This window comes from Kitasatospora sp. GAS1066B, from assembly GCF_041262605.1.
Taxonomy (GTDB): Bacteria; Actinomycetota; Actinomycetes; order Streptomycetales; family Streptomycetaceae; genus Kitasatospora.
Genome location: NZ_JBGCCO010000008.1, coordinates 111,593 through 224,957 on the forward strand (window position 1 = coordinate 111,593; position 113,365 = coordinate 224,957).

General features: G+C 72.0%; 98 protein-coding genes and 2 pseudogenes (2 of these 100 cut by a window edge). 54 read left to right on the forward strand and 46 right to left on the reverse strand.

Annotated features, from left to right (window positions below; genetic code table 11):
* The 7 genes from ABH937_RS11185 to ABH937_RS11215 all read left to right on the forward strand — a co-directional run.
* Positions 1-1,302, forward strand: the 3' portion of a protein-coding gene (locus tag ABH937_RS11185; RefSeq protein ID WP_280690753.1) for a DUF1446 domain-containing protein. 465 nt of this gene lie to the left of the window's left edge; only the last 1,302 of its 1,767 coding nucleotides appear in the window; its start codon lies off the left edge, out of view; the stop codon is at positions 1,300-1,302.
* On the forward strand, positions 1,299-2,897 hold the full coding sequence (locus tag ABH937_RS11190; protein WP_280690754.1) for an acyl-CoA carboxylase subunit beta: 1,599 nt from the start codon (positions 1,299-1,301) through the stop codon (positions 2,895-2,897). The genes ABH937_RS11185 and ABH937_RS11190 overlap by 4 nt, the downstream gene beginning before the upstream one ends.
* A gap of 171 nt (positions 2,898-3,068) precedes the next feature.
* On the forward strand, positions 3,069-5,054 hold the full coding sequence (locus tag ABH937_RS11195; RefSeq protein ID WP_280690755.1) for a biotin carboxylase N-terminal domain-containing protein: 1,986 nt from the start codon (positions 3,069-3,071) through the stop codon (positions 5,052-5,054).
* Positions 5,055-5,070: 16 nt separating this feature from the next.
* A complete protein-coding gene (locus tag ABH937_RS11200) occupies positions 5,071-6,252 on the forward strand; it encodes an acyl-CoA dehydrogenase (protein WP_280690756.1) in 1,182 nt (393 codons plus the stop codon).
* Between the two features lie 149 nt (positions 6,253-6,401).
* Complete coding sequence (locus tag ABH937_RS11205) at positions 6,402-8,048, forward strand: AMP-binding protein (protein ID WP_280690871.1); 1,647 nt, start codon at positions 6,402-6,404, stop codon at positions 8,046-8,048.
* A 156-nt stretch (positions 8,049-8,204) separates the two neighbouring features.
* Positions 8,205-8,834, forward strand: coding sequence for a TetR/AcrR family transcriptional regulator (locus ABH937_RS11210; RefSeq protein WP_280690757.1), 630 nt, complete (start codon positions 8,205-8,207; stop codon positions 8,832-8,834).
* A gap of 134 nt (positions 8,835-8,968) precedes the next feature.
* Entirely contained in the window at positions 8,969-11,395 is a 2,427-nt protein-coding gene (locus ABH937_RS11215) for a SpoIIE family protein phosphatase (protein WP_370146436.1), read from the forward strand.
* A gap of 78 nt (positions 11,396-11,473) precedes the next feature.
* Here ABH937_RS11215 and ABH937_RS11220 read toward each other — a convergent pair whose 3' ends face one another.
* The 4 genes from ABH937_RS11220 to ABH937_RS11235 all read right to left on the reverse strand — a co-directional run bounded on the left by ABH937_RS11220 (position 11,474) and on the right by ABH937_RS11235 (position 14,971).
* Entirely contained in the window at positions 11,474-13,030 is a 1,557-nt protein-coding gene (locus ABH937_RS11220; protein ID WP_370218080.1) for an MFS transporter, read from the reverse strand.
* Positions 13,027-13,578: a TetR/AcrR family transcriptional regulator gene (locus ABH937_RS11225; RefSeq protein WP_280690759.1), complete on the reverse strand. Its 552-nt coding sequence runs from the start codon at positions 13,576-13,578 to the stop codon at positions 13,027-13,029. Before ABH937_RS11225 ends, ABH937_RS11220 begins: the two co-directional genes overlap by 4 nt.
* A 189-nt stretch (positions 13,579-13,767) precedes the next feature.
* Complete coding sequence (locus ABH937_RS11230; protein WP_280690760.1) at positions 13,768-14,163, reverse strand: cell division protein SepF; 396 nt, start codon at positions 14,161-14,163, stop codon at positions 13,768-13,770.
* A 295-nt stretch (positions 14,164-14,458) separates the two neighbouring features.
* A complete protein-coding gene (locus ABH937_RS11235) occupies positions 14,459-14,971 on the reverse strand; it encodes a DinB family protein (RefSeq protein WP_280690761.1) in 513 nt (170 codons plus the stop codon).
* A gap of 107 nt (positions 14,972-15,078) precedes the next feature.
* Here ABH937_RS11235 and ABH937_RS11240 point away from each other — a divergent pair.
* A pseudogene (locus ABH937_RS11240) lies at positions 15,079-15,824 on the forward strand (SDR family oxidoreductase).
* Positions 15,825-15,831: 7 nt separating this feature from the next.
* Here the strand turns inward: ABH937_RS11240 and ABH937_RS11245 are convergent.
* Positions 15,832-16,494, reverse strand: coding sequence for a TVP38/TMEM64 family protein (locus ABH937_RS11245; protein ID WP_370218081.1), 663 nt, complete (start codon positions 16,492-16,494; stop codon positions 15,832-15,834).
* Positions 16,495-16,508: 14 nt separating this feature from the next.
* Positions 16,509-17,723: an MFS transporter gene (locus ABH937_RS11250; protein WP_370218082.1), complete on the reverse strand. Its 1,215-nt coding sequence runs from the start codon at positions 17,721-17,723 to the stop codon at positions 16,509-16,511.
* A gap of 144 nt (positions 17,724-17,867) precedes the next feature.
* Here ABH937_RS11250 and ABH937_RS11255 point away from each other — a divergent pair, with 144 nt between their 5' ends.
* From ABH937_RS11255 to ABH937_RS11275, 5 genes are all read left to right on the forward strand, one after another.
* Positions 17,868-19,076, forward strand: coding sequence for an ROK family transcriptional regulator (locus tag ABH937_RS11255; RefSeq protein WP_280690764.1), 1,209 nt, complete (start codon positions 17,868-17,870; stop codon positions 19,074-19,076).
* 323 nt (positions 19,077-19,399) lie between these two features.
* A complete protein-coding gene (locus ABH937_RS11260) occupies positions 19,400-23,482 on the forward strand; it encodes a Pls/PosA family non-ribosomal peptide synthetase (RefSeq protein WP_280690765.1) in 4,083 nt (1,360 codons plus the stop codon).
* 153 nt (positions 23,483-23,635) lie between these two features.
* A complete protein-coding gene (locus ABH937_RS11265; protein WP_280690766.1) occupies positions 23,636-24,052 on the forward strand; it encodes a helix-turn-helix transcriptional regulator in 417 nt (138 codons plus the stop codon).
* 84 nt (positions 24,053-24,136) lie between these two features.
* Positions 24,137-24,904, forward strand: coding sequence for a glycerophosphodiester phosphodiesterase (locus ABH937_RS11270; RefSeq protein ID WP_348533666.1), 768 nt, complete (start codon positions 24,137-24,139; stop codon positions 24,902-24,904).
* Positions 24,901-26,040: a winged helix DNA-binding domain-containing protein gene (locus ABH937_RS11275; RefSeq protein ID WP_280690767.1), complete on the forward strand. Its 1,140-nt coding sequence runs from the start codon at positions 24,901-24,903 to the stop codon at positions 26,038-26,040. Before ABH937_RS11270 ends, ABH937_RS11275 begins: the two co-directional genes overlap by 4 nt.
* A 17-nt stretch (positions 26,041-26,057) precedes the next feature.
* Here ABH937_RS11275 and ABH937_RS11280 read toward each other — a convergent pair whose 3' ends face one another.
* On the reverse strand, positions 26,058-26,741 hold the full coding sequence (locus ABH937_RS11280) for an alpha/beta hydrolase (RefSeq protein ID WP_280690768.1): 684 nt from the start codon (positions 26,739-26,741) through the stop codon (positions 26,058-26,060).
* Between the two features lie 270 nt (positions 26,742-27,011).
* On the opposite strand from ABH937_RS11280, the gene ABH937_RS11285 reads away from it, so the two are divergent.
* Complete coding sequence (locus ABH937_RS11285) at positions 27,012-27,572, forward strand: hypothetical protein (RefSeq protein WP_370218083.1); 561 nt, start codon at positions 27,012-27,014, stop codon at positions 27,570-27,572.
* 97 nt (positions 27,573-27,669) lie between these two features.
* Here ABH937_RS11285 and ABH937_RS11290 read toward each other — a convergent pair whose 3' ends face one another.
* Complete coding sequence (locus ABH937_RS11290) at positions 27,670-28,629, reverse strand: alpha/beta hydrolase (protein WP_370218084.1); 960 nt, start codon at positions 28,627-28,629, stop codon at positions 27,670-27,672.
* Between the two features lie 113 nt (positions 28,630-28,742).
* On the opposite strand from ABH937_RS11290, the gene ABH937_RS11295 reads away from it, so the two are divergent.
* From ABH937_RS11295 to ABH937_RS11310, 4 genes are all read left to right on the forward strand, one after another.
* Entirely contained in the window at positions 28,743-29,624 is an 882-nt protein-coding gene (locus ABH937_RS11295) for a fused MFS/spermidine synthase (RefSeq protein WP_280690771.1), read from the forward strand.
* Between the two features lie 98 nt (positions 29,625-29,722).
* A complete protein-coding gene (locus ABH937_RS11300; RefSeq protein ID WP_280690772.1) occupies positions 29,723-30,565 on the forward strand; it encodes a class I SAM-dependent methyltransferase in 843 nt (280 codons plus the stop codon).
* A 103-nt stretch (positions 30,566-30,668) separates the two neighbouring features.
* Positions 30,669-31,319 (forward strand): DedA family protein, encoded by a 651-nt coding sequence (locus ABH937_RS11305; protein ID WP_280690773.1) that lies wholly within the window; start codon positions 30,669-30,671, stop codon positions 31,317-31,319.
* Between the two features lie 103 nt (positions 31,320-31,422).
* Positions 31,423-32,094: an O-methyltransferase gene (locus ABH937_RS11310; RefSeq protein WP_280690774.1), complete on the forward strand. Its 672-nt coding sequence runs from the start codon at positions 31,423-31,425 to the stop codon at positions 32,092-32,094.
* A gap of 151 nt (positions 32,095-32,245) precedes the next feature.
* Here ABH937_RS11310 and ABH937_RS11315 read toward each other — a convergent pair whose 3' ends face one another.
* The 5 genes from ABH937_RS11315 to ABH937_RS11335 form a co-directional block, all read right to left on the reverse strand.
* Positions 32,246-32,602 carry a hypothetical protein gene (locus ABH937_RS11315; RefSeq protein ID WP_370218087.1) on the reverse strand — a complete coding sequence of 119 codons (357 nt, stop codon included), beginning with the start codon at positions 32,600-32,602 and terminating at the stop codon, positions 32,246-32,248.
* A 34-nt stretch (positions 32,603-32,636) separates the two neighbouring features.
* On the reverse strand, positions 32,637-34,061 hold the full coding sequence (locus ABH937_RS11320) for a family 2B encapsulin nanocompartment shell protein (RefSeq protein ID WP_280690776.1): 1,425 nt from the start codon (positions 34,059-34,061) through the stop codon (positions 32,637-32,639).
* 340 nt (positions 34,062-34,401) lie between these two features.
* Positions 34,402-35,493, reverse strand: a complete 1,092-nt coding sequence (locus ABH937_RS11325; RefSeq protein WP_280690777.1) for a hypothetical protein — start codon at positions 35,491-35,493, stop codon at positions 34,402-34,404.
* 150 nt (positions 35,494-35,643) lie between these two features.
* Positions 35,644-36,378 (reverse strand): hypothetical protein, encoded by a 735-nt coding sequence (locus tag ABH937_RS11330; protein WP_370218088.1) that lies wholly within the window; start codon positions 36,376-36,378, stop codon positions 35,644-35,646.
* Entirely contained in the window at positions 36,375-36,515 is a 141-nt protein-coding gene (locus tag ABH937_RS11335) for a hypothetical protein (RefSeq protein ID WP_280690779.1), read from the reverse strand. Before ABH937_RS11335 ends, ABH937_RS11330 begins: the two co-directional genes overlap by 4 nt.
* Positions 36,516-36,932: 417 nt before the next feature.
* Here ABH937_RS11335 and ABH937_RS11340 point away from each other — a divergent pair, with 417 nt between their 5' ends.
* A complete protein-coding gene (locus ABH937_RS11340) occupies positions 36,933-37,055 on the forward strand; it encodes a hypothetical protein (protein WP_370218089.1) in 123 nt (40 codons plus the stop codon).
* Positions 37,056-37,159: 104 nt separating this feature from the next.
* Here the strand turns inward: ABH937_RS11340 and ABH937_RS11345 are convergent, their stop codons facing one another.
* Positions 37,160-37,807: a TetR family transcriptional regulator gene (locus tag ABH937_RS11345; protein ID WP_370218091.1), complete on the reverse strand. Its 648-nt coding sequence runs from the start codon at positions 37,805-37,807 to the stop codon at positions 37,160-37,162.
* 137 nt (positions 37,808-37,944) lie between these two features.
* Positions 37,945-38,196 (reverse strand): Smr/MutS family protein, encoded by a 252-nt coding sequence (locus ABH937_RS11350; RefSeq protein ID WP_280690781.1) that lies wholly within the window; start codon positions 38,194-38,196, stop codon positions 37,945-37,947.
* A gap of 299 nt (positions 38,197-38,495) precedes the next feature.
* Between ABH937_RS11350 and ABH937_RS11355 the strand changes: the two genes are divergently transcribed.
* Positions 38,496-39,407: a TIGR03621 family F420-dependent LLM class oxidoreductase gene (locus ABH937_RS11355; RefSeq protein ID WP_370218092.1), complete on the forward strand. Its 912-nt coding sequence runs from the start codon at positions 38,496-38,498 to the stop codon at positions 39,405-39,407.
* Positions 39,408-39,492: 85 nt separating this feature from the next.
* On the opposite strand, the gene ABH937_RS11360 is transcribed toward ABH937_RS11355, so the two are convergent.
* Positions 39,493-40,416: an alpha/beta hydrolase gene (locus ABH937_RS11360; protein WP_370218093.1), complete on the reverse strand. Its 924-nt coding sequence runs from the start codon at positions 40,414-40,416 to the stop codon at positions 39,493-39,495.
* 341 nt (positions 40,417-40,757) lie between these two features.
* Here ABH937_RS11360 and ABH937_RS11365 point away from each other — a divergent pair, with 341 nt between their 5' ends.
* From ABH937_RS11365 to ABH937_RS11380, 4 genes are all read left to right on the forward strand, one after another.
* Positions 40,758-41,201, forward strand: coding sequence for a hypothetical protein (locus ABH937_RS11365; protein ID WP_370218094.1), 444 nt, complete (start codon positions 40,758-40,760; stop codon positions 41,199-41,201).
* A gap of 101 nt (positions 41,202-41,302) precedes the next feature.
* On the forward strand, positions 41,303-41,560 hold the full coding sequence (locus ABH937_RS11370; RefSeq protein WP_370218095.1) for a hypothetical protein: 258 nt from the start codon (positions 41,303-41,305) through the stop codon (positions 41,558-41,560).
* A gap of 81 nt (positions 41,561-41,641) precedes the next feature.
* A complete protein-coding gene (locus ABH937_RS11375) occupies positions 41,642-41,965 on the forward strand; it encodes a hypothetical protein (RefSeq protein WP_370218097.1) in 324 nt (107 codons plus the stop codon).
* A gap of 186 nt (positions 41,966-42,151) precedes the next feature.
* Positions 42,152-42,706, forward strand: coding sequence for a hypothetical protein (locus ABH937_RS11380; RefSeq protein ID WP_370218098.1), 555 nt, complete (start codon positions 42,152-42,154; stop codon positions 42,704-42,706).
* 62 nt (positions 42,707-42,768) lie between these two features.
* Here ABH937_RS11380 and ABH937_RS11385 read toward each other — a convergent pair whose 3' ends face one another.
* Entirely contained in the window at positions 42,769-43,143 is a 375-nt protein-coding gene (locus ABH937_RS11385) for a hypothetical protein (protein ID WP_370218100.1), read from the reverse strand.
* A 558-nt stretch (positions 43,144-43,701) separates the two neighbouring features.
* Positions 43,702-44,604, reverse strand: a complete 903-nt coding sequence (locus ABH937_RS11390) for a LysR family transcriptional regulator (RefSeq protein ID WP_370218170.1) — start codon at positions 44,602-44,604, stop codon at positions 43,702-43,704.
* Between the two features lie 188 nt (positions 44,605-44,792).
* Between ABH937_RS11390 and ABH937_RS11395 the strand changes: the two genes are divergently transcribed.
* Complete coding sequence (locus ABH937_RS11395) at positions 44,793-45,086, forward strand: DUF1330 domain-containing protein (protein ID WP_280690789.1); 294 nt, start codon at positions 44,793-44,795, stop codon at positions 45,084-45,086.
* Between the two features lie 339 nt (positions 45,087-45,425).
* Here ABH937_RS11395 and ABH937_RS11400 read toward each other — a convergent pair whose 3' ends face one another.
* The gene (locus ABH937_RS11400) at positions 45,426-46,181 is read right to left on the reverse strand and encodes a hypothetical protein (RefSeq protein ID WP_370218102.1); all 756 of its coding nucleotides are present in this window, start codon (positions 46,179-46,181) and stop codon (positions 45,426-45,428) included.
* On the reverse strand, positions 46,178-46,408 hold the full coding sequence (locus ABH937_RS11405; protein ID WP_370218103.1) for a hypothetical protein: 231 nt from the start codon (positions 46,406-46,408) through the stop codon (positions 46,178-46,180). The genes ABH937_RS11400 and ABH937_RS11405 overlap by 4 nt, the downstream gene beginning before the upstream one ends.
* Positions 46,409-47,012: 604 nt before the next feature.
* On the opposite strand from ABH937_RS11405, the gene ABH937_RS11410 reads away from it, so the two are divergent.
* Together ABH937_RS11410 and ABH937_RS11415 are read left to right on the forward strand one after the other, a co-directional pair.
* On the forward strand, positions 47,013-48,359 hold the full coding sequence (locus ABH937_RS11410) for a GH1 family beta-glucosidase (protein WP_370218105.1): 1,347 nt from the start codon (positions 47,013-47,015) through the stop codon (positions 48,357-48,359).
* Between the two features lie 24 nt (positions 48,360-48,383).
* Positions 48,384-48,884, forward strand: a pseudogene (locus ABH937_RS11415) (SDR family oxidoreductase); the annotation flags it as partial.
* A gap of 3 nt (positions 48,885-48,887) precedes the next feature.
* On the opposite strand, the gene ABH937_RS11420 reads toward ABH937_RS11415, so the two are convergent.
* Positions 48,888-50,042, reverse strand: a complete 1,155-nt coding sequence (locus ABH937_RS11420; protein ID WP_370218107.1) for an FAD-dependent oxidoreductase — start codon at positions 50,040-50,042, stop codon at positions 48,888-48,890.
* Positions 50,043-50,122: 80 nt separating this feature from the next.
* Between ABH937_RS11420 and ABH937_RS11425 the strand changes: the two genes are divergently transcribed.
* Entirely contained in the window at positions 50,123-50,815 is a 693-nt protein-coding gene (locus ABH937_RS11425; protein WP_370218108.1) for a TetR/AcrR family transcriptional regulator, read from the forward strand.
* A 122-nt stretch (positions 50,816-50,937) separates the two neighbouring features.
* Here ABH937_RS11425 and ABH937_RS11430 read toward each other — a convergent pair whose 3' ends face one another.
* On the reverse strand, positions 50,938-51,843 hold the full coding sequence (locus ABH937_RS11430; RefSeq protein WP_370218109.1) for a LysR family transcriptional regulator: 906 nt from the start codon (positions 51,841-51,843) through the stop codon (positions 50,938-50,940).
* A gap of 139 nt (positions 51,844-51,982) precedes the next feature.
* Between ABH937_RS11430 and ABH937_RS11435 the strand changes: the two genes are divergently transcribed.
* Complete coding sequence (locus ABH937_RS11435; protein ID WP_370218110.1) at positions 51,983-52,813, forward strand: 3'(2'),5'-bisphosphate nucleotidase CysQ; 831 nt, start codon at positions 51,983-51,985, stop codon at positions 52,811-52,813.
* A gap of 41 nt (positions 52,814-52,854) precedes the next feature.
* A complete protein-coding gene (locus ABH937_RS11440; RefSeq protein ID WP_370218112.1) occupies positions 52,855-53,451 on the forward strand; it encodes an NADPH-dependent F420 reductase in 597 nt (198 codons plus the stop codon).
* A gap of 463 nt (positions 53,452-53,914) precedes the next feature.
* On the opposite strand, the gene ABH937_RS11445 is transcribed toward ABH937_RS11440, so the two are convergent.
* From ABH937_RS11445 to ABH937_RS11460, 4 genes are read right to left on the reverse strand one after another with little or no spacing between them, the layout of a single operon-like run.
* Positions 53,915-54,523, reverse strand: a complete 609-nt coding sequence (locus ABH937_RS11445) for a sarcosine oxidase subunit gamma (protein ID WP_370218113.1) — start codon at positions 54,521-54,523, stop codon at positions 53,915-53,917.
* Positions 54,513-57,383 carry a sarcosine oxidase subunit alpha family protein gene (locus ABH937_RS11450; protein ID WP_370218115.1) on the reverse strand — a complete coding sequence of 957 codons (2,871 nt, stop codon included), beginning with the start codon at positions 57,381-57,383 and terminating at the stop codon, positions 54,513-54,515. The genes ABH937_RS11445 and ABH937_RS11450 overlap by 11 nt, the downstream gene beginning before the upstream one ends.
* Positions 57,380-57,673: a sarcosine oxidase subunit delta gene (locus ABH937_RS11455; protein WP_280690798.1), complete on the reverse strand. Its 294-nt coding sequence runs from the start codon at positions 57,671-57,673 to the stop codon at positions 57,380-57,382. The genes ABH937_RS11450 and ABH937_RS11455 overlap by 4 nt, the downstream gene beginning before the upstream one ends.
* A 49-nt stretch (positions 57,674-57,722) precedes the next feature.
* Positions 57,723-58,940, reverse strand: a complete 1,218-nt coding sequence (locus ABH937_RS11460; RefSeq protein WP_370218116.1) for a sarcosine oxidase subunit beta family protein — start codon at positions 58,938-58,940, stop codon at positions 57,723-57,725.
* A 280-nt stretch (positions 58,941-59,220) separates the two neighbouring features.
* On the opposite strand from ABH937_RS11460, the gene betA reads away from it, so the two are divergent.
* The gene (gene betA / locus ABH937_RS11465; RefSeq protein ID WP_370218118.1) at positions 59,221-60,900 is read left to right on the forward strand and encodes a choline dehydrogenase; all 1,680 of its coding nucleotides are present in this window, start codon (positions 59,221-59,223) and stop codon (positions 60,898-60,900) included.
* A 35-nt stretch (positions 60,901-60,935) separates the two neighbouring features.
* Here betA and ABH937_RS11470 read toward each other — a convergent pair whose 3' ends face one another.
* Both ABH937_RS11470 and ABH937_RS11475 read right to left on the reverse strand, forming a co-directional pair.
* Positions 60,936-62,126, reverse strand: coding sequence for an NAD(P)/FAD-dependent oxidoreductase (locus tag ABH937_RS11470; RefSeq protein ID WP_370218120.1), 1,191 nt, complete (start codon positions 62,124-62,126; stop codon positions 60,936-60,938).
* Positions 62,123-62,443: a bifunctional 3-phenylpropionate/cinnamic acid dioxygenase ferredoxin subunit gene (locus ABH937_RS11475; protein ID WP_370218121.1), complete on the reverse strand. Its 321-nt coding sequence runs from the start codon at positions 62,441-62,443 to the stop codon at positions 62,123-62,125. Before ABH937_RS11475 ends, ABH937_RS11470 begins: the two co-directional genes overlap by 4 nt.
* 213 nt (positions 62,444-62,656) lie before the next feature.
* Between ABH937_RS11475 and ABH937_RS11480 the strand changes: the two genes are divergently transcribed.
* A complete protein-coding gene (locus tag ABH937_RS11480; RefSeq protein WP_370218172.1) occupies positions 62,657-63,406 on the forward strand; it encodes an IclR family transcriptional regulator in 750 nt (249 codons plus the stop codon).
* Between the two features lie 80 nt (positions 63,407-63,486).
* Here ABH937_RS11480 and ABH937_RS11485 read toward each other — a convergent pair whose 3' ends face one another.
* Positions 63,487-65,058, reverse strand: coding sequence for an amino acid permease (locus ABH937_RS11485; RefSeq protein ID WP_370218122.1), 1,572 nt, complete (start codon positions 65,056-65,058; stop codon positions 63,487-63,489).
* A 105-nt stretch (positions 65,059-65,163) separates the two neighbouring features.
* Complete coding sequence (locus ABH937_RS11490; RefSeq protein ID WP_370218123.1) at positions 65,164-66,660, reverse strand: aldehyde dehydrogenase family protein; 1,497 nt, start codon at positions 66,658-66,660, stop codon at positions 65,164-65,166.
* Positions 66,661-66,936: 276 nt separating this feature from the next.
* Here ABH937_RS11490 and ABH937_RS11495 point away from each other — a divergent pair, with 276 nt between their 5' ends.
* From ABH937_RS11495 to ABH937_RS11510, 4 genes are all read left to right on the forward strand, one after another.
* Positions 66,937-69,378 carry an FAD-dependent oxidoreductase gene (locus tag ABH937_RS11495; RefSeq protein ID WP_370218124.1) on the forward strand — a complete coding sequence of 814 codons (2,442 nt, stop codon included), beginning with the start codon at positions 66,937-66,939 and terminating at the stop codon, positions 69,376-69,378.
* Between the two features lie 81 nt (positions 69,379-69,459).
* On the forward strand, positions 69,460-70,581 hold the full coding sequence (locus ABH937_RS11500; protein ID WP_370218125.1) for an SRPBCC family protein: 1,122 nt from the start codon (positions 69,460-69,462) through the stop codon (positions 70,579-70,581).
* Between the two features lie 55 nt (positions 70,582-70,636).
* Positions 70,637-71,722: an S-(hydroxymethyl)mycothiol dehydrogenase gene (locus tag ABH937_RS11505; RefSeq protein ID WP_370218126.1), complete on the forward strand. Its 1,086-nt coding sequence runs from the start codon at positions 70,637-70,639 to the stop codon at positions 71,720-71,722.
* 221 nt (positions 71,723-71,943) lie between these two features.
* Positions 71,944-72,114, forward strand: a complete 171-nt coding sequence (locus ABH937_RS11510; RefSeq protein ID WP_280690808.1) for a hypothetical protein — start codon at positions 71,944-71,946, stop codon at positions 72,112-72,114.
* Positions 72,115-72,181: 67 nt separating this feature from the next.
* On the opposite strand, the gene ABH937_RS11515 is transcribed toward ABH937_RS11510, so the two are convergent.
* The 3 genes from ABH937_RS11515 to ABH937_RS11525 all read right to left on the reverse strand — a co-directional run bounded on the left by ABH937_RS11515 (position 72,182) and on the right by ABH937_RS11525 (position 74,594).
* Positions 72,182-73,441, reverse strand: coding sequence for an ammonium transporter (locus ABH937_RS11515; protein WP_280690809.1), 1,260 nt, complete (start codon positions 73,439-73,441; stop codon positions 72,182-72,184).
* 240 nt (positions 73,442-73,681) lie between these two features.
* The gene (locus tag ABH937_RS11520; protein WP_370218173.1) at positions 73,682-74,026 is read right to left on the reverse strand and encodes an arginase family protein; all 345 of its coding nucleotides are present in this window, start codon (positions 74,024-74,026) and stop codon (positions 73,682-73,684) included.
* The gene (locus ABH937_RS11525) at positions 73,995-74,594 is read right to left on the reverse strand and encodes a DNA-3-methyladenine glycosylase I (RefSeq protein WP_370218128.1); all 600 of its coding nucleotides are present in this window, start codon (positions 74,592-74,594) and stop codon (positions 73,995-73,997) included. The genes ABH937_RS11520 and ABH937_RS11525 overlap by 32 nt, the downstream gene beginning before the upstream one ends.
* A gap of 217 nt (positions 74,595-74,811) precedes the next feature.
* Here ABH937_RS11525 and ABH937_RS11530 point away from each other — a divergent pair, with 217 nt between their 5' ends.
* The 8 genes from ABH937_RS11530 (at position 74,812) to ABH937_RS11565 (ending at position 83,853) form a co-directional block, all read left to right on the forward strand.
* Positions 74,812-76,488, forward strand: a complete 1,677-nt coding sequence (locus ABH937_RS11530; protein ID WP_370218129.1) for an FAD-dependent oxidoreductase — start codon at positions 74,812-74,814, stop codon at positions 76,486-76,488.
* Positions 76,485-77,948, forward strand: coding sequence for an ATP-binding protein (locus ABH937_RS11535; RefSeq protein ID WP_370218130.1), 1,464 nt, complete (start codon positions 76,485-76,487; stop codon positions 77,946-77,948). Before ABH937_RS11530 ends, ABH937_RS11535 begins: the two co-directional genes overlap by 4 nt.
* A 236-nt stretch (positions 77,949-78,184) precedes the next feature.
* Entirely contained in the window at positions 78,185-78,688 is a 504-nt protein-coding gene (locus tag ABH937_RS11540) for an RNA polymerase sigma factor (RefSeq protein ID WP_370146464.1), read from the forward strand.
* On the forward strand, positions 78,685-79,500 hold the full coding sequence (locus ABH937_RS11545) for a zf-HC2 domain-containing protein (RefSeq protein WP_370218132.1): 816 nt from the start codon (positions 78,685-78,687) through the stop codon (positions 79,498-79,500). The genes ABH937_RS11540 and ABH937_RS11545 overlap by 4 nt, the downstream gene beginning before the upstream one ends.
* Before the next feature lie 32 nt (positions 79,501-79,532).
* Positions 79,533-80,342, forward strand: coding sequence for an ABC transporter ATP-binding protein (locus ABH937_RS11550; RefSeq protein ID WP_280690815.1), 810 nt, complete (start codon positions 79,533-79,535; stop codon positions 80,340-80,342).
* A complete protein-coding gene (locus tag ABH937_RS11555; protein WP_370218133.1) occupies positions 80,339-81,736 on the forward strand; it encodes a hypothetical protein in 1,398 nt (465 codons plus the stop codon). The genes ABH937_RS11550 and ABH937_RS11555 overlap by 4 nt, the downstream gene beginning before the upstream one ends.
* Positions 81,733-82,308: a hypothetical protein gene (locus ABH937_RS11560; RefSeq protein ID WP_370218134.1), complete on the forward strand. Its 576-nt coding sequence runs from the start codon at positions 81,733-81,735 to the stop codon at positions 82,306-82,308. Before ABH937_RS11555 ends, ABH937_RS11560 begins: the two co-directional genes overlap by 4 nt.
* Before the next feature lie 222 nt (positions 82,309-82,530).
* Positions 82,531-83,853, forward strand: a complete 1,323-nt coding sequence (locus ABH937_RS11565) for an MFS transporter (protein ID WP_370218135.1) — start codon at positions 82,531-82,533, stop codon at positions 83,851-83,853.
* Positions 83,854-83,944: 91 nt separating this feature from the next.
* Here ABH937_RS11565 and ABH937_RS11570 read toward each other — a convergent pair whose 3' ends face one another.
* The gene (locus ABH937_RS11570; protein ID WP_280690819.1) at positions 83,945-84,583 is read right to left on the reverse strand and encodes a response regulator transcription factor; all 639 of its coding nucleotides are present in this window, start codon (positions 84,581-84,583) and stop codon (positions 83,945-83,947) included.
* 234 nt (positions 84,584-84,817) lie between these two features.
* The gene (locus ABH937_RS11575) at positions 84,818-87,772 is read right to left on the reverse strand and encodes a BTAD domain-containing putative transcriptional regulator (RefSeq protein WP_370218137.1); all 2,955 of its coding nucleotides are present in this window, start codon (positions 87,770-87,772) and stop codon (positions 84,818-84,820) included.
* 348 nt (positions 87,773-88,120) lie between these two features.
* On the opposite strand from ABH937_RS11575, the gene ABH937_RS11580 reads away from it, so the two are divergent.
* The 6 genes from ABH937_RS11580 (at position 88,121) to folE (ending at position 93,066) form a co-directional block, all read left to right on the forward strand.
* Positions 88,121-88,786 carry a 7-cyano-7-deazaguanine synthase gene (locus tag ABH937_RS11580; RefSeq protein WP_370218138.1) on the forward strand — a complete coding sequence of 222 codons (666 nt, stop codon included), beginning with the start codon at positions 88,121-88,123 and terminating at the stop codon, positions 88,784-88,786.
* Between the two features lie 65 nt (positions 88,787-88,851).
* Complete coding sequence (gene ectB, locus ABH937_RS11585; RefSeq protein ID WP_370218139.1) at positions 88,852-90,132, forward strand: diaminobutyrate--2-oxoglutarate transaminase; 1,281 nt, start codon at positions 88,852-88,854, stop codon at positions 90,130-90,132.
* A gap of 120 nt (positions 90,133-90,252) precedes the next feature.
* On the forward strand, positions 90,253-91,266 hold the full coding sequence (locus ABH937_RS11590; protein ID WP_370218141.1) for an isopenicillin N synthase family dioxygenase: 1,014 nt from the start codon (positions 90,253-90,255) through the stop codon (positions 91,264-91,266).
* Between the two features lie 40 nt (positions 91,267-91,306).
* Complete coding sequence (locus ABH937_RS11595) at positions 91,307-91,669, forward strand: 6-carboxytetrahydropterin synthase (RefSeq protein ID WP_280690878.1); 363 nt, start codon at positions 91,307-91,309, stop codon at positions 91,667-91,669.
* Between the two features lie 103 nt (positions 91,670-91,772).
* On the forward strand, positions 91,773-92,471 hold the full coding sequence (locus ABH937_RS11600) for a 7-carboxy-7-deazaguanine synthase QueE (RefSeq protein ID WP_370218142.1): 699 nt from the start codon (positions 91,773-91,775) through the stop codon (positions 92,469-92,471).
* A gap of 7 nt (positions 92,472-92,478) precedes the next feature.
* The gene (folE, locus tag ABH937_RS11605; RefSeq protein ID WP_370218143.1) at positions 92,479-93,066 is read left to right on the forward strand and encodes a GTP cyclohydrolase I; all 588 of its coding nucleotides are present in this window, start codon (positions 92,479-92,481) and stop codon (positions 93,064-93,066) included.
* Between the two features lie 211 nt (positions 93,067-93,277).
* Here the strand turns inward: folE and ABH937_RS11610 are convergent, their stop codons facing one another.
* Entirely contained in the window at positions 93,278-94,042 is a 765-nt protein-coding gene (locus ABH937_RS11610; RefSeq protein WP_370218144.1) for a class I SAM-dependent methyltransferase, read from the reverse strand.
* 243 nt (positions 94,043-94,285) lie between these two features.
* On the opposite strand from ABH937_RS11610, the gene ABH937_RS11615 reads away from it, so the two are divergent.
* On the forward strand, positions 94,286-95,536 hold the full coding sequence (locus tag ABH937_RS11615; RefSeq protein ID WP_370218145.1) for an ATP-grasp domain-containing protein: 1,251 nt from the start codon (positions 94,286-94,288) through the stop codon (positions 95,534-95,536).
* Positions 95,529-96,737 carry an MFS transporter gene (locus ABH937_RS11620; protein WP_370218146.1) on the forward strand — a complete coding sequence of 403 codons (1,209 nt, stop codon included), beginning with the start codon at positions 95,529-95,531 and terminating at the stop codon, positions 96,735-96,737. The genes ABH937_RS11615 and ABH937_RS11620 overlap by 8 nt, the downstream gene beginning before the upstream one ends.
* 12 nt (positions 96,738-96,749) lie before the next feature.
* Here ABH937_RS11620 and ABH937_RS11625 read toward each other — a convergent pair whose 3' ends face one another.
* From ABH937_RS11625 to ABH937_RS11650, 6 genes are all read right to left on the reverse strand, one after another.
* Complete coding sequence (locus tag ABH937_RS11625; RefSeq protein WP_370218147.1) at positions 96,750-97,793, reverse strand: PfkB family carbohydrate kinase; 1,044 nt, start codon at positions 97,791-97,793, stop codon at positions 96,750-96,752.
* A gap of 49 nt (positions 97,794-97,842) precedes the next feature.
* Entirely contained in the window at positions 97,843-98,832 is a 990-nt protein-coding gene (locus tag ABH937_RS11630; RefSeq protein ID WP_280690830.1) for a zinc-dependent alcohol dehydrogenase family protein, read from the reverse strand.
* A 28-nt stretch (positions 98,833-98,860) separates the two neighbouring features.
* Entirely contained in the window at positions 98,861-99,733 is an 873-nt protein-coding gene (locus ABH937_RS11635; protein WP_370218148.1) for a carbohydrate ABC transporter permease, read from the reverse strand.
* Complete coding sequence (locus tag ABH937_RS11640) at positions 99,730-100,698, reverse strand: carbohydrate ABC transporter permease (RefSeq protein ID WP_370146446.1); 969 nt, start codon at positions 100,696-100,698, stop codon at positions 99,730-99,732. Before ABH937_RS11640 ends, ABH937_RS11635 begins: the two co-directional genes overlap by 4 nt.
* A gap of 85 nt (positions 100,699-100,783) precedes the next feature.
* The gene (locus ABH937_RS11645; RefSeq protein ID WP_370218149.1) at positions 100,784-102,148 is read right to left on the reverse strand and encodes a sugar ABC transporter substrate-binding protein; all 1,365 of its coding nucleotides are present in this window, start codon (positions 102,146-102,148) and stop codon (positions 100,784-100,786) included.
* Positions 102,149-102,369: 221 nt separating this feature from the next.
* Positions 102,370-103,131 (reverse strand): DeoR/GlpR family DNA-binding transcription regulator, encoded by a 762-nt coding sequence (locus ABH937_RS11650; RefSeq protein ID WP_370218150.1) that lies wholly within the window; start codon positions 103,129-103,131, stop codon positions 102,370-102,372.
* A 386-nt stretch (positions 103,132-103,517) separates the two neighbouring features.
* On the opposite strand from ABH937_RS11650, the gene ABH937_RS11655 reads away from it, so the two are divergent.
* Positions 103,518-103,775, forward strand: coding sequence for a DUF1049 domain-containing protein (locus ABH937_RS11655; protein ID WP_280690832.1), 258 nt, complete (start codon positions 103,518-103,520; stop codon positions 103,773-103,775).
* Between the two features lie 17 nt (positions 103,776-103,792).
* Here ABH937_RS11655 and ABH937_RS11660 read toward each other — a convergent pair whose 3' ends face one another.
* Positions 103,793-104,296 (reverse strand): metallophosphoesterase, encoded by a 504-nt coding sequence (locus tag ABH937_RS11660; RefSeq protein WP_370218151.1) that lies wholly within the window; start codon positions 104,294-104,296, stop codon positions 103,793-103,795.
* A 6-nt stretch (positions 104,297-104,302) separates the two neighbouring features.
* Positions 104,303-105,088, reverse strand: coding sequence for a DUF427 domain-containing protein (locus tag ABH937_RS11665; protein ID WP_280690834.1), 786 nt, complete (start codon positions 105,086-105,088; stop codon positions 104,303-104,305).
* Positions 105,089-105,366: 278 nt separating this feature from the next.
* Here ABH937_RS11665 and ABH937_RS11670 point away from each other — a divergent pair, with 278 nt between their 5' ends.
* On the forward strand, positions 105,367-106,230 hold the full coding sequence (locus ABH937_RS11670) for a peptidoglycan-binding domain-containing protein (RefSeq protein ID WP_280690835.1): 864 nt from the start codon (positions 105,367-105,369) through the stop codon (positions 106,228-106,230).
* 3 nt (positions 106,231-106,233) lie between these two features.
* Here ABH937_RS11670 and ABH937_RS11675 read toward each other — a convergent pair whose 3' ends face one another.
* Together ABH937_RS11675 and ABH937_RS11680 are read right to left on the reverse strand one after the other, a co-directional pair.
* On the reverse strand, positions 106,234-110,637 hold the full coding sequence (locus tag ABH937_RS11675; RefSeq protein WP_280690836.1) for a hypothetical protein: 4,404 nt from the start codon (positions 110,635-110,637) through the stop codon (positions 106,234-106,236).
* Between the two features lie 46 nt (positions 110,638-110,683).
* On the reverse strand, positions 110,684-113,365 hold the 3' portion of the coding sequence (locus ABH937_RS11680; RefSeq protein ID WP_280690837.1) for a hypothetical protein. It continues 204 nt past the right edge of the window; the window shows 2,682 of its 2,886 coding nt (coding positions 205-2,886); its start codon lies beyond the right edge, outside the window; it ends in the stop codon at positions 110,684-110,686.

A 113,365-nucleotide genomic window follows, 5' to 3' on the forward strand; every position in this document is an offset into this window, starting at 1 on the left:
AACGCCTACCTCGGCGCCTGGGGCATCGCGGAGTGCCTGCGGGACGGGGCCGACCTGGTGGTCACCGGGCGGGTCACCGACGCCGCGCTGGTGGCCGGCCCGGCGGCGGCCCACTTCGACTGGGGGCCCGAGGATCTGGACGCGCTCGCGGGTGCCGTCGTCGCGGGCCACGTGCTGGAGTGCGGCGCGCAGGCCACCGGCGGCAACTACGCGTTCTTCACCGAGCACGACGTCACCCGCCCCGGCTTCCCGCTCGCCGAACTGCACGCCGACGGCAGCAGCGTGATCACCAAGCACCCGGGCACCGGCGGCGCCGTCACGCTCGGCACGGTCACCGCCCAACTCCTCTACGAGACCGGCGGACCGCGCTACCTCGGCCCGGACGTCACCGCCCGGCTGGACAGCGTGCGGCTCGACCAGGTCGGACCGGACCGGGTGCGGATCAGCGGGGTGCGCGGCGAGGCGCCGCCGCCCACCCTCAAGGTCGGCCTGAACCGGATCGGCGGCTGGCGCAACGAGGTGGTCTTCGTGCTCACCGGGCTGGACATCGAGGCCAAGGCCGCGCTGGTCCGCACCCAGCTGGAGCAGGCGCTCACGCCCGAGCAGCGCCCCGCCGAACTGCGCTGGACGCTGGCCCGTACCGACCAGTCCGACGCGCCCACCGAGCAGCAGGCCAGCGCGCTGCTCCAGCTCACCGTGCGGGACCCGGAGCAGGCCAAGGTGGGCCGTGCGATCTCCGCCGCGGCGGTCGAGCTCGGGCTGGCCGGCTACCCGGGCTTCCACCTCACCGCGCCGCCCGGACCCGGAGCGCCGTACGGCGTCTTCGAATCCGTGCTCCTGGACGCCAAGTCGGTCGAGCACCAGGTGGTGCTGCCCGACGGCACCCGGCGCGTGATCCCGCCGGCCGCCGTCACCGCAACGCCCGTGGCGGCGGTGGAGGCGGAGCTCCCGGCCCCGCTCCCGGCCGGCCCCACCCGCCGCGTCCCGCTCGGCCTGCTGGCCGGCGCGCGCAGCGGCGACAAGGGCGGCGACGCCAACCTCGGCGTCTGGGTCCGCACCGACGAGGCCTGGCGCTGGCTCGCCCACGCCCTGACGGTCGATCGACTCCGCGAACTGCTGCCGGAGACGGCCGACCTGCCGGTCACCCGCCACCTGCTGCCCAATCTGCGGGCCGTCAACTTCGTCATCGAAGGCCTGCTCGGCGAAGGCGTCGGCGCCCAGGTGCGGTTCGACCCGCAGGCCAAGGCCCTGGGGGAGTGGCTGCGCTCCCGTACCCTCGACATCCCGGAGGTCCTGCTGTGACCGTCCTGCCCACCCGGGTGGACCCGGGCTCGGCGGAGCACCGCGCCCATCGCGAGGCGATGCTCGGCAAACTCGACGAACTCGCCGCCGAGCACGCCAAGGCGCTGGCCGGCGGCGGCCCGAAGTACCTGGAGCGGCACCGCGCCCGCGGCAAGCTGCCGGCTCGCGAGCGGATCGAGCTGCTGATCGACCAGGACTCGCCGTTCCTGGAGCTCTCCCCGCTGGCCGCCTGGGGCAGCGAGTACCCGGTCGGCGCCGGCATGGTCACCGGCATCGGGACCATCGAGGGCACCGAGTGCGTGATCACCGCCAACGACCCGACCGTGCGCGGCGGGGCCAGCAATCCGTGGACGCTGCGCAAGGCGCTGCGGGCCAACGAGATCGCGCTGCGCAACCGGCTGCCGCTGGTCAGCCTGGTCGAGTCGGGCGGCGCCGACCTGCCCAGCCAGAAGGAGATCTTCATCCCGGGCGGCGCGCTCTTCCGCGACCTCACCCGGCTCTCCGCCGCCGGCATCCCGACCGTCGCCGTGGTCTTCGGCAACTCCACCGCCGGCGGCGCCTACGTCCCGGGCATGTCCGACCACACGGTGCTGGTCAAGGAGCGCGCCAAGGTGTTCCTCGGCGGCCCGCCGCTGGTCAAGATGGCCACCGGTGAGGAGGCTGACGACGAGTCGCTCGGCGGCGCCGAGATGCACGCCCGGACCTCCGGGCTGGCCGACCACTTCGCCGCCGACGAGCCGGACGCGCTGCGGATCGCCCGCCGGATCGTGTACCGCCTGCACTGGCGCAAGGCCGGCCCGGACCTCGACCCCGCCGCCCCGGCACCGAAGTACGACGAGGAGGAACTGCTCGGCATCGTGCCGAGCGACCTCAAGGTCCCCTTCGACCCGCGCGAGGTGATCGCCCGGATCGTCGACGGCTCCGACTTCGACGAGTTCAAGCCGCGCTACGGCACCAGCCTGACCACCGGCTGGGCCACCCTGCACGGCTACCCGGTCGGGATCCTGGCCAACGCGCAGGGCGTGCTGTTCAGCGCCGAGTCGCAGAAGGCCGCCCAGTTCATCCAGTTGGCCAACCAGCGGGACATCCCGCTGCTCTTCCTGCACAACACCACCGGCTACATGGTGGGCAAGGAGTACGAGCAGGGCGGCATCATCAAGCACGGCGCGATGATGATCAACGCGGTGTCCAACAGCACCGTCCCGCACCTGTCGGTGCTGATGGGCGCCTCCTACGGGGCGGGCCACTACGGCATGTGCGGGCGGGCCTTCGAGCCGCGCTTCCTGTTCGCCTGGCCGAGCGCCAAGTCCGCCGTCATGGGCCCGGCCCAACTCGCCGGTGTGCTCTCGATCGTGGCGCGTCAGTCGGCCGCCGCCAAGGGACAGCCCTACGACGAGGAGGCGGACGCCGCGATCCGCGCCATGGTCGAGCAGCAGATCGAGGCGGAGTCGCTGCCGGCCTTCCTCTCCGGACGGCTCTACGACGACGGCGTGATCGACCCGCGCGACACCCGTACCGTGCTCGGCCTCTGCCTCTCCGCGATCCACAGCGCCCCGGTCCAAGGTGCCCGTGGCTACGGCGTCTTCCGGATGTGAGGGTCTTGAGACCGTCCGGCACATGGTGGGCGGCGTCGCGACGCCCGTGCTGTCGCCTGGACGGCTTCTCCTCAGTCGCCAATGCTCCGCATGGACTCCTTCGTCGGCACCGCCCAGACGCGGCCCGGACGCCGCTCCTTCACCCACCCACCATGTGCCGGACGGTCCTACATGATCAATTCCCTGCTGGTCGCCAACCGTGGCGAGATCACCCGGCGGATCTTCCGCAGCTGCCGTGAACTCGGCATCGCCACCGTGGCGGTGTACGCCGACCCGGACGCCGAGGCGCCGCACGTGCGCGAGGCCGACGCGGCCGTGCGGCTGCCCGGCGCGGCCCCCGCGGACACCTACCTGCGGGCCGACCTGCTGGTCCGGGCCGCCCTCGCGGCCGGCGCGGACGCCGTGCACCCTGGCTACGGCTTCCTCTCCGAGGACCCGGCCTTCGCGCGCGCCGTGCTGGCGGCCGGCCTCACCTGGGTCGGCCCGCCGCCCGAGGCGATGGCCGCGATGGGGTCCAAGAGTGCCGCCAAGCGCCTGATGGCCGCGGCCGGCGTCCCGGTGCTGGCCCCGGTCGACCCGGCCGCCGCCACCGAGGCCGAGCTGCCGCTGCTGGTCAAGGCCGCGGCCGGCGGCGGCGGGCGCGGGATGCGGGTGATCCGCGAACTCGGCTCGGTCGAAGCCGAGTTGGCGGCCGCGTCGGCTGAGGCCGCGGCCGCCTTCGGGGACGGCGAGGTGTTCCTGGAACCGTACCTGCCGAGCGGCCGGCACATCGAGGTGCAGCTGCTCGCGGACCCGCACGGTACCGTCTGGGCGCTCGGCGAGCGCGACTGCTCGGTGCAGCGCCGGCACCAGAAGGTGGTCGAGGAGACCCCGGCCCCCGGCCTGGACCCCCAACTGAGGGCACGGCTGGCCGAGGCGGCCACAGCCGCGGCCCGGGCGATCGGCTACACCGGCGCCGGCACCGTCGAGTTCCTGCTGGCACCCGACGGACGGTTCTTCTTCCTGGAGATGAACACCCGCTTGCAGGTCGAGCACCCGGTCACCGAATGCGTCACCGGTCTCGACCTGGTGGCGCTACAACTGGCCGTCGCCGAAGGCGAGGCGCTGCCCGCCGAACCACCGGCGCCCAGCGGTCACGCGATCGAAGCCCGGCTCTACGCCGAGGATCCGGCGACCGACTGGCAGCCGCAGAGCGGCACCTTGCACCGGATCGAGTTCCCGCCCGCACACGACGGCCTGCGGATCGACTCCGGCGTCGAGAGCGGCAGCACGGTCGGGGTGCACTACGACGCCATGCTCGCCAAGGTGATCGCCTGGGCGCCGACCCGGGCCGCCGCCGCGCGCCGACTGGCCGACGCCCTGGCGCGGACCCGGATCCACGGTCTTACCACCAACCGCGACCTGCTGGTCCGGGTGCTGCGTCACCCGGCGTTCTTGGCCGGCGAGTTGAGCACCGCCTTCCTCGCCGAGCACGCCGCCGACCTGCTGCCCGCCACCCGTGACAAGCGCGAACTGCCGCTCGCCGCCCTGGCCGCCGCGCTCGCCGACGCCGCCACCCGCACCAGCCCGCTGCCCTCCGGCTGGCGCAACCTCTCCTCCCAGCCCCAGGTCAAGCGCTACCGGGCCGCTGACGGTGAGGAACTGACGGTCCGCTACCAACACACGAGGAACGGCCTGCGGGCCGAGGACCACCCGGGCGTGCGTCTGCTCGCTGCCAACGCTCAGCAGGTCACCCTGGAACTGGACGGCCTGCGCCGTACCTTCCAGGTCGCTTTCTACGGCAGCACGGTCGAAGTCGACGCACCGTCAGGATCCGTTGGCCTCACCGCACTTCCCCGTTTCCTCGAGCCGGTCGAGCAGCGCGCCCCCGGGGCCCTGCTCGCCCCGATGCCCGGCACCGTGATCCGCCTCGCCGTCGCCGTCGGCGACCGGGTGACGGCGGGCCAGCCGCTGCTCTGGCTGGAGGCGATGAAGATGGAGCACCAGGTCACCGCCCCGGTCGACGGCACGGTGACCGAACTGCGCACCGGTGCCGGGCAGCAGGTGGACCTGGGCGCCCTGCTCGCCGTCCTCGAACCGGACGTCCTCGAACCCGAGCGTCCCACGCACCCCGAACGCGAGCCCGCACCTGCACCCGCACCCGAAGCCGCCAGCTGACCGGAGGACCTCCCGCATGTCCGCATCCAGCACCCCCGAGAGCCCCTTGATCGAGACCCCCGAGCGAATCGCGCTGCGCAAGGCGGTGGGTGACCTCGGCCGCCGCTACGGATCGCCCTACTTCCTGGCCAAGGCTCGTGCCGGCGAGCACACCGACGAACTCTGGTCCGAGGCCGGCAAGCTGGGCTTCCTTGGCGTCAACCTCCCCGAGGAGTACGGCGGTGGGGGCGCCGGCGTCTACGAGCTGTCGATCGTCCTGGAGGAACTGGGCACCGTCGGCTGCCCGTTGCTGATGCTGGTGGTCTCCCCGGCGATCTGCGGCACGATCCTGGCCCGGTTCGGCACCGAGGAGCAGAAGCGCGCCTGGCTGCCCGCCCTGGCCGACGGCAGTCGCCGGATGGCCTTCGCGATCACCGAGCCGGACGCCGGCTCCAACTCGCACAAGCTGTCCACCGTGGCCAAGCGCGACGGCGCGGACTGGATCCTGAACGGCCGCAAGGTGTTCATCTCGGGCCTCGACGGCGCCGACGCCGTGCTGGTGGTCGGCCGCACCGCCGACGCTCGCACCGGCAAGCTGAAGCCCGCGCTGTTCATCGTGCCGCGCCAGACCCCGGGCTTCGAGTACCGCCCGATCCCGATGGAACTCCTCTCGCCCGAGCGGCAGTTCCAGGTCTTCCTGGACGACGTCCGGCTGCCCGCCGACGCCCTGGTGGGCGACGAGAACGCCGGCCTGCAGCAGCTCTTCGCCGGGCTCAACCCGGAGCGGATCATGACCGCCGCCTTCTCGCTCGGGGTAGCCCGCCAGGCTCTGAACACGGCCGTCGAGTACGCCAGGACCCGCACCGTCTGGGACGCCCCGATCGGCGCCCACCAGGGCCTTGCCCACCCGCTCGCGCAGTGCGCCATCGAGGTCGAGTTGGCCCGCCTGATGATGCGCAAGGCCGCCCATCTCTATGACGCGGGCGACGACATGGGGGCGGGCGAGGCCGCCAACATGGCCAAGTACGCCTCCGGCGAGGCGGCCACCCGCACCGTCGACCAGGCCGTGCAGACCCTCGGCGGCAACGGCCTGACCCAGGAGTACGGGCTGGCCGCGCTGCTCGCCGCCACCCGGGTCGGCCGGGTGGCGCCGGTCAGCCGGGAGATGATCCTCAACTACGTCGCCCAGCACACCCTGGGCCTGCCGCGCTCGTACTGACGCGGCCTGGTCCCGGACCCGCTCCGCCCGGCAAGATCCGCAAGAGAGACCCCAGTTCGCCGGGGCGCGCGTGCGCGCCCCGGCGCCCGGGTAGCACCTCCGGCACGGTCCACCCGGCCGTGAGTCGCCGAACCGCAGGAGTTCCCATGGTGTTTCGCAGCGAGTACCCCGACGTCCCCGTCATCGACCGGCCGTTGCACGAGGTGGTGCTGGCCGACGCCGCCCGCTACGGCGACCGGCCCGCCCTGGTCGACGGCCTGACCGGCGAGACGGTGAGCTACGCCGAACTGGTCACCGCGGTCGGCCGGGTGGCCGCCGGGCTGGCCGAGGCCGGGGTGGTCAAGGGAGACGTGGTCGCGCTGCACAGCCCCAACTCCATCGCCTTCCCGATCGCCCTGTACGCGGCGGGCAAGGCGGGCGCCGTGGTCACCACCGTCTCCTCGCTCGCCACCCCCGAGGAACTGGCCGGCCAGCTGCGCGACAGCGGAGCGACGTGGATCATCACCGTCTCGGCGCTGCTGCCCGTCTCGCTGGCCGCCGTTGAGCTGGCCGCCACTGAGCTGGCCGCCGCCGATGGCAAAGCCGTCCGCGAGATCATCCTGCTCGACCAGGGCGGTCCGGCGGCCTACCGCACCCTGGCCGACCTGCGCGCCAGTACCGCCCCCGAACCCGAGGTCACCATCGACCCGGGCACCGACCTCGCCGTGCTGCCCTACTCCAGCGGTACCACCGGCCTGCCCAAGGGCGTGATGCTCACCCACCGCTCGATCGCCACCAACCTGGCCCAGATCGATGCGGTCGAGGCCGGCGTGGTGGGCGAGCGGCTGATAGCAGTTCTGCCCTTCTTTCACATCTACGGTCTGGTGATCCTCCTGCATCGCCCGCTGCAGGTCGGCGCCACCGTGGTGGTGCTGCCCCGCTTCGATCTGGAACAGTTCCTGCGCACCATCGAGGAGCAGCGGATCGAAGGCCTGATAGTGGCCCCGCCGATCGTGCTGGCGCTGGCCAAGCACCCGATGGTCGACGCCTTCGACCTCTCCTCGATCCGCTACGTGCGCAGCGCCGCCGCCCCGCTGGACGCGGACCTCGCGGCGGCCTGCGCGGCCCGGCTGGGCCTGCCCACCGTCCAGCAGGGCTACGGCATGACCGAGCTGTCGCCAGCCACCCACCTGGTCCGGCTGGACGACCCGGCGCCCGCGCCCGGGTCGGTCGGCAAGCTGATCGCGGCCACCGAACTGCGGGTGCGCTCGCTGGCCGCCGACGGCGAGCGCGCCGCCGGGGGAGCCGAGCCGGCCGACGGCGAGCGGTCCGGGTCCGGCGAGGACCTCGGGGTCGGCGAGCACGGCGAGATCGTGATCCGCGGCCCGCAGGTGATGAAGGGCTACCTCGGCCGGCCGGCCGAGACCGACACGATGATCGACGCCGACGGCTGGCTGCACACCGGCGACGTCGGCTATGTGGACGAGCGCGGCTACCTCTTCATCGTCGACCGGGTCAAGGAGTTGATCAAGTACAAGGGCTACCAGGTCGCGCCCGCCGAGTTGGAGGCGCTGTTGCTGACCCACCCGCAGATCGTCGACGCCGCGGTGATCGGTGTCACCGGTGAGGACGGCACCGAGCGGCCCAAGGCCTTCGTGGTCCGCACCCCGGGCAGCGAGCTGACCGAGCCGGAGGTGATCGACTTCGTCGCGGCCCGGGTCGCGCCGTACAAGAAGGTCCGCGCGGTCGGCTTCCTGGAGGCGGTGCCCAAGTCGGCCAGCGGCAAGATCCTGCGCCGCGAGCTGCGCGGCCGCTGACCGGGGATCCGTTACCGCCCCCTCTCTGCCCCCGGCCCCCATCTGCGAGGATGCGGTGGCCGGGGGTCCGCACCCCCGCATCCCGCACCCCCGCACCACCGGGCCGCTCCCGCCGAGTCGGCCCCACCCCCCCACACCCGTCCGGAGCGCACCGCCATGACCACCGCCGCCCGCACCCCGCAGCAGGACCGCAGCCGTGCCACCAGACGCCGCCTGCTGGAGGCCGCCGTCGAGTGCCTGGCCGAGCTGGGCTGGAACGGCAGCACCGTCACCGTGGTGGCCGAACGCGCCGGGGTGACCAGAGGCGCCGCCCAGCACCACTTCCCGACCCGCGAGGACCTCTTCACCGCCGCCGTCGAACACGTCACCGCCGAGCGGCTGGCCGCCGTCCGGGCCGACACCGAGGAGCTGCCCCCGGCCGGCCCGGCCCGCACCGAGGCCGTGGTCGACCTGATCGTGCGCCTCTACACCGGGCCGCTGTTCCGCGCCGCGCTGCACCTGTGGGTGGCCGCCGCCACCGAGCAGCAGCTGCGCGAGCGGATCGTCGCCCTGGAGAACCGGGTCGGCCGCGAGTCGCACCGCGCGGCGCTGGAGTTCCTCGGGGTGGACGAGAGCGCGCAGGGCGTGCGCGAGTCCGTCCAGGCCACCCTCGACCTGGCCCGCGGCCTGGGGCTGGCGAACCTGCTCACCGACGACGCCGCCCGCCGGGCGCGGGTGGTCCGCCAGTGGGCGCGGATGCTCCAGACGGCGCTCGACGAGGCGTCAGCTGACGACGCACCGGAGTGACACCGGGTCATCCCCTGCCGCGCGCGGTCGCCGCGCCGCCGATCAACGGGCAGTCTTGAGGAGTGCACGCACCTCAGCCCGGCCCCCCGCCCGAGGGGGGCACCCAGCCCGGCGGTTCCGGCGCGGGAGCCGGCGTGGGCGGGCCCGGGATCGCCCCCTCGAGCCTGGACGGCCACCGCCTGGTCCCGCTCGCCACCGCGGTGCTGGACGCCGACGGCGTGGTCCTGCACTGGAGCGAGGACGCCGAACGGCTGCTCGGGTGGCGCGCCGAGGAGATCGTCGGACACCCGGCCGCGCCGCTGCTGACCAGCCGCGATCACCACACCGAGGCGCTGGCGCTGTACGAGCGCGTGCTGTCCGGACGCCGCTGGTCGGGCGTCTTCCCGGTGCGGCACAAGGACGGCCACCAGGTCGAGCTGGACTTCCGCACCTACGGCATCCGAGGGCCGGGCGGGCGGCCGCTGGTCCTGGCCACCGGCTCCGACGTGCGGGCCATCAAGCAGGTGGAGGCCAACCTCGCGGTACTGGAGGGCTTCTTCACCCAGTCGCCGATCGGCCTGGCCGTCTACGACACCGAGCTGCGCTACGTCCGGATCAACCAGGCGCTGGCCCGGATGAACGGCCTGTCGGTGGATCAGCACCTGGGCCGGCGGCTGGACGAGGTGCTGCCCGGCATCAACACCACCGAGATCGAGGCGGTGATGCGCGAGGTGCTCGCCACCGGCGAACCGGTGGTCGACGCCCGCTCCTACGGCCGCACCCCGACCGAGCCGGGCCGCGACCGGGCCTGGTCCGCCTCCTACTTCCGCCTCGCGGACCCCGCGGGACAGGTGCTCGGCGTCAGCTCCTCGATCATCGACGTCACCGAGCGGTTCCGGGCCGAGGCCCGCGCCGCCCGGGCCCAGGAGCGGCTCACCCTGCTCGCCGAGGCCACCGCCCGGATCGGCACCACCCTCGACATGCAGCGCACCGCCGAGGAGCTGATCGCCTCGGTGGTCCCCAAGTTCGCCGACTTCGCCACCGTCGACCTGCTCGATCCGGTCCTCCAGGGCGAGGAACCAAGCCTGCTGGCCCCCGACCAGGGGGTGCTGCTGCGCGCGGTGGCCGCCGGCGAGGTCACCGGGTCGGGCCTGGTCGGCGTGGCCGACGCGGTCGGCGAGACCACCGCCTACGACTCCAACCGCAACTACACCAAGAGCCTGCGCAGCGGGAAGTCGATGGTGATCGCCAAGATGGACGAGCCGACGCTGCGCAAACTGGCCGCGCGCAAGGAGCGGGCCGAGCCGGGCCTGGCCGCCGGGATCCACTCCTACCTGCTGGTGCCGCTGCTGGCCCGCGGCATGGTGCTGGGCGGCGCCGAGTTCGTCCGCACCCGCAACCCCGAGTCCTTCACCGAGGCGGACGTGGCGCTGGCCGAGGAGCTGGTCGCCCGCACCGCCGTCAGCATCGACAACGCCCGCCTCTACCGGCGCGAGCGGGACACCGCGCTGACCCTGCAGCGCAGCCTGCTGCCGCAGGAGATCCACCGCACCCTCGGTCTGGAGATCGCCTACCGCTACCTGCCCAGCAGCCTGGTCAGCGAGGTCGGCGGCGACTGGTTCGACGTGGTGCCGCTCTCCTGCGGGCGGGTGGCGCTGGTGGTCGGCGACGTGATGGGCCACGGGATCAGGGCGGCGGCGACGATGGGTCAGCTGCGCACCGTGGCGCGCACCCTGGCCACCTTGGACATGCCGCCGGCCCAGGTGCTCGCCCGGCTCGACGAGACCGCCACCGGGATCGGCGAGGGCCAGTTCGCCACCTGCGTCTGCGTGGTCTACGACCCGGTGGACCGCAGCTGCACGGTGGCCTGCGCGGGCCACCTCCCGCCGGTGGTGATGGGCCCGGACGGCGACGCCCGGTCGCTGGAGGTGCCGCCGGGCGTGCCGCTGGGGATCGGCGGGGTGGCGTTCGAGAGCGTCGAGTTCACCCTGCCGGAGGGCAGCATCCTGACCCTCTACACCGACGGCCTGGTCGAGCGGCGCGGCGAGGACATCGACCAGGGCATCAACCAGCTCTGCACCACGCTGGCCGCCCGCGGCCGCACCCTGGAGGCGCACTGCGACGCGGTGATCTCGACGTTGGTGGGCGGCGGCACCGAGGACGACGTGGCGATGATCATGGCGCGGGCGCTGCCGCTGCCGAGTGACCGGATCGCCACCCTGCCGCTCACCGGCGAGGGCCCGATCCCCGCGCTCGCCCGCCGCTTCACCCGCAGCACGCTGGCCTCCTGGGGCCTGAGCCCGCTCGCCGACTTCGCCGAACTGCTGGTCAGCGAGCTGGTCACGAACGCCTTGGTGCACGCCCAGCAGCCGCGCCGGCTGCGGCTGTTCCGCGACCGGATGCTCACCCTGGAGGTGGCCGACGCCGGGCGCCAGGCCCCGCGGCTGCGCCCGGCCGGCTCGGAGGACGAGGGCGGGCGCGGAATGAACCTGATCAACGAGCTGGCCCAGCGCTGGGGCAGCCGGCCGACCAAGGACGGCAAGGTGGTCTGGGCGGAGCTGGAACTGCCGCTCGGCAGCTGAGCCGAGCGGCCGCACGTTCCGTCGGACCCGGCCTCCGCTGCGCCGTCGCATCGGCGCGCCGCCACCTTGCTGCGCAGGTCACGCTCGGCGCAGCAGCCGCCAGGCCAGCCCCGCACCCAGCAGCACCAGTACCGCCGCGCAGAGCGCCGCCAGGCTCATGCCCTGCACGAAGGCCGAGCGCGCCGCCTCGGCCAGTGCCTGCCCGGCCGCGCCCGGCAGCGCGTGCGCCGCCTCGATGGCCGCGCCGAGCGACTGGTGCGCCTTGGCCGCCGTCGCCAGGTCCACCCCCGGCGGGGTGCCGACCGCACCCGGATAGACCGCGGTGAGCACCGAGCCGAAGAGCGCGATGCCCAGTGCCGTGCCCAGCTCGTAGGCGGTCTCCGAGACGGCGGAGGCGGCCCCCGACTTCTCGGCGGGCGAAGCGGTCAGCACCAGGTCGGAGGCGAGCGTGTAGACCAGGCCCTCGGCGGCGCCGACGCCGAGGAAGACCGCCGCCAGCACCAGGTACGGGGTGTCCTGTCGCAGCCAGCCCAGCATCCCGAGCGCCAGCCCCAGCAGGACCATGCCGCCCGCCAGGGCGCCCCGGGTACCGGCCCGGCGGGCCATCCGGGCGGTCAGCACCGAGGCGACGGCCGCGCCGGCGAAGGCCGGCAGCTCGGCCAGCCCGGCTCGCAGCGGCGAGTAGCCGCGGACCAGTTGCAGGTACTGGGAGGTGAAGAAGACCACGCCGGCCAGCCCGAAGACGGCGATCAGCGCGCCCAGCACGGCCGCGGTGAACCGGCGGTCGGCGAACAGCCGCACGTCCAGCAGCGGTGCGGTCAGCCGCAGTTGACGGCGGACGAAGAGCCAGAGCCCGAGCACGCCCAGCACGGCGGCCAGCGGCACGTCCCAGCGCGCCACCCCGTGTGCGGCCGCCTCCTTGATCGCGTAGACCGCGGCGATCAGGCCGGCCATCGAGCAGAACACGCTGGGCAGGTCGAATCGCCCCGGCTCGGGGTTCCGGGACTCCGGCAGCAGCCAGCCGCCGAGCACCAGCAGCAGGGCGACCAGCGGGAGGTTGAGCAGGAAGACCGAGCCCCACCAGAAGTGCTCCAGCAGCAGCCCGCCGACCAGCGGACCGGCGGCGGCGCCCGCGGTGGCCGTCGCGCCCCAGATGCCGATCGCCCTGGCCCGCTCCCGCGCGTCCGGGAAGAGCGCGCGGATCAACGACAGGGTGGAGGGCATGATGGTCGCCCCGGCGACGCCGAGCAGCGCGCGGGCGGCGATCAGCCAGGCGGCGCTCGGCGCGTAGGCGGCCAGCAGGGAGGCCGCGCCGAACGCGCTCGCACCGATCAGCAGCAGCCGCTTGCGCCCGATCCGGTCGCTCAGCGCTCCCATGCTGACCAGCAGGCCGGCCAGCACGAAGGAGTAGCTGTCGCCGATCCAGAGCAGCGAGGTCGAGCTGGGCGCGAGCGTCTCAGTGATCGAGGGGATCGCCAGCACCAGCACGGTCGCGTCGACCACCACCAGCGTGACGGCCAGCACCAGTACCGCCAGGCCGGACCAGCGGCGGGGGTCGGCGGCGGGCGCGTGCGGGGCGGTGCGGGCGGTGCAGGCGGTGCTGGGGGTGCTGGGGGTGTGCAGGACGGCGGTCACGAGGTGCTCCTTCGCAGGGCTCCGCCGAGGAAGAGTTCGGTGAGGGCGAACGCGCTGTCGCGCGGGGCGAGCCGGCCGTCCTGCACGGCCCAGCCGACGCCGGCCAGCAGGTCGAAGAAGGCCTCGCTGAGCCAGCCGGCCGGCAGCTCGATCCTGAAGGCTCCCTCCTGCTGCCCGCGCAGGAAGAAGGCCCGGACCCGGGCGTCCTGCTCCTCCCAGAGCGCGCAGAGCTCGGGGTCGTCGAAGAGCTGGTTCTCCCCGGCCAGGAAGGCGCAGAGCGCCGCGTCCGGGACCAGCACCTCGACCAGCCGGCGCAGCGCCGCCGCCGTGTCACCGGTCTCGATCGCGGCGGTGTCCAGCGCGCTGTTGTAGCGGCGCAGCCCGAGCAGGCCCACCTCGCGGATCAGCGCGTCGCGCCCCGGGAAGATCCGGTGCAGCGAGGCCCGGCTGATGCCGGCGACGCGCGCGATCTCGTCCAGATGCGCGGTCGGCTGCCGGGAGAGGACGGTGACGGCTGCCTTGAGTACCGCGTCGCGATCGATGGCCATGAGACCAGGGTAGCTCATTTGAGACATCCATGTCTCAGCTGAGACAAGTCGTGTGCGCGCGGCCGCGCTTCGGGGCAAGGAAAAAGCCGGTGGTGGCCCGCTTGGGGCCGCCACCGGCTCGCCTCACCGCCGACCGCTCGGGTCGGCGCTGCTCGCTCAGTTCAGCTCTGCTCGCTCAGGTCCGCGTGCTCAGCTCTGGTTGTAGAACCCGCTGTCGTCCAACGGCCGGTCGATCACCATCACCTCGACCTCCGGCGGCGTCAGCAGGAACACCCGCCGGGCGATCCGCTCGATCCCGCCGCGGGTGCCGAAGACCAGGCCCGACGCGAAGTCGACCATCCGCTTGGCCTCGCCGTCGTCCATCTCGGTCACGTCCATGACCACCGGAGTACCGGCGCGGATGTGCTCGCCGACCGTGCGGGCGGATTCGAATCCGGTGGGCTTCACCGAAACGATCTTCGCCGGGTTCGGCAGCATCGGAACCGTGTCCGCGGTCGCCCACGGCTCTTCCTCGTACACCGCGGCTGGGTAGCTCCCGGACGGCATCAGCCACCCGTTGTGGTGCTCGTCGCGAAGTGCTCCCATGCCGCGCCTCCCTGTCCTGTCCCCGTCTGGCTCCGGCCTGCTGACGCGTCGTCCACTCACCGGAGCTGTCCGAGTATCGCACTGATCACCGCTTCGGCGCCCGCCCTGGCACGCCGTTCGGGTTGTGGCGTGTGCCAGTGGCACAAGCCGTCCTCACCGAGAGGGGACGCCGCAGGTCGGCGGGTGGTTGCACGGTGCGCCCGGGATCATTCCGACCTCGTCCTCGACCGGCCGTTCGAGGCTGTCGAGTTGACGACTGGTCACATCTCGGTGACGCCGTCGGTGACCCTCGCGGCTACTCTCCGGTGACCCCGTCGACGCATTCACGCAGCAGGTCCGCATGCCCGTTGTGCCGCGCGTACTCCTCGATCAGATGGACCTGGATCCAACGCAGCGTCACCTCTTCGCCACCGCGCCGCCGCTTGCCGACGGTCTCCAGTGGCAGCCCGCACACCGCCTGCTCGGCGAGTTCGATCTGCCGGCGCCAGGTGGCGAAGGCCTCGGCCGGGTCGGCCTGGTCCGCCCCGTTGAAGTCGAAGTCCGGGTCCTCGGCGGTGCCGTAGACCGCGGTGTCCTCGCCGCCGAGCAGGATGACCTGGTACCAGTAGGACTCCACCTCGGCGAGATGGCGGACCAGCCCGAGCAGGCTCAGCGTCGAAGGCGGCACCGAGCGCCGCTTGAGCTGCTCCTCGGTCAGGCCCGCCGTCTTCACCGCCAGCGTCTTGCGGTGGAAGTCGAGCCAGGCGGCGAGCATGGTGGCCTCGTCGGCGGCGTATGGCGGGTCGGTGCGCTCGGTCGCGTCGGTCATGTGCGCCATCCTGGCGCAGCAGGGGACGGCGCCGCGAGTCGATTCTTCCGGGCGTTAGGCTCTCGGCGGCAGCACGAAGCCGGGCCGGAACGCTTACGGAGGACCGCATGTCACGACCCGTCACCCTGGTCACCGGCGGCGGCCGGGGGATCGGCGCAGCCGTCTGCCGGCGGCTGGGCGCCGACGGTCACGACCTCGCGATCGGCTACCGCCGGGACGCCCAGGTGGCCGAGAAGCTCGCCGAGGAGCTCCGGGCGGCGGGTGGTGCGGCGGTCGCGATCCGGCTCGACACCGCCGTCGAGGCGGAGGTGGAACGGTTCTTCGACCGGGCCACCGAGCAACTCGGGGCGGCCACCGGCCTGGTCAACAACGCCGGTGTGACCAGCCCGCGCGGGCCGCTCGCCGAGCTGCGCACCGAGGACCTGCGCCGGGTGGTGGACGTCAACCTGGTCGGCTACCTGCTCTGCGCCCGCCGGGCCGCCCGCGACTGAGAGGGTCCGCCAGTAGGGGGCCGGCGATCGTCAACGTCTCCTCGGCGGCGGCCACCCTGGGCAGCCCGGGCGAGTACGTGCACTACGCGGCCACCAAGGCGGCCACCGACGCGCTGACCATTGGCCTGGCCAAGGAGCTCGGTCCGGCCGGGATCCGGGTCAACGCCGTCTCGCCCGGCACCATCGAGACCGAGATCCACCAGCTGTCGGGCGAGCCAGGACGCCCCGCCCGGGTCGGCCCCAGCGTCCCGCTGCGCCGGGCGGGGCGCCCCGAGGAGATCGCCGGCGCGGTCGCCTGGCTGCTCTCCCCGGACGCCTCCTACACCTCGGGCGCGATCCTGCGGGTCGCCGGCGGGCAGTAGCGGTGCGTCAGGCGGCCGGCGCGGCCGCCGCACCACGGGCTCGGGCTCGCCAGGCGCCCGCCAGGCTGACCGCGCTGAGCAGCACGATCACCGCTCCCGACACCAGGAACGCGGGCGAACCCGGCGAGCCCGCCGAGGCGCCCGCCACCACGTAGGCCGCCGTGCCGGGCAGCACGCCCAGCGAGCTGCCCGCCAGGAACGGCCCCCAGCGGACGCCGGACAGGGCCGCGCTCAGGTTCACCGCCTGGAACGGGACGCCCGGCACCAGCCGCATCAGCAGCACCGTGCGGAAACCGTGCTCGGTCAGCCCGCGGTCCAGCGCCAGCAGCGCCCGACCGCGCAGCAGTGGCCGCAGCGCCCGCCGGCCGAGGCCGCGCCCCAGGCCGAAGGCCAGCGCGGCGCCGGCCGTCGTGCCCAGCACCGCGACCGGCACGCCCCCGCGGGCGCCGAACAGCACGCCGGCCGCCACACTCAGCGCGGGTTTGGGCAGGAAGGCCAGCGTGCCCAGCGCGAAGAGCAGGGTGAACGCGGGCGCCCGCCACACCCCGGGCACCGACAGCGCCAGCTGCCGCGGATCCCAGAACAGCACCGAGGAGGCGGCCGCCAGCAGGATCACCAGCAGCAGCGCCGCCCGGGCCCAAGGTGCGCGCAGCACGCCGCTCAGCTTCATGCGGGGGAGTGTAGTCAGCCCGGCAGGCCGACCTCGGCGGCCGGCTCGGCCACCTCGCCGCGCCCGCCCCGCGCCGTGCGCAGCGCGCCCGCCGTCACCGTGAGCGCCGCCGCCAGCGCCGTCACCACTGCGAACGACACCCGCAGCGAGCTGCCCTGGGCGATCGTTCCGACGATCGCCGGTGCGATCAGCCCGGAGGTGTAGGTGACGGTCGCGACGCCCGCGATCGCCTGGCTCGGGTTCGGCCCGGCGTGCCCGGCGGCGGCGAAGGCCAGCGGTACCACCACCGCGACCCCGATGCCGAGCAGCGCGAAGCCGGGGATCGCCACCGCCGGGCTGGTCGCGATCACCACCAGCACTCCGCCGCCCGCGGCGACCGCCCCGCCGAGCCGCACCCCGCGCACCGGCCCGAGCCGCCGCACCGCCAGGTCGCCCGCCAAGCGGGCCACCGCCATGGTGCCGGCGAACGCCGAGTACGCCACCGCCGCGGTGCCGGCCGCCGCGCCGGTGAGGTCGCGCAGGTAGACGCTCGACCAGTCGACGCCCGCGCCCTCGGCGAAGACCGCGCAGAAGCCGACCAGCCCGATCGCCAGCGCCGAGCGGGGCGGCAGCGCGAACCGGGGCGGCGCCTCGGCCTCCGGTTCCGGGCGCACGTCCAGCAGTCCGGCGCAGGCCAGCTGGCCGAGCAGCAGCAGCACCCCGGCCGCGAGCGCCAGGTGCAGCCGGGGGTCCAGCTGCTGACGGGCCGCCAGCGCGCCGAAGGTCGAGGCGAGCAGTCCACCCAGGCTCCACATCCCGTGCAGGCCGGACATGATCGACTTGCCCATCCGGCGCTCGACCTCGACCCCCTCGGCGTTCATCGCCACGTCCGCCATCCCCGAGGTGCCGCCGTAGACCAGCAGCGCCAGGCAGAGCCAGGGCAGCCCGGGAGCGAGGGCGGGCAGCGCGAGCGAGAGGCACCAGAGTGCCAGCAGCAGCCGGATCGCCGCGCGGGCGCCCAGCCGGTGGGTGATCCGCCCGGCCAGCGGCATCGCGAGCGAGGCGCCGAGGGCGGGCATCACCAGGGCCAGGCCGAGCTGGCCCGGGCTCAGGTGCAGCCGCTCCTGCAGGGCCGGGATCCGGGTGGCGAAGCTGCCGGTGACCGCGCCGTGGACGGCGAAGACCAGCGCGATGCTCAGCCGGGACCGGCCGAGCCCCTCGCGGCGCGGTGGGTGAGCGGGTGACGGCATGGCGGAAGTCCTCCCTGTCGGGTGACTGATCGTCGGGCGTCTGGCCCCTGCGAGGCGATAAATTATCAGGAAGGGACCCTGATAGATAGACTGAGTGCCTGGCGCGACCGAGCCCGGACCGCCGATCTGGAAGGATGTTCGGCCATGACCACCGCGCGCACGGCCACTCCCAGCACCGCCCGTGCGATCAACGACCGGCTGGCCCTCGACCTGCTGCTCGGCCACGGACCGCTGACCGCCACCGAGCTGCGCGCCCTCACCGGACTCTCCCGCCCCACCGTCGCCGACCTGCTGGAACGCCTGCAACGCGGCGGCCTGGTGGCCATCGTGGGGGAGCGCGGCGAGCAGCGCCGTGGGCCCAACGCCCGCCTCTACGGGCTGCGCGCCGACCGCGCCCACCTGGCCGGCATCGACGTGCGCACGGTCGGCGTCACGCTCACTGTCGCCGACCTCACCGGGCGGACGCTGGCCGGCGCCGCGCTGCCGGTCGACCCCGCCGACCCGGCCGGTCCGCCCCCCGGCTTCGCCGACCAGGTGCTGCGGACCCTGCTGGCCACCGCGCGCGAGGCCGGCGCCCGCGAGCTGCACACGGTGGCGGTCGGCGCGCCGGGCCTGGTCGACCCGGCCAGCGGGGCGCTGAGCACCACCTCGCGCCTGCACCACTGGCACGCCGAGCTGGTCGCCACCCTGCGCGCCGGACTGAGCGGGCGGTTGCTGCTGGAGAACGAGGCCAACCTGGCGGGCATCGCAGAGCACCGGTTGGGCGCCGCCACCGATCGCGACACCTTCGTGCTGCTCTGGCTGGGGCACGGCACCGGTGCCGCGGTGGTGCTGGACGGCCGGCTGCGCCGGGGCTCCTCCGGCGGCACCGGCGAGATCGGGTTCCTGCCGGTGCCCGGCACCGGCTCGCTGCCCGGCATGCGCAGCTGCGACGGGGGCTTCCACAGCCTGGCCGGCAGCCCGGCGGTCTGCGCGCTGGCCCGCGCGCACGGCCTGCCGGTGGGTGACGGCACGGGCGGTGGGCCGCCCGCCGAGGCGGCGGTGCTCGCCGCGGTCGCGGCCGGGCCGGCCGGCGAGCCGTTCCTGGACGAGCTGGCCGACCGGGTCGTGCTCGGCGTCTCGGCGGTCAGCGTGATCCTCGACCCGGGCTGCGTGGTGCTGGGCGGCGAGGTCGGCCGGGCCGGCGGGGCCGCGCTGGCCGAGCGGGTGGCGGCCCGGCTCGCGCGGCTGTCACCGCTGCGCACCGAGGTCCGGGCCGGCACGGCCGGCGGCGGCGCCGTGCTCAGCGGGGCGGTGCTGACGGCCTCGGACGCGGTGCGGCGCGACCTGTTCGGCGGGCTCGACCTCGGCTGAACGGCGCTCGGTTCTCGGCTGGCCGGGGCCCCGCACTCCCAGGCTTTCCCGGGCCGCCGTTCAGGATCCGTCCGGCACCTGAACATCCGTTGCGGATCATGTGATCTTCACTGTCCGTTTCATGAGGGTTTTATGAACAATCGGCTTGGTTGTCGGAGTTGCGCTGAGTGACCATCTACCCTCGGTTTCGGGATCAATGGGCCGGATGGGTCGTGTTATGCCGATCGACCAACCGTTCGCCGCTGCGCCGCGTCCCCACCTAGGCGGTCGGGGCTCGCTCCGTCTGCACCCGACCCGCAAATGTCCCGGCGAGAGCAAGGTTCATGGAAGCAGTAGAAGATCGAGGCGCTCACCTGCGCCGATTCGGGGGCGAGCAGCTCGGGGGCGAGCAGCCGGGGTGGCAGGCCGGCGCGCTGTGGCCGGTCGCGCCCGCGGCTCCCGTCCGCACTCTGGTGGACATCCTGGAGGCCGCCGCGCACGCCTGTCCGCAGGCGCCGGCGCTGGATGCCGACGGACAGGTTTTCGACTACCGAACGTTGCTGGCGGCCGTGGACGAGCTGGCCCGGCGCCTGGCCGCCGCCGGGATCGGGCGCGGCGACCGGGTCGGCGTGCGGGTCCCCTCCGGCACCGCCGACCTGTACCTCGCGATCCTCGCCGTGCTGCGGGTCGGCGCCGCCTACGTCCCGGTCGACTTCGACGACCCGGACGAGCGTGCCGAGCTGATCTGGACCGACGCCGGGGTCTGCGCGGTGGTCGGCGCCGGCCTGGCCGTGGCGTTCAGTGCCGTCGTGGCACCCGGCCGTCGCCCGGCCCGGCCCGGCCCGCAGGACGACGCCTGGATCATCTTCACCTCCGGCACCACCGGCCGCCCCAAGGGCGTCGCGGTCAGCCACCGGTCGGCCGCCGCGTTCGTCGACGCCGAAGCCGGGCTCTTCCTGCGCGGCAACGGGCTGCGCCCCGGCGACCGGGTCCTGGCCGGCCTCTCGGTCGCGTTCGACGCCTCATGCGAGGAGATGTGGCTCGCCTGGCGCCACGCCGCCTGCCTGGTCCCCGCGCCGCGCTCACTGGTCAAGGCCGGCACCGACCTGGGCCCCTGGCTGGTCGAGCGGCAGATCACCGTGGTCTCCACGGTGCCCACGCTGCTCGCGCTCTGGCCGGTGGAGTGCCTGGAGCGGGTGCGCCTGCTGATCGTCGGCGGTGAGGCCTGCCCGGCCGAGCTGGTCGACCGACTGGCCACCGGGCAGCGCGAGTTCTGGAACACCTACGGCCCCACCGAGACCACCGTGGTCGCCTGTGCCGCGCTGCTGACGCCCGGTCAGCCGGTGCGGATCGGGGCGCCGCTGGCCGGCTGGGAGATCGCCGTCGTCGACGGTCAGGGCAAGCCGGTCGCCTGGAACGAGACCGGCGAGCTGCTGATCGGCGGCGTCGGCACCGCCCGCTACCTGGACCCCGCGAAGGACGCCGAGAAGTTCCGCCCGCACGACTGGCTGCGCAGCCCCCGGGTCTACCGCAGCGGCGACCTGGTCCGGGCCGAGCCCGCGGGCCTGGTCTTCGTCGGCCGCGCCGACGAGCAGGTCAAGCTGGCGGGTCGCCGGGTCGAACTCGGCGAGATCGACGCCGCGTTGCAGGCGCTGCCCGGCGTGCGGGCTGCTGCCGCGGCCGTGCGCAAGACGGCCGGGGGTGGCGAGGTGCTGGTCGGCTACCTGGTCCCCGAGCGCCGGGAGCTCGGCCTCGACACCGAGGCCGCCCGCGCGCTGCTGCTGGAGCGGCTGCCCCAGTCGCTGGTCCCGGTGCTCGCCCTGCTGGAGGACCTGCCCACCCGCACCTCCGGCAAGGTCGACCGCAACGCGCTGCCCTGGCCGCTGGCCGGCGCGGCGGCCGACCGGGGCGCGGCGGTGGACCTGGACGGTACCGCCGGCTGGCTGGCCGCGCGCTGGCGCGAGCTGCTAGGTCTGCCGGTCACCGGGCAGAGCGACTTCTTCGCGCTCGGCGGCACCAGCCTGGCCGCCGCCAAGCTGGTCTCGGTGCTGCGCGAACGCTGCCCCGGGGTCTCGGTCACCGACATCTACGGTCACCCGACGCTGCTCGGGCTGGCCGCCCGGCTGGACGAGCTGACCGGCGGTCCGGCACCGCACGCCGACCCCGCCGCGCACGTCGCGGCGCCGCAGGCCGCCACCGGCCTGGTCCGCCCGATGCGGCCGACGCCGCGCCGGGCCGGCCTGGTCCAGTTGCTGGTGCTCACCGTCGCCTACACCATCAGCGGCCTGCGCTGGGTGCTGGCGCTGGCCGCGCTGGACAACCTGACCCACCGGGTGCCCTGGGCCCCGCACGCCCCCTGGTGGTTGATCATCACCGGCTGGTTGGTGCTGTCCAGCGCCCCGGGCCGGCTGGTCCTCGGCTCGGCCGCGGCCCGGATGCTCACCGTCGGACTGAAGCCTGGCAGCTACCCGCGCGGCGGCTCGGTGCACCTGCGGCTGTGGACCGCCGAGCGGGCCGTCGCCGTGTTCAACCTGGCCGCGCTGATCGGTACCCCGTGGGCCAGGCACTACGCCCGCGCGCTCGGCTGCCGGGTCGGCCGCGGTGCCGACCTGCACACCATGCCGCCGGTCAGCGGTCTGGGCCGGTTCGGCCCCGGCTGCTCGGTCGAGCCCGAGGCCGACGTGGCCGGCTGGTGGCTGGACGGCGATCAGCTGGAGCTGGGCCGGGTCGAGGTCGGCGCCGGCGCCCGGGTCGGCACCCGGGCGATGCTGATGCCCGGCGCCCGGCTGGGTGACGGCGCGGACCTGGCGCCCGGCTCCTGCCTGTTCGGCGAGCTGCCGGCCGGCGAGCGCTGGCACGGCTCCCCGGCCCGCCCGCTGGACGGTCCGGGCGTGGCCCGGGCCGGCGAGGGTTGGCCGGTCCCCGCGCACGGCCGCTCGCGCGGCTGGCACCTCGCCTACGCGCTGGCGCTGCCGCTGCTCAGCCTGCTACCGGTGCTCGCCGCCGCCCCCGCCCTCCTGGTGGTCTTCCAACTGGTCGACCAGGACCGCTCGTTGAGCGCTGTGCTGGTCCAGCTGTTGACCGTCTCGCCGCTGGCCGCCCTCTTCTCGATGGTCTGCTACGCGGGTCTGCTGGTGCTGCTGGTCCGGCTGCTGAGCCGCCCGATCAAGCCCGGGTTCCATCCCGCGCACGGCAAGGCGGCCTGGTGCACCTGGGTGGTCAGCCGGCTGATGGCCACCGCGCGCGGCACGCTCTTCCCGCTCTACGCGAGCCTGTTCACCCCGGTCTGGCTGCGGCTGCTCGGGGCCAGCGTCGGCCGCCGGGTGGAGGCGTCCACCGTGCTCACCCTGCCCGGGCTGATGCGGGTGGACGACGGTGCCTTCCTCGCCGACGACACGCTGATCGCGCCCTTCGAGGTGCGCGGCGGCTGGCTGCGGCTGGGCGCCTCCCAGGTCGGCCGGCGGGCTTTCGTCGGCAACTCCGGGATCGTCGGCCCCAGCCGCGACCTGCCCGACGACGCGCTGGTCGGGGTGCTCTCCGACGCTCCGCCGCAGGCCGAGCCCGGCTCCTCCTGGCTGGGCCGCCCCGGCCTCGCGCTGCCCCGGGTGGCCGAGACCGGCGACCCCAGCCGCACCTACGACCCGCCCCTGCGGCTGGTGCTGGCCCGCGCGGCGGTGGAGCTGTGCCGGGTGGTGCCGGTGCTGTTCGCCGTGCTGCTCGGCGACCTCGCCGTGGTCGCGATGCAGGAACTGGTCGACAGCGACGGCCTGATCCTGGGCGCCGCGCTGGTCGGCCCGGTGCTGATCGGCGCCGGCATCGCCGCCTGCCTGGTCACCACGGCGGCCAAGTGGCTGCTGGTGGGCCGGTTCAAGACCGGTGAGCACCCGCTCTGGTCCTCCTTCGTCTGGCGCAACGAGCTGTACGACACCTTCGTCGAGGAACTCGCGATGCCGTGGCTGGGCCAGACCCTGGTCGGTACGCCGTTCCTGAACGTCTGGCTGCGCTCGCTCGGCGCGCGGATCGGGCGCGGCGTCTGGTGCGAGACCCACTGGCTGCCGGAGACCGACCTGGTCGCCGTCGAGGACGGGGCGAGCGTCAACCGCGGCTGCGTGCTGCAGACGCACCTCTTCCATGACCGGGTGATGCGCCTGGACCAGGTCCGCCTCGGCGCCGGGGCCACGCTGGGTCCGCACTCCATCGTGCTGCCCGGCTCCGCCGTCGGGGTCGGCGCGGCGGTCGGCGCCTCCTCGCTGGTGATGCGTGGCGAGGAGATGCCCGACGGCACCCGCTGGGCCGGCAACCCCGTCGCCGCCTGGCCCACCGGGCACCGCACGGCCGCCGCCACCCGCGCCCCGCGCCGGCACGCGCTCCCCGGTCGGCAGCGCACCGCCCCGCGGCGCCCCGCCTCGCCGGGCCGCCAGCGCTGACCGGCGGCCCGGCGAGGCGGGCATCGCCCGGCCCGTGGGGGTGGCCTGCGGCGGGTGGCCCGGTCGGTGTACCGGCGGCCGGTGCCGATGCGGCAGGATGGGGGCTGCCCGCGATCATCACCGTGATGCGCCACGAAACCCCCGGGGAGTGCCATGGGACAGCCCGCTCGTCCGGTCCACCACTACCGCATCGGCGAGGCCGCGGCCATGCTCGGCGTGAGTGCGGACACCATGCGGCGCTGGGTCGACGCCGGCCGGCTGGCCGCCGAGCGGGACGAGCACGGCCACCGCATCATCGCCGGCCAGCAGTTGGCGTCGTTCGCGCGCGAGCTGGCCAAGCCCGGAGTGGCGGAGGCGGAAGGCCGTACCTCCTCGGCGCGCAACCGGTTCCCGGGGATCGTCACGCACGTGGTGCTGGGGGACGTGGCCGCGCAGGTGGAGATCCAGGCCGGGCCGTTCCGGGTGGTGTCGCTGATCAGCCGGGAGTCGGCGGAGGAGCTGGGCCTGGTGCCGGGGGCCCGGGCCACTGCGGTCATCAAATCGACCAATGTGATGATCGAAGGTAGTTGACCCGTACGAGGCGGTCGACCCCGTAAGGTCGCGAGCGCCGGAAGCGACGCACGCCAGAAACAGCAGCCGCACTTGAGGAGAGCCGTGCCCCGAGCCGCCCTGCCCACCACCCAGGCCACGGTGGACGCCGCGACCCCGGTGGCCGACCTCCCGGACCGGCCGCTGGCCGTCGCGCACCGCGGCGACCCCTACCGCTTCCGGGAGAACACCCTGCCCTCGGTGGCCGCCGCGCTGGCCGCCGGGGCCGACGCGGTCGAGGTCGACGTCCAACTGACCCGGGACGGCGTCCCGATGCTGCTGCACGACCCCACCCTCAAGCGCCTGTGGGAGCTGGACCGCCCGCTGCGTGCGCTCACCGCCGACAGGCTGGCCGCCCAGCGCTTCGCGGACGGACACCGGGTCCCCACCCTGGCCGAGGCGATCGGGCTGCTGGCCGAGTACCCGGCGGCCAGGCTGATGATCGACCTGGACGATCCCGGGCCGGCCGAGGCCGCCTGGCGGGCCGTCACCGAGCAGGGCGCCGAGGGCCGGGTGCTCTTCTGCGGGCCCGCGACCGCGCTGCTCGCGGTGCGCGCCCTGGCCCCCGAGGTGCCGCTCGCGCTCACCTGGAAGCAGCCGGGCCTGCCGGTCGCCGCACTGCTGGCGGACCTGCGGCCGCACTACCTCAACCCGCCCTTCGGGCTGGTGGACCGGGCGCTGGTGGAGCGGGCGGCCGCCGCGGGCCTGACGGTCAGCACCTGGACGGTGGACCTGCGCCGCACCATGCGCCGGATGCGGGAGACGGGCGTCGCCTCGATCACCTCCAACCGGATCGGGCTGCTGCGCTCGGTGCTCGACAGCCGCCGACGGTGACCGCCGTGCTGGGCCGCCAGGCCCTGAACCGCGCCCTGCTGGCCCGTCAGCACCTGCTCGCACCAAGCGAACTGACTCCACGTCAGCTGATCACCCAGCTGGTCGGTCTACAGGCCCAGGCCGCCGACCCGCCGTACTACGGCCTCTGGTCCCGGCTGCCCGACTTCGCCCCGGAGCAGCTCGGCGCGCTGCTCGAAGGACGTACGGCGGTCCGGCTCGGGCTGCAGCGCGGCACCATCCACCTGGTCACCGCCGAGGACTGTCTGAACCTGCGCCCGCTGCTGCAGCCCGTCCTGGACCTGGGCCTGCGCGGCGCCTTCGGCAAGCGCCTGGCCGGTCTGGACCTCGCGGCACTGACCGAGCGCGGCCGGCGACTGGTCGAGGAGTCGCCGCGCACCTTCCAGGAGTTGGGCGCACTGCTCGGCGCCGAGCATCCCGACCGCGATCCGGCCGCGCTCGCCCAACTGCTGCGCGCCCGGCTCGCGCTGGTCCAGGTCCCGCCACGTGGCCTGTGGCGCACCGGCGGTGCCCCCGCGCACACCACCGCCGAGCACTGGCTGGGCCGCCCGCAGGCCGACCTGGCCGACCCGGGCGAGCAGGAGCGGAGCCAGGAGCGCCTGGTGCTCCGGTACCTCGCCGCCTTCGGCCCGGCCACCGTCGCCGACGCGCAGAAGTGGTCGGGCCTGACCCGGCTGGCCGCCGTCTTCAGCCGGCTGCGCCCCCGGCTGGCCGAGTTCCGCGACGAGGCGGGCCGCACCCTCTACGACCTGCCCGACGCGCCCCGCCCCGGCGCCGACGCCGCAGCCCCCGTGCGACTGGTGGCGCCCTTCGACAACCTGCTGCTCTCGCACGCCGACCGCACCCGGGTGCTGCCCGAGGAGTACCGCCCCCGGGTGATGACCCAGAACGGCATCGTGCTCGGCACCCTCCTGGTGGACGGCTTCGTGGCCGGCTCCTGGCAGGTGGCCAGGTCGCCGGCACCCGAGCCGGGCGCCCGGGCGGCCGTCGACCTGCGCCTCTTCACCCCGCTGAGCCGCCCGGCCCGGCAGGCGGCCGAGCTGGCGGCGGAGCGCGTGCTGGCCTTCGCGGCGCCGGAGGCGGCGGCGCGGGAGGTGCGGGTCGAGTCCGGCGACTAGGAGTCGTCTTCAGAGGGTCAGATCAGAGCCTTCGCGGCGTCGCGGATGACGTCGAGGACGAAGTCGGGGTGCGACAGCATGGGCACGTGGCTGCTGTCCACGCTGTAGGTCTTCGCGCCCATGCGCTCGGCGACGGCCCGCTCCAGCTCCGGGTTCACGGTGCGGTCGTGGTTCGCGACGATGTACCAGCTCGGCTTCGTACGCCAAGCGGTGCCGGGGACCTGCTGGGCGAACAGGTCGGCGACCGGCACTGCGCCCGTCGCCAGGACCAACTGCTGCTCGGTCGCGGGAAGATCGCCGCAGAAGTCGCCGATGCCTGACTCAAGCAGCCAGAGGCGGCCGTCGGCGACATCGAGGTGCTTGAAGACGGGCGTGCTGGGGAACTTCTCCTGCTGGCTCTGAGAGGTCTCGTCCTCGTCGGGCGCGAGCGCGGCGATGTAGACCAGGGCGCCCACTCGGTCGTGCACGCCCGCCTTGGTGATCAGCGTCCCGCCGTAGGAGTGGCCGACGAGCACGACCGGGCCGGGCACGTGGTTGATGGCCCGGGTGACGCACGCGACGTCGCCTTCGAGTGAGTCCAGGCCGTGCTGCGAGCTGTAGACCCGGTGGCCCTCGGCCTGGAGCGTGGGGATGAGCTTGCTGAAGCACGACCCGTCGGCCCAGAGTCCGTGCGCGAAAACGATGCTGGCCTTGCCTGCCATGACGTCCTCCTTTGTAGCTGTCAAGCCATGACGCCACCCTACGGCGAGCTTCCGACGCACTACTCTTCGTGATGGTCCCTTTGGGCCTTGACCCACGAAGTAGCGGTCATCTGCCTTGCGGCTCTGCGTGAGGAGCTGGTGTCCTCCGATAGAGTTGATGGTGGTCACGGGCGGCTGGAGGTCCAGGGCGCAGAAGCTGCTGGTAGCGCGGGCGGGGAGGCTTGCGTCCTCCGGGGACAAGCTGTCCAAGTGAGGGGTTGGAGGCTTGTGATGGCCACGGGGAGAACCGGCCGGGCGCGGTCGGGAAGCGGGCTGACCGGCGTGCTGATCGTGGTGGTGCTGGGGGTGCTGCTCGGTTTGCTGTTCTTGGCGAACAAGAGCAACGGGAGCGCGCGTGGCACCGGGCATGACCCGGCGGACATCTTCCTGCCGAAGACGGTCGAGCAGAAGCACCAGGTGGATTCGCCCCCCGACTCGCAGGCATGGCCGAGCAGGACCAGGCTCCCCTCCGCCGGGCTGACCGGCCTTCGCCAGAGTGTTTATGGCGACGCCCCGGGCACTCCCGGAATCTGGGTGGTGATGACAGCCCCCAACGAGCATGACCGGGCAGGCTCGTGGCTCGCCGCCAACGCCCCCTCCTCGCAGGGCACCACGGTCACCCACCCGCAACTGCGGATCGCCGGCGCCACCGCGTGCTACCAGGACCAGCACGATGGCCGGACCACGTGCACGTGGTACGACGAGAAGTTCTTCCTGCTGGTAGCTGGACCAGCCGACGCCGACGCGGTCCAGCAGGTGCTGCTGCGGGTCCATGACGGCACCGAGCGCTGAGGCACATCCTGGTGGGCTTATCGGTGGGCTCACCGGCACCACTGCGAGGATGCGAGGTCCGCTGGAGGCCCAGCGGACCTTGATCAATGAGCGGGACTCACGCTGGCAGCGCCGGAAGGTACGCGCCGATCCAGCGGTCCAGTTCGGCGAAGACCTCGGTGCGAGCAGCCTCACCCGACAAGACGAGGTCGTGCATTCCGCCCTCGATCCGCACGGTGGTGACACGGCGTCCGAGGCGCGGTGCGAGTGCCGCGATGTCGTCGGCGCGGAGTACGGCGTCGGTGCGGAGCAGATCCGGGTGCCACTTGTTCGTGATGGTGGAGGCGGTGGAGGCCATCAGCAGGACGGGGGCATCGATCTGTAGGCCGCGCCGAACCTCCTGGTGGCCGCGGTTGATGGCGGCGAGCCAGCCGGCATAGAGCGGGAACCCTTCGGCGGGCTTGAGGGTGAGGTCGAAGTCCCAACTGCCCTTGTGGTCACGGTGCAAGCTGTGGACGTAATGCGGGTTGAGTGGCGCGGGCAGCTTGCTGGTGGCCGCCAGCCGGCCGAGTGCGCCGACGGCCGGAGCACCGAGCGTACGCATGGCCGGACTTGTGGGCATCGAAAGGAAAGGACTGTTCAGGAAGAGCCCGTCCACCACCCCGCGCCCGGCTTGCCGGGAAGCCCAGAGGGCGGCTACCAGCCCTCCAGTGGAATGCCCGTTCACGAGTAGCTGACTGTGGCCGTCCTGCTCGCGGATGATCCGGACCGCTTGGTCGAGCTCTTCGTCGTAGGCGGCCAGGTCGCGGATGAAGTTCGGCGACTGGTGGGGTCGCAGCGAGCGGCCGTACTTGCGCAGGTCCAGCGCGTAGAAGGAGAAGCCGAGGGCTGCGAAATGTTCTGCCAAATGAGTCTGGAAGAAGTAGTCGGTGTAGCCGTGCAGGTAGAGCACGGCCCGCTGGGAGCCGGGCACCAGGCGCCGGACCAGGGTCGCGCTGACCGCGCCCTCCTCGTCGGCGGCCAGCGGCAGTTCGGCCGCCTCGTACGGGGCACCCAGGATGTCTTCTCGGAACTCCACGTCTGCCGCACCCAATCTCTGCATTGACCTGCTGCCACAGGACCACCGACTCAGCAGCCCCGACGATACCGGCCGGTAGCCGCTGCACGGCGCCGGCACCCTATGCTGCCGTCATGCCGAGAGACGATGGCGATCGCCACACCGACCAGACCCCGGGCGAGCGGGTGCCGGTGCAGCGTGAGACCGCCTTCGGCACGGCCAAGCTGATGCCCGACCTCGATGACGAGGGTGGCTGGCTGCTCACCCTGGACGGCACCCCGCAGTCCTATGTCGACCTCGCCGAGCCGGGCCACCTCGAATTCGAGTACACCCAGCGGCTCGGCCACCTGGCCGACACCCTGGCCCCCGAGGGCCGCGCGCTGGCCGTGCTGCACCTCGGCGGCGGGGCGCTCACGCTGCCGCGCTACCTCGCCGCCAGCAGGCCCGGCTCGCGCCAGCAGGTGGCGGAGGCGGACGGCCCGCTGGTCGAGCTGGTCCGCGAGGTACTGCCGTGGCCGGAGCCGGAGATCACGGTGACCGTCGGCGACGCCCGTGACGTGCTGGCCGGCACCGCGCCCGGCTCGCTGGACCTGGTGATCGCCGACGTCTTCCAGGGCTCGCGCACCCCCGCCCACCTGACCAGCACCGAGTTCGTCCGGCACGTCGCCGCCGCGCTGCGCCCCGACGGCACGTACGCCGCCAACCTCGCCGACAGCGCACCCCTCGACTTCGCCCGAGCCCAGGCCGCCACCGTCCGGGAGGTCTTCCCGCACAGTTGCCTGATCGCCGAACCGTCCGTGCTGCGCGGTCGGCGTTACGGCAATCTGCTGCTGATCGGCTCGCCCGCCCCGCTCCCGGTCGAGCCGCTGGCCCGCCGGCTGGCCGGTGACCCGTTCCCGGCCCGCCTGGTCGACGGAGCGGAGCTGCGCCGGCTGGTCGGCCCGGCCGTCCCGGTGACCGATGCGGCGGCCCGTCCTTCACCGCCGCCACCGGCCGGGGCGTTCAGCATCGGGTGAGCCGGGGGTGATGCTGCGCGACAGGGGCGGCTGACCCGATGTCAGAATGTCGGAGCATCCACCTGTCGGACCATCATCCAGCCGAGGAGCCGACCGCGTTGCCCGCACCCGATGGCCAGCCCGAGCTCGCCCCGAGCGCCCTGCCCGAGACGGCGCTCTGGACCCTCTACCACCGCGCCGCCGAGGCCCGGCGTCCGGACACCGTGCTGCGCGATCCCCAGGCCGTCGCCCTGGTCGACCGGATCGACTTCCCGTTCGTCGACCGCTTCGGCCCCGCCCAGCCGACCGTCGCCCGGCTCCAGGCGCTGCGCGCCGGCGTTTTCGACCGCGAGGTCACCGACTTCCTGACCCGCAGCCCGCGCGGCACCGTGGTCTGTCTCGGTGAAGGCTTGGAGACCCAGTACTGGCGGACCGACAACGGCCGTGCCCGGTGGCTGGGCGTCGACCTGCCCGAGGCCGTCGCCCTGCGTGAGCGGCTGCTGCCGGCCGCCCCGCGCCACCGCCTGCTGGCCGGCTCGGTCACCGATCACGCCTGGCTGGACGAGGTCGATCCCGGCGACGACCTGCTGATCACCGCCGAGGGCCTGCTGATGTACCTCCAGCCGACCGAGGTCCGTGCGCTGGTCGCCGCCTGTGCCGCCCGGCTGCCGCGCGCGACCTTCGTCTTCGACGCGGTGCCGCACTGGTTCAACCGGCTCGCCGAGGCGGCCGCCAAGCGCCCCGGCGGCTACCAGCCGCCGCGGATGCCCTGGACCATCGGCTCGCGCTCGCTGCTCGCCGACCCGCGCACCGTTCCGCTGGGAGCCCGGCGCACCTGGTTCCTGCGCGTGCTCGCCCTCGACCTGCCGGACCGGCGGGCCCGGCTGGTGCGTTCGTTCGGGCCGCTGGATCTGTTGCGGCGGCGTCCGGCGCACCCCGGCCGGCCGCGTCGGCAGGGCTGAAGCGAGCGACGGAACTTAAAGCACTGGTAAAGCGTTCGGGTTGAGGGCGGCAGGCTAGGCTGCCCTGTCGACCGATTCGAACCGCGTTCTGGAGGAACCGGCCTTGCACATCCAAGAGTGGATCCAGAGCGCGCCGCCGAACGCGGTCTACGCACTGGTCGCCCTGATCATCGGCCTCGAGAGCCTCGGCATCCCGCTGCCCGGTGAGATCGCGCTGGTCTCGGCCGGCCTGCTGGCCGCCAAGGGCACGGTCGACCCGGCGCTGGTCGCGGTCTGCGCGGTGGCCGGTGCGGTGATCGGCGACTCGATCGGCTACTCGATCGGACGCAAGGGTGGCCAGCCGCTGTTCGAGCGGCTCGGCCGGAAGTTCCCCCGCCACTTCGGTCCGGACCACCTGGCCACCGCCGAGCGGGCGTTCCACAAGTGGGGCATGTGGGCCGTCTTCTTCGGCCGCTTCATCGCGCTGTTGCGGATCTTCGCCGGGCCGCTGGCCGGCTGCATGCGGATGCCGTACTGGAAGTTCCTGATCGCCAACGTGCTCGGCGGCATCTGCTGGGCGGGCGGGACCACGGTCGCCGTCTACTACGTGGGCAAGGTGGTGGAGCAGTACCTGAAGAACTTCTCCTACCTCGCCCTGGTGCTCGCGCTGGTGGGCGGCGGTGTCATGGGCCTGGTGATCAAGCGCCGGGCGGCACGCGCCCTCGTCGGCCACGCGGACGAGGAGCAGGGGCAGCAGGTCACCGTGGCGGAGTGAGCCGGCGAACCACCGGGGACGTCGGCTGACGGCCTGTCAGCCGGCGCCGCCGACCGCACGTAGGATCGTCGCCGGTACGTGCGGCGAGAGTGCGGAGAGACTGATGACCGAGCAGCAGCAGTGGAGTGCGGTGGACCGGTACCTGGACGGGGTGCTGGTCGGTGCGGACGCGGCGCTGACCGCCGCACTGGCGACCAGTGAGAAGGCCGGGTTGCCGCAGATCGCCGTCTCGCCCACCCAGGGCAAGCTGCTCCACCTGCTGGCCCTGACCGCGGGCGCCCGGCGGATCCTGGAGATCGGCTCGCTCGGCGGCTACAGCGCGATCTGGCTGGGCCGGGCGCTGCCCGCCGACGGCCGGCTGATCTCGTTGGAGCTCTCGCCGGCCCATGCCGCCGTCGCCCGGGCCAACCTGCACGAGGCCGGACTGGAGAAGGTGGCCGAGGTGCGGACCGGGCGGGCCGTCGACAGCCTGGCGGAGCTGGTGGACGACGGCGCCGAGCCGTTCGACCTGGTCTTCATCGACGCGGACAAGCCCAGCAACCCGGAGTACGTCGGCTGGGCGCTGCGGCTCGCCCGGCCCGGCACGCTGATCATCGTGGACAACGTGGTGCGCGGCGGGGCGGTGGCCGACGCCGGCAGCACGGATGCGTCCGTGGTCGGGATCCGCGCGATGCACGAGCTGGTCGCGGCCGAGCCACGGCTGGAGGCCACGGCGGTGCAGACGGTGGGCAGCAAGGGGTACGACGGGTTCACGCTGATCCGGGTGATGAGCTGATCGGATCGTCGGATCGCCGGCCCGCGGGAGTCGGCGGCTGGGGCGACGGACTGGTCCGGGCCTCGTTCAGCTGACGGCGAGGACAGCTGAACGAGGCCCGGGGTTTCGGGGAGCGGGCCATCGGCCGATCTGCGGCCCGCCTGACGGTCCGTCAGAGTACCGGCCCGCAGGGCTGCCGGGGGAGTGCGGAGGCAGCGAGGCCGCGCGCGCCCAGACCGGACGCGCCCAGACCGGACGCGCCCAGACCGGACGCGCCCAGGCCGGTGGGCCCGGTGGGGATCCGCGCGCCGCAGGTCCGGCCTGCCGCCGCCTCGATCGCCGTGGCCACCGCGTCCGCGACCCGGCTCGCCAAGGCCTGACCACCTGCGGCCGGGGTGCTCGTGGCGAGGCCCTCGACCACGCGGTCGACCCCGGGGCGGGCCGGCAGCCGGGCCGCCGCCGTCCCGAGGCCGGTCGGGCCCGCGCTGAACCGCGGCGGTGAAGCAGGTGGCGGTGGTGCTGACGCCATGTCAGGTCTCCTTCGATGCGGGGCGGCCGGGGCGTCAGCCACGGGCGCGAGCGACCTCGACGTTCTCCAGCACGCCGAGCGCGTCGGGCACCAGGATGGCGGCGGAGTAGTAGGCGCTGACCAGGTAGGAGACCACCGCCTTCTCGTTGATGCCCATGAAGCGCACGTTCAGTCCGGGCTCGTACTCGTCCGGGATGCCGATCTGGTTCAAGCCGATCACCCCCTGGTTGGACTCGCCGGCGCGCATCGCGATGATCGAGGAGGTGTGCCCGCCGACCACCGGAATCTTGCCGCACGGGAAGATCGGCACGCCGCGCCAGGCCGGGATGTGGTGGCCACCGACGTCGACCGAGCCGAAGTAGATGCCCCGCTTGCTGCACTCGCGCCCGAACGCGGCGATGGCGCGCGGGTGGGCGAAGATGTGCGAGGTCTCGCGGCGCAGGCTGAGCAGCTCGTCCAGATCGTCCGGGGTGGGCGGGCCGGAGTGGGTCTGGATCCGCTGGTCGTAGTCGGCGTTCGCCAGCAGGCCGAAGTCGGGGTTGTTGACCACCTCGAACTCCTGGCGCTCGCGCAGCGCCTCGATGGTCAGCTTCAACTGCTGCTCGACCTGGTTCATCGGGTCGTTGAAGAGGTCGGCGACCCGGCTGTGCACCCGCAGCACGGTCTGCGCGACGCTCAGCTCGTACTCGCGCGGCGCCAGCTCGTAGTCCACGAAGGTGCCGGGCAGCTCGTGCTCGCCCTCGTGGCCGGCCGCCAACTCGATGGCGGCCTCGCCGTGCTGGTTCTGCGCCTGATCGGCGTCGGCCAGGTACTGGTCGATCAGCTCCCGCAGTTCGGCGGAGCGGGCCGCCAGCTCCTGGAAGGCCCCCCAGGGCAGGGTGAGCACGGTGGCGGCGGTGGTCGCCTTGACGGTGTACTCCCACAGGGCGTCGGAGCGGCCGACCACCTCGTCGCCCAGGTGGTCGCCGTCGGCCAGGTGGCCGAGGACGGCGGACTCGCCGTACTTGCCGAGGCCGATCTTGTTGATCTTGCCGTGGGCGATCAGGTAGATCTCGTCGATCGGCTGCCCGGCCTCGACCAGCACCTCGCCGGCGACCACCTCGCGCTGGGTGAAGCGCCTGGCCAGCTCGCCGAGCAGCGCCTCGTCCGCCACGTCGCGCAGCACCGGGACCTCGCGCAGCGACGGCGGCACGACCCGGACCTCGGCGCCGGTCTTCACAAAGCTCACCCGGCCGCGCCCGACCGCGTAACTCAGCCGGCGGTTCACCCGGTAGGTGCCGCCGGAGACCTGCACCCAGGGCAGCGCGCGCAGCAGCCAGCGCGAGCTGATGCCCTGCATCTGGGGCTCGGATTTGGTGGTGGTGGCGAGGTTGCGCGCCGCCGTCGTGCTCAGGCTGAGCTGAGCGCTCTGTTGGACCTGCTGCGGTTCGGTCGGTGCCGGCCCGGTGTCGATCGACATCGGCTCTCTCCATTCGTCACGGTCGCGGCAGCAGGGTGAGATCCGTCTGACGCGATGGAATCCGTTGCGTGGTTCAGATTCCATCGCATGGCCGCCACCCGGGAGAAGGAGATCGGGAAAAGAGCTGATCCATGGGGAAGCGTTTCTCCGGCTCTGCGCCGGTACGGCGGATCAACTACTCAAAGGGGCGCGTGAGCTGTTTGCGCGCGCCCTTGATTCGCTCGAAAATGCGAGTTGAGAATGCTAGTCGAGAAATGGCAAGCAGGTTATATGACAGTCAGTTGGCGAATGTCGGCTCAGCCGGACGGACTGTCAACGGGTGGGTGGCGCGGGCCGACGGTCAGGCCTGCACCCCCGGCCTGCGGTCGGCCGGACGGCGTGGCGGGATCGGGCTGGCGGGGAAGTCGCGCGGGCCGGTCCACAGCGCGGGCACCGCGTCCGAGCGCCGTGCCAGTTGATAGGCGATGGACTCGTAGTTGACCCGCCAGCCCTGGAAGTGCGGCCAGGCGAGCACCGTCGGCCGTTCGGTGGCGAAGCCGGCCGCGGTGATCATGCTGACCGCCGCGTCGAACTCGGCGTAGGTGAGCCGGAGCGGGCTGTTCGGCTCCGGATCCGGGTCGTAGTCGATCCGCACCACCCGGGCGATGTCGCGCAGCGCGGTGAACCCGGCGCGCAGCACCAGCCGGGCCTCCGGCGGCGCGTTGCGGGGACTGACGGCGAGTTGGATCGCGGCGGCGTCCATCACGGCGATCAGTCCGACGATCCAGCTGCGGTACGGCTGCGGTGAGCGGAAGGAGATCAGCACCGGGTAGTTGGAGTGGCTCTCGCCCAGCTCGGCGGCCAGCCGCTCCCAGTCCCGGTAGAGCTGCGGCAGCGCCGTCTCGGTGTCCACCAGGGACTGCCGGGCCAGCAGCTCCGGGCCCCAGGCCGGCTCGCCCGCCCGCGACTGCAGCAGCGTCACCTCGACCTCGCGGCGGTTGTACGAGCCGTACAGCGTGGGCAGGTAGGCGATCTGCAGCGCGATCACCACCGGGCCGCTGACCGCCGCCAGGAAGTCCAGCGCGGAGAGCCGCAGGCGGTCGCCGCTGGCGAAGCCGAGGGTGAAGAGGCTGGAGCCGGCCTCGCGCAGCGAGACGCTCCAGGAGAGACCGGAGTCGGCGTACAGCAGCAGGGTGAAGGAGGCCAGCAGGGAGAGCAGCCAGCAGAACAGCATGCCCACCAGGACCAGTGGCGCCAGCCAGGCCTGAGCCCGGTCGTGCGCGCGGTAGGTGCCGAAGGGTGCCGCGCAGGCGTGCAGCAGGGCGCGCACGGTGCGCCAGAGCCGCTGGACCAGCGAGGAGTAGAGCCCGCGCGGCACCACCAGGGTGCGCAGGATGCTGGCGATGGTGAGCGGGAGCAGCAGGACGCCGGCCAGCGCCGAGATCAACCTCATGGCGGACATTGTCGATCATCCGACCGCATGCTCGTCGGATCGGCTCGGTGGTTGTCGACCGGGCAGGACGCCGGACGCGCGCACGCGGTGCTCCGCCTGGGCCGTGCGGGCCCTGCCGGATCACCGCGTGACGTGCTGTTCGACGTACCGTCAGCTGGCTTGCCGGGAGAGCTGGCTGAAGCGTTGCAGGCTCTGCTGATAGGCCGCCGGGGTGACGTGCATCGGTCCGGTGTACGGGTGTGTCATGTGCAGAACCAGGTAGACACCGAAGCCGACCACCGCGCCGACCAGGCCCAGCGCGATCGCCTCACGCCGCTGGAAGGTGAGTCCCGCGATCGGCGCGAAGAGCAGCACCAGCATCCCGGTGCCGATCAGCGCGGGGTAGAGCGGGGAGGGCAGCGACAGCGAGGTGTCCGCCAGCCGGATCTGCCGCTTGGTGTAGATGTCGTCCAGATCGCTCAGCTCGGTGGTTCGTTGCGGTGAGTCGGGCTCCGCCTCGACGTGCTGCCGGGCCGCGTCCAGGCCGGCCCAGGTGCCGGCATCGGAACCGCCGTGCGTCATCGCCGTGAAGTCCGGTCCGATCACGTCGGTGACGTAGGAGCGCAGCAGCGGCCGGGTGCTGGCATCGGCATCGGTGTAGGCGGCGTTCAGCGAGCGGGCTTCGTCCCAGGTGTGTCCCCGTGCGGTGTTCAGGTTGGACCAGGAGCCGGCGATCAGGAACGCGGCGACCAGGATGAAGGAGGAGAGCGAGGCCGAGCCCAGGAAGCTGAGCGCGCCTCCGGAGAAGGCGCCCTCGCGGGAACGGCTGGTGCGGCCGAAGGCGGCCAGGATGCCCACGGCCACGGCGGCGCCGAGCATGACGGCGATGACGATTCCCAGGCTCAACGACGTCTCCCCATGGTGTGGTTGATGAAAGTGGCGGCAGCCGCGAGGACGGCCGGGACGGTGATCGCGACGAGCGCGAAGGCGCTCTGCGGGTCGCCCGGCAGCGCGAGGCTGTCGTCGGGCGGGCGGGTCGGCACGGCGGTGACGGCGTGCAGCTGGCTGGGTGGCGGCGGGGCCGGCAGGACGGGGGCGTGCCGGGCGGGCGGCGGGGGTGGCGGGGGCGGGGGTGGTGGCGGTGCGTGGTGGGTGGGGGGAGCGGCCGCTTTGGGGGCGGCGGGCTTGTGCGGGGGCGGGGGAGGAGGTGGGGGAGGCGGCGGCGTGGGCCGTGGTGGGGGTGGAGGAGGCGGAGGCGGAGATGGTGGTGGCGGCGGAGGTGGTGGAGAAGGTGGTGGCGGACACGGTGGTGGGCACAGGTGCGGCGGCGGGGGAGGCGTCGGCGGGCACGGGTGCGGGGGATGCGGGGGGTGCGGTGGGTGCGGTGGGTGTGGTGGCTCCGGCGGCCAGGGCGGGTCGTGGTGCGGTGGGTCGTGGTGCGGTGGGTCCGGGGACCCGGCATGATCGTGGTGCCCGGGCTCGTGGTGCCCGGGTTCCGGCAGCCCAGGGGTGTGCTGATGGCCCGGCGCCTGCTGCGGACCGTCGTCGTCACCTTGCATGCGCAGGACGATAATCAGCTGTGAATTCCCCTGAATACCGAATGGACCAGCCGGCAGGGCCCTGGCAGGGGAATTGACCCTTCCGGGGGTCCGGCAGTCGCCTCAGCGTACGTGTGGCGAACTCGTGTTCAGCCGGCCAGGTAGCGGCGGAGCAGCACCTTGCACTCGGCGATCAGCGTGGGGTCACCGTCCCGGTCGCTCTGGAAGGCGAGTTTGAGCACCGCATCCGCGCACTCCAGGGCCACCCGCAGGGCCAGCGGTCCTGGCCGGCTGCCATCGCCGGACAGCTGCTCGGAGGTGAGCTGGTGCAGCAACCGGGCCACCGCACTGTTGTTGTCGAGGGTGCCGTCGAGCAGGTGCTCCACGTCGTCCAACGCCGGTGGGGTGGGCCCGGTGAGCCCGAAGTCGAGCGCGCCGAACCCCGGCACCGCGCGCTTCATCGCGACGAACTCCTCGACCGCCAAGTCCACGAAGCCGCCGATGTCCTGCGGCGACTCGGCCGCCAACCGTCGGGTCAGCCGGTCCAGGTAGCGTCGCAGGTTGCGCCGGGCGAGCGCGGCCAGCAGGCTCTGCTTGCCGGTGAAGAACTGATAGAGGGTGCCGATCGGCACCTCGGCGCGGGCAGCGATCTCCTTGGTGGTCAGTGCGCCCGTGCCAACCTCGTCGAGCAACTCCGCGCAGGCGTCCAGGATTCGCTCCAGCCGCTCCTGGCTGCGTTGCTGCACCGGCTTGCGCCGCAGCTCGGGTTCCGCCGCCTCGAGGCTCAGCTCGTTCATCGCCGTCCCGCTCCCGTCCGCACCGCTCGCACCGCACGTACCGCCGCCCGTGCCCACCCATCGCCTACCACTGTGCCGCATCGGCGGGTGCCGCGCGAATCCTCATCATGAGTACACCTCATGTCCTTCCAGGAGCCTCACACCTCCTGGAAGTGCACCAGTACCCGGCCCGGGTTCTTCGGGTCCAACTCGTGCCGCAGGTACAGCTTGCGGATGTGCTTCTGGTCCAGGAACGCCAACACCCGCCGCATCAGCTGTCCCGAGCCCTTCCCGGGGATGATCTCGGCGACCGGGTCACCTGACTGGGCGGCAGCGAAGAGGAACTGACGCATGGCCAGTTCGATGTCGCGGTTGTTCCGGAAGATCGGGTGCAGGTCGAGGCTACGCATCGTCGTACCCTAGTCGGCCGGGATCCGGGCATCGGTTCCGTGTTCGCCGTCAAAGTGTCAATAGTGGTAATACGGGCGGGAGTTGAACAGTTGTCCAGGTTGGGCGAGTGTTGACGAACGTGGTCACACACCCTAGATTCCAAGAGTCGCCGTCATCTCGCCACGACCGGAGCCGAAGCTTCCGCCCGACCCGCACTGCCGGGGCCCCGGTTCGTTCGCCGGCCCGTTGACGCGACCTTTCCGGGGGATCACCGACGCCCTAGTGGCAGTCGGTCGAAGCATCAGGAGCAATCAGCCATATGCGCAGCTTCAGATTCGGCTTCTCGCTGGCCAGCCACCGCACGTCGGCCGCTCTCGCCGAGACGGTCCGCACCGCCGAGTCGTACGGCTACGACTCGGCGGTGACGGTCGACCACCTCGGCCCCAACCGCAGCTCGCCGTTCCTCGCCCTGCTGGCCGCCGCCCATGCCGGGCAGCGGCTGCGACTGGGCACCTACGTCCTCAACTGCGGTTTCTGGAACCCGTCGATCCTCGCCCGGGAGGTGGCCACGCTCTCCCGGATGACCGAGGGGCGGGTCGAACTCGGTGTCGGTTCGGGGGTGGTGAAGTCGGAGTTCGACGGCGCCGGCATCCCCTTCGAGCCCTTCCGGCAGCGGATGGACCGGCTGGAGGCGACCCTGGACGAGCTGGACCGGCTCTTCGCCCAGGAGACCGACCTGGTCCGACCGCCGCTGCTGCTCGGCGGTACCAGCGACCGGCTGCTGCGGATGGCCGCCGAACGGGCCGACACCGTCAGCTTCAGCGGCTGGGTCCAGGTCCCCGGCAGCCCGGTCGGGACGCTCGGCATCATCCCCGCCGAACAGGCCGACGAGCGGCTGGAGTTCTTCCGTTCGGTGGCCGGTGACCGGCTGCCGGAGATCGAGCGCAACGTCTTCGTCCTGGACGTCCGGGTCACCGACGACCGCTGGGCCGAGGCCGAGGCGATGGCCGCCGAGGAGCCGTTCCTGACGCCGGAGCAGGCACTGGAGACCCCGTTCGTCCTGATCGGCACGGTGGAGGAGATCGCGGAGCAGATCCTGCGCCACCGCGAGCGCTACGGCTTCACCTCGTTCACCGTGCAGCGTCCGGCGATGGAGGCGTTCGGCCCGGCGATCGAGCTGGTCAGGAAGGCGGAAAACGCCGCCTTGCTGACCGCTGCCGCTCCCGCCTGACCTCCTTGCCGGCCACGGCCCCGGCCCCGGCCTCCGCCATGGCCGGGGCCGTGGCCGGGGCCCGCAACGGGCGACCGAACGGGGTTCACCGTCCGAGGATCCGCCGGAGCCAGCGGGAACGCGCGTCGCGGGCATCCTGGCTGAGGGTTGCCCGCGGCGCGAGCGTGTCGAACCCGTGGAAGGCGCCGGGCCAGACGTGCAGTTCGGCCTCGCCGCCGGCCTGCCAGATCGCGTTGGCATAGGCCACGGCCTCGTCCCTGAAGGTCTCGGCCGAGCCGACCTCGAGGTAGGCCGCCGGCAGCTCGGACAGATCCGTCGCGCGCGCAGGCGCCGCGTAGGGCGGCAGGTCGGCAGCGCCGTACCGGTCGCCCAGCAGCGCCCGCCACGCGGTCGCGTTGGAGCTTCGGTCCCAGGTGTCGCGGCCGGCCATCTGGTGGCTGGAGAAGGTGTCGTCACGGTCGTCGAGCATCGGGCTCAGAAGCAACTGACCGATCGGCACCGGCCCGCCGCGGTCGCGGGTCAACAGGGCGAGGGCTGCGGCGAGTCCACCGCCGGCGCTCTTCCCCCCGATGACGACGCGGTCCGCGTCGAGCCCCAGCTTGGCCGCGTGCTCGGTCGCCCAGACGAGTCCGGCATAACAGTCCTCCACGGGCCCGAGGTACTGCGCCTGCGGTGCCAGCCGGTACTCGACGGAGATGACGGCGAGTTGCTCCGGGCGAGCCCATTCGCGAAGCAGCCGCGGCAGTACGGACCATGCGTTGCCCATGATCATCCCGCCGCCGTGCATGTAGTACAGGAGCGGCAGCGGCCCGGCGATCCCGGCGGGGCGTGCGCTGACAAGCCTGACCTCCCTGCCGTCCCGAAGCCCCGGCGCTCGCAGCTCCTCAACGTCGAACCGGCCGTCGGCCCGGAGCTCCCCAACTGTCGGCCTGGGCCGGGCCGCAGCATCCCGCTCCTGCCTGGCCGCGAGGTTCTGCGCGGTGACCGGCTCCCTCGCCTCCTCGCCCATGATGGCCAGCGCGGCACCCAGTTCGGGGTCGAAGGGAGGCGCGCGCCGAGCCATCGGGGCAGGGTCGTGCTCCAACGGCCTTCCATCGACATCGACACCCACGACAGGACCTCCCCGCGGCCGAGGGATGCCTGGCGGCATCCCGACCAGGACAGCTTGTCAGCCGGTAATCGGATTCCCGCAGTTCGGGGGCTACTTCGTCGACTTCCAGTGAGTCCTGGGACGCTCAACCGGGTGAATTGCTTCGGTGAAAGGCCCTAACTGTCTGTGATGCATGCTCTCCTAGTGCTACCAACCCATATGCGGCAGACATGCATCTGGGGGACAAAGGGGGTATCGATATGCGTCTCTCATCCTTCGGTCGTGTAGCGGTCACGGCAGCGGCCTGCCTGCTGGCCTCGACCGCGGCACCAGTGGCCGGGCATGCGGCCGGCACCAGAGCGTCGACGGCGTCGCGCGCCACGGTGCGGCAGGCGGCGAACTACCAGGTGGAGGTGGACAACTTCTCCAGCCGGGCCTTCGACGAGGTCGCGCTGGCCTACACCCGGAACAGCACGCCCGTCACGCAGATCCTCCACCAGTTCAACGTCCCGGCGTCCAGCGTGGTCTCCTTCGACCTGGGCCCGTGCTCGGACGTGAAGCAGTACGCGGTCAGCGGCCTCGTGGGTGGCGTACGCGTCTTCACCACCGGCGATGTCGACGCCGATCCGGTCGGCTGTGACGACATCGTCACCATCAGGGACAGCGCCGCCGTGCAGGTGAGCAAGGCGGAGGCAAGGCGATGAGGGGTCCCGTGACGGCGGCCTGCGCAGCCGTACTCGTCGTCGCGGCAGGCTTGGCGACCGCACCATCCGCCTCGGCCTCACCGGCCGGGTCGACCTACCGGGTGGACGTCGTCAACCACTCGGGATTCGGCCTCGACGAAGTGGACCTGGCAGTCGACCGGTACAGCGATCCGGTGATCCGCCTGATCACCCAGCGCCACATCACCTCAGGAGCCACCGCCACCTTCGACTTGGGCGCCTGCTCGGACGTGCACAAGTTTGCGGCCAGCGCCTTCATCGGCAATCGCGAGGTGCTGCACACCAGTGACATCGACCCAAGGCCGAGCTGCCACACGCAGATCGAGATCACGCACACCTGACATGGGAGGGGCCCTGTGACCCGTCGGACAAGTGTCCTGTTTGCTCTGCCCATCGCGGCCCTGCTCGCCGCTACAGCGGCAGTGACACCGGCTTCCGCAGCCCCTGGGGAGATCGCCCATGGCGATTTCCTCTTCAACACCAAGTCCGGCCACAGTCTCGACCTGCGCAACCCACCTGCGGGCAAGTGCATCAAACTGCCCGACGAGGGCAGCACTGATGGCACCAACCTGACGGACAAGACGGCGCACATCTTCGCGACCTTCGTCTCCGCCACCGACTGTCGACAGCAGCTGGCAGTCGCGGGCAAGGGGACTCCCGGGCACGGCACTCCATGGAGCACACCCGGATTCAATCCGACCGCGCACGCGGTGAGGTTCGACTGCGACAGCCCGTCCGTCTGCTGATCGCGGCCTGCGGCCGTCCCGCGTCCGTGTTTTGGTGGCGGATCACTAACATGAGGTTCACTCATATTAGCTGGAGAGAGTGGACATGTAGGACCGACTCGACCTGCCGGTGGGCTCCCGCTGGGGTGCTTCCACGGTCGCGTACCGACGCTGGAGTGGTCCAGTCGCTACGACCATCTGTGGGAAGTGACCCGCGACGACGTCCTCACCTATCTCAAGGCACTGCACGGGCGCCCTCGCCACAGCCAACTCGTCGCCTTGCGTTCGCTGTTCAGCTGGGCCAAGCGGAACGGTCTCATCTTTCGCAACCCCACCAGCCGGATCAAGGTCGGGCCGTACGAGTACGCCGTGCTGCAGCCACTCGTCCCCGAACAGGTCGACCAAGCCGTCGCGGCGGCCACGACCCCAGCGACACGACTCATCCTCGCCTTCGCCGCGGTCCATGCCGCCCGAGTTGCCCAGATCGGCACCCTCATGCTCGATGACGTCGACGTGGGCAACCGGCGGCTGTCCATCGCGGGCCGCGTTCGCCCTCTTGACGACCTGACCCTGAAGCTGCTGCTGGACTGGCTGGCGCACCGGCGCACCCGCTGGCCAAACACGGCGAACAGGACCACCCGGCCAGCAGCCACTGGATCAGCGCCGCGATGCGCGGCCAGGTCGCAACGTTGGAGCGGCGGCGAAGGTGAGCGTGCCGTCACGGCAGTCAGCAGCCGGGGCCGATCGGAGCAGACGATGTGAGGGCGAGCGCGGTGATCCGCAGCTCCTCAGCCCACGTCCGCTGGTCGAGTCCCAAGGTGTACTCAAGGCAGCACACGCACTGCGGAATCAGCCGCACGAATGATCGCTCCTCGGTGGTCTCGACCTCCGTCTCCCACCATTCGTCCGTCGCCACGTCGGCGGGAGCGACTTCTCCATCGACGAGCCTCGCCGCCAGCCGGCGGCGAGGCGTGGCGCCGGGCCAGCCCCGGATCGGGCAATCCGATCCCGGCCTCGGAGAGTGCTTGCTCGAACGTGTCGCGGATGTCGTGGGCATCCGCGTTGCGCGGCCAACCGGCCAGCTCACACAGCGTCGGGGTGTCCAGCCCGGCCGCGAGTGCCTCAGCAGCGATCATCGGCAGGTCCTCCGGGCGGATCTCGTCCGCCCGATAGCGGCAAGCCACCTCGCCCAGAGCCATGAGGCCGCTCTGCGTTGGGGCATCCGGCTCCGGTGTCGTTCCTGCTGGTCTCATGACTCTCACGATGCCAGCACCGCTCCCAAGAAGGTTGCCCAGAGGCAGTTCAGCCCCAGCTCGCCCCCCGAGTTCCCCTGAACTCGAAGGCCGCCCCCACGAAAGCACGACAGCACATCCTCGGGTTCCCGCTGAGCACCTTCAGTTTGCGTGAACCCGTGGGGGTCCCCGGCCTCGGGGAGCAAGGGAACAGTGGTTGGCGTCAAGCCTTGACCGACGTCATGGACGCCGTTGACGGCGGGCGTTCCCGCCGGTACCCGTGCTTGTCCGGTTCGGTGTCGGCGAAGGCGCGGTGTCCGCCGAGATCTCGGGCTGGGCGAGGACATCGCCGCGGTGTGCGACTCGGACCGGACCCGGGGCCATCATCGGATGCTGATCCGCCGGCGTAGCGAGCTCGTGTCGGACATTCAGCAAGACCGCCGTCGTCATCACCGCGAAGTCCGCCGGGCGCAAGGTCTTCGGCCTCGCCACCGCAGGCGTCCGTCTCGCTTGACCTCCTGCGCGTCAGTCCGGCAGCCAGTGCAGCTCGTGCGCCAGGGTTTTGGCGACGGCACGGATGCGGCGGTGTAGCGGCGACTGCTCGCGTGGGAGGACCAGGTGGATCGTCAGGCCGGGCGCGCCTCGCAGTGGTCGCCAGGTGAGACCGGCCGGTTGTGCCGTGGCCGCGGCTTCTCCGGCCGGGGCGAGGGTGACCCCGTCGCGCAGGTCGCGCTGAGACATGTCGAAAGAGACTGCGGGCGTGTGGAATCGGGGGTGCGGTCGGGTGTCTCGGAACAGTGCGGACAGCTGATCGTGGATCACGGGGTTGGCCGCACGGTCCGGGAGTCGCAGCGGATACGCGGCCGCGTCGGCGATCTCGATCTCCTGGTGTTCGGCCAGCGGATGGTGCTGCGCCAGCTGGACCCCGACGCGCGCACGCCGCAGCAGGAACCGGCGCACGCCACGGCCTGGCTGTTCACCGCGGGTGATCCCGGCATCGATGCGGCCGTCGGCGACCGCGGGGGAGATCTCCGGTGTCGCCATCGGGACCGCGCCGACCTCGAGTCCGCTGTTGCCGCGAATCAGCCTGTCCACCAGGGCCGGTGCCGTCTCGGCCCCGGTGCTGAGGCTGTATCCGATGCGCAGCGTGCCCAGTTCACCGGCCGCCGCGCTCCGGGTGGTGTCCCATGCCCGGTCCAGCGCCGCCAGCGCGGGCGGCGCGGACTCCGCCAAAGCCGCACCGGCCGTGGTCAATACGACGCTACGCGTGTTGCGGACCAGCAGGGCCGTGCCGAGTTCCGCCTCCAGTCGGCGCATCCGGGCGCTGAGTGCGGGCTGTGCGATACCGATCCGTGTGGCCGCGCGGGTGAAGTTCAACTCCTGCGCCAGCACCAGGAAGTACCGCAGGCTCACCGTATCCGGCGCCACGTGCCCTCCCTGCCGATTGATAACGATCCGTTCTGAGCCTAGCCCGTAACGGTCTTTCCCTCGACCGCACATCAAGCCCTAACCTGCGCATATGACGATTCCACTGACCGCAGTACCCGTCGCCGGGATCGATCGAGCTGAGTGTCAATTCGAAGTCGGACGTGTCCGGCCGAACACAGGAGGTTTCCATGGCCAAGGGCTACTGGGTCAGTGCATACCCCGCCATTTCCGACCCTGAGAGGCTGACCGCCTACGAAGAGCTGGCCGGTCCGGCTGTCCGGGCTGGGGGCGGGCGCCTCCTGTCCCGTGGCGGTCGAGTCGTCGCCCACGAGGCCGGAATCACGCAACGCGTCGTTCTGATCGAGTTCGACAGCTTTGAACAGGCCGTCGCGGCCTACGAGAGCGAGGCGTACCAGAAGGCGCTGGTGGCCCTCCCCGACGGCGTCGAGCGCGACTTCCGCATCATCGAAGGCATCGACTGACCGGCCGGGCCCACCCATCGCTGCGCATCCGTCACCTGATACGCACACGGTGCTGAACGACGACTCACGAGACGAGTTCGATGCCATGCCCCGCGTCCCTGTCGGGCGGGCCGCGAAGCGGAGTTCGGGGCAGCCGACACATCATTGCCCGACAGTCGACTTGCCTGTGATGAACGCCGGGCAGCGTCCAGATCGGTTCTGGGTTCCAACTGCGCGGCCCGTAGTGGACGGTGACGATCCGGTCATGGTGGTCACACGCTGCTCCTCGATGTCGGATACGGCCGCACGGATGCGCGCAGCAGGTCGAGCGCGCGACGGGCGTACCCGTGGATCTCGGAATCACGGTGGTCGGCGGCCCACTTCAGCGCGGACGGGAAGTCGAGCGCCGCGTACACCCGGCAGGCAGCCTCCTCCGCCTCGGTGAGGCGGCGGCCGTAGCCGTCGAAGAACGCCTCCGCCAGCGCGGGCCTGCGCGCGGTGACCTGGTAGACGATCCGCATCAGGTCGTGGCGCACCGGCTCCTCCGCCGGTCGTGCGCTCGAAGTCGATGAGCTGAAGGCGCAGTTCACCGCGCTGGTGGACGATCCAGTTGCGGGGGCCGAAGTCGCCGTGGCCCAGGTCCATCGCCATGTCGAGGGCCTTCGCCCGTTGTTGCGGCCGCAGCGGCGTGCTGCGTACCGGACCGGGTGCCGGCACCGCGGTCAGGGCGTGCAGGCGAGCCGCCAGGACACCGGCTTGCCGGAACACCTCCAGCTCCTGCACGCCGGTCAACTGGACCTTGCTCAGCGGCTCGCCCTTGAGGCCGCGAGTGACGATCAGCCGGGCGTCCGGATCGCGGTCGGCGATCCAGGGTGCCCGCCGCTGCCCGAGTGCGGGCACGAACTCGTCGTATGCCCTCGTCTCGCGCTGGTACGGCAGTTCGTTCCAGTGCCGCTTGGCGAACCACCGCTGACCGGTCAGGTCCTCGATCTCCCAGACCGAAGGCGCCCCGGTGCGGCCGTGCGAGCGCACGCCGAGGATCCGCCACCGGCCGATCCCCCGATCCAGCAGCTGCTCGACGTCCACGGGCACCGGGTCCACACGCTCCCTGCTCACGCCGAGAATCCCCGCACCGACAGCGCCGCCCCGGCGGCGATAGCGCCCAGCGCCTGCACGGTATAACCGACCACCGGCTCAGGGAGGGCATCGAGCGGCCACCACCGGAGCTGATGGCACTTCTCCGGCTCGGTGTTGGTGATCTCGCCGGTGTACCGGGCGGGCCGGAAGAAGAGCTGGAGCCGGCCCGCGCCGTCGTCGGCGTCCAGGTCGTGCAGGGTGTGCACCCGAGATGGCCGGCGGCGTGTGCCACGTCTTGTCGGCGTAGGCGGCACTGCGGCGCAGCCCCAGCAGCACCCGGCCCCCCTCGATCAGGACCAGGTGCACGCCGATCATCGTTCTGTAGGGCACAAGACCGCCTGACAGCAGGGATGTTGACGGATCAGGCTCGTCGGCGCGGGCCTGGAGCGAGGATCCTGGCAGGGCCGACGGACAGCGGGCGGCGTGTCGCCGCCCGCTTCACTCGATCGGGGCGACATCAGTTCGATCGCGACCGCGACCGCGACCGCGTGTGCGCGGCTGCGGACACCAAGCACGCGTAAGAGCGCCAGTGAGGAGAAGAAGCTCTCGAGCCGGGTCGTCCGCGCGGTGGCGGGGCATTGACCGAGACAGGATTGCGCCCATCGGGAGTGCTCCGTGAATGGCCGCGTCGGCGGGGCGCCTCCCACCGCCCTGCCCCGCCGCGCCTGCGGCCCGTGCGGGACCGTGTGCCCGGTGTGCTGCCCGGGAGCTCTGTTGCGCATCCGGTCCCTGAATCACCGTGCTGTCTCTGGTGTTTGAGCAGTATGCCACTAACATGAGGTCTCCTCGGGTTTTGAAGGGAAGTAGGACATGCCGAATCGTCTGGACCTGCCCGCGGGCTTCCGCTGGGGTGCCTCGACCGCCGCCTACCAGATCGAGGGGGCGGTGGATGAGGATGGGCGCGGACCCTCGGTATGGGATGTGTTCGCGGCTCGGCTCGGTGCTGTGCGGGATGGGGCCACTGGGCGGGTCGCTTGCGACCACTACCACCGCTGGCCTGAGGACGTGGAGTTGATGCGGGGGCTGGGGCTGGACGGGTACCGGTTCTCGATCGCGTGGTCGCGGGTGCTGCCGGCTGGGGCCGGGGCGGTGAACGTCGGCGGGCTCGACTTCTACGACCGGCTGGTGGACGGGTTGCTCGCCGACGGGATCACGCCGATGCCGACGCTGTTCCACTGGGACCTACCGCAGGCGCTGGAGGACGGCGGCGGCTGGCTGGCCCGGGACACCGCCTACCGGTTCGCCGAGTACGCCGAGTTGGTGGTGGATCGGCTGGGTGACCGCGTCCCTGCCTGGATCACGCTCAACGAGCCGTTCGTGCACATGGTGTTCGGCTACGCGCTCGGGATCCACGCTCCGGGGCGCACGTTGATGCTGGATGCGCTGCCGGCCGCCCATCACCAGCTGCTGGGGCACGGGTTGGCGGCCGCCGTGCTGCGCGAGCGGGGCCATGAGGTGATGATCGCCAACAACCTCACCCCGGTGTGGCCCGCGAGTGAGGCGGAGGCGGACGTCGCGGCCGCGGCTGCGTACGACGCGCTGCACAACCGGCTGTTCACCGATCCGCTGTTGCTGGGAAGCTATCCGGACCTGAGCGCGTACGGTGTCGGCGAGGACCTCGGCGGGTGCGTCCGTCCCGGGGACCTGAAGCTGATCGCCGGCCCGGGATTGGACGGCCTCGGCGTCAACTACTACAACCCGACCCGGATCGCCGCCCCGACCGAGCCCGGCGGACTCCCGTTCGTCGAAGCCGAGATCGAGGGAGTGCCGCGAACCGCGTTCGGCTGGCCGGTGGTTCCGGACGGACTGCGCGAGCTGCTGGTCGGCCTGCGGGACCGGTACGGGGCGGCACTGCCGCCGATCACCATCACCGAGAACGGCTGCTCGGTCGCGGACGAGCCCGGTCCCGACGGCACCGTCCACGACCAGCCGCGCATCGACTTCCTGGCCGGCCACCTCGACGCCCTCGCCGCAGCGGTCGCCGAAGGCGTGGATGTCCGGGGCTACTTCACCTGGTCGCTGCTCGACAATTTCGAGTGGGCGGAGGGCTACCAGCAGCGATTCGGTCTGGTGCACGTCGACTTCGAGACGCAGGTGCGCACGCCGAAGGCCTCCTATGCCTGGTACCGCGATCTGATTGCAAGTCATCAAAAGTAGCTCGGTGACGGCGGCGTCGCCGAGACCGTCGCGAAAGCGGCTGGCGGAGATCCGGAGGACATCGCTCGAGCGGCCGTCGTGCAGTCGGCGACCGGCCGCTTCAGCCTCCCGCAGGAGGTCGCCGACCTCGTCGTGCTGCTGGCCGGCGACCGGGCGGGCAACGTGACGGGGAGCGACTTCGTCATCGATGGTGGCCTCGTCCAGACACTCCCGCCTGCGCCGTGCCGCGCAAGGGGTTCTGTGGGTCGGTCGGCAGTCGAGGACGTTGGTGGTCTCGATCCCGACCAAGTGGTCGGGGACCTGCAGCCTCGCCACGCCCTCCAGCGTGGCCGGCGGCACCGGGACGACGCCGACCTGGCCGGCTGTTCGGGAGAAGCCCCACGGGCGGCGATTGCTGCCCGCCGGTGGACGTCGACTGCGGGCAGTCCGATGTTCTCGATCGGCGTGCCGGCCGTGCCCGCTCGGCGTTGTCCGAAGGTCCGCGAAGGCATGTACCACCGCCCCGTGCGCCGACCGTGGCGGTAACGTTCAGGACTGTGCCACCGCCTCGTCCTGTCCCTCCGGGTGCCCGCTGAAGAAGTCGACCAAGCTCTGCGGTGCGCGCTCGCCGAGGCAGAGGTCAATAATCTCGTGGGCGTCCGCGTAGAAGGCCTCGCTGCGCGGGAAGAGCTCCTTCTCGTAGGTGGCCAGCGCCGCTTCGACGTCGTCGGGGCGCTGGGCGATGGCCTTGCCGAGTTCGGCACCGTCGAACATCGCCAGGTTGGCGCCGTCGCCGGACGGCGGCATCAGGTGCGCGGCGTCGCCGAGCAGCGTCACGCCAGGCACCCGCTCCCAGCGGTGTCCGTCCGGGAGGGTGTGGATCATGCGTGCCACCGGGGCGGTCTCGCCGTCGGTGATCAGCGCGGTGAGGTGCGGCGTCCACCCGTCGAACTCGGCCGCGACCCGGGTGGTGGCGGCCGCGGTGTCGGTGAAGTCCGTGGCGGCGATCCACTCGGCCGAACGGTTCAGCTCGACGTAGGTGTGGAGGATGCCACCCGCCTCACGGTGGGCGACGATCCCCTTGCCGGGGGCGAGTGCGTACATGGCGCCTCGGCCGACCAGGGCGGCCGTCGCGGGGTGCCGCTCGTCGACGTCGTGCAAGTAGGTCTCGACGAACGTGGTGCCGGTGTAGACGGGCCGGGCGTCGGAGAGCAGCGGCCGGACCCTGGACCAGGCGCCGTCCGCTCCGACCAGGATGTTGCTGGTCTCGGTCGAGCCGTCGGTGAAGGTCAGCTCGTGCCGGCCGTCGCCGAGCGGCCGGACGTCGGTGACCTTGCTGCCCCAGCGCACCGTTCCCTCCGGCAGGGAGTCGAGCAGGATCCGGCGCAGGTCGCCGCGGAGCACCTCGGGGCGTACCGCGGTGCCGTCGGAGGGGACGTCCAGTAGCAGCGCGCCGTGCTGGTCGAGCACCCGGGCGGCGTCGCCGCGCTCGTGGATGATCGCGCGGAACTCGTCGGTGAGGCCGGCGTCCGCGAGGGCACGCTGTCCGTCCTCCTCGTGGATGTCGAGCTGGCCGCCCTGGGTGCGGGACTCGGCGGAGGGGTCGGCCTCGTGGACGGTGGCGGGGATGCCGTGGACGTGCAGGACGCGCGCGAGGGTGAGGCCGCCCAGGCCCGCGCCGATGATCGTGACCGGTGTCGTCATGGTGTTCCCTTCGAAGCCATGATGGAACGTTGTTCCATTCTCATGTTGGAACAGCGATCCATTCATGTCAAACTGTGTTCATGGCCATCAAGAAGCAGCGGGCTGTACGGCGTACGGACGCGCTGTCGAAGGAACGGATCGTGGAGGCGGCGATCGAGATCCTCGACTCCGACGGCGAGGGCGCGCTGACCTTTCGCACGCTCGCGGCCCACCTGGCCACCGGAAGCGGGGCGATCTACTGGCACGTCGCCAACAAGGACGACCTGCTGGCGGCGGCCACCAACGACGTGATCGCCCGGGTCATGGCGGACCTGCCCGGCGGCGCGCGTCCGCGGGAGGCGATCCGGGCCCTCGCGCTCGGGCTCTTCGACGCGATCGACGCACACCCCTGGGTCGGCACCCAGCTCTCCCGCGCGCCGTGGCTGGCCGCGATTCCGCAGATCTTCGAGGGTTTCGGCAGTCGGCTGGAGGGGTTCGGTGTGCCCGAGGGAGCGCAGTTCGATGCCACGTCCACGCTCGTGATCCATGTCCTCGGCGTCGCCGGACAGAACGCCGCCAACGCCCGCCTGCACGCGCACAGGGCCGATCGGACGGCCTTCCTGGGTGAGATCGCCCAGCAGTGGGCCCAGCTCGATCCTGCTCGGTACCCGTTCGTGCGCCGGGTGGCGGCGCAGTTGCCCGAGCACGACGACCGGGAGCAGTTCCTGGTCGGCATCGACCTCATCCTGGGCGGCATCGAGGCCGCCAACCCGGCTCCGTTCCCTCGGACCTGACTCGAACTCGAGCGGATCGGGGGTCGGCCAAGAACCGGGTGCCGCGCGCTCGGAGCGGGAGGGCCGGCCCCGCCCGGACGGTCGTGCCGGGCAGGCCGCAGCGTGCGGCCGTACGGCGTCAGCTACGACGTTCCGCAGGTGGCCAGCGCGGTTCGCGCCAGTGCGTGCAGCCAGGTGTGGGCGTGGTCGGTGTCGTAGCGCTGATGCCACGACAGGTAGACCGGTGCCGACGGCAGTTCGAGCGGCAGGGGGAGTACGACCAGACCGAGGCCGGCGGCCGCGGTGCGTGTGGTGATTTCGGGGACGCTGATCAGGAGATCGGAGCCGCGCGCGAACTCCAGCGCGGCCGCTTCCGTGGGCGCGGCCGCCACCACCCGGCGGGTGAGGCCGAGCCGAGCGAGGGCGTCGTCGACGGCGTTGTTGAGGTTTCCACGTCGCGAGACGGTGACGTGTTCGGCGGCGGCGTACCGCTCTGTGGTGACGGTTCGGGCGCGGGTGAGGGGGTGCCCCTGCCTCACGACGGCGACGAGGCGGGTCTCGCCCACCTTCTCGGCGCGGATGTCGGGTGCGCTCGGACGGTTGGCGTTCGCCTCCAGATCGACCTCACCACGCCGCAACTCGGGGGTGTCGACGCTCGATTCCGCGACGAAGCGCAATCGCACGCCCGGCGCCTGTCCGCGTACGGCCGCGAGCAGCGTGGGGCCGCTCATGGCGACCAGGGAATCGTGCCAGCGGAGTGTGAAGGTGCGTTCCAGCGTTGCCGGATCGAGTTCACGGCTCGGGGCCAGCACGCCCCGGACCTGGTGCAGCAGCTCGTGCACCTGCTCCCGGACGGCGATCGCATAGGGCGTCGGGGTCATGGTGCGGCCGGTGCGCACCAGGATCTGGTCCCCGGTCGTGCGCCGGATCCGGCCCAGGCTCCGGCTCATCGCGGGGGCGGTGACGTGCAGTCGTGCGGCCGCCCCGGCCACGCTGCCCTCCTCCAGCAGCGCGTCGAGCGCGGTGAGCAGATTCAAATCCAATTGCATGGGAGTAATCCCAGCCGTGCTTGACATGCATTTGATGTTAATGGAGGGGGTGGATAGCGTCGTCACCACGGCGCAGGACGGAACGCGCGTCCTGGCCCGAATCCTCTTCAACGTCCCTTGCTCAGACGGGAGTTCCACCATGTCCGAAACGCTTCAGACCACTGACGTCACCGTCACCGTCACCGTCTCCGACGCAGACCTGCTCGACCGGACCGCGGCCGCCGTGCGTGAGGCCGGTTCGGCACTGCGCGAGCGGTACGGCGAGGTGGTCCCCTACCGGACCCGCGAAGAGCTGATGAGCGCGCTCGCCGCCAACGACGACACGGCCCTCGGCATCCTGCGTCCCCGCCTCACGAGCCTGCGCCCGGACGCCGGCTGGGTGGAGGACGAGCTGGACGGCGGGGCGCTGCCGCCCGGCGAGTGGTGGGTCGTGGATCCGGCCGAAGGCAACGTCAACCACCTGCACGCCCTGCCGGAGTGGGCGGTGACCGCCACCCTCGTGCGCGACAACCAGCCGGTGCTCACCGTGGTCCACCTGCCGTTGACCGGCGAGACCTACACCGCGCTCACCGGCGCGGGCGCCCACCTCGACGGCCGGCCGCTGAACGTCTCCCGGACCGCGGACCTCGGCCTGAGCATCGTGGCCACCAGCCAGGCCCGGCCGGACGAGGACGAGAAGGTCGTGCGGCGCGTCGGCTCCTCGATCACCGCGATGCTCTTCGACGCGCTCGTCGTCCGCGTCGCCGTACCCGCGACCCTGCACCTGCTGAACGTGGCCGCCGGCCGGCTCGACGCCTTCTGGCAGTTCGCCGGCGCCCGAGCGGACCTGCTGCCCGGCGCGCTCCTCGTCACCGAGGCCGGCGGACGGATCTCCGACGCCAAGGGCCGCCCCTGGACCCCGCAGAGCGAAAGCTTCCTGGCCGCCGCGCCCGGCGTCCACGCCGAGGCCGTCGCCACGCTTTCACGCTGACTCCGCACCACGACCCGCACGCACGGAAGGACCACATCATCATGACCACGATCGCCGTTCTCGGAAACGGCCGCGTCGGCGGCAACCTGGCCACCGCCCTCACCCGGGCAGGACATGAGGTGACCGTGGCGGACCGCGCGCCGGGCGCCGCCGCCGACGCCGCCCGAACAGCCCGGATCGTCATCAACGCCACCCCGGGCGCCGGCTCCCTGGACCGGCTCGCCGCCCTGCGCGACGAACTGCGCGACAAGATCCTCGTCGACGTCTCCAACGCCACCATCGACGGACCGGACGGACTGCCCGCCGACCTGATCTACCCCGGCTCGAGCCTCGCCGAGCAACTCCAGGAAGCGCTCCCCGAAACACACGTCGTCAAGACACTCAACACCATGCTCTTCCCGGTGATGACCGCGCCGGCCACGCTCACCCAGACGCCCACGGTGTTCGTCTCCGGCGAGGACCCCGGGGCCAAGCAGACCGTCCGCGAACTCCTCACCGACCTCGGCTGGCGCAAGGAGTGGATCACCGACCTCGGCGGGATCCGGACCGCCCGCGCCACGGAGGCCGCGATCCTGTTCGTACCCCACGTGATCCGCTCCAGCGGGTTCGTCCCCTTCGCGATTTCGATCACCCGCTGACCCCGGACCGCGGTGCCTCGTGAGGGCCTGCGGACACACCGCGTAGCCGGAGCCCTGAGGCACGGCGGGGCCGGGGGCGCCTGCTTCCGACAGGTTCGACATCGGGGTGACCGCCGCGGGGGCGAACTACGGCAGTTCCTCCGCGACCATGCGCCTGCCCGTCGACCCGTGCCGACCAGGCGTGCTGGGGCGGGGGCCGCAGGGAGCCGGCCGGCGGCTTGGGCGGTCCGGCGAAGCTCGGCCTCGCCGGGGTATCGCGCGGGTGGCGGACTTCATGGGTGCTGTTCGGTCTGAGGGGCCTGGTGACCTGGAGTCTCGGCCTCCAGTGGTCCGGTAAGTCCTTTGGTTGCAAGGGGGTTGGGGCTGGCCGTTCGGCGTCGCCCCGGCGTCGCCCCGGCGTCGCCCGGGACGGGCCCACCGGGCGGGGCGGGGGAAGTAGGTGGTGAGGGTTTGCCCGACCCGCTCAGAGCGTGAGCCGGGGGTGGCGGTACTCCTCCATCGCGTCGAGGAGCCAGTCCGTCAGGTACTGCGCGAACGACCCCCGCACGAGGAGCCGGTAGGTCGGCTCCGCGTCGACCTGGTGGAGGATCACCTGGACCTTGCCGAGCAGCGTCTGCGCACAGCGGCCCGGCCCGAAGGCGCGGGGGTGCAGGTCGAGCGAGCAGCCCTTCTCCAGGACCGGGCGGGCAGCGGGGCTGGACAGTTCGAGCGTGGTGCGGTTGGCGGAGACGTCCACGACCGATCCGGGCTCGTCCGCCAGCGCCGCCCGCAGCAGTTCGGCGGTGGCGCTTCCGGAGCCGTCCGGGCCCAGCACGAGCCACTCCTGCGGGCCCAGCCAGAGGACCTGGAGGCTTCCCGCCTCGGTGACGGTGTTCGGCTCGGTCGGCAGCGGCGAGCCCAGCGCCGTGGCGATCCTCTCTGCGGCCGGCCCATGCGGGTGGAGCTGGAGGTCGAGCTGCGCGAGGAAGGGCACCTCGCGCAACCGGACTCCCCGCTCTCCGCCGGTCGAGTGCGCCGCGAGGACCTCGGCGAGGTGTCCGAGCGGGCTGCGCCGGTGGGTGTCAGCCGTCACGGCGGGTCCCCTTCGGGTCGTAGAGGACGGGGTCGGTGATGGTCGCGGCGATCACGCCGTCGGGCAGCGGCGCGTAGACCGTCTCGCCCAGCCGCTCCCGCCCGCCGGCGACGAGTGCCAGGGCGAAGGTGCGACCGAGCGCCGCGCTGCGGTAGCTGGAGGTGACGTGCCCCAGCGCCCTGGTGGGCACCGGTACCTCGGCGTCCGCCACCAGTTGCGCGCCCTCCGGTAGCAGCACGGCGGGATCCGCGGGCAGCACTCCGACGAGCTGCCTGCGGTCGCCGCGCGCGGTGTCGGCACGGCGGAAGGAACGCTTGCCGATGAAGGGCTTCCGCTGGGAGACGACCCACTCCATGCCGAGGTCCTGCGGGGTGACCGTGCCGTCGGTGTCCTGGCCGATGATGGGGTAGCCCTTTTCGGCGCGCAGCACGTGCATGGTCTCGGTGCCGTACGGGGTGATGCCCAGCGGTCCGCCGGCCCGGATGACGGACTCCCAGGTGGCGAGGCCGTACCAGCCGGCGACGTTGATCTCGAAGGCCAGCTCGCCGGAGAAGGAGATGCGGCAGATCCGGGCCGCCACGCCGCTCGCGAGGCGGGTCTCACGGGCCGTCATGAAGGGGAAGGCGTCGTTCGACACGTCCAGGTCCGGGGCCAGGGCTGCGATGACCTCGCGTGATCGGGGGCCGACGACCGCGACCGTGGCCCACTGCTCGGTCACCGAGGTGAACCGCACGCGCAGCTCGGGCCATTCGGTCTGCAGCCACTCCTCCAGCCAGTCCAGGACGCCCGCGGCGTTCCCGGTCGTGGTCGTCATGATGTAGTGGTCGGCTGCCAGGCGCAGGGTCACGCCGTCGTCGAGGACCATGCCGTCCGCTCGACACATCACCCCGTACCGCGCGGAGTTGACGGCCAGTTTGGCGAAGGCGTTGGTGTAGACGCGGTTCAGGAACTCGCCCGCGTCGGGCCCGATGACGTCGATCTTGCCGAGGGTGCTGGCGTCCATGACGGCGACGCCTTCGCGGGCCGCGCGGCACTCGCGCTCCACGGCCGCCGCCGTGGACTCCCCGGGCCGGGGGTAGTACCAGGGGCGCTTCCACTGGCCGACGTTCTCGAAGACCGCACCGTGCTCGACGTGCCAGGGATGGATCGCGGTGGTGCGCACCGGGTCGAAGAGGGCGCCGCGTTCACGCCCGGCGAGCAGCGCGAAGGAGACGGGCACGTACGGGCCGCGGTAGGTGGTGGTGCCCACCTCGCCCGGCGAGCGGGCGCCGAGCAGCCGGGCGATGACGCCGGTGGCGCTCACTCCGGACGCCTTGCCCTGGTCGTGCGCGGTGCCGATGGTGGTGTAGCGCTTGATGTGCTCGACGGAGCGCATACCGGCTCGGATCGCGCGCTGCACGTCCGCGACCGTGGCGTCGCGCTGCAGGTCGACGAAGTGGTCGCTCCACTCGGAGGGGTCGCCCGTCTCGCCGGGCACGAGCCACACCGGCCGCGGCCGGGCCGGCGGGTGGTCGACGGAGGTGGGCGGCACCGACGGCGCGGTGCTGGGGAAGCCTGCCAGGTCGGCCGCCTCGACCCCGGCGGCGAAGCCGCCGCCGAGGCACCCGGCGAGGTCGAGGACGCCCAGGGCGGCTCCGACGCTGACGACGTTCTGCGCGGCCTGCGCGGGGACGAACGCGGCCAGGTCGTCGTCGTAGCGGGTCGTGCCCTGCGACTGGCTCCACAGGTGGACGGCCGGGCTCCAGCCGCCCGAGACGGCGAGCAGGTCGCAGGCCACCTCGCGGACCGGGCCGCTGATCACGTCGTCGGCATCGAGCTCGGCGATGCGGACCGCCGACACACGATCGTGACCCCGGGTGCCGACCACGGCCGATCCGGTGCGGACCTCGATCCCGGCGCCGCGCGCGGAGTTGACGAGATCGGCGGGCGGCTCCGGCCGGGTGTCGACCAGTGCCGCCACCTGGGCCCCGGCCGCGACCAGGTCGAGCGCGGTGGCGTAGGCGTGGTCATTGGTGGTGAGGACCACGGGCCGGCGGCCGGGGAGCACGGCGTACCGGTTCAGGTAGGCGCGCACGGCGGCGGCGGACATGACGCCCGGCAGGTCGTTGCCGGCGAAGACCATCGGTCGCTCGTGGGCGCCGGTCGCCAGGACCACCCGGCGGGCCCGGATGTGCCACAGGCGCTGCCGGGAGATGCCGGGGACGGGCTGCGGGCCGAGGTGGTCGGTGCGGCGCTCGGCGACGAGCAGGTAGTTGTGGTCGTGGTAGCCGATCGCCGTGGACCTGGTGAGGATCCGCGTGTCGACCTGCGCGGCGAGCTCCGTGCGGGCGTCCGCCACCCAGTCGAGCGCCGGGCGGCCGTCGATCGACTCCCGCCCCGCGAGCAGGGATCCACCGAGTTCCGGCTGGTCGTCGACCAGGACGACGCGGGCGCCGCAACGCCCGGCGGCGAGGGCGGCGGCGAGTCCGGCCGGGCCGGCGCCGACGACCAGGACGTCGGTGTGGATGTGCATCTTGTCGTGGACGGCCTGGTCGGGGGTCCGGTCGAGGCGACCGAGGCCCGCGAGGCCGGCCGCCGAGAGGCCCTCGTACAGCTCGATCGTGGTCGCGAGCAGCATCGGCTCCGAGCAGGGCCCGTCGACCTGGACCAGGGCGTTGGGCTCCTCCGCGCCTGTTGTGGCGATGCCGCGCGGCCTCCTGCGGTAGAGGCTGGGGGCGACGTGCAGCACGCCGTTGGCGAGCAGGGCGGAGGCGAGCGTGTCGCCGCGCAGGCCGGTGTACGCCACGCCGTCGAAGGTGAAGCGCAGGGGGGCGGAGCGGTCGACCCGTCCGCCGTCGGGGAGACGGTGGGACTGCGTCATGCGATCACCGGCTTCGGCTGGCCGGCCGCCACCGGGTGATTGCTCTGCGAGGCCAGGATCTGGTGGGTGACGGTGTGGCGGACGACGTTGAACCAGCGCCGGCAGCCGGCGGCGTGCGACCAGCGTTCCGCGAAGGGGCCCTTGGGGTTGTCGCGCACGAACAGGTACTCGCCCCACTCGGCGTCGGACAGGCCCTCGGGGTCCGCCGGGTAGGCGACATGGGCCTGGCCGCCGTAGTGGAACTCGAGCTCGTCCCGTTCGCCGCACCAGGGACAGGCGATCAGCAGCATGCGTGGTCCTCCGGTCAGTGCGGTCAGCGCACTCAGGCGGTCAGTGCGGTCAGTGCGCCACGGCGGCGGCGCCGTGCTCGTCGATCAGCGCGCCGGTGGTGAACCGCTCCAGCGCGAAGGGTGCGTTCAGCGGGTGCGGCTCGCCGGTGGCGATGGTGTGCGCGTACACCCAGCCGGAGGCGGGCGTGGCCTTGAAACCGCCGGTGCCCCAGCCGCAGTTGAGGTAGAGGTTCTCGATCGGCGTCGGGCCGATGATCGGCGAGGCGTCGGGGGTGACGTCGACGATGCCGCCCCAGGTGCGCAGCACGTGCGCCCGGGCGAAGATCGGGAACAGTTCGAGCGCCGCGGCCATCTGATGCTCGATCTGGTGGAAGGAGCCGCGCTGGCCGTAGCCGTTGTAGGAGTCCACGCCCGCGCCCATGACCAGCTCGCCCTTGTGGGCCTGGCTCACGTACACGTGCACGTGGTTGGACATCACCACCGTGGGGTGCACGGGTTCCAGCAGCTCGGAGACGAGCGCCTGCAGGGGGTGGCTCTGCACCGGGAGCCGCAGTCCGGCCAGGTCGGCCAGGACGCTGCTGTGCCCGGCGGCGGCCAGTGCGACCCGCCCCGCGCTGATCGGTCCGCGATTGGTCCGCACGCCGACGACGCGGTCGCCCTCGCGCAGGAATCCGGTCACCTCGCAGCCCTGGATCAGGTCGACGCCGTACTGGTCCGCCTTGCGCGCCAGCGCCCAGGCGACGTGGTCGTGCTTGGCGATGCCGGCCCGGGGCTGCAGCGTCGCGCCGAGCACCGGGTAGCGCACGTCGGGGGAGGTGTTGACGATCGGGCAGAACGCGCGCACCTGGTCGGGGTCCAGCCACTCGGCGTCGACGCCGCCGAGCCGGTTGGCGTTGACCCGGCGGGTGCCCTCACGGACGTCCTGCAGGGTGTGGGCGAGGTTGAGCACGCCGCGCTGGCTGAACAGGAAGTCGTACTCCAGCTCCTGCGGCAGCACCTCCCAGAGCTTCAGCGCGTGCTCGTACAGCGCCGCGCTCTCCTCGCAGAGGTAGTTGGACCGGATGATCGTGGTGTTCCGGGCCATGTTGCCGCCGGCGAGCCAACCGCGTTCCAGCACGGCGACGTTGGTGATCCCGTGGTTGCGGGCGAGGTAGTAGGCGGTGGCCAGCCCGTGGCCGCCCGCCCCGACGATGATCACGTCGTAGGAGCGCTTGGGGTCGGGGGTGCGCCACAGCCAGTCGGGGTGCTCGGGCAGCTGGTGGGACATCGCGGGACTCCTGGGGAGAGACGGCGTCGGCTCAGCGGTGTTTCAGACTACGCACACTGTTGCGTCAAACACAACAGGTCGGCAAGGGGGGCAGGGGGCCTTGACGAGCCCTGGGTAGGTCCCGAAACTGTTGCGCACTATGAACGCAGTTTCACGTAGAGAAACTCGCTGTTCATGGGCCGCGACGGGTGCCCCGCGTCACCGTGCCCCCGCAACCCGCAGCAACCTCGCCAGACTTGCGCAGACGGCGTCACCGCCCCGAGAGCAATGGCAGGACACCATGGCCTTGAAGCAGTACGACTTCATCATCGTCGGCGGAGGGTCGGCAGGCTGCGCGCTCGCGGCCCGGCTCAGCGCGGACCCGTCCAACCGGGTGCTGGTGCTGGAGGCGGGCCGGCCGGACTACCCCTGGGACGTCTTCATCCACATGCCGGCCGCCCTGACCTTCCCGATCGGCAGCCGGTTCTACGACTGGAAGTACGAGTCCGAGCCGGAACCCTTCATGAACGGGCGGAAGATCTACCACGCCCGGGGCAAGGTCCTCGGCGGCTCCAGCAGCATCAACGGCATGATCTTCCAGCGCGGCAACCCGCTCGACTACGAGCGTTGGGGCGCCGACGCCGGCATGAAGGACTGGGACTACGCCCACTGCCTCCCCTACTTCAAGCGCATGGAGAACTGCCTCGCCGACCGGGAAGCCGGCGGCCCGGTCGCCGGTGGTCGAGGTTTCCGCGGCCACGACGGCCCCCTCGTCCTGGAGCGCGGGCCGGTCGCCAACCCCTTGTTCTCCGCGTTCTTCGAGGCGGTCCAGCAGGCCGGCTACCCGCTCACCGACGACGTCAACGGCTACCGCCAGGAGGGCTTCGCCCCCTTCGACCGCAACCTGCGCCGCGGGCGCCGGCTCAGCGCCGCCCGCGCCTACCTGCACCCGGTGCTCGGCCGCCGCAACCTCGACCTGCAGACCCGCGCCCACGTCGGCCGTGTCCTCTTCGACGGCCGGCGCGCGGTCGGCGTGGAGTACCGCCGAGGAGGCACCCTGCACCGCGTGCGGGGCGGCAAGGTGATCCTGTCCGGCGGCGCCGTCAACTCCCCGCAGCTGCTGCAGCTCTCCGGCGTCGGCAACGCGGCGGAGCTGGGCGCGCTCGGCATCGACGCCGTCCAGCACCTGCCCGGCGTCGGCGAGAACCTGCAGGACCACCTCGAGGTGTACGTCCAGCACGCGTGCAGGCAGCCGGTGTCTGTGCAGCCGGCCATGAAGCTGTGGCGGCGGCCGTTCATCGGCGCGCAGTGGCTCTTCCTGCGCTCGGGCCCGGGCGCGACCAACCACTTCGAGGGCGGCGGCTTCGTCCGCAGCAACGAGGACGTCGACTACCCCAACCTGATGTTCCACTTCCTGCCGATCGCGGTGCGCTACGACGGCTCCGCACCGGCCGGCGGGCACGGGTACCAGGTGCACATCGGCCCGATGTACTCCGACGCCCGGGGTTCGGTGAAGATCAGGTCGACGGACCCGCGCGAGCACCCGGCGCTCAGGTTCAACTACCTCTCCACCGCTCAGGACCGCCGGGAATGGGTCGAGGCGATCCGGGTCACCCGCCGGATCCTCGGCCAGCCCGCCTTCGCCGGGTTCAGCGACGGCGAGATCTCGCCCGGACCGCAGGTCGAGACCGACGAGGAGATCCTGCAGTGGGTCGCCAAGGACGGGGAGACCGCCCTGCACCCCTCGTGCACCGCGAGGATGGGCACGGACGAGATGTCGGTCCTCGACCCGGCCACCCTGGGGGTCCACGGCCTGGACGGGCTGCACGTGGTCGACGCGTCCGCGATGCCGTACGTGACCAACGGCAACATCTACGCCCCCGTCATGATGCTCGCCGAGAAGGCCGCCGACCTCATCCTCGGCAACACTCCCCTCGAACCGGACCACACCGAGTTCTACCGCCACCGCGGGACCGCCTGATCCGCACCAGGCTCCCGCGGCGCGGCGGATCCGCACTAGGAAGCAACCGGCGCCGTGGCAGCGGGGATCGGCGTGAGCGTGCGGCGCAGCCGGTTGAAGAGCTTGGGCCGGTCGACGGCGAGCACGGCGACGTCGTGCCCGTGGCGCCGGTAGACGGCCACGAACGAACGGCTGTCCAAGTCGCCCTCGACGACCCTGGGTTGAGCATCCGGGCGGACCTGACCGGCCAGCTGGATCCGGGCCTGGTACTGGTCCGACCAGAAGTACGGCGGCCGCGTCGGCGCGGGTGCCGAGGTGCCCGACAGCAGGGTGCGAGCGGCCGTCTTCGGTTGCTCCGTCGCGTTGGTCCAGTGCTCGATGCGCTCGGAGCGGCCGGTGAACGGGTTGGGGCAGCGGGCGACATCGCCCACGGCGACGACGCCGGGGATGTTCGTCGCGCAACCGGCGTCGCACACGACCCCGTCGTCCACCGCGATCCCCGATCCGGCCAACCAGCCGGTCGCCGGCCGCACCCCGATGCCGACCACGACCACGTCGGCCGGCAGCACCCGACCGTCGGTCAGCCGCACGCCGGTGACCCGGCCTTCGCCGGTGAGGCCCGCGACGCCGGTGCCGCACAGCAGGCGCACCCCGTGGTCCGCGTGCAGCGCGGCGCAGACCAGGCCCATCTCGCGTCCCAGGGCCCGCTCCAGCGGAACCTCCGCGGCCTCGACCACGGTGACGTCCAGGCCGACCGCATGAGCCGTGGCGGCGACCTCGGCGCCGATGAAGCCCGCGCCGATGACCACGACGCGGGGCAGGCCCTTGTGCAGGTCCGTGCGCAACGCCATCGCGTCGTCCAGGGTGCGCAACGTGTGGACGCCTGCCAGCTTCTCGGCTCCGGCGATCGTGCGGGGGCGCGCGCCGGTGGCGATCACGACGGCGTCGGTGCGCAGTTCCCGGCCGCCGGTCAGGGTGACGGTCCGTGCGGCGGGCTCCAGCCGGACGGCCCGCTCGCCGAGCAGCCAGTGCACGGACAGGTCCGCGTACTCGTCCGAGCTGCCGAGCGCGAGCGCCTCGGCCGCCAGGCCGCCCTTGAGGAAGCCCTTGGACAACGGCGGCCGGTCGTACGGGTGGTGGCGTTCCTCGCCGATGACGGTGATCGAGCCGTCGTAGCCCTCGGCGCGCAGCGCGCGGACGGTGCTCAGACCGGCCAGTGAGCCGCCGACCACGGCGATGGACTTCATGCCGGCTCGCCGACCGTGACGTGCAGGACGACGTGTCCGTCCTCCACCGTGACCCGGTGCGTCCGCAGTGCCGACTTGGCCGGCGGGCACGTCGGTCGGCCGGTGCGGAGGTCGAAGGAGGCGGCGTGCAGGGGGCATTCGACGAAGCAGCCCTCGAACCAGCCGTCGGCGAGCGAGGCGTCCTGGTGGGTGCAGGTGTCGTCGACGGCGTACAGGGTCCCGTCGGCGTTGAAGACGGCGATCGGCGCCGGTACGCCTGCCGTCACTCGGAGCGCTTCGCCGGGCGGCAGTTCGTCGATCCGGCACACCGTGATCATGGGAGCCTCCAGCTTCGGATCCTCGAATCCGCTCGGGTGTATCGTATTGCACAACACGATTCGGATTACGCAACATGCTTTCGAGCCGCCGAAGGCTTGTCAAGAGGACGAATGCCATCGGCGGGAAGCTGTGCATAATGTTGCGCTATGAGCAACAGTCTGAACGGTGGGTCCCCCGGGGGTCCGGGCCCCTCGCAGCGGGCGGAGTCCCCGGTGCAGTCCGTCGACCGGGCCGTGACCATCCTGGAGATCCTCGCCCGCCGCGGTGAGACGGGTGTTACCGAACTCGCGGTGGAGCTCGGTGTGCACAAGTCGACGGCCTTCCGCCTCGCCGCCGCCCTGGAGATGCGCGGCCTGGTCGAGCAGCCGGGGGAGCGCGGCAAGTACCGCCTGGGTCTGGGCCTGGTCCGGCTGGCCGGCGCCGCCACCGTCCGGATGGACCTCTCCCAGCAGAGCCGTCCGGTCTGCGAGCGGCTGGCCGTCCAGGTCGCGGAGACGATCAACGTGGCGATCCTCGACGGCAACGAGGCCGTCAACATCGACCAGGTGTTCGGCCCATCGGCGCTGACCACGCACAACTGGGTCGGTCAGCGCACGCCGCTGCACGCGACGTCCAGCGGGAAGGTGCTCCTGGCGTACCTGCCCGAGGACACGCTGAAGGCAAGGATCGCCGCCCCCCTGGAGCGCTACACCCCGCGCACCGTGACCGATCCCGGCACCCTGCTCGCGCAGCTGGAGCAGGCCGTCGCGGACGGCTTCGCCTACTGCGTCGAGGAGTTGGAGCCGGGACTCAACGCCGTCGCGGCGCCCGTGCGCGCGCACAACGGGCAGGTGGTGGCGGCCATCAGCGCCTCCGGGCCGTCCTTCCGGCTGACCGAGCAGCGCATTCCCGAGGTGGCTGCCGCGGTCCGGTCCGCGGCGGAGGAGGTCTCGGCCCGGCTGGGCTACCTGCGCCTGGAGTAGTCGGCCGCCGGGTGGCCGGCGGAACGGGGCACCGGGTGGCCCGCGCGTCCCGTTCCGCCGGCACGACTTCTGACGAATGGTCAGGCCTCGGTCACCAGGCCGTCGTTCGTCACCGTCTCGGCGGCGGTGTGCTGCACTGTGCCGCCGCGGTTGCCGTAGCGCAGGTACAGCAGGCCGCCGACGGCCGAGATCACCGCGGTGAAGACGATGGCGCCCCAGGTGTAGTACCAGTGGTCGTCGCCGTAGACGGCGGCTCGCGGCCACGCCAGATTGACGACCATGGCCACGCCGTAGCAGACGGCCACGGTGTTCACGACCAGACCCCAGCGGCCCAGCGAGAAGTACGGGCCGTGGTCCGCGCGCGGCCACTGGCCCCGCAGGCGGCGCAGTAGCATCGGGGCGGTGACCAGCAGGTAGGGGAGGTAGAAGAGGATGATGGCGACCGAGGTGAGGATGTAGAAGACCCGCTGGTTGCCGATGTTGACGAGCAGCAGGGCGATGGTCAGCACGCCGGTGATGACGGCCGGCGCGACCGGGGTGCTGGACCTGGGGGAGACCTTGGCCAGCGCGGCGCCGAAGGGGAGGCGTCCGTCGCGGGCCATGGAGAAGAGCAGCCGGATGGCGGCGGTCTGCACGGCGAGGCAGCAGACCGTGATGGCGATCGCCGAGCAGATCAGGAAGGCGTCGCCCAGGCTGGTGCCGAGGGTGGACTTGACCAGGTAGGGCATGCCGAGCGTGCCGAGCTCCGAGGCGTTGATGTTGCCGACCGCCATCATCCCGACGAGCATGAGCAGCCCGCCGGCCAGGAAGGCGGCGGTGATGGCCCGCAGGATCGCCCGGGGGGCGTGGCGGCGCGGCTCGGTGGTCTCCTCGGCCAGCATGCCGGCCGTGTCGAAGCCGTAGAAGACGTATGCGCTCATGATCGACGCCACCAGGAAGGCGCCCAGGTAGCCCCACGAGTGACCGGCGCCGGTGCCTGCGGTGTGCAGGACGACCTGCGGGCCGCGCTTGATGTGCACGGCGAGCATGACGATGAGCAGGGTGACGCCGATGAGCTCGACGGCGACGCCCAGGTTGTTGATCTTCGCCATCAGGCGGACGCCCACGATGTTGACGACCGTGGTGAACACGACCAGGCCCAGGGCGAGGACGATCGCGTTCTTCGCGCCGTTCGGCGTGGTCGTCAGCCCGGCGTCGGCGGCGCCGCCGACGACCTGGAAGGCCAGCGAGACCTGCGGCAGGATGACCTGGTACGCGACGGCGACGGCCGCCGCGGTGACGATCGCGCCGATGGTCATGATCCAGCCGGCCATCCACGAGGCGACGGGTCGCGCGATCTGCTTGGACCACTGGTACACGCCGCCGGCCAGCGGGAACTGGCCTGCCATCTCGGCGAAGCAGAGGGCCACGGCCCCCTGGCCGATGAAGACCAGCGGCCAGGTCCAGACGAAGGCCGGCCCGCCGGAGGCGAAGCCGAAGCCGAAGAGCTGGAACACGCCGGTCATGATCGAGATGTAGCTGAAGCCCGCGGCGAAGCTGGAGAAGGAACCGAGGGAGCGCTGGAGTTCCTGCTGGTAGCCGAAGCGCGCGAGGTCGGTGGAGTCGTCGGTGGGTGGGGGCGCGGTGGTGTTGGTGGTTCCCGGGTTGCTCATGGTCGCTCCAGTGGCAGGCAGGGGGCTGGGGGACGTGCATGCGGCGCGGACCGGGTGGAGTCGGGAGGTGCGGACGGGGGGCCGGGGAAAGGAAGTGACGCCGCGTCAGCCGGCGAACCAGTGCTGGGCGGCGGGGGTGACGGTGCGCCAGACGTGCTTGGCCTCCTGGTACTCGCGCAGGCCGGACGGGCCGAGTTCGCGGCCGGTGCCGGACTGCTTGAAGCCGCCCCATTCGGCCTGCGGCACGTACGGGTGGTAGTCGTTGATCCAGACGGTGCCGAGCCGGAGCCGGGATGCGACGCGCTCGCCGCGTCCGGTGTCCTGCGTCCACACGGCGCCCGCCAGGCCGTACGGCGTGTCGTTGGCCAGGGCCACCACCTCGTCCTCGTCGTCGAAGAGTTCGACGGTGAGGACGGGGCCGAACACCTCCTCGCGGACCACCACCATGCCCGGGTGGCAGCGGTCGAGGACGGTGGGCCGTAGGAAGAACCCCGCCTGGAGCTCGGGCTCGGTGGGCCGGGCGCCGCCGGCGCGCAGCACGGCGCCCGCGGCGAGGGCGCCCGCGATGTGGTCCTCGACCTTCCGGCGGTGCTCGGCGGAGACCAGCGGGCCGGTCTCGGTGCCCTTGTCGAGTCCGTCGCCGAGCCGGATGAGGTCGGCGCGGCGGGCGAGTTCGGCGGTGAAGTCGGCGTGCAGGCTGCGGTGCAGCAGCAGCCGCGAGCCGGCCGAGCAGACCTGGCCGGAGTGCAGGAAGGCGGCGGTGAGCGCGAAGTCGAGGGCCGCGTCGAGGTCGGCGTCGGCGAAGACGATGTTGGGGTTCTTGCCCCCGAGTTCCAGGGCGACCTTCTTGACCGTGTCGGCCGCCGCCCGCATCACCGAGCGGCCGGTGGCCAGGCCGCCGGTGAAGGAGACCAGGTCGACCGCGGGATGCCGGGCGAGTACGGCGCCGACGGCGCCGCCGCCCAGCACCAGGTTCGCCGTTCCGCTCGGCGCGCCGGCCAGCTCCAACTGCTCCTGGAGCAGCCGGAAGAGACGGATCGTGGTCAGCGGTGTGACCTCACTGGGCTTCGCCACCACGGTGTTGCCGGCCGCCAGGGCGGGAGCGAGCTTCCAGACGATCTGCAGCAGCGGGTAGTTCCACGGTGTGATCAGTGCGCAGACGCCCACGGGCTCGTGGACCACCCGGCTGATCGCGTCGGGCCGCCCGGTGTCGATCGTCCGGCCGGCGTCCGAGGTCGCCAGCGCCGCGTAGTAGCGCAGGACGGCGGTGGCGTCGTCGACGTCCATCCGGCTCTCGGCCAGGGTCTTGCCCGTGTCGAGCGTTTCCAGCCGCGCCAGTTGCTCCCGCTGCGCCTGGAGCGCGTCGGCGGTGGCGGTGAGCACGCCCGCGCGGCGCGCGGAGGGCGCGCGGGCCCAGGAGCCCTCGTCGAAGGCGGACCGGGCGGCGCGTACCGCGCGGTCGGTGTCGGCTTCGGATGCCTCGGCGACCATGGCCAGCGTCGAGGCGTCGAAGGGATTGACGACCGCTCGCTGTCGGCCGTCCTCGGCCGGCGTCCAGGCGCCGTCGATCAGCAGACAGGCCGGGTCGAGGGATGGGGGCACAGGCGCCGCCTTTCTCGCAAGTTGCGCGATACGAGACGTTTGTCTCCATGCGCAACTTGTCGGCGAGTATGGAAGGGCCCCATATCCCTGTCAAGGGAGGGCGCTCGGATGGCATCCGGACCGGCCCGGCGGCGGGTCTTGACAGCTCGTGATGTGGGCCCGACTCTGTTTCTCATCGCGCAAGCAGATGCGTAATGTGCAACTCGTACTGTCTGGCTCAGCCCGCCGCAGCCACCTCCCGAGGGGACGGATGCTTTGACAGTTCAACCGAGGGTCGTGATCGTCGGTGCCGGCATCGTCGGCTGCGCGCTGAGCGACGAACTCACCGAGCGCGGCTGGACCGACGTCACGGTGCTTGAGCAGGGACCCCTGTTCGCCACCGGAGGGTCGAGCTCGCACGCGCCGGGACTGGTCTTCCAGACCAACTCCTCCAAGACCATGACCGAGTTCGCCTCCTACACCGTCCGCAAGTACTCCGCCCTGACCCTCGACGGCCAGTGGTGCTTCCAGCAGCTCGGCGGACTCGAGGTGGCCACCACCCCCGAGCGGCTCGCCGAGCTGACCCGCAAGCACGGGCTGGCCGCCTCCTGGGGGGTGTCGGGCACACTGCTCGACCCCGGGCAGTGCGTCGCCCTGCACCCGCTGCTGGACCGCGACCGGATCCTGGGCGGCTTCCACGTGCCCACCGACGGCCTCGCCAAGGCGGTGCGCGCCGGCGAGGCGCAGGCCCGGCGCGCGATCGGGCGCGGCGCGCGGTTCATGGCGCACCACACGGTCACCGGGATCGAGTCCGCGAACGGCAGGGTCACCGCCGTCGTCACCGACCAGGGCAGCTTCCCCGCGGACGTGGTCGTCTCCTGCGCGGGGTTCTGGGGGCCGAGGATCGGCCGGATGGCCGGGCTCGCCGTCCCGCTCGTCCCGCTGGCCCACCAGTACGCCAGGACCGGCCCGGTCCCGGCGCTGGCCGGCTGCAACACCGAGGAGCTGGAAGCCTCCAAGCCGATCCTGCGCCACCAGGACCGCGACCTGTACTACCGCGAGCACGGTGACCGCATCGGCATCGGCTCCTACGCGCACCGCCCGATGCCCGTCGACCTCGACGAGGTGTCCGCCCCCGGTGGTCCGGTCATGCCCTCGATGCTGCCGTTCACCGAGAAGGACTTCGAGCAGCCCTGGGCCGACTCGCAGGCGCTGCTGCCCGCGCTCGCCCGGACGAAGGTGGACGAGGGCTTCAACGGCATCTTCTCCTTCACCACCGATGGCTTCCCCCTGCTGGGCGAGGCGCCCGAGCTGCGCGGTTTCTGGGTCGCCGAGGCGGTGTGGGTGACCCACTCCGCGGGTGTGGCACGGGCGATGGCGCAGTGGCTGGTCGAGGGCACCCCGCGCACCGATGTGCACGAGTGCGATCTCAACCGCTTCGAGCCGGGACAGCTCGCCCCCGCCTACGTGCACCAGCGCAGCTGTCGGAACTTCGTCGAGGTGTACGACATCATCCACCCGCTGCAGCCGATGGAGGAGCCGCGCCCGCTGCGGGTCAGCCCCTTCCACGCGCGCCAGCGGGAACTGGGCGCCTTCTTCCTGGAGGCCTCCGGCTGGGAACGCCCGCACTGGTACGAGGCCAACCAGGGGCTGCCCGAGGTCGCCGGCATCCCCGGGCGCGGCGCCTGGGCCTCCCGCTACTGGTCCCCGATCGCCGGCGCGGAGGCCCTGGCCACCCGCGAGCGCGTCGCGATGTACGACATGACGGCGCTCAAGCGCCTGGAGGTCACCGGCCCCGGATCGCTGGAGTTCCTACAGAATCTGACGACGAATCAGCTCGACAAACCGGTCGGCTCCGTCACCTACACCCTGCTGCTGGACGAGACCGGCGGGGTGCGCAGCGACCTGACGGTGGCCAGGCTCGGGCAGGACCACGGTGCTGGTGACCGCTTCCAGATCGGTGCCAACGGCAACCTTGACCTCGACTGGCTCACCCGCCACCTCCCGTCGGACGGTTCGGTCCAGGTCCGCGACACCACCGCCGGCACCTGCTGCATCGGCCTGTGGGGCCCGCTCGCCCGCGACCTGGTCCAGCCGCTCACCGACGCGGACTTCTCGCACAAGGGCTTCGGCTACTTCAGGGCGAAGCAGGCGTACCTGGGCAACGTCCCGGTCACCGCGATGCGGCTGTCCTACGTCGGCGAGCTCGGCTGGGAGCTGTACACCACGGCCGACAACGGGCAGAAGCTCTGGGACACCCTCTGGGAGGCCGGGCAACCGCTCGGCATCGTCGCCGCCGGACGCAGCGCCTTCAACAGCCTTCGCCTGGAGAAGGGCTACCGCTCCTGGGGCACCGACCTGACCGCCGAACACAACCCCCACGAAGCCGGGCTCGGGTTCGCCGTGCGCATGGACAAGGGGGACTTCCTCGGCCGCGACGCGCTGCTCGGTGTGACCGAGGAGACGGTGGGGCGCAGGCTCGCCTGCCTCCTGCTGGACGACCCGCGGGCCGTCGTCATGGGCAAGGAACCGGTGTACGTGGACGGCGCCCCCGCGGGGTACGTCACCAGCGCCGCCTACGGGTACAGCATCGGCGCCTCCATCGCCTACGCGTGGCTGCCGCGCGCCGCCGCCGAGCCCGGCCGCAGGGTGGGGGTCGAGTACTTCGGCGAGCGGCTGCCCGCAACCGTCACGCAGGAGCCGCTGTTCGACCCGAAGATGGCCCGCATCCGACGCTGAACAGGTGCCGAGCAGACAGACCGGGGCCGTGATCCGGATCCTTCTCCAGCCGTGCGTTCCTCCGACGAAAGGCCTACCGCCGTGACCGCGAGCGAGCTCCCGCCGAGCCTGATCCGCACCCTCCCGGGCTCCTCCTACACCGACCCGCAGATCTTCGCGCTGGAGCAGGAGAAGATATTCGAGCAGCTGTGGTTCTGTGCCGTGCGCGCGAGTGACCTGGACAAGCCGGGCAGCTTCCGGACCGCGCAGGTCGGCCGGGAGAGCGTGCTGATCACCCGATCCCGGGACGACAGCGTCAGGGCGTTCCTCAACATCTGCCGCCACCGCGGCGCGAGGCTCTGCACCGAGGAGCAGGGCGAGGTCAAGCGGAACTTCCAATGCCCCTACCACGCCTGGACCTACGGCCCGGACGGCAAGCTCGTCGCCGCGCCCAACCTCGCCGGCATGCCGGACGTCGACCGCACCACCTACGGTCTGGTCCCGGTGCACGTGCGCGAGTGGCTCGGCTACGTGTGGGTCTGCCTGGCCGATGAGCCGCCGTCCTTCGAGGAGGACGTGATCGGCGCCGCGACGCAGCGCCTTGGCGATCCGGAGGCGATCGAGCGCTACCGGACCGAGGAGCTCGCGGTCGGCCGCCGGATCCGTTACGAGGTGAGGGCCAACTGGAAGCTGATCGTCGAGAACTTCATGGAGTGCTACCACTGCGCCACCATCCACCCCGAACTGACCGACGTGCTCCCCGAGTTCGCCGGGGGCTACGCGGCGCAGTACTACGTGGGCCACGGCGCCGAGTTCGCCGACGACGCCCAGGGGTTCACCGTCGACGGCAGCGCGGGCGCGGACCGGATCCCGACCGTCTCCGAGGACCAGGACCGCAGGTACTACGCGATCACGGTCAAGCCGCAGGTGTTCGTCAACCTGGTGCCCGACCATGTCATCGTGCACCGGATGTTCCCGCTCGCCGCCGACCACACCGTCGTGGAGTGCGACTGGCTCTTCCTCAAGGACGTCGTCGAGGCGGGCCGCGATGTATCCCGCTCGGTGGAGCTGTTCCACCGGGTCAACGTCCAGGACTTCGAGGCCTGCGAGCGCTGCCAGCCCGCCATGGACTCGCGCGCCTACCGGAGTGGCGGGGTACTGGTGCCGAGCGAGCACCACATCGGCGCGTTCCACACCTGGGTCACCGGCCGGCTCGGCGACTGACAGCCCCCACCGGCGTCCACACCGTTTCCCTCCACCCAGCGGAAGGTTGTGCTCCATGGCTCAGCAGGTCAAAGGTGTCGTCGCCGCGGGCAAGGGCGAAGCGGTCAGGGTCGAGACGGTGATCGTGCCGGATCCGGGCCCGGGCGAGGCGGTGGTCAAGGTCCAGGCCTGCGGTGTCTGCCACACCGACCTGCACTACCGGGAGGGCGGCATCAACGACGAGTTCCCCTTCCTGCTGGGGCACGAGGCAGCCGGGATCGTGGAGTCGGTGGGCGAGGGAGTGACCGAGGTCGCGCCCGGCGACTTCGTCATCCTCAACTGGCGTGCGGTGTGCGGACAGTGCCGGTCCTGCCGGCGCGGGCGCCCCTGGTACTGCTTCAACACCCACAACGCCAAGCAGAAGATGACCCTGGCGGACGGCACCGAACTCTCCCCGGCACTGGGCATCGGCGCCTTCGCGGAGAAGACCCTGGTCGCGGCGGGGCAGTGCACCAAGGTCGACCCCGCCGCCTCGCCCCTCGCCGTCGGACTGCTCGGCTGCGGCGTCATGGCGGGCCTCGGTGCCGCCGTCAACACCGGCGGGGTCGGCCGGGGTGACAGCGTCGCGGTCATCGGCTGCGGCGGGGTGGGCAACGCCGCCGTCATGGGCTCCCGACTGGCCGGGGCCGCCCGGATCATCGCCGTCGACATCGACGACACCAAGCTCGCCACCGCGCGGCGCCTCGGCGCCACCCACACCGTCAACTCCCGCGAGAGCGACGCCGTTGCAGCGATCCGCGAGCTCACCGGCGGCAACGGCGCGGACGTCGTGATCGAGGCCGTCGGCCGCCCGGAGACCTACCGGCAGGCCTTCTACGCCCGCGACCTCGCCGGCACCGTCGTCCTGGTCGGTGTGCCGACCCCGGAGATGCCCCTCGAACTGCCGCTGCTGGATGTCTTCGGCCGAGGCGGCGCCCTCAAGTCCTCCTGGTACGGCGACTGCCTGCCCTCGCGGGACTTCCCGCTGCTGGTCGACCTGTACCTGCAGGGACGCCTGGACCTGGACGCCTTCGTCACCGAGACCATCGCGTTGACCGACGTCGAGGACGCCTTCGCCCGCATGCGGCAGGGCGAGGTGCTGCGCTCGGTGGTGGTCTTCTGACGAGCGCGGCGGGGGTGCGTACCCGCGCTGACTGGGAGGAAGCCGTGCAGTCCGTTGCGGCTGGGCTACGGTGCAAGAGTGTTCGATACGGCCTGGCTCGCACCCAGCGGAAGGTCGGCCCCGACCGAACGCTCCGGGTGTTCGTCGCCCGCGCGTGCCGGCGGCTCGACACCATCGGCAGCTGTGGTGGTGATCTGGAACGGGCTTGCCACCGGGGCGACTTGCTGTTCTCGCTGGCGCCGATCGGCGGGTGCTTCCTCGTCCTGTTCGGCGTGCTGACCGTGCTGGCCCTCTCGGCCGGCGACCGGGCGGCGACCTTGCTGCTGCCCGGTACGGTCGTGCTCGGCGCCGCCGTCTGTGTGCTGCTGGACGCCGTGGTGGACCCGGGGTAGTACCCCGGGCCCCTCCAGACTGACCGGCGGGTCAGCTGAAGTGCCTACCGCTCCTAGGGCCGAGGCGTCACGGCTCGGTCAGTACGTACGCGGTCTCACCGTGGTGGCTGAGGTCGAGCCCGCGCTCTTCCTCCTCCTCGGAGACCCGGTCGCCGATCAGCCTCTTGAGAACCAGGGCGATGGCGAGCGTCACCGCCACTGTGTAGCCGAAGGCCGCGCCGACGCCGATCGCCTGCCTGCCCAGCTGTGTCAGGCCGCCGCCGTAGAACAGGCCGTTCGCCCCGGCCGGGTTGATCGACCTGGTGGCGAACAGGCCGACCGCGAGGGCGCCGAAGACGCCGCCCACCAGGTGCACGCCCACCACGTCCAGGGCGTCGTCGTAGCCGAGGTGGTGCTTCCAGTCGACGGCGAACTCGCAGAGCACGCCGGCAGCCGCCCCGATCGCGAGCGCGCCGAGCGGGCTGACGAACCCGGCGCACGGCGTGATCGCGGCCAGGCCGGCGACGGCACCCCCGGCCGCGCCGACCGTGCTGGTCCTGCCGTGCCGGAGCCTCTCCACGGCCAGCCAGCCGAGCAGCGCCGCGGCGCCCGCGGTGTTCGTGTTGAGGAACGCGCTGGCGGCCAACTCGTTGGCGCCGAGGGCGGAGCCGCCGTTGAAGCCGAACCAGCCGAACCACAGGATCCCCGCGCCGACCAGCATCAGGGGCAGGCTGCTCTGCGGCATCTGCCGGCTCGGCCAGCCGTTGCGCTTGCCCAGGACGACCGCCATGACGAGCGCGGCGGCGCCCGCAGTGGTGTGCACGACGATCCCTCCGGCGAAGTCGAGCACGCCGAGTCGGGCGGCCCATCCGGTCGGTGAGAATATCCAGTGGGCGACCGGGCTGTAGACCAGCAGTGACCACAGGACGACGAACGGCACGAACGTGCTGAACCGCCAGCGGTCCGCCGTGGCCCCGGTGATGAGCGACGGGGTGATCACGGCGAACATCATCTGGTAGACGACGAAGACCAGCGGTGGAATGGCCATCGCGCTGCTCCCGGTGAAGCCGGGAACCACCTGGTCCAGATGGGCGAGACCGGCGAAATGCAGATCGCCGATGAATCCGTCGCCCTTTCCGAAGGCGAGGGTGTAGCCGACCAGCACCCACGCCACGCTCACCAGCGCGATGGCCATGAAGTTCTGCATCAACATGCTCATGACGTGCTTCGCGCGGACCATGCCGCCGTAGAAGAACGCGACGCCCGGCGTCATGAAGAGGACGAGTGCTGCGCTGACCAGGACCCAGGCGGTCGAACCGGAGTCGACCCGTGCGAAGTCAAATGTCATGAGGCCTTCCGAGGCCGGATGCGGATGGCGCGGATCAGGGGTTCGAGGCGCGCCGACGGGCTGGAGCCCGGCCGAACCGTCCTCGGGGTCTCCGTAGGCGGCGAGCGGGCGCCGGATGGAAAGATAGGCCCAGCCGTCGCGTTCGCTCAGTCACGGGATGGCAAAAAAGGGCTCAGCGCCGTTGCTGCTCGACCACCACACCGGCGGAGGCCAGTTCAGAGCCCGGGCCTTACGGCAGTGTCACCCGCACAGTTGCGGCCCAGATGTCGTCTTTCGAGGCTGTGGGCGTGACCGCGCTGGGCTGACACGGTTGCCGCAGATCGCGGTGATGCCGGCATGGTCGGAGCGCGGCCAGGCTTCGACCACGTCGACTCCGGCGAGGGGCAGCTCCATGGTGGAGCGGCGAATCGCGTTGAGGAGTTGACGTGTGCTCAGGTCGCCGCCGGGTCCAGGGGACCCGGTGCCGGGGGCCATGCCCGTGCCGACGACGTCGACGCCGGGGATGACGGCGTCGGCGTGGCGGAAGGCGTCGGGCTCGGTGAGGGAGCGGTCCTCACTCGCCCTGGTGCGCGGTTCGGTAGTCAGCTGCGCGGAAGCAGCCGTGGAGGTGGTCGTTGATCACACCCACGTTCTGCATGAACGCGTACACGCTCGTCGGACCGACGAAGTGGTACCCCTGAGCCTTCAACCGCTTGGCGAAGTCCTCCGCCTGCGGCGTCGACGTCGGCAGCTCGGCGTAGGACCGGGGAGCCCGCTTGCGGGGCATCTCGTAGGACTGCGCGAGCACCAGCAGGCTCGGCGACGCGGACAGCATGGCACGCGCATTGCTGATGGTGGCCTCGATCTTGCTGCGGTTTCGGATGATCGAGGCGTCGTTCACCAGATGGTCGACATCGACGTCCGTCATCGCTGCGACCTCGGCGACATGGAAGCCCCGGAACGCTTGCCGGAACGCGTCCCGCTTGTTGAACACGACCTTCCAGCTGAGCCCGGCCTGGAAGACGCCGAGGGTGAGCGCTTCGAACATCGCTGACTCGTCATGGGTGCGGGTCCCCCACACCTCGTCGTGGTAGCGGCTCAGCGCGGTGTCCTCGGCGCCTGCCCACTCGCAGCGCGGCTCCCCGTCGTATCCAATGATCACGTCGCTGCTCATCGGGCCCTCCAGCTCTCTCCGCACATGCCGGTCCACGAACACACTCCGACGAAACGCCGGCCACTGCATCCCGTACTGTCCGTAGTCGGCAGCCGACGCCACCACGCGGCCCGCTCTGCCCGTAAGTGCCGCGACGGCGGGCCGCACCGCGGGCAAGCGATCAGACTGGAAGGGGTGCTCCCCCCTCCAGCCCTGCGACAGTCCTGGGTGGTGAACCATGGCAGAGGCCACCGATCAGGTGCGGACCGTGATCCTGACCGTGGACGACGATCCTGCGGTATCCCGGGCCGTCGCCCGTGACCTGCGCCGCCGCTACGGGGAGGACTACCGGGTGGTCCGCGCCGAGTCCGGCGCTTCGGCGCTCGAGGCGCTGCGGGAGCTGAAGCTGCGGGGCGCGCCGGTCGCGGTGATCCTGGCCGATTTCCGGATGCCGCAGATGAACGGCATCGAATTCCTCGAAGCGGCGCTCGACCTGTTCCCGGCAGCCCGACGGGTACTGCTCACCGCCTACGCCGACACCAACGCCGCGATCGACGCCATCAACGTCGTCGATCTCGACCACTACCTGCTCAAGCCGTGGGAGCCGCCGGAGGAGAAGCTGTACCCGGTGGTGGATGACCTGCTGGAGACGTGGCGGGCCGGCGACGGCCGCGCCGTGGACGTCACCAAGGTCGTCGGGCACCGCTGGTCGGCCCGCTCCTCCCAGATCCGGGAGTTCCTCGCCCGCAACCAGGTGCCGTACCGCTGGTACTCCAGCGAGGAACCGGAGGGCAGACGTCTGCTGGCCGCCGCAGGGCAGGACGGTCTGCGGCTGCCCCTGGTGGTCACCCCGGACGGCGCTGCCCTCATTGAGCCCGCCGAGCGGGACCTGGCCGCCCAGGTAGGGCTGTCGACGACCCCCGCGGCCGACTTCTACGACCTGGTCATCGTCGGTGGCGGCCCCGCCGGCCTCGCTGCGGCCGTCTACGGAGCCTCGGAGGGTCTGCGCACCGTCCTCGTGGAGCGCGAAGCAACCGGCGGACAGGCCGGCCAGAGCTCCCGCATCGAGAACTACCTGGGCTTCCCCGACGGCGTCTCCGGCGCGCAGCTCACCGACCGGGCACGCCGCCAAGCCACGAAGTTCGGCGCGGAGCTGCTCACGGCGTGCAAGGTCACCGGCTTGGAAGTGAAGGGGGCGGCACGCACGCTGCGCTTCTCCGACGGCTCCGCCATCTCGGCACACACCGTGATCCTCGCGACCGGCGTGTCCTATCGGCAACTGGACGTGCCAGGGGCGGCCGCACTGACCGGGCGCGGGGTCTACTACGGCTCGGCCCTGACCGAGGCGGCCGCCTGCCAAGGGCAGGAGGTGTACATCGTCGGCGGCGCGAACTCCGCCGGCCAGGCCGCGATGTTCCTCTCCCGCAGCGCCCGGAAGGTCACCCTGCTGGTGCGGGCGCCGGAGCTGGCCGCCTCGATGTCCTACTACCTGCTCCAGCGGGTCGAGGACGCCTCCAACATCACGGTGCTCACGGACACGGTTGTCGAGGCCGCCCACGGAACGCAACATCTGGAAGGGCTGACCCTGCGCAACCGTGTGACCGGCAGGTCCGAGACGGTTGACGCGCAGTGGATGTACGTCTTCATCGGCGCGGCACCGCTGACCGACTGGCTGGACGGCACGGTGCTCAGGGACCCGCGAGGCTTCGTGCTGACCGGCCCTGATCTGACCACCGACGGGCGTCCCCCTGCCGGCTGGCCGCTGGATCGGCCCCCGTACCACCTCGAGACCAACGTGCCAGGGGTCTTCGCGGCCGGAGACGTGCGCGCGGAGTCCGCCAAGCGGGTCGCTTCCGCGGTCGGCGAGGGCGCCATGGCCGTCATGATCGCGCACCGGTACCTGGAGCAGTCATGACCACTGCCCAGGAGAAGTGCGACGAGCGGGAGCTGCGGACGCTGTTCCTGTTCGAGAAGCTGACTCCCGACCAACTCACCCAGCTGTGCCGGGACGGCCACGTCGAATGGTTCGACCCGGGTCCGGTGTACCGGGAGGGCGATCCCGCGGCGAGCTTCTTCGTGCTGTTCCACGGAACCGTGGTCCTCTCGCGCAGCGTCGGCGGCCAGCAGGTGGACGTCAGCCGCACATCCGAGGCCGGCGTGTACGCCGGGGCGTTCCAGGCCTACCTCGGCGACCAGGTGCCGCAGGTGTACAACAACTCGCTCCGGGTGACCGAGCGGTCCAGGTTCTTCGTGCTGCCCGCGGAGGCTTTCGCGGAGATCATGCGCAGTTGGTTCCCGATGGCCGTCCATCTGCTGGAGGGTCTGTTCTTCGGATTCAAGAGCACCCAGGAGGCGGTCGGCCAGCGGGAGAGGTTGCTCGCTCTCGGGTCGGTGACGGCCGGGCTCACCCACGAGCTCAACAACCCTGCGGCTGCCGCCGTGCGGGCCACCTCGGCCCTGCGGGAGCGCATCGCCCGGGTGCGCCGCGAATTCGCGGAGCTCGCGGCCGAGCCACGCTCAGGTGGGGACCTGGCGCACCTGAGGGAACTGCAGGACATGACGATCGGTCGGCTGGGGCACGCCTCAGCGCTCGACCCGCTGGAGGCCTCGGACCGCGAGGACGAGATCGGCGACTGGCTGGAGGCGCACAGTGTCGCCGACGGTTGGGAGACGGCGCCGGTCCTCGTCGAGGCGGGTCTGGGCATCGACTGGCTGGACCGGATCGCCGGAGCCCTGCCCGAGGACCTGCTCGGAAGAGCACTGAACTGGCTGAGCTGCACGGTCGAGGCCGAGCTCCTGCTCAACGAGATCGAGGACGCCGTGCACCGCGTCTCCGCACTCGTCGGTGCGGCGAAGCAGTACACGCAACTCGACCGGGCCCCGTACCAGAACGCCGATGTGCACGAGCTGCTGGACAGCACGCTGATGCTGCTCTCCGCGAAGATCGGCCCGAACATCACCGTCGTGCGCGACTACGACCGCACCTTGCCCAGCATCCCGGGCTACCCCGCCGAGCTGAACCAGGTCTGGACGAACCTGATCGACAACGCCGTCTGGGCCATGCGCAGCACCGGCGCCGGCGGCACACTCACCGCTCGCACCGCACGGGACGGGAACCAGGTGCTGGTCGAAGTCCGCGACACCGGCCCCGGTGTGCCCGCCGACGTACAGAGTCGGGTCTTCGACCCGTTCTTCAGCACCAAGCCCGTTGGCGAAGGCACCGGTCTGGGTCTGGACATCTCCTGGCGCATCATCGTCAACCGGCACGGCGGCGACCTGCGACTCGAGTCGGTCCCGGGCGACACCCGCTTCCAGGTCCGCCTCCCGATCAACCCCGCAGAGCGCGACCCGTCCGAGGACGACGCGCTTGGATGAGCTGTTCGGCCGTAGCTCGGCTGGTCTGGACGTGACCGGCGGGACCCGGTCCGACCGGTTGCCGAAGCGGCTCGAAGCCGGTCGCCGGGTTTCGGAGGGATCTCGAACCTCCGCGTGGAACTGTGATGCAGGTCATGCCAGATGTAGAACCCGTGTGCGGCCTCGGGCGTCTGGCAGGTGTGAGATCACGTAGGAGAGCACTGGACGAGCTGGACGAGGAACGCCTCGTCCGGCTGGTGGCCAGAGGTGAGCGCGGGGCGTTCGACGAGTTGTACCGGCGCACGTCACCGTGGCTGGCGGTGCGGTTGCGCCGCCGCTGCGCGGACGAGCAGATCGTCGCCGAGGTCATGCAGGAGACCTATCTGGCGGTGTGGCGCGCGGCCGGCGCGTTCGCCGGGAGCGCGGTCGGCGGGACGGCGGTCGGGTGGCTGTGGACGATCGCGGCGCGCCGCCTCGTGGACGCGTTCCGCCGCCGTGCCCACCACGCCGAACCGCCGGTCGCCGCCGCCGAGCGGGCGGTGGTGCCTGCGGCGGAGGAGGAGGCGCTCGCGGGGACCGTCGGCGGCGACGTCGGCGACGCCCTTCGGCAACTGGCTCCGGAACTCAGACAGGTACTGCAGGCCACGGTGCTCGACGGGCTCTCCGTCCGGGAGACCGCCGTCCTGCTCGGACTGCCCGAAGGCACGGTCAAGACCCGCGCCCGCCGGGCCAGGATCGCGATGCGGGAGGCGCTGGCATGAGTACGGAACACGCGTCGAGGCGGTTGATCGACGACTACGCACGTGGTGATGCGGCGATGGCCGCGGACACGCTGTGGGCGCTGGAGGCCCATCTGGAGACCTGCGCGCCGTGCCGGAGCCGCCTGGCGGCCTCCGTGGCCACCGAGGCGCCCGGCATCGCCACGCTCGTCGACACCGTCCGGGCCGGGCTGGCGCCGCAGTTGGACGCGGCCGTCCAGGCGCCCTCGCGGCGGTACCGCCCCAGGTGGGTGTCGGCCTGGCTGACACCGATCTTGGTCCCGTGGCTGGCCATGACCGCCACCGTGACCCTGCTGGCGCTGCTGCTGGCGGCGGCCGGGGCGCCGATGTTGTTCGGCGCGGCCTCGCCCGTGTTGCTGATCGCGCCCGTGCTGCCGATGTGCGGTGTCGCAGTGGCGTGGTCGCGCGCCCTGGACCCGGCGTACGAACTGACAGCCGCCACCCCCCGGGCCGGTCTGCCCCTGCTGCTCCGGCGCACCGTCTCGGTACTCGCCGTGGTGCTGCCCGCGCTGCTGGTGGAGGGATGGCTGACCGGGGCCATGACGGCCGCTCAGTGGTTGCTGCCCTCGCTGGCCTTCACCTCTGCGGCCCTGGCGCTGGGCAGCGTGGTCGGCGTGACCCGCGCCGCCGCCGGGCTGGTGGTCGCGTGGGGCGTCGTCATCGCCGCACCCGCATGGCACGCCGGCCGCGTCCCCGTCGTCCTGCAGCCGGACCAACTGCCCGTGTGGGGAGCGCTCCTCGTGCTCGGCATCGGCGCCGTGATCGCCCGCAGACGCGCCTACCCAGCGCTGTGAAACCATCGTCGACCCTCGGAAGGGACCACTGCATGACACCCGCCATGACCGCGGCCGACACCGCGCCGAAGACCTACGCCTGGGAGATCCGGGCCGCCGGCCTGAAAGTTCGGGTCGGACGCAAGAAGATGGCCGTCGACGGCCTCGACCTCTCCCTGAGCACCGGCACCCACGGCCTGCTGGGGCCCAACGGAGCGGGAAAGACCACCCTGATCCGGGCGCTGGCCACCGTGCTGCGCCCCGCCGCGGGCGAACTGGAGCTGTTCGGCACCTCCGTGAGCGGGGTGGGTGACCTGCGGGCGCTGCGCCGCCGGATCGGCTACCTGCCGCAGGAGTTCGGCTACTACAAGCGTTTCACCGTGCGCGAGTTCGTCGAGTACATGGCCTGGCTGAAGGAGGTCCCGAAGGCGGACATCCCCGCGGCCGTCCAGCGGGCCGTGGAACGGGTGGGCCTGGCGGACCGCGCCGACCATCGGATGAGGACCCTGTCCGGAGGCATGGTCCGGCGCGCCGGCATCGCCCAGGCCATCGTCAACGACCCCGCGGTGCTGCTGCTGGACGAACCGACGGCCGGCCTGGACCCGGCGCAGCGGCTGCGCTTCCGCGAGCTGCTGCAGGAGTTGGGCCGCGACACCTGTGTGGTCGTCTCCACCCACCTGGTCGAGGACGTCGCGGCCGCCTGCTCCGACGTGGTGCTCTTCGCCGACGGCCGCCTCGTCTTCCAGGGCACGCCGGAGGTCCTGGCCGCGGCGGGCGGCGCCGAGTACCCGGGCGACAGTCCGCTGGAGCGCGGCTACTCGGCGCTGCTCCACAACTCCGAGCAGCAGGGAGGCACCTGGTGAGCGGACGTGTCCTGCGCATCGAGCTGAAGCGCTCCATCGCCCCGTGGACCGGCGTCGTCGTCCTGGGCGGCAGCCTGGCGGTCTTCTTCCTGGTCGGCGGGATCTGGTGGAACGGCACCGCGGGATGGACGGCCCAGTGGACCTCCATGGCCCTGTGGACCCGCTACCTGCTGTCCTTCTGGTGGCCGCTCGTGGTGGGCATGGGGGCGGTGTACGGGCTGCGCGAGTCCCGCTCGCGGATGACCGAACTGCTGACGACCACGCCGCTGCCGGCCTGGCGCCGCGCGGCGCTGCCGGCCGGTGCGACGGCGCTCGCGCTGGCGTCGGGCTTCGGCCTCCTCGTCCTCGTGGGCGGAGTCCAGGTGGCCCTCGGCGCCACCACCTATGTGCCGTTGGGCTGGCTGCCGATCTCGCTCGTGGCAGCGCTGGCCCTGGTCGCGGGGGCTGTGTTCGGCATGGGCGTCGCGCGGTCCGTGCCATCCGTGCTCACCCCGCCGGCCCTGACGGTGCTCTTCCTCCTGTTGACGAGCCTCCTGCGACCGAACAGCGAAGGGGCGCTGCCGTCGAGCATCGCGCCGAACCGGCTCGCCCTGCTGTCCCCGGCGACCGCGGACCCGCGGGAGATGCTGCTGACCCTGTCCGGCTCCGTGCACCTCGGCCAGACGCTCTGGCTGCTCGGCCTGCTCGCCACCGGATTCGCCCTGCTGTCGGCCGTGACCCGCCGGGCCCGGCTGCTCGCGGTGGCCCCCGTCCTGGCCGGCGCGGCCCTGGCCCTGCTGGTGCTCCCGGCCGCTGCGCGCGACACCTACGTCGTCGACAAGGCTGCCGCCGCCCTGGTCTGCGACGGACCGGTGTGCGTGACGCAGGCCGACCGTTCACGCCTGCCCGAGCTCGCGCTGCGCAGCAAGGAGGCGCTGCGCGTGCTGCACGACGTCCTGGGCGACAAGGCGCCGCACTCGGTGCGGGAGGACACCGAGCTGCGCGCGCTCGGCGACGAGCGCGAACTGTCCGGCGACGTGGTGCTGGTCGACTTCGACGATCGGCTCTTCGCCGATGCGAGGGGCGAGCAGCTGACCCGTGCGCTGATCGCCCAGGGCCTGGCACCGAGCTGCCACGCGAACAACGACCGGGAGGGCGGCGGACATGCCGATGTCGCCGTCCAGAGCGTCGCCGTGAGCTGGGCCCTGCATGATCCCCAGCGCCGACCGATGGAAAACGAGGCCGGCGCCCCGTACATGAGCCAGACCTGGGCGGAGGCCGACACGGCCTGGCAGCGGTTGGTGGCGATGACACCGGCCGAGCAGAGCTCGTGGATCGCCGAGGTGCACGCCGCCACCCTCTCCTGCACGCGGACCGACGAGCTTTCGGTGCTGGCAGGGAAGGCGTCGCAATGAGGTGGCTGATCCTGTACGCGCGTTCACGGCAGGTGCCCACCTCGGTCGCCGCGATCACGCTCGTCGCACTGGCGGCGTGGGTCTTCAAGCGGGACCGCGGTGCGGGCTCGACGGACCTGGTGATGGCGGCCCAGGTTCTCAGCGCGATGGTGGCGGCCGCTTCCGTCGGGCTCGATGGGCGGGATGCCGCGCTGGAGAGAACGGCCGCGATCCGGTGGTTGCCCCGCCGGGCAGCGCACGTGCTGCTGATCGGCGCGGTTGCCGGGACGGGGCTGCTGGCGGCCCAGGCGGCGGGAGCGAAGCTCGCCCCGGCCGAGGTCGTCGTCCGGGACAGCGCGGGCCTGGTCGGCCTGGCCGCGCTCGGGGCGGTGCTGTGCGGGGCGGCGTACGCCTGGACCCTGCCGACCGGCTGGCTCGCGCTCACCCTCGTCGTCCCGATTCCGCCCGGCACCGTGGGACAGGTGGCCGGCTGGATGATCTTCCTCCCCGGCACGGCTGCGTCCACCGGGACCGCGTGGGCCCTGCTGGTGACCGGCACCGTGCTGTACGCCGTGGCAGGACCGAGACGGTGACGGGCACGCCCCATGCCGCAGGCAGCTCCCTCTTCCCCGGTACCCGCACAGCGACTTGACGGATGGCCTGACCGGCGACCCCTCGCCGATGTCGGGGCCTGGGTGTCGGCCCAGAGCCGGCAACGTGCTGTCGGCTGCTGAGCTCGGCCGGATACGATGGCAGCCGGTAGCACCGCCACCGCAGCTGAGCCGCCGCGTGCGCGGCAGAGATGAGCAGCCCTCATGAGCGGTGCCGACGCGGTGGCCGCCCCGGCCGACCCGGCCGACCCGGCCGACCCGGCCGGCCACGTGGCCGCCGACACGGCCCACGCCGCCGGTGCCGCGCTGGCCGAGCCGGTGACCCGGGTCTCGTGGCGTTGGACGGCCTCGCTCAGCCTGGTGAACCTCGGGGTCTTCCTGGGCTTCTTCACTCCGATCCAGATCCTGCTGCCGATGCAGCTCGAACGCCTCGACGCCGCTCACAAGGCCGGCCTGCTCTCCTGGGTGACGGGCGTGGGCGCCGTGGTCGCGATGCTGGTCAACCCGCTGGCCGGCGCGCTGTCGGATCGCACCACCTCGCGGTTCGGGCGGCGTCGCCCGTGGATCCTGGCGGGCGCGCTGCTCGGCGCGGGCGGGTTGTTGCTGACCGCCGGCGGGCATGGCCTGGTCGGCATCACGGTCGGGTGGGTGGTGGCACAGGCGGGTCTGAACGTCATGCTGGCCGGGGCCACCGCGCCGGTGGCCGACCAGGTTCCCAGCAGGCAGCGGGCGGTGGTCTCCGGCTGGACCGGGATCAGCCAGTCGCTCGGGCTGGTGGTCGGCGCCTTGCTGGTCACCCTGCTGGTCGGCGGGATCGCTTCGGGGTATGCGGTGGTGGCGGCCATGACCGTGGCCCTCGCGCTGCCGTTCGTCCTGTTCTTCGCCGACCCGGTCCTGCCACCGGGGGCGTTCCGCTCGTTCAACCTCCGGACCATGCTGGCCGGTTACTGGGTCAGTCCGCGCCGGTACCCCGACTTCGGGTGGGCCTTTGTGACCCGGTTCCTGATCAACCTGGGCAATGCGATCGGCACCCTCTACCTGCTCTTCTACCTCACCGATGCCGTGCACTACCGCTCGCCGGACGCCGGGGTGCTGATCCTCACCGCCGTCTACACCCTGGCCGCGCTGCTGACGGCGATCCCCGCCGGGATGGTCTCCGACCGCACCGGCCGGCGCCGTGCGCTGGTCGTCCTCTCCTGCGCGGTGATGGCCGTCGCCGCCCTGCTGCTGGCCCTGGTCCACACCTGGCCGGCCACCGTCGTCGCCGCCGCGGTGCTCGGTGCGGGCTACGGCGTCTACCTGGCCGTCGACCAGGCCCTGGTCACCCAGGTCCTGCCCGTCGCCGCCGACCGGGCCAAGGACCTGGGCGTCATCAACATCGCCAACTCCGGCCCCCAGGTGATCGCCCCGGCCATCGCCGCCCCGATCGTCGCCGACTTCGGCGGCTACTTCGGGCTCTACCTGGCCACCGCCCTGGTCACGCTGCTCGCCGGCCTGCTGGTCCACCGCATCCGTGGCGTCGCCTGACCGACCCGTACGCCTGACCGACCCGTACGCCTGACCGACGGGTACGCCTGACCGGCCTGCGCACGTCACCGGCCGGCACGGCGAGCCGTCGTCAGATGTACCCCTCGCGCATGGCGAAGGCGACCGCGTGGGCACGGTTGCGCAACTGCATGCGCACCATGATGTCGTGCAGCACGCCTTTGACGGTGCGTTCGGAGTAGCAGAGCTGGCCGGCGATCTCGCGGGTGTCCAGGCCCTTCGCCACCAGCTTCAGCACGTTGATCTCCCGCTGGGTGGGCCGGGTGCCGGATTCCGGCGGGACGGCGCTGCCCCGGCGCATCCGGCCCAGCTGGCTCAGCAGCCGCCGCAGCAGGTCGCCCGGGATCTCGCTCTCGCCCCGGCCGGCCGCGTGAATCGCCTTCACCAGCCGCTCGGCGGTGGCCTGGTGGCGCCAGACGATCGTGTGCACTCCCGCCTCCAGCACCAACTCCAGCTGCTCCTCGTCGAGTTCGCTGGTCACCAGGACGACTCGCTGGGCTCGCTCGACGCCCAGCTTGCGCAGCCGGGTCGCGGTCGGCGCGTCGATCTGGTCGACGAGCAGCACGGCCACGTCCTCCGCTCGCGCGTCCTCGGTGGCGTCGGTCCGCTGCACCACGGTGATGTCCCGTTGCTGCTCCAGGTAGCCGATCAGGCCGGCTCGGGAGAGCGGGTCGCCGTCGTGGATCGCTACCGTGATCTCCTGCAGTGACATAGCGCCTTTTCCTCACACCGAAAGCATGCTGACAGGGGGTGGGCTGTCAGCGCGGTCTCGCTCGGCGGTGCGAGTGGCAGGGCCTGGTCGCCCGGGCTTTCGGTCGATCGGTGGGCTGGGGCAGCAGGGGTTCGACTGTCGGGTGGCGTCGTCGGCTCACCTGAGCATCGTAGGCCGGGGCCAGTGCCGAAACAGTGCCGAAAAGCTGACGGTCGCCTTGCCCCGCCCCACGCCTTACTCCGTCGCCCGCTCCCGGATCCTGCGGCGGAGCTGTTCGGCGTCGGGGTGGCCCAGCTCGTCCAGGATGGCCAGCGCCTGCTCCCAGGCGACGACCGCGGACTCGTGCTTCCCCTGGGCGTCCAGGGTGTCGCCGATGTGGCTGAGGGTGTCGGCCTCCAAAGCGCTGTCGTTCAGGGCCTGGTAGGCGTTCAGGGCGCGCTCGTAGCTGGTCAGCGCCTGCGCGTACTGCCGGAGGTGGTGCTGTGCGTAGCCGAGGCTGTCCCAGGCGGCGGCCTCGCCGTTGAGATCGTCGATCCGCCGGTGCAGGTCGATCGCCCTGCGGCACAGTGCCAGGGCCTGCTCGTGCTGCCCGAGCAGGATGTGCGTCCACCCGGTCTCGTTGAGCACGCTGCCCTGTCCGCTGAGCCGCCCGGTCGCCTGGTAATGGGCGCAGGCCTGTTCATAGTGACGCAGGGCCTGGTCGTAGTCCAGCCTGCTGTTCGCCCGGAAGGCCAGGTGGCGATGCGTACGCGCCTGGCCGTCGCGGTCGCCCAGCTCGGTGAAGAGTGTGAGCGAGCGCTCCAGGTGGTGCTGTGCGTCGCTCTCGCGGGACAGCCGGCCGTAGGCGAACCCCAGCTCCCGGTGCGCATGGGCCTGTCCCAGGACGTCGGCTGCCCGGTCGGCGGCCTGCAGCGCGGTGCGCTGGATCCGCAGTTGGTCCTGCCAGTGGCCGCGCCGGTCCAGGTAGCCGGCCAGCGTCTGGGCCAACTGCCAGGCATGGGTGGGGAGTCCGTTGGCGCTCGCCTGCTCGATCAGGCGGAGCAGGACGGGGAGCTCGGCGTCCAACCAGGCGGCGGCCCGGGGCCGTCCGTCGAGCGTTTCGGCAGCGGTTCCGGATCCGTGCGCGGGCAGGTCGATGCCGTCCAGGCGGTGCGGAGCCAGCAGGGTCGCGGCGGCGTGCGCGGAGTGCAGGTAGTAGTCGGTCATCCGGCGCAGCGCCGCCTGTCGGGTCTGCTCGTCGTCGTACGCGAGGGAGAGCTCACGGGCGTGCGCGTGCAGCAGGTCGTGGAGCGCGTAGCGGCCCGGGGTGGGCGCGGTCACCAGATGGGCTTGGCCCAGCTCGTCGAGGAGGGTGGCCGCCCGGCTCGCCGGGAGGCCGGCGAGGTTCGCCGCGGCCGGCACGGTGAAGTCGGGGCCGGGGTGGAGGGCGAGCAGGCGGAAGAGCTGCCTGGCCTCGGGCGTCAGTAACTCGCAGGACCAGGAGAAGACGGTGCGGACGTCGGTGCTGGGATCCGTGCCGGTGAAGGCGTCGAGGCTGCCGTGGCTGCTGCGGAGTTCCGCCGCGATCGAGGCGAGCGGGAACTCGGGACGGGTGGCGGCCCGTGCGGCCACCACGGCCAAGGCGAGCGGGAGCCGCCCGCACAGCTCGATGATCAGCTCGACTGCCTGCGGCTCGGCGGCGACCCGGGCGGCGCCCAGGCGTTGCACCAGGGCGTCCCGTGCCTCCTCGGGACTGAACGGACCGAGGCTGAGCGGATGGGCGCCCTCGCTGGCGATCAGACCGTGCAACTGGTCCCGGCTGGTGACGATCACCAGGCTGCCGGGCGCACCCGGCAGCAGCGGCCGTACCTGCTGGGGGCTGCGCGCGTTGTCCAGCATGATCAGCATGCGTCGTCCCGCCAGCAGGCTGCGGTACAGGGCGGCCTGCTCGTCCGCGCCGGCCGGCACCCGCTGGGGCGGCTCGCCGAGCGCGTGCAGGAAGCCGCGGAGGACTTCACTCACGCTGGGCACGAGACCGGCCGGGTCGAAGCCGCGCAGGTTGGCGTAGAGCTGTCCGTCGGGGAAGCGGTCGGCGATCCGGTGGGCCAGGTGCACGGCCAGCGTGGTCTTGCCGACCCCGGCCATCCCGTTGATCGCGCTGATCACCACGGTGCCGGGCCGGCCGCTCGCCCCCTGGCCGTGCTCCAGCCGGCCGTTCACCGCCTGGCCCTTCTCCACCTGGCCGGGCAACAGTGCTTGCAGCAACGCCAGTTCGGCACTTCGCCCGGTGAACCCGGCCAAGGCGGCCGGGAGTTGGGCGGGGCGAGTAGCGGGCGCCGCAGGGCGTGGTGCGTCGACCGGCGCCGGGCCGCCCGCCGGGCCGGCTGCCGCGTCGGCGGTGTGCTCGGGGGAGGTGTGCCCGGGTGCGGTCTGCCCGGGTGCGGTGGCCCGGGCCGGGGGAGCGCCGTGGAGCACCTGCCGGTGTGCGTCGAGCAGCTCCGGCCCCGGGTCGACACCGAGCTGTTCGGCGAGCTGCGACCTGACCCTGCGGTAGACCACCAGCGCTTCGGCCTGCTGCCCGGTGACCGCCAGCGCCTTCATCAGGTGGGCCTGCAGCCCCTCTTCGAGCGGATTGCGTTCGGCGGCGTCCTGTAGGGCGGGCAGGATCCGGCCCGCGCGGCCGGCCTCCAGGGCGACCTGCGCGGCGTTCCTGACGACGCCGAGGTACTCCCGGTCGATCGAGGTGAACGCCGGGTGTGCGCGTACCTGCGCGGGGATTCCGGCCGCGGTCACGCCGTGGCGCAGCGCGAGCGCCTGGGTCAGGAGTTCGACGGCCGCCGCCGGCGTTCCGGCTGCCCGAGCCCGGTGAGCGCGCTCGACAAGGGCGCGGAAATGCGCCAGATCCAGCGATTCGGGATCGACAGGAAGTCGGTACGTCCCCGAACTGCGCAGCACGGGACTGCCGTGCTCGCCGGACGCCGGACGCGGTTCCAGCAGTTTTCGCAGTGCGCCCACGTGGCGGTGCACCACGTTGGCCGCGCTGTGCGGCGGTTCCTCACCCCAGAGGACATCCACGATCTCGCTGAACTCGACCGGTTGTCCCGCGTGCACCAGCAGCAGCGCCAACAGCGCCCGCTGCTTGGGCGGTCCCAGCTCCAGCTCCACATCGCCGCTCCACACCCGGGGCGGCCCCAACACGGTGAACCTCACGGATCCCAAGTCTACGTGTACCGACCGCTGGTTCGGTGCCGTGAACTGTCGGACCGTCAGATCGGGCAGAACCGCAGCCGGCGGGCGCGGGCCCGCCCGTCGCGGGCGGACGCCGGGCAGGCTGCCGGCGGGCTGGCGGCGGCACCGGCCACGTCCGCGCGGGCAGCCGGTGCCGTTCGAAAGGCCCCGTGGTGACCGAACGGACGGTGTCGGCACGGCTGGCGGGAGGTGCGCCAGGACCTTATTCCGAACCCTGCCGGAGCGTGAGAATTCCAGTGCGGAATCGAGGAGGCCGGACGGACGGGGAGCGGCCTCCCGTAGTAGCCATTCACCCTGTGAGGACGGAAATTGAGCAGAGTCATAGCGGTTGTCTCCGGTGGAGTCGACTCCGTAACGATGGCGTACAAACTGAAGGCCGAGGGACACCGGCTGCACCTGCTGGCCGTGGACTACGGACAACGTCACCGCAAGGAGCTGGAGTTCGCCCGACTGGCGGCGCGGCGGCTGGGAGCCCGCTACGAGGTGGCCGATCTCAGTGCCGCGCGGAACGTCTTCCGGGGCTCCTCGCTCACCGACTCCGCCGTTGACGTGCCGGCCGACACCGGTCCCTCGCAGGGCAGTTCGACCATCGTGCCGAACCGCAACGCGCTGCTGCTCGCCGCCGCCTTCGCGCTGGCGGTGGTGGAGCAGGCGCAGGCGGTCGCCTTCGGCGTGATGGCCGATGACGTCGGTCCGTCCGACACCTCACCGGAGTTCCTGCGCGCGTTCCTGGCGATGGAGCGGATCGCGACCCGTGGCCAGGCGCACCCGGACCTCGATCTGCTGGCCCCGCTGGTGGAGTTGCACAAGAGCGAGGTGATCGCGCTGGGGGACGGCCTCGGCGTGCCGTGGGAGGAGACCTGGACCTGCTTCCGCGGCGAGGAGATCCACTGCGGCAGGTGCGCCGCCTGCGCCGAACGGCGCGAGGCCTTCGTGGCGGCCGGGGTCAAGGACCCCACGGCGTACGCGCGGTAGCGCGCGGCGCGACCGATCCACCCAGGCTCCGAGTGCAGCAGTAACCCCCGAGAACGGATCGTGGCGTGACCATCTTCGACATGTTGGAATCCGAGGTACGAAGCTACAGCAGGGCCTGGCCGGTGGTGTTCGACCGGGCCGTGGGCAGCCGCATCCACACGGAGGACGGCAGGCCCTACCTGGACTTCTTCGCGGGCGCCGGAGCCCTCAACTACGGCCACAACAACCCGGTGCTGAAGCGGGCGCTGCTCGACTACATCGCCGCCGACGGCGTCTCGCACGCCCTGGACATGTTCACCGTGGCCAGGCGCGACTTCCTGGCGGCGCTCCACGAGGTCGTCCTGCGGCCGCGCGATCTCGACTACCGGGTGGTCTTCCCCGGCCCCGGTGGCACCAACGCGGTGGAGGCCGCGCTGAAGCTGGCCCGCAGGGTGACCGGACGCCCGACGGTGGTCAGCTTCACCAACTCCTTCCACGGCATGACGCTGGGGGCGCTGGCGGTGAGCGGCAACGCGAAGAAGCGGGCCGCCGCCGGGGTCCCGCTCGGGCAGGCCGTGTCGATGCCGTACGACCGCTACGCCGAGGAGGCCGGGGACGAGGCCGGGACGGGACTGGCGTACCTGCGGCGGATGCTGGAGGATCCCGGGAGCGGACTGGACCGGCCCGCCGCGGTGATCGTCGAGACGGTCCAGGGCGAGGGCGGTCTGACGGCCGCCCGCGCCGAATGGCTGTGCGAGCTGGCCGAGTTGTGCCGGCGGTGCGGCGTCCTGCTGATCGTCGACGACGTCCAGATGGGCTGCGGCCGCACCGGAGGGTTCTTCAGCTTCGAGGACGCGGGGATCGTGCCGGACATGGTCTGCCTGTCGAAGTCCATCGGCGGGTACGGGCTGCCGTTGGCCCTGACCCTGATCCGCCCGGAGCTGGACGTCTGGCAGCCCGGCGAGCACAACGGGACCTTCCGCGGCGTCAGTGCGGCCTTCGTCACCGGCGCGACGGCGCTGCGCACGTACTGGAGTGACGAGGAGTTCGAGAAGGCGATCAGGTCCAAGGGCGAGCGCATCGCGTCCGCGCTGGCGGAGGTCATCCGGTCCCATCCGGCGGCGGGCCTGCGCCTCAAGGGGCGCGGGCTCGCGGTGGGCCTCGACTTCGGCGCTCTGGGCGCGGCCGGCGGGGAGCTGGCCGGCCAGGTGTGCGCCACCGCCTTCGAGAACGGTCTGCTCATGGAGACCTCCGGCGCGGGCGGGCAGGTGGTCAAGCTGCTGCCCCCGCTCACCGTCAGCGAGGACGAGATCGCCGAGGGCCTGGAGATTCTCGGCTCGTCCGTGCGCGCGGTGCTCGCGCCATGAGGCCGCCGCTGCCGGCGCCGTGACCACGGCACCGCTGTTCTGTCGACGGACCTGTCCGACGGGCCGCTCACGCGCGGGCCCGCCCGAGCGGACCGGGCCCCGCAACTCCTGGAGTGCTGCGTGAAGAGTGTGATCCCCACGGTCCGCCTCGGCGACTGGCGGTCCGCCCCGGCCGACGCCTGGCGGAGTACCGCCGCCGAACTCGACCGGGCCCTGCGGGAGACCGGCATGTTCCTGCTGGTGGACCACGGCGTGCCGCAGCGGTTGACGGACGAGCTCCGTGCCTGCGGACGGCGCTACTTCGCCCTGCCGCGCGAGGTCAAGGCGCGTTACGCCATCGAGGCCGCGTACGACAGCGGCTGGCTGGAGCTGCATCCCGGCGGCGGTGTCGGCGTGCCGCGTGCCGACGGATCGCCGGCCGGGCCGAGCGCGCCCGATCTCCACGAGTCCTTCTACATCAGCCCGACCCATCGCACCGGCGATCCCGCGCTGGACCGGCTCTACTACCCGGCCAACCGCTGGCCGCGGGAACTGCCCGAGCTGCGCCGGGCCGCGGACGCCTACACCGCTCACATGGTCCGGGTCGCGCAGGAGGTCAACGCCCTGCTGGCCACCGTCCTCGGTCTGCCGCAGGGGTTCTTCGCCTCGGTCGCCACCAGGTCGACCTGGACGCAGAACGTGAGCTGGTACCCCTCGCTGCGCTCGGTGGGCCGGTTGGAGAGCGGCCAGTTGCGCAACGGGCCGCACACCGATCTGGGCAGCTTCACGCTGCTCAGCCGCCAGCTCGGGGTGGGCGGTCTGCAGGCCTGGAACGAAGCGGACGGCTGGTTCGCACCGCCGTACCGCCCGGACTCACTGATCGTCAATCTGGGCGAGCTGATGGAGCTGTGGACCGACGGTCGGTGGCGGGCGCTGAAGCACCGGGTGCTGGCGCCCAGTGCCAGCGCACCGGATGAGGAACTGCTCTCCCTGGTCTTCTTCTTCGAGACGGATCCGGAGACCTGGATCGAGCCGCTGGCGGCGCCGTTCGGCGGCGGCGCGGGCCGGCAGCCGGTCCGAGCCCGGCACTCGGTCCTGGAGAAGCTCGGCGTGGTGCCGGACACCGGCACCACCGCCCACGCCGGCACCAACTGACCCGCCATCACCAGATCGAACGGAAAGGCATGTGAGCGACATGACGCTGCGGATCACCAAACGGTTCGAGTTCTCCGCCAGCCACCAGCTGGCCGGTCTTGCCGACGGGCACCAGTGTGCTCGCCTGCACGGTCACAACTACGTGGTGGAGCTGGAGTTGAGCGCCGACCTGACCGAACTCACGCCGACTGGGTTCGTCCGCGACTACGGGGATCTCGCCACCTTCAAGTCCTGGATCGACAGCACGCTCGACCACCGGCACCTCAACGACCTCGTGGACGGCAACCCCACCGCCGAGAACCTGGCCGTCTGGCTGTACGGGCGGTGGGCGAAGGAGTTCCCGGAGCTCAGCTCCGTGCGGATCTCCGAAACGCCCAAGACCTGGGCGGAGTACCGGCCCTGAGCCGCCGAGCGGGCGGGTGCGGGCGGGTGCGGCAGGTGATCGGTTCAGCTGACGACATGGCGAAGAAGGAGGTGGTGCCCTGTGGAAACCGAACTCGTCGTCAATGAGATCTTCGGCCCCACTTGAGACCGTTCAGGGAGAAGGCCGGTCACTCGGCCGCAGATGCGCGTTCCTGCGCCTCGGCGGTTGCAACCTCTCCTGTCGGTGGTGCGACACCCCCTACACGTGGGACTGGCAGGGGAGGAGCGACGCCGGTGTCAGGTACGACCCGAAGGTGGAACTGCACCGGCGCACCGTCGACTCGGTGGCCGAGGAGCTGCTGGCGTTCGGAGTCGACCTGGTGGTCGTCTCCGGGGGCGAGCCGCTCAACCAGCAGGCGCGGCTGCTGCCGCTGGTCCGCCTGCTGACCGCGCGGGGGATCGAGGTCGAGATCGAGACGAACGGGACGCGGGCGCCGGATCCGCACCTGATCGAGACCGGGGTCCGCTTCAACGTGTCGCCCAAGCTCGCGCATTCGGGCGATCCGGTGCGGCAGCGGATCGTCCCCGGTGCGCTGCGGCGATTCGCCCGAACGCCGGGGACCACCTTCAAGTTCGTCTGCCGGGACACCGCCGACCTCGACGAGGTCGCCGGGCTGGTCGCGGAGATGGGGATCGACTCGGTCTGGATCATGCCCGAGGGGCAGGACCGGGACGCCATCGACAAGCACACGCGGGCTCTCGTCACCTCGGTGATCGACCGCGGCTGGAACATCACCACCAGGCTGCACACGCTGGTCTGGGGCCACAGGAGAGGTGTCTGAGTTGTCTGTGACGACACGAGTGGGCAAGCAGGCCCTGGCGTACGAGGAGCCCCCGCAGCAGGATCCGCTGGTCGACCTGGCGCGGCGGCTGCTCAAGGAGATCGGCGAGGACCCCGACCGGGACGGGCTCCGGGAGACGCCGGAGCGGTTCGCCCGGTGGTGGCGCGAGTTCATCGACTACGAGCCGGGAGCGATCGCGACCCTCTTCGAGACGACCACCACCAGCCAGTTGGTCATCGTCTCGGACATCAAGGTGTGGTCCCTGTGCGAGCACCACCTGCTGCCCTTCAACTGCTCCGTGACGATCGCCTACCGGCCCACCGAACGACTGCTGGGCCTGTCGAAGTTCGCGCGGGTGGCGCACCGGCACGCGCACCGGCTCCAGGTCCAGGAACGGCTGGTCGCGGACATCGCGCGGGACATCGCGGAGATCACCGGCGCGGCGGACGTGGCCGTCATCGCCAAGGGCGAGCACCTGTGCATGACCATGCGCGGGATCAAGGCCAGCGCCCTGATGACGTCCACGGCCTACCGCGGCGCGTTCGGCGAGGACAGCGCGCTGCGTGGCGAGCTGCTCGCCCTGCTCCGTCCCTGACCGCCGGCCCCGGGTCCGCCCCGGACCACTGCGGTCCGGGGCGGACCCGCGGGTCAGCCGGCCGGGTTAGAGGGTCCGCCAGCAGGGGGCCGGCGTCGCGACGCCCGGGCTGTCGCCTGGACGGCTTCTCCTCAGTCGCCGATGCTCCGCATGGACTCCCTCGTCGGCACCGCCCAGACTCGGCCCGGACGCCGCTCCTTCCTCCAGCCCCCTACTGGCGGACCCTCTTAGCCGCGTGCAGCAGGAACCAGTGCCGGGCGAGCCGGACACCCTGCGGCGCGGAGGCCTGGGCGACGTAGCGATCGAAGCGCTGCTGGTCGCCCACCGGGTCGTAGTCCTCGAAGATGGGCACCAGTTGCAGGAACCGGTTCAGCTCGGCCGGCGAGTGGAAGTACTCGTCGTAGTGGAAGCTCTGCTCCCGCAGGATCGTGAAGCCCGCCTCGGCCAGCCGCCGCCGCTCCTCGTGCGCGACCGGCGTGCCCGCCCAGCGGCCGTAGAGCTGTCCCCGGCCGAAGACCTCCTTGAGCTCACGCACGTCGTGCTCGCCGATGCCGAGGTAGACCAGCGAGCCGCCGGGCTTGAGGACCCGCTGGAACTCCGGTCCGAAGAGCGGGCCGCGACGCGAGGTCACGACGTCGAAGGTCCGGTCGGCGAAGCCGGTCGCCGAGGCGTCCCGCAGTTCGAACGAGACCTGCCCCAGCCCGGACTCGGCCAGGTGGCGGCCGGCCGATTCGAGCATCTCCGGCGCCAGGTCGATGGCGTGGACGCGGCCGAAGGCCGGGGCGATCGCCAGCAGGTTGCGTCCGTCCGCGCAGCCGACGTCCAGCAGATGCCCGGCCGGATCGCCGAGGCCGTGCACGATCTGGTCGAAGACCTCCTCCGGATCGCCGTCGGCGTAGACCACCGTGCGCTGGGCCCCGCTGGAATAGCCGCCGAACTTCTCGGCCACCTTCGAATAGAACTCCGAATTCATCATCAGATCTCTTTTCCGGAAGGCCAGTTGCTCCGATCGTGAGCCATCCTGCCGCTCCGGCCGTTCGGCCAGAAGGTCCCGCCGCCCGGACTTCGGCCCGGACCGGAACACACCGGCCGGACGCTCGCCCGGTCCGAACGGGCAGCACCGGGCCGGGAGTACGGTCCGCCGGCGACCGCCGGTCCGTCCGCTGGGACGTCGTCCGCACCGCATCCGCACCGCATCCGCATCAGAAGAGAGGCCGCCATGGGAGCAGCCACACCCGCGATCCTGCTGGTCGACCCCGTCCGCCAAGGCGTGCCGTTCAAGGCCGCCGCCCGCGATCTGGGGTTCGCCGTCGTCTCGCTCTACACGCTCGACTACCTGGCCGCGCTGCCCGGCCACCAGGAGGGCGACGACCTCTCGCTGTACGCCGGCGAGCCCGAGGACGCCGCTCGGCAGCTGGCCGGCACCGGCTTCGACGTCCGCGCGGTGGTGCCCGCCCTGGAGGCGGGCGTGTACCTGGCCGACCTGATCGCGCAGCGGCTCGGGCTCCCGGGCAACGACCACGCGCTCGCCTGGGCCAGGCGCAACAAGGCGGCGATGCGGGCCCGGGCGGGCGAGGCGGGTGTCCGCGTCCCCGAGTTCCGACGGGTCCACGCGGCGGCGGAGATCGCCGCGGCCGCCCACCAGGTGGGCTTTCCCGTCATCGTGAAGCCGACCATGGGCGCGGGCTCGCAGGGCGTCACGGTGTTCTCGGACGCCGACGCGCTGCACGACGTCGAGCGGCTGGTCACCCACGACGTCTACCGCGAGCCGATCACCGAGTGGCTGGTGGAACGGTACATCCGGGGCCGCGAGTTCGCGGTCAACTTCTTCAGCGCCGACGGCCGGCACCGGCTGGTGGACATCTGGGAGTACCGCCGTCCCGACGACGGCGACTACGACTTCCCGCTCTGGGACATCGTGCAGATCGACGAGCGTCACCCGGACCGGGAACGGGTGGAGCGGTTCGTCCGGGAGGCCCTCGATGCCTACGGCATCCGGCGGGGCCCCAGCCACACCGAGGTGAAGTGCAACGAGGAGGGCGTCTTCCTGATCGAGGTCGGTGCCCGGCTGTCGGGCGGTCCCGCCGTGGAGATGTGGGCCCGGTACGGCGGCCTGCGCCCGTTCCACGACGCCATCGAGTGCTACCTGGGGCGGCGGCCGCGGCTGCTCGACCAACCGGTCGTGTTCCCGGGTGTGTTCGGCTCGGTGGTGATCCACAACGAGCAGGCGCCCGGCACGCTGGTGGCCGTGCACGGCCTGGACCGGCTGGACGACCTCCCGGGCATCGACAGCGTGCTGGTCGGCTACCAGCCCGGCGACCATGTTCCGCTGACCCGTGACAACGTCAGCATCCCGTTCAGCGCCTCCGTGCACGGCCAGGACGAGGCGGCCGTGCTCGCCACCCTGGCCGCCGTCCGCTCCCTGGTCCGGCTGGAGATCCGGCCCGACCCGGTCCCCGCCGATGCCTGAGGCGGCCGCCACCGGCTCGATCGCCACCTACCGGGAGGTGCTGGCCGCCCCGGGTGCCCGGCGGTTGGCCGTGGCGAGCCTGGTGTCCAAGTTCCCGATCAGCATGTTCCCGGTGAGCGGCGTGCTCCTGCTGTCTCCCCGGTACTCCTATGCCGAGGCCGGGACGGCCGTCGGTGCGATGCTGCTCGCGAACGCCGTCAGCAGTCCGCTGCGCGGCCGGCTGGCGGCCACCGGGTCGGGTCGGGTGCTGCGCCGCTGCCTCGCCGGCTACCTGGTCGGACTGGCGGGGCTGGTGCTGGCCGCCGCGGGCCGCCTGCCGTTCGGCTGGGTGGTCCTGTCCGTGGTCACGATCGGTCTCTGCTTCCCGCCGGTCAGCATCCTGCTGCGGACGCACTGGACGTCGGTCGACCGGGCGCGCGGCCGCTCGTCGGCGAACGCGCTGGAGTCGGCGCTGATGGACGTCACGCTGATCACCGGGCCGGTGCTCGCCACCTGGCTGAGCACCTCGCTCTTCCCGCTGCTGCCGTTCGCGCTGATCGGGGCGCTGATGGCCGGCGCCGTGGTCCTGCTGCTCACCCTGCACCGCGAGCCGACCGAACGCCCCGGACCCCCGACCGGCCACTGGCGGGCACCGTTGCGCTCCCGCCCGCTGCGCGCGGTGTTCGGCGCCCAGTTCCTGTTCTGCGCGGCGCTGTCCGCCACCGAGGTGATGCTGCCCGTCTACGCGCAGCTGCAGCACGTCGCCTCGCACAGCGGGTGGTATCTGGCCGGCCTCTCGGTGGGCAGCATCGTGGGCGCCCTGGGCCTGGGCGCCCACGATGCCCTGGCCCGGACCGAACTGCCGGGACTCCTCGCCGTGTTCGTCGGTGGCTGCGTGCTGCTGGGCCTGGCGATGGAGGTGGCGCCGGCCGCCGTCCTGCTGGTCTGCCCGCTCACCGGCCTCGCGGTCGGCTCGACCTTCGCCCGCCTCTTCACCGCCATCGGCGCGCTGACCCCGCCCGGCTGCGACAGCGAGACCCAGGGCTGGGCCAACAGCATGACGACCGTCGGCTTCGCGGCCGGCGCCTCGGCGGGTGCCTCCCTCGCCGGGGCGTACGGCGCGGGTGCCTTCCTGCTGCTCTCCCCGGTCGCGGGTGGGACGGCGGTGCTGTTCGCCCTCGGCGGGACGGCCGCCCTGGCTCAAGAAGGTGGAGCCGACTGACCGGGGCAGCGCTCAGCAGCCGAGCTCGGCCCGGGTCGGCGGGTCCGCACCGGGGCGGGTGCAGGTGACGGCGGCGGCCCGGGCCGCCAGGGCCAGCGCCTCGGCCACCTCGGGGGCGAGGCGGTCGGCACTCGTCGCGGCCCGCAGCGCCTCGCGCGCGGTCGGCGGCAACTGGAAGCCGGACCCCAGCGGTTCGGACCCCAGCGGTTCGGACCCCAGCGGTTCGGACCCCAGCGGTTCGGACCCCAGCGGTTCGGCACCCAGCAACCCCGCCCCGAGCAGCCCACTCACCAGCCCGGCCATGAAGGCGTCCCCCGCGCCCACGGTGTCCACCACCTCGACCGGTGTGGGCGCCAGCTCGCAGCTCCCGTGCCGCCAGAAGGCCAGCGCACCCGCGGCGCCCAGCGTGACCACCACCAGCGCGGGCCCGGTCTGCACCCACGCGGCGGCCACCGCCGCGGCGTCGCAGCCCGGGTAGAGCCAGTCGAGATCCTCCGCACTGGCCTTCACGACATCGCTGAGCGCGACGAGTTGCTCGACTCGCGGCCGCTCCTCGTCCGCCGTCCCCAGCAGCGCGGGCCGCAGGTTGGGGTCGTAGGAGACGGTGGCCCCCGGGCGGGCGGCCCGGACGGCGGCGAGCACCCGAGCCGCGCCGGGTGCCAGGGTCGCCGCGATCGAACCGGTGTGCAGGTGGGCGATCGGACCCGTGCGGGCCGGGTCGACGGCCTCCGGTGCCAGGCTCCAGTCGATGTCGAAGCGGTAGGTCGCCGCTCCGTCCGAGCCGAGGGTGGCGGTGGCGGTGGACGTCGCGGCGTCGACCACCGACCCGACGGTGAGCCGCACACCGCTCTGGCCGAGCCGTCGCCGCAGGTCCAGGCCGTACCGGTCGCTGCCGATCCGGGTGGCCAGGCAGACCGGCCGGCCGAGCCTGGCCAGCCCGAGGGCCACGTTCGCGGGGCTGCCCCCGGGTACGGCGCGTTGCCGGCCGTCCGGGGTCGCCAGGATGTCGGTCAGTGCCTCACCGATGACGAGGGCCGAAGACCCTGCGGCCGTCATGCGTCCTCCTTGCTGTGGTTCGGGCTTGCTGTGGTTCGGGTGCCCCGGGTCATGGGGTGATGACGATCTTTCGGCCCTTGCCCGCCTGGAACTGCTGGAGCGCGGTGGCGTAGTCGGCGAGCGGGAGCCGGTCGCTGATGAAGACCTGGGGGTCCAGGACACCGGTGGCGAAGAGCTCGGCCGCGCGCTCGTAGCTGTGCAGCACCGCCATCGAGCCGGTGATGGTGATCTCCTGGTTGTAGATCCGGTACGGCTCGATCGTCGCACGCGCGGCGTAGTCCGCGACGCCGAACTGCAGGTAGGTACCGCCCTTGCCGACCCGGCCGAGCGCGTCCTGGATGGCCAGCTCGTTGCCGGTCGCGTCGATCACCACGTCCCAACCACGCGGCCGGTCCAGCTCGTCGGCGGAGGTGACGGCGTTGGTGCAGCCCAGCAGGCGTGCGGCGGTGAGCCGTTCGCTGTTGATGTCGACGACGTCCACGCCGGCCGCGCCGGTGCGCTTGGCGAGCTCCAGCATCATCAGGCCCATCGTGCCGGAGCCGTAGATCAGCACGCTGCTGGCCAACCGGCTGCGCAGCACGTCGTAGCCGCGCACCGCGCAGGAGAGCGGTTCGATGAGGGCGGCGTCCTGGGTGCGGACGTGCTCGGGCAGCCGCACGCAGTTGGCGACCGGGGCGAGGGCGAACTCGGCGGCCGCGCCGGGCACGGTGACCCCGATCGCGGAGAAGTTCTCGCAGAGGTTGCCGCGCCCGATCCGGCAGTAGTGGCACTCGCGGCAGGGCAGCGAGGGGTCCACGGCGACCTGGTCACCGACCGAGAGTTCGCGCACCCCGGTGCCCACCGCGACCACCTCCCCGGCGAACTCGTGACCGGGGATGATCGGCAGCGTGGGCGCGAACTCGCCCTGGAGGATGTGCAGGTCGGTGCCGCACAGCCCGCAGGCCGCCACCTTGACCACCACCTCCCGGGGGCCGGGTGTCGGATCGTCGACGGTCTCGACGGCCACCACACCGGGCGAGCTGATGACGGCGGCCTTCACCGGACCGCTCCCCACAGGATCTGACTGGTCATTTGACTGCCCCAAGCGAGAGGCCCTGGACGAGCTTGTCCTGGGCGGCGAATCCGGCGACGAGCACCGGAACGGAGATGCAGACGGCGGCGGCGCACACCTTGGCCAGGAAGAGGCCCTGGCTGGTGACGAAGCCGGTGAGGAAGACGGGTGCGGTGCCGGCCACGACGCCGGTCAGCACCCGGGCGAACAGCAGCTCGTTCCAGCTGAAGATGAAGGAGATCAGCGCGGTGGCGGCGATCCCGGGCGCGGCGACGGGCGCCACGATCCGCCCCAGGGTGGTGAGCAGCCCCGCGCCGTCGATCGAGGCGGCTTCCAGGATCTCCTTGGGGACCTCAGCGAGGAAGGACCGCATCATCCACACCGCGATCGGCAGGTTCATCGAGGTGTAGAGGATGACCAGCAGCCAGATGTTGTCCAGCATCCCGGTGTTCTGCGCGATCAGGTAGATCGGCAGCAGGCCGGCCACGGCGGGCAGCATCTTGGTGGAGAGGAAGAAGAACATCACGTCGGTCCACTTGCGCACCGGCCTGATCGACAGCGCGTAGGCGGCGGGGATCGACAGCAGCAGCACCAGCAGGGTCGAGGCGACGCTGGCCGTCAGGGAGTTGATCAGCGGCGGCCAGGGGCTGACCCCGCTGCCGGCGCCGAAGAACTCCCGGTAGCCCTGCAGCGTGAGGCCGGCCCCGACGCTCGGCGGGTTGGTGGCGGCGGCCGACTCGCTGTGCAGCGAGGTGAGCACCATCCAGGCGAACGGCAGGAAGAAGAGCACACCGCACAGCCAGGCCAGCAGGCCGAGCAGGGCGCCGTTGCGGCGAGCGGAGGCGTCGCGGCGACGCGCGGCGGGCAGGGTGGTGGCGGCGGTCGTCACAGTGACTCCTCCCGGAACAGCGACGAGACGGTCCTCAGCGCGAAGGTCGCGAGGAGGATGGTGCAGATGACCACCAGGACGCCCTCGGCGGACGCCTGGCCGTAGTCGTGGCCCTGATAGAACGTCTGGTAGACGGTGTAGGGCAGGTTGGCGGTGCCGAGCCCGCCGGACGTCAGCGTGAAGACGGCGTCGAAGTTCTGCACCACGTAGATGCTGCCGAGCAGTGCGGCGAGCTCCAGGTAGCGGCGCAGGTGCGGGAAGGTGAGGTAGCGGAACACCTGCCAGGTGCTCGCCCCGTCCACCCGGGCCGCCTCGACGACGTCCAGCGGCCGGCTCTGCAGCCCGGCGAGCAGGATCAGCATCATGAACGGCGTCCACTGCCAGATCAGCGAGATCTCGACGGCGATCAGCGGAGTGTTGGAGAGCCAGTCCGGCTGCGGCGCGTGCGAGCTGCCGAACAGGCTCCAGAGCCAGGTCAGCGAGCCGTTCAGCAGACCGTAGGAGGCGTTGTAGATGGCGTGCTTCCAGAGCAGTGCGGAGGCCGCCGGCACCACCAGGAAGGGCGTGATCAGCATCGTGCGCACGACGCCGCGGCCCAGGAAACGGCGGTCGAGCAGCAGCGCCAGCACCAGCCCCAGCAGCAGGCTCACCAGCACCACGGCGACGGTCAGCAGCACCGTGGTGACGATGGACGAGCGCAGCGCCGGATCGTCGAACGCCGCGGCGTAGTTGGACAGGCCGCCGAACCCGCGGTTGCCCGGGTCCAGCGCGTTCCAGCGCATGAACGAGATCACCAGGGTCCCCACGAAGGGAAGTTGGGTGACCACGATCATGAATATCAGCGCCGGCAGCAGCGGCGCCCGGAGCGACCAGGCGCCGCGCGGCCGGCCCGCCGCCGGCCGCGCGCTCTGTCCGGCGGACGGCGACACCCTGCTGCGGCGTCCGGTGATCGAGGTAGTGCTCACTTGCGTTTCTCCGCTTCGCACGGGCCCCTCGCCGCGGGTGGGCGGGGCGGGGCCGGGATGCTGTCGGGTGGGTTCGCGGGGGGTGTCAGTGCCCCGCGTACTTGGCGCCGACCTTGGCAGCGAGCGCCTGACTGTTCTTCAGCGCCTGGTCCACGCTGATCTGGCCCGCTATCGCGTCGCTGATCTGCTGCGAGACCTGGGTGCCCAGATCGGTGAACTCCGGGATGCCGACGAACTGGATGCCCGGCGCGGGCCTGGGCTGGACGCCCGGGTTCTGCGGGTCGACGCTGGTCAACGCGGTCTTGGTGGCCTGCGCGAACGCCGAGGCGGCGGCCACGTAGTCGGGGTTGCTGTAGGTCGAGGCGCGCTTGCCGGCCGGGACCCGGGACCAGCCGAGGCTCTTGCCGACCAGCTGCTCGTACCCCTGGCTGGAGGCCCAGGAGATGAACTTCCAGGCGTCGTCCTTGTGCGTGCTGGCCTTCTGCACGCCCCAGGCCCAGGTGTAGAGCCAGCCCGAGGCCTTGGTCTGGTCGGCCGGCGCGGGCGCGTACCCGATCTTCCCGGCGACCGGCGAGTCCGAGGCCTCCAGCGAGCCGGCCGCCGAGGTCGCGTCGTACCACATGGCGACCTTGCCCTGCTCGAGGTCGTTGAGGCACTCGGTGAACCCGGCCTGCGGCGCGCCCGCCTCACCGTGCGCCCGCAGCAGGTTCACGTAGAAGTTCGTCGCGTTGGTGAAGCCCGGACCGGTCAGCTGGGCCTGCCAGTTCTGGTCGAACCAGGTGCCGCCCATGGTGTTGGCCACGGTGGTCAGCGGCGCCATCAGCTCGCCCCAACCCGGCTGCCCGCGCAGGCAGATGCCCTTCATGCTCGGCTGCGCCCCGTCGGCCTTGGCCGCGAGGTCGGCGACCTGCTCCCAGGTCGGATTGGCCGGCATGGTCAGGCCCTTGGCCGCGAAGACGTCCTTGCGGTACATCAGGAACGACGACTCGCCGTAGAACGGCTCGGCGTAGAGCTGGCCGTTGTACGTCAGGGACTGCTGGATGGTGGGCAGGATGTCGCTCTGCTGGAACGAGGTGTCACTGGCGGAGTTCCCGCTGAGCGAGGCCAGCCAGCCGTTCTTCGCGTAGAACGGGACCTCGTAGTTGCTGATGGTCGCGATGTCGTACTGGCCGGACTGGCTGGAGAAGTCCTGGGTGAACTTGTCCCGGGCGTCGTTCTCCGGCAGTACGGTGAAGTTGACCTTGATGCCGGTGGTCTTGGTGAAGTTGTCCGCGGTCAGCTTCTGCAGGTCCTCCATCTGCGGGTTGTTCACCATCAGCACGTTGATGGAGTGCGCCTGCGAGCTGCCGCCGGCGCCGCCGGCACCGCTGCAGGCCGCGAGCATGGCGCCGCAGAGGACCATCGCGCCCAGCGGCACGGTCCTGCGCAGGACGGACTGTCTGATCGTCATGGTGCTGTTCCTTCTCTCGGCGAGCCCGGTCGGGTGGGACCGGTTCGCGACGCGTGGGATCGATGCCGCGGCCGCGTGGGGATCGGCCGTGGTCGTGGCTCGGGCGTCGCGCGATGGCCACGGCAGCGGGGGGACTGCCGTTCGGTGTGGTGCCTCAGGTGTGGTGCGTCAGCTGTGGTGCGTCAGGTTGGGGCGGCAGGCCGGTGCCTCGGACTGCCGCCTCAGGCCCGGATGACGTGTGGTCCCAGCAGCGCGTAGCGGTGGGCTTCGGCGCTGGACAGTTCGGTGTCGGTGACGATCGCCTCGAAGTCGCTCACGTCCGCGAAGCGGCAGAAGCTGCTGGCCCCGAACTTGCTGTGGTGGCCCATGAAGACCCGCCGGCGGGACACCTCGAGGGCCTTGGCCTTGACGTCGGCCACCACCGGATCCGGGGTGGTCAGGCCGAGCTCGCGGGAGATCCCGTTCGACCCCAGGAACGCCAGGTCGATGACGAATCCCGCGAGCATCTGGCAGGCCCAGGAGCCCACGGTGGCCATGGTCCGGCCGCGAACCCGGCCGCCCAGCAGCAGGACGGTCACGTTCGCCGCGTCGGCCACGGCGGCTGCTGCGGAGAGCGACGCCGTCACCACGGTCAGTGGACGTTCGGTCGGCAGCAGCGCGGCGAGGATCTGCGGGGTGTACCCCTCGTCGACGAAGATGCTCTCCGCCTCGCCGACCAGCTTGACCGCCTCGGCCGCTATCCGGCGTTTGGCCTCGACGTGCCGGGTGACCCGCTGGGCCAGGTCGGTCTCGAAGCCCGTGCTCTCCACGGGGTAGGCACCGCCATGGGTACGGCGGACCAGCCCCCTGCGCTCCAACTCGCTCAGGTCCCGTCGGATGGTCTCCAACGCGACCCCGAAGTCGGCCGCCGCGGCGGTGACCTCGATCCGGCCCTCCTGCCGGGCCAGGACGAGGATCCGGTGCTGGCGCTCCGATGCTCGCATCCCGCGTTCCTCCCCTCCGCCCGATCGGACATCGGAAGCCCGAATCTGCCCGTGTGAGATTTATACCCCCGGGCCGGGGCGCTGGACAGCTCCAAAGCGGGCTGGAACATGCCCGAATCATGCCCGCTGCCAACGGAGGTGAGCGCAGGTCAGCGGCCGGCTACGGCCTTGCAGCCGGTGATCGACTGCCCGAATGCCCGGGCACGGGCCGCCGATTCGCAGAAAGCCACACGCTCCGCGCCTCGCGCGAGACCCGGGCGAGATCCGGGCGAGACCCGGACGAGACCCGGACGAGACCCAGCCGACACCGGACGGCACCGGGCCCGGCGCGGTCAGCCGCGGCTTCGCACCAAGCACCGTCGGGGCGCGGGTCGCACACTGGACATATGACTACGAACAGAGACGCTGCCGAGCGTCGGATCGGTGGGGTGCGCGTCACGCCCGCCAGGGTCGTTGTGGTAGTCGTGACGGTCCTGGCGGTGTGGTTCATCCTGATGAACCGGGGGACGGTCAGGATCCACCTGTGGGGCTTCGCCACCATCAACGCCGCGATGTGGGTGGTGCTGCTCTTCATGCTGCTGGCCGGGGTCGTGGTGGGGGCGTTCGGCTATCGGCGACGCCAGTCCCGCCGCGGGCCCGACTGACCCGCCGCTCGCGATCCTCAGCCGCCGGGCGCCAGCCGGTGCAGCTCCACGTGCTGGAGCAGCCCGCCGTCGATCCCGGCGGTCAGGTACGTGCACCAGGGCTGGCGCCGCCGGTCGGTGGGCGAGCCGGGGTTGAGCAGGCGCAGACCACGAGGCGTGACGGTGTCCCACGGGATGTGGCTGTGCCCGAACACCAGCACGTCCGCCTCGGGGAACCGCTGCTCGCAGCGGTGTTCGCGCCCTTGGGCCGGCCCGGTCTCGTGGACCACCGCCAACCGAAGGCCGTCGACCTCGGCCTCGGCCACCTCGGGCAGCCGGGCGCGCAGCGGCGGGCCGTCGTTGTTGCCGTGGACCGCGACCAGCCGGTTCGCCCGGGCGGCCAGCAGGTCCAGGGTCACCTCGTCCACCCAGTCGCCGGCGTGCACCACGAAGTCGGCCCGGTCGACTTCCGCCAGCAGGGCGCGGGGCAACTGCCGGGCCCGGGTGGGAACGTGGGTGTCCGAGGTGATCAGCAGGCGCACGGCGGGTCAGCTGCCGGAGCGGGTGCCGGGGCGCTGCGGGCGGCCGAGCCGCTGGCCGTCGAGGAAGAGGTCGACCCGCTCGTTGTAGAACGCGATCAGCCCGGCGACGGGCGTGAGCGGGTAGCTGGGGAAGTCGTAGCACCAGGCGAGGTCCGGGTGGAGCCGCTCGCCGACCCGGGCCGACCAGTAGCCACTGGTGGTGCCCTTGTAGGGGCAGGCAGTGACGGTGTCGCTGGGGACCAGGCGGCTGAAGTCGACGTCGGTGCGGTTGAGGTAGTACCGGGTCGGCAGCCCGGTCTCGAAGACCATCACCGGGGAGGAGGACTCGGCGAGCACCGTGCCGTCGCGCTCGACGCGCACCGTCCGGGTCGAGCGCAGCGCGTCGACCCGGACGTACGGGCTGCGGGGGTGGACGAAGACCTGCTCGTCCTCCTCGTACCAGGCGTCGAGGGCGTCCCACTCGAAACGCGCGGTGCCGCCGAGCCCATCGATCGGTGACTCCCGCAGCAGGCCGAGCGCGCCGGGCCGGTCGGTGTCACCCACGCGCAGCCCGTAGCGCTCGACGGTGCCGCGGGGGCTCGGCTCGGTGCCGTCGCCCGGCACCAGCAGCTCGGCGCGGACGTCGGTGAGCGGGATGTAGTACTGCGGGTAGTAGGGCACCTCCCAGACGTAGCGGGCCTGGGTGGTGTCGAGGACGGTCTCTCCCGCCAGCACGGCGCGGATCCGGCGCGGCACCGGCTCGACGTGGTTGACCTGGACGTTGACCTGGGGGTAGTCCCGATGATCGGGCACGGCGGGCTCCCTTGCTGGGGCGGGTGACTCCGCTGTCCAGCGTAGGCCTCCCCGGTCCCGCACTCGAGGTTCCTCGCCGCGGCCCGCGCGCTTGCGATCGGCGACCGAACTCACCCGAGCCTGCCCGGCGCCTGTCTGCGTGGCAAGCCCCAAGTTGTCAGCGAGCGCGGGGAAGTGCGCCCAGAGGCGGTCCGCCAGGGCCCGACCTACGGTGGAAAGCACTGGTGCGCAGTGCCGCGGTGGATCGGTGGCCGGCAGCCGTGCGAAGGGATATCGGCATGTACGAGAGCGTCCAGCAGAACTTCTTCGCCTTCTCCACCCAGCTCGAGGGCCGGGTGCCCTACATGTACGTCGACCTGAAGAATCTCGTCACGATCGGCATCGGCAACCTGATCGACCCCGAGAGTGCCGCGCTCGCTGTGAGCGGTTTCGTCTTCAAGTCCAACCAGCCCACCCCGGGGGCCGCAGCGGGCAGCTCCGACATCGACCAGGACTGGAACGCGGTGAAGAACGCCGCCCTGGCCGACCCGACGTTCGCCCAGAAGGGGCACACCGCGTGCGATCCGCTCACCAAGCTGATGCTGCCGGACCCGGCCATCGACACCCTGGTGAGCAACAAGGCCGCGAGCAACGAGACGAGCTTGAGGCAGCAGTTCACCGACTACGACAGCTGGCCGGCCGACGCCCAGCTCGGGCTGCTCAGCATGGCCTGGGCACAGGGGAGCAACTTCGCCGGGTGGCCGGCCTTCCGGGCCGCCGCGGCGAGCCACGACTGGACCACCGCCGCGGCCCAGTGCCATCTCTCGGGCGTGAACCTGGATCCGCGCAACGCCGCGAACCGCGCCCTGTTCCTCACCGCCGCTCGGATCGTCAGTCAGGGCGGCGACCTCACCACCCTGGTGTACATCCCCTCCGGCGAGCGCACGACGATCAAGATCGGGTCGACCGGGGACGACGTCAACTTCCTGCAGTCCCGGCTGACCACGCTCCAGTACTTCAGCGGTTCGGTGGACGGCAACTTCGCCTCGGACACCGACGCGGCGGTGCGCGCCTTCCAGACTGCCCAGCAGCTGACCGCGGACGGCATCGTGGGTCCGACCACCTGGGCGGCCCTCGGCACCGGCGTGCCGGCCGGCTCCTGAGCGTCAGGGGGCGGTCCTGGCTCCGACCTCCAGGGTTTCGGCGAACACCAGGCGTCCGTATCCGGGGTGGATCCGGATCTCGACCTTGGTCACGGGCACCCCTGTCACGGGCGTCTCCGGATGCGGGCCGGTGCCCGGACCGGTCGACGACGTCGGCACCGAGTCCGCCGGTTCCTCATCGAGCTTCATCCTGTCCGAGCCGAGGTGCTCGCACTCCCGAACCACGATGCGGAACTGACCGTCCGTCCGGCCCGGCGGCAGGGTGACCGTCCCGGTCCACAGCTGCTTCGGGATCGTGGGCGGCCCCTGGCCCGCCAGCTGCACGTTCGGATCGGCTAGCACCGAGCTGTCCTTGCCGCCGTAGGCGTTCCAGCCGAGATCGTCCGACGCCCCCTGGACGCGTTCCTCCACCGTGACCTCGACCAGTGCCGGGCGGGGGTTGATCGGGCCGTCCGGCCAGTCCACATACCAGTAGTCGTCGTCGCCGTCGTGCCAGGACGCGAGGTAGTACGTCTGGCCCTGCACGAGCAGCTGGAACACGTCCGGGTTCGCCGTCGGTGTGAGCGTGACGGTCCGCGGTGGTGGGACCTGGACGGCGTCGGCGCGGACCACCCGGGAGAGCTCAAGACCCGGCAGCGAGTTCGGCTGGTAGCGGGCCAGCGCCAGTCGGACGAACGGCGTGTACGTCTCCAACTCCGGCCCGGCCAGCTGGATGTCGCAGTACCAGAGCCCGCGATCGGCATCGAACTGGACGGGGTACCCGGCCACCGAGAACACGTCGGGGATGTTCACGGGACTGGTGAGCACGCCGTTCGGCTGGACGGAGAACTCGCTGAGCTGCAGCCCGCTCTGGGTGGCGGCCGCCCCGACGAACGCTCCGGACTGGGGCCCGCTGCTGATGATCGGGTGTGACGTGAAGACGAGGTCCTGCCCCCACTGGGTGACATACGGCGCCACCTGCTCGGTGGGCGGGTAGTGCGTGATGTCGTTGAACACCACGCCCAGCAACTCGCCGTCCCCGGAGGAGAACCACGGGCGGTCCAGGTACACCCGGATACCGCTGCTGCGGCCGCTCACCCGGGAGCCGTCCGGGTTGGTGTCCCGCTGCCAGGTGAAGGTGGGCAGCACGGAGACCACGGTCGGTCCGGCCGGCCGGGCCGTGCTCGGCACCTGGACCGCGACGGCCGGGCCGGTGACGGTGATCCGCTGCGGGTCACCCGTCACCGCCGGGGGAAAGTACTCGCGGAATCGCGAGGTGGCCACGCCCTGGTAGCTGACCGTGCGGGCCTTGGTGTCGCCGAACTCGTGCCGCGCGAGGTACGTGCGCCCCGACTCGTCGCCGGGAGACGGGGGCTGGAAGGTGATCACGCCGGCCACCGGGTCGTAGCCGGCGGGTGACACCGTGTCGGCGGGGGTGACCGGAGTGCCGTCGTCCTCGCCGGGCAGGGTGACCGGCACCGTCAGGACGTGCGCGGTACGCGCCCTGGACATCGGCCCGGTTTCGGTGTCGAGGTCGAGTTGGTCGGTCCAGGTGGCCAGCAGGTCGACCTTGGCGGTGCTCGGGCCGTGCACGGTCAGCGAACCGCCGACGTAGGCGAAGGTGGCCTCCAGATCGCGCGGCGCGGTCTTCGGGAACCCGCTGGGGGCCGGAGCCGCCAGCGGGGCCTCGACGGCGTGCACCAACTGCACGGTGCGCGACGGGGTGAGCATCCGGTGGCCGCCCAGCAGCGCGGCAGGAACGTCGTCCGGTCCGGGCGGCTGGTAGTCGGCCACCCAACGCCACACTCCGAGGCTGTCCAGCAGCGCCGGGTCGGCGGGCTGGGTGGCGGTGGTCGACAGGTAGCTGCTGAGCCGCAGTTGGGCCTGCTCGGCCTGCGCCAGGTAGACGGTCAGCACCCGGGCCCGCGGATCCCAGCTCGGCAGCCGGGTGCCGGGCGGCCGGGTGGGGTCCGGCTCGGCGAGCTGGATCCGGAACGGCTGCTGCTCGGGCCAGTTCGCGCCGAAGTCGAGGTGCACCGACGGGCCGCCGAGTGCTGCCAGGGTCGGGGCGCTGAGCGCTGACGGGGCGAAGGTCAGCGCACCGCTCGCGTCCAGCATCCCGGCCTGGCCGTCGGGTACGCCCGGCACCCCGAACAGGGCTGCCCCACGCGCGAGCGGGTCCGGCAGGTAGGGCAGTTGCAGCTGGTCCTCATGGTGCACGACGTAGCCGCCGTCCGGCCCGGACACCTGCTCGACGCTCGGCCGGGTGGTCACGATGCCGGTGCCCGGGGCGACGTGCGTGATACCCGGGATCGGCACGGCCAGCCCGGTGCCGATGTCGATCACCGAGTTGTCGGAGAGGCTGCCCTTCTCCTTGCGGGAGATGTTGTACGTCTGCGTGAAGCCGGCGCCCGTCCCGAACGAGGCGTCGAGGACACCGTGCGCCTCCGCCATCGCCTGCGAGCAACTGGGCGGCGCGGCGTGTCGCGCGCAGGTGGCGAAGTAGCCTTCGACGCCGGGTGGACCGACGGTCGGGACCTCGGAGTTGAGCAGCCCGGCGTACTGCGCCGTGCTGGTCCCGGTGCGACTGCGGATGACCAGCCGCTGCGTGCACTCGCCCTCGCTGAACCGCTCGGCCGGTACCAGCACCGGCGACAGCACCGGTTCGAACCGGCGGTGGACGTACGGCGGGCCGTCGGCGGGCGGCAGCACCGGCACGGTCGTGTTCGCGGCGGTCAGCGCGTCCTGCACGGCCTGGGCCCCGGCCAGATCGGGGCCGTTGCCGGCCAGGTCCACGGCCCTGACCCGGAACAGGTAAGCCCGGCCGAAGCGCAGCCTCGGTAGCGTCCCCGGTACCACCTGGAAGCCGGCCTGGAGCGGGAGTCCGCCGATCGGCGGCTGGCTGGTCACCGTGCCGGGCCCGCTGTCGGTGATGGTCAGTCCAGGGTGCGGCGCCGCCAGGCTCCAGCCCTGCCAGCGCAGCAGTGACTCGTGGATGAACCAGGGCGAGGCGGGGTCCGGCAGGACGCCGTCCGGGCCGAGCCGTCTGCTCGCCACCGGTTGCACGGCGCCCTCGTCGGTGATGGTCACGGTGAACGGACCGCCGGGGTACTCGGTGAAGGTGTAGGTGCCGACCCGCTGGTGCAGTGACAGCCAGGTGCCGGTGGCGACGTCCTGGACGTCCATCCGGTAGCCGCGCACCAGGTCCTCCGCGTACAGGGTCGCCGAACCGCCGCCGGGGAGCGCCGGGTTGGTGAGCGCGGCGTTGGTGGCGGCGGCCGCCGACATCCGGTTCAACAGGTTCACCGCCTGGCCGGCCCGGGCGATGCTCACTCCGCTGGTGCGCAGCGCGGGCAGGCCGCTGCCGTCGTCCGGTCCGGTGGGCGTCGAAGCCAGCGAGCACAGCATGTTGATGACCTTCAACCCGCTGCTGTCCAGGTCGAGTTGGATGATCTCGAAGGCGTTCTGGAAGGGCAGGTTGAGCAGCCCGTGCACCAGTTCGTTCGGTGCCGGGACGGTCGGAAACCTGGTCGGTCCCGGTTCGTGTACTCGGTCCGGCACGGCGGTACCGGTCGGGGCGGGGGCCGGGGTGGGCGTGACCGGGGCCGGGGTGGGAGCGGCCTCGAAGAACTGGTCGCCGGTCAGCAGGTAGGCCGTGCTCGGACTGAGCGAGCTGCCCACCAGCGGCGAGGTGAACACCGGTACCACCTGGAGCAGTTGCGGCGACGGCGGGAGAGCGCCTGCGGGCAGTTCCAGATCGATCAGCAGACCCAGTCGCCGCATGAGTTCGGGGTGGTCGGCGAGGAAGGTGAGCGCCTGGTGGAAGTCCAGCGTCGGCGGCGCCGGCGGCGGAGTCGAGACGGGGAACGTCGCGCCGCCGTGGAACGCGGCGAGCCGGGCGAACGGGGTGACGGCCGGGTCCGTGGCGGCGATCGGCGAGGCCGATCCGGGTCCGGATCCGGATCCGGATCCGGTGAAAGCCGACAGCAGCGGGGCGAAGGCGGTGCGAAGGCCGGCCCGATCCACGCCCACCATCGAGTTGACGCCCAACTGTTGGTAGCGCTGCCGGATCTGTCCGTGCAGGTCCGAGGCCGAGTAGGAGTTGTAGACCTGCTGGTCGCCGAGGGCGTCGAAGGCGTACGACTCCACCGTGGTGGACGGCCCGAACAGGGCCTTCCAGAGCGCCGAGTCGGGCGCCTGGCCGACCCGCGTCGCGGTCACCGGCGCGACGCCCGGCACGTGGACGGTGAAGGTGGCGTCGGCCAGGCGGGCCGGCCAGTCGGCGAAGTCCCCGCTGAGCGGGGCCTGTGGTTGGTCGCTCGCCAGGCGCGGCGAGACGAGCACCGACAGGAGCAGACTGCGGGCGGTGGGGTCTCCGGTGATGCCGTTCGGCAGCGCGGTCCAGACAACCGTCTGACTCAGTGTCAACTTTGCTTCCTGTCTTGGCGGCAGCGGCAGCGGCAGGGCCAGGGCCTCAGGCGAAGGCCCGGCAGTACGTCTCCCAGTCGGCGGCCGACAGCAGTTCGTCGAAAGCCGGGTCGCCCGGGCCGGCCGGCGATGGTCGGCCTGCGGCGCCGGAAACGGCGGCCGCCGACTGGCTCGAACCGCCGGGGAACGGGAATTCGTGCGCCACGTTGAGGGTCACGGACTTGGTGAAGGTCAGCAGGTGGACGCCGACCGTGAGACTTCCCTGCGCGACGATGGAGGTGCCGCCCACAGGGTAGGTGAGCCCCAGGTAGCAGTCGATCGAGATCCCGGCGATCCCCGGCACGTCCACCGCGCCGCCGACCCGCAGGTAGCCGCTGAACGTCAACTGCTTGGTGGTGTCGTCCAGGCCGAAGTAGAACCCGACCAGGGCATGGACGTTGGCGTTGACCACCTGCAGCAGGCTGACGGTGATGTTCGCGCCGGCCTCGACCTGGCCCTCGAGCGACCGGATGCCCGCGGTGTCGGCCTCCACCGCGAAGAAGCCGGTGCCGCCGAGCATGGCCACGGCGATCTGGAAGGGATGGTCCCGCTCGGAGAACGCCACCCGAACGGCGGTCGGCACCCCCGCGACGAGCGGCAGCGTGAGCCGGACGGAGAGCTGGACGTTCGCCACGCTGAAGATGCCGATCCCGAACCCCGGCAGGCCCAGCACGTACGAGACGACCACGCGCTGCGGAGTGACCTGGATGTCGGGCAGGCCGTCGAACCCGTCGAGTGGCACCAGATCGGCCAGCGCGTTGAGAAACTGCAACTCGTCCTGCAGAGTCACCCGGACGCCCTGCGGGGTGAGGCTGGTCTTGCTGCCGGTCTCGGAGTGGAACGCCAGCGAGGCGAAGGAGATCTCGATCATCGGGAACCTGAGCGCGAAGCAGCTGAGGCTTCCGTCGACCGTCAGACTCGGCGGTCCCGGCACCACCGGCGGCAGCGGCGGCCCACCGGGCAGCGGCGGCGGTGCGAGGGGCGAAAGCCGGCTGACGGCAACGGCCTTGAGCGCCAGGACGGACGTGCCCCCCTGATTGAGCACCAGAGGATCTGGGGAGGTCCTGAGCGTGGGCTGCCAGGTGAAGGTGACGGTGATCTGGTCGGAGCTCACGGTCTGCTGCATCGTCGGCGCCATCGAGGTGTCGATGATCTGCGTCAGGTCGATGCCGCTGCCGAGCAGCTGGCCCAGGCTCTGGAGGCCGGCCGTGGACAGCTGCGGACCGAGCGCCGCGGACAGCGCGGTCAGACCGGCCTGGGACGCCGCCAGGCCACCGGCGATGGTCGGCGGGAAGGGGAGCCCCGCCTGAGCCGCGAGGGTGGCGAAGACCTTCCCGGGCGTGCTGCTCGGATCCGTCAGGCCAAGCGTCACCAGGCCGAGCGGAGAGGTCGAGCCGAGCAGGTGGTCGACGGCGGGCACCTGGGCGACCGCCTGCGTGAGCAGCGGCAGGTACGGCGGCGGGCCGGCCGCGGCGGGCTGGGGGGTACCGGAGCGGGCCTCGACCGTGTCGAAGGTGATGCTGTCGACCGGCAACGTGGTGCCGCCGCTGCTGGCCGGGTCCTCCTGCGCGAGGGCCACTCGCTGCCGCCGCAGGGACACCGGCTTGTTGACCGGGACGTAGGCGTCGTGTGTCGCCTGATACGTGCTGCCGTCCGGGACGAACAGCAGCGGCAGGCTGAAGTCGACCGGCGAGCCGAGCCAGTCCCGGCCGACCACGTGGAACTGGTACGGCAGGCCCTTGACCTGGATCACCTCCGGTGTCGCCGGCAGTGGATCGGCCCAGACCGAGCGGGTGAGCAGGCGGACGCTGCGCAGCGGCATGGTCGGGCTGGGGGTCGGCAGCGACCCGTAGTCGATGCTCGGCTCCAGCACCACGACCAGGTTCGGCCGCGTGAGCAGCATGTCCCCGCTGACGCCGTCCCGCGCCGTGCTCGGCTTGCGCTCGGTGACCGCCACGGAGACCGCGCGCAGCCCGAGCGGGTAGAGCGTGCCGAGCCGGGTGGCCTGCGCGTACTGGTCGCGGCCTTGGGCGACGATCTGGTGCCACCAGACGAGCTGGATCGCGCCGACCGGAAAGTCCGACGGGCTCCAGGCACCCCGCAGGTCGGTCCAGGCGCCCAGCGCGGACAGCGTCAGCCCGGTGGCGCTCAGCGGCGGGGCCAGGTGGGCGGGCCCGCCCGGGGTGCGCGGGCTGAAGTCACCCGAGCCGAGGACGATCGCCTGCCGGGTCGGCGTGTCCAGTGGCCCGCCGGAACCGTCCGCGACGCTGCCCGCCGGCAGGTCGACCGCCCAGACCGGCCGCAGCGCCGGAAGCGCGGTTTCGGTGACGCTCCCGTCCGGGCCCAGGGCGCCGAGCCGGGTGTGCCACAGCTCGGTGACGCCGGCCCGGGTGACCGGCGAGAGCGCGTGCGTCCAGCGGCCACTGGCATCCGGTGAGAGCAGCAGGCGGTACGGGAGTTCGATCGCCGTCTGCCAGTCCGCCGGTGGCGCCGGAGCCGGCTGACCGGCCGTCAGGTCTGGTGCTGCGGGCAGCGCGTTGGCCGGCAGGCTCGGCACGAGGCTGCTCCAGTCCAGCAGGGCCGCCAGCGTGAACGGCACGGACTGGACGGCGTCGGGGAGTTGGAAGGCCAGTCGGCTCTCTCCCGCAAACACCGAGTTGAGCGGCAGCTCCGGCACGGACTGCGGCAG

What these genes read in the sequence shown, in the direction of transcription:
- ABH937_RS11195 (WP_280690755.1), top strand. Translation starts at nt 3,069, where the DNA reads ATGATCAATTCCCTGCTGGTCGCCAACCGTGGCGAGATCACCCGGCGG.
- ABH937_RS11200 (WP_280690756.1), top strand. Translation starts at nt 5,071, where the DNA reads ATGTCCGCATCCAGCACCCCCGAGAGCCCCTTGATCGAGACCCCCGAG.
- ABH937_RS11210 (WP_280690757.1), top strand. Translation starts at nt 8,205, where the DNA reads ATGACCACCGCCGCCCGCACCCCGCAGCAGGACCGCAGCCGTGCCACC.
- ABH937_RS11225 (WP_280690759.1), bottom strand. Translation starts at nt 13,578, where the DNA reads ATGGCCATCGATCGCGACGCGGTACTCAAGGCAGCCGTCACCGTCCTC.
- ABH937_RS11230 (WP_280690760.1), bottom strand. Translation starts at nt 14,163, where the DNA reads ATGGGAGCACTTCGCGACGAGCACCACAACGGGTGGCTGATGCCGTCC.
- ABH937_RS11235 (WP_280690761.1), bottom strand. Translation starts at nt 14,971, where the DNA reads ATGACCGACGCGACCGAGCGCACCGACCCGCCATACGCCGCCGACGAG.
- ABH937_RS11245 (WP_370218081.1), bottom strand. Translation starts at nt 16,494, where the DNA reads ATGAAGCTGAGCGGCGTGCTGCGCGCACCTTGGGCCCGGGCGGCGCTG.
- ABH937_RS11250 (WP_370218082.1), bottom strand. Translation starts at nt 17,723, where the DNA reads ATGCCGTCACCCGCTCACCCACCGCGCCGCGAGGGGCTCGGCCGGTCC.
- ABH937_RS11255 (WP_280690764.1), top strand. Translation starts at nt 17,868, where the DNA reads ATGACCACCGCGCGCACGGCCACTCCCAGCACCGCCCGTGCGATCAAC.
- ABH937_RS11260 (WP_280690765.1), top strand. Translation starts at nt 19,400, where the DNA reads ATGGAAGCAGTAGAAGATCGAGGCGCTCACCTGCGCCGATTCGGGGGC.
- ABH937_RS11265 (WP_280690766.1), top strand. Translation starts at nt 23,636, where the DNA reads ATGGGACAGCCCGCTCGTCCGGTCCACCACTACCGCATCGGCGAGGCC.
- ABH937_RS11280 (WP_280690768.1), bottom strand. Translation starts at nt 26,741, where the DNA reads ATGGCAGGCAAGGCCAGCATCGTTTTCGCGCACGGACTCTGGGCCGAC.
- ABH937_RS11285 (WP_370218083.1), top strand. Translation starts at nt 27,012, where the DNA reads ATGGCCACGGGGAGAACCGGCCGGGCGCGGTCGGGAAGCGGGCTGACC.
- ABH937_RS11295 (WP_280690771.1), top strand. Translation starts at nt 28,743, where the DNA reads ATGCCGAGAGACGATGGCGATCGCCACACCGACCAGACCCCGGGCGAG.
- ABH937_RS11310 (WP_280690774.1), top strand. Translation starts at nt 31,423, where the DNA reads ATGACCGAGCAGCAGCAGTGGAGTGCGGTGGACCGGTACCTGGACGGG.
- ABH937_RS11315 (WP_370218087.1), bottom strand. Translation starts at nt 32,602, where the DNA reads ATGGCGTCAGCACCACCGCCACCTGCTTCACCGCCGCGGTTCAGCGCG.
- ABH937_RS11320 (WP_280690776.1), bottom strand. Translation starts at nt 34,061, where the DNA reads ATGTCGATCGACACCGGGCCGGCACCGACCGAACCGCAGCAGGTCCAA.
- ABH937_RS11325 (WP_280690777.1), bottom strand. Translation starts at nt 35,493, where the DNA reads ATGAGGTTGATCTCGGCGCTGGCCGGCGTCCTGCTGCTCCCGCTCACC.
- ABH937_RS11340 (WP_370218089.1), top strand. Translation starts at nt 36,933, where the DNA reads ATGATCGTGGTGCCCGGGCTCGTGGTGCCCGGGTTCCGGCAGCCCAGG.
- ABH937_RS11345 (WP_370218091.1), bottom strand. Translation starts at nt 37,807, where the DNA reads ATGAACGAGCTGAGCCTCGAGGCGGCGGAACCCGAGCTGCGGCGCAAG.
- ABH937_RS11350 (WP_280690781.1), bottom strand. Translation starts at nt 38,196, where the DNA reads ATGCGTAGCCTCGACCTGCACCCGATCTTCCGGAACAACCGCGACATC.
- ABH937_RS11355 (WP_370218092.1), top strand. Translation starts at nt 38,496, where the DNA reads ATGCGCAGCTTCAGATTCGGCTTCTCGCTGGCCAGCCACCGCACGTCG.
- ABH937_RS11360 (WP_370218093.1), bottom strand. Translation starts at nt 40,416, where the DNA reads ATGGGCGAGGAGGCGAGGGAGCCGGTCACCGCGCAGAACCTCGCGGCC.
- ABH937_RS11365 (WP_370218094.1), top strand. Translation starts at nt 40,758, where the DNA reads ATGCGTCTCTCATCCTTCGGTCGTGTAGCGGTCACGGCAGCGGCCTGC.
- ABH937_RS11385 (WP_370218100.1), bottom strand. Translation starts at nt 43,143, where the DNA reads ATGGCTCTGGGCGAGGTGGCTTGCCGCTATCGGGCGGACGAGATCCGC.
- ABH937_RS11395 (WP_280690789.1), top strand. Translation starts at nt 44,793, where the DNA reads ATGGCCAAGGGCTACTGGGTCAGTGCATACCCCGCCATTTCCGACCCT.
- ABH937_RS11410 (WP_370218105.1), top strand. Translation starts at nt 47,013, where the DNA reads ATGCCGAATCGTCTGGACCTGCCCGCGGGCTTCCGCTGGGGTGCCTCG.
- ABH937_RS11420 (WP_370218107.1), bottom strand. Translation starts at nt 50,042, where the DNA reads ATGACGACACCGGTCACGATCATCGGCGCGGGCCTGGGCGGCCTCACC.
- ABH937_RS11425 (WP_370218108.1), top strand. Translation starts at nt 50,123, where the DNA reads ATGGCCATCAAGAAGCAGCGGGCTGTACGGCGTACGGACGCGCTGTCG.
- ABH937_RS11430 (WP_370218109.1), bottom strand. Translation starts at nt 51,843, where the DNA reads ATGCAATTGGATTTGAATCTGCTCACCGCGCTCGACGCGCTGCTGGAG.
- ABH937_RS11435 (WP_370218110.1), top strand. Translation starts at nt 51,983, where the DNA reads ATGTCCGAAACGCTTCAGACCACTGACGTCACCGTCACCGTCACCGTC.
- ABH937_RS11440 (WP_370218112.1), top strand. Translation starts at nt 52,855, where the DNA reads ATGACCACGATCGCCGTTCTCGGAAACGGCCGCGTCGGCGGCAACCTG.
- ABH937_RS11450 (WP_370218115.1), bottom strand. Translation starts at nt 57,383, where the DNA reads ATGACGCAGTCCCACCGTCTCCCCGACGGCGGACGGGTCGACCGCTCC.
- ABH937_RS11455 (WP_280690798.1), bottom strand. Translation starts at nt 57,673, where the DNA reads ATGCTGCTGATCGCCTGTCCCTGGTGCGGCGAACGGGACGAGCTCGAG.
- ABH937_RS11460 (WP_370218116.1), bottom strand. Translation starts at nt 58,940, where the DNA reads ATGTCCCACCAGCTGCCCGAGCACCCCGACTGGCTGTGGCGCACCCCC.
- betA (WP_370218118.1), top strand. Translation starts at nt 59,221, where the DNA reads ATGGCCTTGAAGCAGTACGACTTCATCATCGTCGGCGGAGGGTCGGCA.
- ABH937_RS11470 (WP_370218120.1), bottom strand. Translation starts at nt 62,126, where the DNA reads ATGAAGTCCATCGCCGTGGTCGGCGGCTCACTGGCCGGTCTGAGCACC.
- ABH937_RS11475 (WP_370218121.1), bottom strand. Translation starts at nt 62,443, where the DNA reads ATGATCACGGTGTGCCGGATCGACGAACTGCCGCCCGGCGAAGCGCTC.
- ABH937_RS11485 (WP_370218122.1), bottom strand. Translation starts at nt 65,058, where the DNA reads ATGAGCAACCCGGGAACCACCAACACCACCGCGCCCCCACCCACCGAC.
- ABH937_RS11505 (WP_370218126.1), top strand. Translation starts at nt 70,637, where the DNA reads ATGGCTCAGCAGGTCAAAGGTGTCGTCGCCGCGGGCAAGGGCGAAGCG.
- ABH937_RS11515 (WP_280690809.1), bottom strand. Translation starts at nt 73,441, where the DNA reads ATGACATTTGACTTCGCACGGGTCGACTCCGGTTCGACCGCCTGGGTC.
- ABH937_RS11525 (WP_370218128.1), bottom strand. Translation starts at nt 74,594, where the DNA reads ATGAGCAGCGACGTGATCATTGGATACGACGGGGAGCCGCGCTGCGAG.
- ABH937_RS11530 (WP_370218129.1), top strand. Translation starts at nt 74,812, where the DNA reads ATGGCAGAGGCCACCGATCAGGTGCGGACCGTGATCCTGACCGTGGAC.
- ABH937_RS11535 (WP_370218130.1), top strand. Translation starts at nt 76,485, where the DNA reads ATGACCACTGCCCAGGAGAAGTGCGACGAGCGGGAGCTGCGGACGCTG.
- ABH937_RS11545 (WP_370218132.1), top strand. Translation starts at nt 78,685, where the DNA reads ATGAGTACGGAACACGCGTCGAGGCGGTTGATCGACGACTACGCACGT.
- ABH937_RS11550 (WP_280690815.1), top strand. Translation starts at nt 79,533, where the DNA reads ATGACACCCGCCATGACCGCGGCCGACACCGCGCCGAAGACCTACGCC.
- ABH937_RS11560 (WP_370218134.1), top strand. Translation starts at nt 81,733, where the DNA reads ATGAGGTGGCTGATCCTGTACGCGCGTTCACGGCAGGTGCCCACCTCG.
- ABH937_RS11565 (WP_370218135.1), top strand. Translation starts at nt 82,531, where the DNA reads ATGAGCGGTGCCGACGCGGTGGCCGCCCCGGCCGACCCGGCCGACCCG.
- ABH937_RS11570 (WP_280690819.1), bottom strand. Translation starts at nt 84,583, where the DNA reads ATGTCACTGCAGGAGATCACGGTAGCGATCCACGACGGCGACCCGCTC.
- ABH937_RS11595 (WP_280690878.1), top strand. Translation starts at nt 91,307, where the DNA reads ATGACGCTGCGGATCACCAAACGGTTCGAGTTCTCCGCCAGCCACCAG.
- ABH937_RS11600 (WP_370218142.1), top strand. Translation starts at nt 91,773, where the DNA reads ATGAGATCTTCGGCCCCACTTGAGACCGTTCAGGGAGAAGGCCGGTCA.
- ABH937_RS11610 (WP_370218144.1), bottom strand. Translation starts at nt 94,042, where the DNA reads ATGATGAATTCGGAGTTCTATTCGAAGGTGGCCGAGAAGTTCGGCGGC.
- ABH937_RS11615 (WP_370218145.1), top strand. Translation starts at nt 94,286, where the DNA reads ATGGGAGCAGCCACACCCGCGATCCTGCTGGTCGACCCCGTCCGCCAA.
- ABH937_RS11620 (WP_370218146.1), top strand. Translation starts at nt 95,529, where the DNA reads ATGCCTGAGGCGGCCGCCACCGGCTCGATCGCCACCTACCGGGAGGTG.
- ABH937_RS11625 (WP_370218147.1), bottom strand. Translation starts at nt 97,793, where the DNA reads ATGACGGCCGCAGGGTCTTCGGCCCTCGTCATCGGTGAGGCACTGACC.
- ABH937_RS11645 (WP_370218149.1), bottom strand. Translation starts at nt 102,148, where the DNA reads ATGACGATCAGACAGTCCGTCCTGCGCAGGACCGTGCCGCTGGGCGCG.
- ABH937_RS11650 (WP_370218150.1), bottom strand. Translation starts at nt 103,131, where the DNA reads ATGCGAGCATCGGAGCGCCAGCACCGGATCCTCGTCCTGGCCCGGCAG.
- ABH937_RS11655 (WP_280690832.1), top strand. Translation starts at nt 103,518, where the DNA reads ATGACTACGAACAGAGACGCTGCCGAGCGTCGGATCGGTGGGGTGCGC.
- ABH937_RS11670 (WP_280690835.1), top strand. Translation starts at nt 105,367, where the DNA reads ATGTACGAGAGCGTCCAGCAGAACTTCTTCGCCTTCTCCACCCAGCTC.